Source organism: Chitinophaga cymbidii (genome assembly GCF_007992715.1).
GTDB lineage: Bacteria > Bacteroidota > Bacteroidia > Chitinophagales > Chitinophagaceae > Chitinophaga > Chitinophaga cymbidii.
The window spans coordinates 57,672-173,014 of the sequence record NZ_BKAU01000005.1; the positions used below are offsets into that span (position 1 = coordinate 57,672).

Genomic DNA, 115,343 nt, shown 5'->3' on the forward strand with positions numbered 1-115,343 from the left:
TTCGTTATTCCTTTTTTCTTCCTGTACGAAAATGCTCGAAGAAAAGCCGCAGTCCATTGCGGAAGAACTGTTCTACAACACGCCCGCGGAAGTGGAAGCCGGGTTGAATGCGATCTATGTGCCCGTGCGCGGCTCCGGTGTTTTCGGCGCCTTGTATGAATGCCAGATGGAGATCTACTCCGAGTACCTCTATGGCCGCGGCAGCCATGCGCCTTTGAATGATTACAAGGGGCTGGACAATACCAATATCACGCGCGTAACCGGCATGTGGGGGGCATTCTACGAAGCGATCCGCAACGCTAACATCATTATAAAACGCGCACCCGAAGGCACGGCGCTCACCGAAGACCAGATCAGCAAATACGTGGGAGAAGCACGCTTCCTGCGCGCCCTCTGGTATTTCTATCTCGTGCGTGACTGGGCCGGCGTGCCGATCCGCAACGAAAACAATATGGACTCTCTGAACGTACCGAGAAGTTCCAAAGAAGCAGTGTATAACCTGATTGTGGAAGACCTGCTGTTTGCGGAAGCCAACCTCACGGACGTTCCGCGCCTGGTGGGTACGCCTTCCGTATGGGCTGCCAAAACGGTGCTGACGGACGTATACATGAACCTGCATCAATACGATAAAGCAAGGGACAAAGCGCTCGAAGTGATCAACTCCGGCAAGTTCTCCCTCGTGAATGTAACGGTGGCGGATGATTTTGACAAGCTGTTCGGTCCGGAGATCATCACTTCTTCCGAAGAGATCTTTTACCTGAAATATTCCCGCTCACCTTCCGGTCAGGGCTTTTCTTATCCGCACTACACGCATTACCCCGGCGCCGGTTATTATCCTCCCGGCGGCTATTACACGTTCTACAGCGATGCGGAAGAAAATCCTTTCGTGAAGAACTGGGACAAGAACGACCTGCGTTATGAATTCAACTGGTATGTGCAGACGTTCGGCCTCGGACCCACCACCATCCTCAATAAAAAATTCAGCGACCGCGTCACCACCACCGCCGGCGGCAACGACTTCCCGATGTACCGTTATGCGGACGTGCTGCTGTTCTACGCGGAAAGTGTGGCGCAGGCCGGCACCGCGCCCACGGCGGACGCAATGGAAAAGCTGAACATGGTGCACAGAAGGGCGTACGGCAAGAACCCCATGGTAGCAGACCCCACGGTGGATTTCAGTCTGGCCGATTATGCGTCCAAACAACCTTTCATAGACCTGGTGGTAAAGGAAAGAGGATATGAGAACTGCGCGGAAGCCAAGCGCTGGCATGAGCTGAAGCGCCTGGGCATTGCGAAGCAGGCGATCCTCGCGGCCAAAGGGGTTACGGTGGAAGACAAACATTTGCTCTGGCCTATCCCGACTACAGAGTACAACTATAACAAAGCAATAGACCCGGCAACGGACCAGAACCCTGGTTACTAGGCGGTCACGTATTTTCCAGCAGCCCTGCAGGCCAACCGCTTGCAGGGCTTTTATCTGGCGTTACCCCGCCGCCAGTATCTTCGCGCATCCGCCATATTTCGCCGGATTGATCATGGTACTGCTCATAGGCATGCCGGTTTCAATGCCGATGCTGAGCAGAAGAGTACTGCTTTTCAGCAGAGCAGCATGGCTGAATTCCAGTTCCAGTATTTGCGAAGGGAAAGGTTGCAGCACCGGATGCCATTCCGTTTGCATCCACACCGCATAGCCCGTGGACATATTTCCCTGCCTGCCATGATCGTTCATGATGCCAAGGGAGGCTACAAAGCGGAACACCGGCCATTGCCAGGGAATGCGGAAATTGACGCCCGGCACCAGGTGCGGCAATTGGATGGCCGCGGTGGCTTTATCGATGCTATAGGATAGCGGATGACGAACGACGCTATCGAACGGATTTTGCCGGTTCAGGTTAAACCCTTCCAGGAGATACCGGTGTTGTGAAAACGGCACCTCCCGTTTCCCTCTTGCATTTTTTTTGTCCATTCCCTGCACATGTTTCGCCAGTGCGATCAATGTGGGTGTGAAGTTATAGTCCGCCATGTGTTTCACGGGCCATATCGCCGCGCGGATGCTGCTGGCTACTTTGGCGCATCTGCCGAACTCGCTGTTGTTCTCTCTTGTTCTTGCGAATTTTGGGGATGTCTTGATTTTCTTTTTGGAAGCGCCTCCTTTCGTGCGGAGGATAACCTTGTCAGACCCCTGTATCGTGTAAGCGGACAGGTGGCCGAGGCTGCCTGTGAATTGCAGCGGATTCTTCATGATAGCCATAGGATACGATTGTTTTGGTGATAACGATCTAAACTTAGTAAGCTTTTATTGAGCCTGATGTTAAACATTGGTTAACCATATATAAGCCATATCTTAATAGGATGGCTTATATATGAGTTAGATATGGGTTATATATGGCTTATATATGGGTTATCCTCGAAAGATCGCTATGGGAGAGGGTTTTCAGGTACACTTTCAGGTACACACTTCCGTCGACTATTTTATTAAAGCAAGCAAGATTTCTTTGATGTAAAAAAGCCCGGACTTGCCGGGCTTGATGTTATGGTACTTTCTTCAATGCTTTTAAAGCCTCCTTTCTTATTAAGGCTTTTGGGTGATTAGTCAACATTGCTATTTTCTCCCTTGCCTTGCTTGATTTCATTCTGCCTAATGCTTAACGAGGTGCATGATATGCACAAGTGGAATGACTATAGATCCACCCTCTGCTTTCTAATAATTTTCTTTCGATATTTAAAAAACCAGCGGTTGGAATTTGTTGACCAGAATATTCTCCAAGAACCAATTTTTCGCAATCTCCAATTCTTCCTTCGTGGAAACGGAGCCCAACTGGATGAGCCTGAAAAGTAGTTGAAGATAGCTTGCTGTTGAATGTGTAATAATCTGTAATATCAATGTGGTTCAAAATTCTAAAATCCTACCGGAAATCTGAAAAAACGTAATTCCCCTATCTAGGTCGCCCGCGGAAAAGCTTCTATAAAATATCAGAACTCTTTAATTGTGATATTTTTTTGTCCTGCTTGTTTGTTTCTATCTGCTTTAAAAACTCATCCCTGCTCGATGTGGTTGCCTGCAAACGTTTAAGCCATTCGTTTACATCTACACCACACGCTTTAAAGTGGCTTACATCCCAATTTCTTTCATTGATTTGTTCCAATACACTTTGAGCCTCTGCGACTCCAATAAATAAAGCTATTTTGAGTTTCGCTTCCTGAAGGGCTGCCTGCAAGTAGGAGCTAGAGGCGGCACCCAATGGTGGAGTTTTAGAATACTCATCCAGCACAGATATTAGCATTTTAAAAGAAATATCACTCTCAAAAGGCAATAGTGTTTGTGTCTTTACACTGTCTGTCACATCATCAAAAAGTATACGGTGCTTTTCATAGGGTATATCATATTGAAAACCCTTCTTATTTTTGAAGTCCTTTAAAATAATAGGATAATCAAGGCACGCTTTTACATCCTTTTTCCAAAGCGAGTATATCACAAAATATGGACTATAACTCTCCATGTATGGAGATTTTATTAATTCCAAGCCAATAATCATCGAACCTACTACTTTGTATAATTTGCCCTGTGTATATAACGTCAATTGAGGGAAGGCATTTTGCCAATCCTCAATAACTTTCTTCTTTGTTGCTTTATCTATTGCCATTCCTAACTAAGGTCTGATTATTTGTATTGAATATCCCGGGAAGCTGTTTTGAATATTTCAGGAACTGACTGTTGCTCATTACTGCATTACCAAACTTGAAATCGTAAATCGTCATAGTTTGATGATTGAACACATCTAAAAATCCTCTTTCCGCTGGGCTATAACATACTGATTGAATTGCAATCCTCTATTTCTGTATACACTTTGATAACGGTTAGCAGATTGTTGGCGTAAGTATGTTTGGCAGTACCCGCAAATCTTCCTGTTTCTCCTATTGCCGTTTCCACTTTCTGTGCAGCCCTTGTCAAAAGCTGAAAATCAGTCATTCCCGTCTTAGCGGCAATTACTTCCCTTGCACCCAAAAAAAACACTGTTCGCAGCGTTTGTATTCGCCACAAAAACAGTCTCATTGATTGAGATTCAGCCAACGTTTCACCACGCTAAAACGTATCCAGGATATTGAGAAGCTGTCCCAGGACACTAAAAAGCACCTGTTCTTTCTCACTGACAACGTTATTCAGAACTATAAAACGGAAAAAGCTTTTAATAAATAACAAAGTGGGTGCCTCTGTTTTTGAGACACCTTCTTTTGCTTTATTCAGGTAAATGGAAATGTCGCTTCACTACCAGCGGAATGTTATTTAAGTGCGGTTGCTTTTTTAACTCCACCAATACATCTGCTTCTGTATTAACCGAACTAACTTTGTGAGCTAATTTTTCAATCAAAACCTTTTTAAGGCCGCTTGCTCTCTCTTCATCAGAGATACTATTTTCAAGGTTCAATAACTCTTTAATTCTTGCATTTTCATTACTATCCAAAGAGCCTAAGCCGCCAAAAACGTGCATTGTCAAACCATTTAAAGGGATAGTATTTAGAATGTAACCGTAGTTTATGTAAAAGCAGTTACTAAACTGTGATTTTTGAAGATTAACCATTTTGGTAATTTCAGTACCATTGACAACCCAATAATTTCCTTTTTTCTTAAACCCAATCGGAACAAGTATCTCACTCAAGATACTTGCTAATTCTTTTTTTTCCATTGCAAGTATTTTAATAGTGCTCTAAAACTGTTTTCCAACTGCCACCATAATTCTGCTCAAAAAGAGATTTGTATTTGTTGAGTTGTTGCGTACCCATTTGAATACCTCTTGGATTGAAAGGCTTTAACTCGTAAATCGTCTTTGTTCCAAAATCTACGAAGTCGGGGCGTATGCCTTTGATGCCTGTAAACTCTTTAAACCTGCCAAGCTCTGGGGCGTGTTCAGCTAATTTGTACCCCTTATGCATCTCTCTTCCAAGTGATAAACTTGATTTGGTATATCGTATTCCCTCCTTAGCGGCACTCGCCGCACCATCCGCAGCCTTTACAACTTTACTGCCCGTTTTGACGCCGCTTACAACATTTCCCAGGATCGGAACAGCCGAAAGAATGTTGGTGACTCCTCCCAGGTAATCTCCGCGGTAGAAAGATACGCCTGCATTTATAAGATCTATAACTTCTCCATATCCCGGTATGTTACCGCCAGCATCCAGGGCCAGCTGTATATTGTCCAGCTTTTTTTCCTCTTCAATATGTGCGGTAGCCTTTCTTACATCTATTTTCGGCATCTGCACTAAGCCCCATTTGCCCGCATTTCCGTTTTCATCCAGGATCGGGATTTTCTTTTCTTTATCCTCGTACCCATAATAAAAACCCGCTTTAAAATACCAAAAATTATCATCCTGCCATAATCCTCCCGCTAAAAAAGTGAAATCATCGGCGTACGAAAGAATCCCTTCTGTCCAGTAGACAGCACTATGATTTTTAGAATTATCCCACATGTAGTTTATCAGGTCAGTGACCTTGTTAAATTTTGGGGTAGCTTCCAGACCCATGGGGTCGTTCATATTAATGGGATCATTGACAGCGTAGGTATATGGAGACCAATCCGGATAATCTGTTGAGAGTGGATCCATTTGATGGAACCGGCCGATCTGTGGATCATAAGATCTGAAAGGTGTTTCGTACCAGTTCAGACCGAGACTTTCATTGAATTCCGTTCCACTGTTATAGCGTGCCCTGTTTTCGGGGTAGCTGCCGCTGGTAAATGCCTTGCCACTGATAGCGTACATCGTTTCGCCGAAGGGATAATAGTGATATTCCTCGAGAACCGGGCCTGGATTTAGAATTACCGCCAGGTTATCGAAATAAACGTCTTGTGAGCTTTCATTGCTGGTATATACGTACAGGAACCCGCTTTCTTTTACAACCATTTTGCCGTTGGCAAGCGTTTGTAACTGGTCAGGATTTTCCTGCACCTGTTTTGCCCCGCTGTTTTCCTCTACCAGTTCAAACTGTCTGTTGAACATTGCGTAGTTCAGGTAGGAGCGCAGTTTTTGTGAATGCCCATTGTCGTTTTCTTTTTGACGTAAACGCTGGTAGCTGTTCCCGATAGCATTGCTCATGGAACTGTTGCTGCTGCCGATTGGTATATTGATTTTGTCGTGCCCCAATTGCCGGGTTGGGCCAAATACATTCACCAAAGCACTTGCCATATCCTGTGCAGGAATGGTATTAGCCGGTTTTTTATAGCCGATGGATTTATAGAAAGCATTTACGCCGATTTGAATAGTGTCGCCTGCTGTAACTTTCAGTACGATACCTGGTCCGATCCGGTGTTCAGGTGTGTTGCCATTTAGCCTGGCTACAAACTGGTTGCCTTGTGTATCCGGATATCCTACTGGTTTTGCGGCCCTTGAGTTATCAAGATTGGAGAACAGCGCATTTTCAACAGGTGCAAGCTGTTGCTCCATGGAAGCCAGGTACATGGAAAAATCAGTTTGCTCAGTTAGTACCATGCGGGTGTTCCCCCGTTCGTCACTCAGAAAATAATCGTACGTGTATTGTATGGGAGTGCTGTTTTGGTAAACAGGCCTGATGCGCCCCTCAGCATGTAAGATGAACTTAAGACTATCGTTGATATATACATTACTACCTATATAATCCGTAACTTTTGTAACGGATGGGTTAATACTATTGTCCACAACTGTTTCCCGCAGCTTGACGCCCCCTGCACTGTAGAGGTAGGTTATAGTGCCTTTGCCGGTAACGGTGATCTCTTCAGGTAGATCAAGGTGATTATAACGGATCCCCGATATATTTTTATTATCGTCTTTGGTGAGGTTGCCATTGCTGTCATACAGATAGTCACTAACCCCGGAAAGGTTGGCTGTGTGATTGGCGGAAGGTTCCCTGAAATCCCCGAGGATGCTATTTTCATCGTTCTGATCGTCTCTTACATACCTGAGTTTGTTGCCTTTGTCTGAATAATTATACACCAGCTCATCTATCGTAACAACAGCGGAACTCCGTACGCCCTCCTGATTCATTTTCAGAATGTTACCATTCCGGTCATATGCAGTGGTGGAATTAACACCATCACCCATTGTAACCGTGAAATCCATCACTGATTTTCCCCAGTTTCCATTTTGCTGCGTGAAATCTGCCTTTAGTAGCTGCCCCAGGTTATCATAGCTGTAATCATATTTTCTTTGGATGCCATCTGTGGCGCTCATCCAGATGGTGCCGGCTGCCTGACCCGTATATCGGGGATTGGAATAAGTGGTGCTGTTTACAGAAGAGTTTGTGTTATCATATGCGATCTCCATGCCAAAGAAATGACTTTCCTGGCCGGTCAGGTATTTACGATTGATGCCTGATAGCCATCCGCGGATATTATAATCGTATTCCAGGCTCTCCAGGTTGCTGCCGAGTACTTTCTTCTGTAACAGACCAGCATCGTCGTATGTTAACGTGGCAATGAGTTTGTCGGTTGATTCGTTATTCAGCCGCTTGCGAATGTATTTTAAACGATTATCGCTACCATATTCAAACTTGGTAAGTACCTGCGTTGTTGGTATAATTCCAGCGCGTGGATTAGTAACATATTCATACTGGCTTAGTAGATTGCTGGCAAAGTCGTATTGGCGGGTTAATATGTTGTGACCGCCTGCGATGTTATCCGTAACTATTTGAAGCTCCCGGCCTTTGTCATCGTAATAAACAGTATAATTAAGCCACTGGTCTGTACCTATGACTCTTTCCCGTTTGCCGGTCAAAGCGCCACGGAGTTTGGTGGTATACGTAGTATTGACCTCTGCATTCGTATTGTTACCGGCATCCAGCTTGTTAAGGTCTGCAGCTTTGAATGTCCCGGCGCTCGCATCATAGGCATCATAAAAGAAATATGTCAGCGGGTATATATCTGCCTGATCAATACCGTTGAGTACATTTGATCCTGCGATAGTAACGGTACCGCTTGTTAAACCAGGCACTATCTCCGCCGTAAACTCATCATTAACGGCACTTTCAAAACCTTCCGTAAAAGTAATGCTGGATCTTGCCTGGTATCCAGGAGGCACTAATGTGCGGTCTGCAATTACCAGGTCTACCGGCCCGGGCGTGGAGTATGTAAAAGTACTTCCTTCGGTAGCGGAATTCATTTGCGTTTGCAGATCCGCCCTTGTAGCACCAGAAAGATAAAATCCTTTCAATACAGGCCTGTCTTCATCGTCGTATAAAACAATATTCCATTTGGGTTGGGAAGCATTACGAAGATTGCCATCCCGAGTGAATACAATCCTATCCCGGACATCGTACACCATTTCCTTTAATTCCGCTCCCGGCGAGCTTTGAGAGATAATGCGATTTCTTTCGTCATATTGAAACTGATAGCATAGCTCGTTGATCAGTTCATTATCATTCAGGTTCCAGCTATGTGTACGTAAATATTCAGTAGCCTTGGGTGGAATGATGAATACAGTGTGCCCGAAATCGTCGTATACATAATATGTGCATTTCCAGTTTTCATGATTATTGCCCGGATTTTCCAGGGCCTCCATTTTCAATACCAACTGCCCGCTTTTATCAAGGAAAGTAACCTGCTGATGGTTATTTTCATCTACATTCACCACTTTTATCAGCTCATTTTCGGGGTAAGTAGCGGTAGTGACCGGTATAGATCCGGACATCTCCCAAATCCGGATTGCATCTGCAGTGGAGTTGGACTGATAACTGGATTGCTGTTCCCGGTTGCTGCCGACCCAGCTTTTTCCCGCAGCAGCACTTTTCAATATGCGGTTCAAAGGAGAGTTTTCATAGCCGATCTTGCCGTAATAAAAATCTTCTCCCGGGTAATGCGCCTGCATGTAAGTTTGCTGTTCACTGAACGCATTGAGTTTGAATTCTCCACTGGATGTCCCGGAAATGTATGGCAGGTATTTTATGCTTTCTTTTCCGTTGACGTCATACAGGATGGGTATCACATAGTCCTTCCCCAGGGGAGATGCGGCTTTAGCCACTATTTGCAGCGGCCGTCCAGCTCCATCCAGGTATTTAGTGACCAGTGTTACTTCCCTGGCTGTTCTGGCTGAATGGATGACCTGGGCAGGATCACTAACAGGGTAGTGGGGAATCCATTTTTGGGAAATATTCAAGGGAATATTAGATGGATAGGCGGACGGTATGGGCTCCGGACTTTGTGCAACCGTATATTGAAGAGGGTTGATCAAAAGCAAAGCCATCAATAACTTTAATATTCTATATCGCACGATTTTTATATTGGCGATATGAAGTGTCGCGAGTTTCATATCTACGAATTAGGGATTGACAGATATTGTGACATTATTCATCCCGCTGGTGAGGGTCACTGCGGAACTAACTCCCGGGGTGTATACACTATTATTGAACATGATTTGACTAACCGGGTTGCTGGTTCTCATATACAGCCGGTAAGTACCTGTGGGAATCTCCGTACGATAGATCTGGCCAGGAGTAATAAGTACCTCCATTTCCACGAGGCGGCCAGTGAAACTATCGATCAACTCGATGAGTTCGATATTTACAGGCGACGGGCTTAGTAAATCATAATTGTTTCGGATTTCCACTTGAACAGTGCTACTATAAATAACATTGTTTGCGAGAGAAACCGAATCTACTGATAGCACATTTCCCCGTTGATCTTTTGTATAAGAAGGCTGACCCAGTTGATTATAAAAGATGGATGTGTAATCTCCGGTTTGGTCATAAACGATAAAAGGGTTGCCATCTGGTAAATAGGAATATGCTTTGAATATGCTGTTTGATGGCAATGCAACAAAACTGCCTTCGAAGGACGACAGCTTAAATTCGATTTCTTTCAATTGAGAACCGGAAGGCAAGCCTGATAGATTTATCGTAGCCTTCTTTACTTTGTCGCTTACATTGGTAGGTGTCGCCAGGAAGGAGTCGCCTGATGTAGAGCCATTATTGTAGTATAGTTTCCCATAAAGGGATGTTTCGGGATTGTTAACCAGGTAAACGTCCAGGTGCTTCCCGGATGTAACAAGATTATTAACATTCACCTTGATTCTTGCACTACCGGACTCGTCGGTCGGTATGACGGGATTTTTTTCAGCCAGGATAACGTCCTCGTAATTCTGATAATTAGCCATGCTGCCGTCAGTAAAGAGACTATTTGTAAGTTCCGAAACATATATCCACATTTCGTGGTAGTAAAAATTATATCCACTTATGTCATAGTTTGATAGTGTAGCCATTTCTTGAGGCGTGATTTGTTCCATTGCCTTCCGTAAATTATAAATTGCCTGGCTAAATTCGTTCGTGGAAACCCGATCTTCTACCTTATAGAAAAAACCGGTCAAGGCCCGGAACATTTCAATGTCGTTGTATAGCGACTGCCATATAGAGGGGTATCCATCATGAAAGCTATCCAGTTGAGAGATAACCTCTGAAATGTATCGCATATGGTCCATTTTAAAGAGATCTATCGGAATAAAGTTAAAGAAGGGCTTTTCAAAGAAACTGATATATGGATATTCTGTCAATGCCGGGGATGCTTTCTTAAACAAGTTGTAATTGTTGTAGTACGGGTGAACCTGATATGAAGAGAAGTCAATTGCTGTAGCATTGTCGGGATCAATATAGTTGCTTTCCAATAGCAACGTTCCCCGGAAATTATCATAAATTTTTACATCGGTAATTCTGCCTGCTCTGTCAACTATAGCCGTCGGCCGCATGAAATCCGCATATTGTTTCCATTTTAGCGTGTTTTCAGCTTGATATAGCGTATTATTGTCCCATGCTATACTTGTATATGGAAGGATTGTTGATAGGTTTTCTGAAAATCCATAAATAGAGGGGTTGAAAGATGTTGATTTCTGGAGAATCCGTTGTTTATTTTGCAGGAAACCAGACTTGCCGTTATTAATAGCTTCAGCATAGTCAAATCGTTCGCCATTCAGAAATTCGTAGGTAATACCCTGATCCCTGGAAACCCAACCCTGCTTTTCGATAATTGCGCTCTTAATATGATACATCTGCATCCTGGAAATTATTTCATTCTGGGGTAATTGATAATCTGCGGCATATTTGGTGCGTACCGTTGACAGGTGCCCCTTACTGTTAATTGACTGTATTTTTGTAGGCATAAGATGCGCCGGGTTTTCATAGCTGAACTTCGTCTCCGTTTTATTGACCGGAATATTCGGCGCCGCCAGCAGTCGTTCAAACAAATAAGCTTTCTCATCAGGAAGGCCAGGTACATTGGAAGAGGCATAGGCTATAGCGGTATCGTAATCCCCAAAATAAAATTCTTGCTTTTCTTTTAGTAGCAAAACCTGCTTAAAAGGAATGGTATAATCGAACGTGGAAAAAAAGGTCTTACAGCGTGGTGCATAATTTGGAAGGAATATCCGGGAGTAAGGATTTAACCAGAAGTTGTAATCTCCAAAAGAAAGATGATAGGAGTTAACATCCGGAAATTGCAGAGCGAGTGAATTCGCTTCGTAGAAAACAGGCTCTTTTGATGTCTGTGTTAATTCTGAATAAACAGCGCTTGTGTATGGTTGAAAATAATCGTAAGATACCAGATTCAGATCTTCATCCCTGCTATCTAAATCTTGATTGGTTAGATAACTATAACGCTCTATATACACAATTTTTCCACTAGAGTCGTAGAAAATTTTAGCCAGTAATGCATCATCAAATAAGCTTTTATGGGACGCGGAGGTGTTAACAGGTGGAATTGCAGCATATTTATATCCAATACAGGATTTGTCATTTGAGATTTCTTCAACATAGTGGTATAAGACGCCATTGTTACTATTCGATATGTCAAGATTTCCGAAGTCAATAGGGTCTGTAGATACCATGACATCCGGGGGAGATGTGGGAGAATACGAATATTGATAGATGAAATTTCTTTTTAAGAGGTCTACTAAACGGCCTGAACTGAGGTGTTTGGTGGGATCGCCGGTAGCAGGAAAATCATATTTATATTCCTTTACCATAGGGGTACCAAAGCCTGGATCATGCGTTATCTTCTTAATTCTCAGACCACCTGTATGAACGGGATCCGGGAAGGCGCCGAGATACACCGTATTTCCTTCATACTCGAAATTGGTTTTGCTACCCATTAACGTAGTTACCTGCTTTAAGGATCTGGCCTTTGCCATACTGGAGTCAGGCCTGCGGTCTGCAGCGGCACCATAGGTATTAGTAACTTTATCAAGATAATCACCTGGAACGTTTACATTTCCGAAAACCGGTAATATTCCCCCCGACCCCGATACGATATAACGAGGATCATCCATTAAAAGCGTTGTATTATTACTTTTCCCATTGTAGTATCCCCAATAGTCCTGGGCGTACATATGCAGGTCTTCGTCTTCATCGTAATAATCGAACTTGTATTCCCTTTCAACCGTTTTGTCTGCAGCTACAACCTGGACCTTTTTTAGATAACCTTTTCTGCTATAGTCAAATTGAACGAATTTTATCACCTCACCATTGATCGAACGAAATAATATCCGGTCATAAGTATAAATTTCTTTGGAATTAATGAGCGGGATGTATTTGAATTCGATAATGGAATTACGTAGTGATATCTTTTTAATAAGCTTGTTGAAAAGTATATTGTGCTGACCTGCTTCGGTGATCTCTGACTGTATAGTATGATCATTACTATACATTTGGCCGATAATACTCAGAACATTATTAAGGATGTTCTCAAGTTCCCAGTTAACATGCTGAATTTCATATTGTTGTTGTTGAATTCGCTCGTTATACGACAACAAGTCCATTTGGTTCAGCATGTTTACGCTGGGAAATACATAATCCATTGAGTTAGGTGATAGCGCCCGGAGTGTTTTATCCCGGTTTGCGGTTAGCTTTCGTAGGTTGTCCGTAAGCAATTCCAGATTTTGAATATTGTTTTGACTGCTTGCCTGCAAACTTGCTAAAGCGCTGTTCAGGCCCGGGTCACTGCCTAAAATCGGTAAAACCAGCGGAACACCGTAGAAACTATATGTACTCGAGTAGGAATTAAAAGCTTCGGCGTAATGTTCTTCGTAGTAAGTATAATCAATTTTCCCATCATTCATCAACTCTACTGACTTTAAATGCCAGGAAGTTATAATGTTCTCTGAAAAAGAGTTCGTTGGTGTAAGGTTTTTGATAAACGTGTTTCCAGGGTGGGAGGCAATAAATTCATAAATATTCCCGAGCGGATCCTTAACAATCCACCCGGAAATACTGGGCCCATCAAATTGACAGGTTATAGATACATCAGTTTTTATTAATGGTTCAACTTCAACATTATTGTCTTTTTTTACAAGTATAAATTTGACAGAATAGCCATTCATCTCCAATTGAAATATATCAGATTCTCCATCTATTTTGTTAGCATTTATATTTCTTTTATATTCTTCATATGCGGGATATGAGGTGGGAGCCGGATGGTTTAAATAGCCAATGTTCTGATCTTCGTCAGCAGATGCTCCTTTCATTGTTCTTGTAATGATTCCGCCACCAAAGTTTAACCCCCAACCGAGCCCGGCTAACCCTGGCGTCTGATTCACCTTTACACCACCAGCACTGTAAGTTAATGCTACTGGCAAACTATATTCATCCTGGCTGGCCTGGAATAGCGGAATGCTATAGTGCATTATTCCTGTAGAGAACGATACATTGGCACCTCCTTTTTGATCGGCTAGACCTTTGACAACATCGCCCGGACTAACGGTTTGGGCCTTGGGTATCTCCTGTAGACACAACAGGATTAGAAGCAGGAAAGGGAATAATTTCATACATAAGGGATTCTGGGTTATGGACACTTGATCATTTGCCCAATTTCAAATTGACAAAGCTGATAGCGTTTCCATCTAATAAATTCAGGTATAGCTCGCACTTTAACGTCAATCGGGTTGGGTTCATGGATCAACTTTGATCGTTAAGGGCAATGATTACATCACAATATAATTATATTTATTAATTGGGCATATTTTTTTTCAATAGTGCTCGGCTATCATACTGTCAGTATTTTTGCGCATCCGCCATACTCCACTGGTTGGATAATTGTACTGCTCACAGGCATACCTGGTTCAATACCGATGTAGAGCGGCAGGTCGCTCAATTCCAGTTCCAGTGTTTGCGCATTGAAAGGCTGCGACGCAGATTGCCACTCCGTTTCACAAATACCGTGTATCCTTGCAGCGTAGCGCCGTTATCACTCATAATACTCTTGGCTGCATGGCAGAATAGATAGTCATCATCCATTTCGTGATCTATGATTGCTTCATCTATTCTCATTGCGACATTAAGTCCTTAATTACGACATAAATATAGTTTTATATGTCACAATGTTAATTATTACGTCATAAAAGCAAGTTTATATGTCTTAATACTACCGATTAAGCTTGTGAAATAATGGTTGGGGGAATCATTATTACAATTCCCCAAACAAAACATCATCAATCCTCCACCCCCGGCCTATACACCTCAAACCCCGTCACCCCCACAGCCCCATCCCCATTCGGCACAACCTCCAGCGTATGCACCCCGTTCTCCAGCCCCCAAACCAGCGTGGTCTTGTACAATTTCTTCTTATCCGTCATATCCGGCGCACGAAATGTATCCACAAACATCGGCACCACAGACCAGTGGGTAATAAACCCAACCGGGACCGCAGTTTTGAAAGTATTTTTAATATTCGCAAAGATCACATCTGAAGGCTCAATCACCACGCGCCCCGATTTTGATACAAAAGTTTCCGCGCTGCTGCCGGCGCCGTCGTTGCCGGTTTTAGTGCCATGCACGCTGTAAGTGAACACCGTCGTATCCGCATTGATGCTTTCTATCTTCAGCGTCCAGTCTTCCGGAATGAGAGGTTTGATATGTGATACTTTGCGGATGCCGGGCCACCAGGTGCCGGGGCCGGCGCTGGGGCGCGTCATGGTATATGCGGTGGGCGGTTTGCCGTCGATCAGTATGCGTGCGGTGCCTGTTGACGGCAGTTCGGTGATCACGTCTACCCGGTTGCCGTGAAAGGTCAGTTTCATTTTGCTGTTACGGGAATCGCTCACCGCCGTGCCTTTCTCATTCCGCCAGGGTGTGCCGGAGTAGGAGATAGGGCTGGTGTTTACTTTATCGAAAGCAGGTGCGGTGAAATACGTTTGCACGCTGCGGTACGAGGGATTTGGAAATAGCGGGTTGTAACGGATGTGGCGGCCTACCAGCTGCGCCAGCAGCCAGTTGCCGTTGCGGTTGGGATGCACGTTATCACGTAGCAGATCTTTGGGTGCCAGGTTATTGGTTTCGAGGTAGACGGGCCATTCCGCGGAAATGTCCGCCAGCTCGCAGTCATATTTCTGCGCGATGTAGCGGAGATAGGCGGCGGATGTTTCATTCGGTTTTTTCTGATCACCGTTTACATGATGGTTCATGAGCAGTACGTCTGCCGTAGTGTAGCGGCGGATGCCGGTGAACAGCTCTTCCAGCTCGCCGGTTTTTTCACCACCGTATACATGAAAGATGATGAGGTCGGCATTGGCATTAAAGATATCGTGCGGCGCGGTACGGATGATCTGGCTGGCCCCAAACCCGCCGATGCAGCGGTTTTCGAGGGTGATGTCCGCATGCGGGAAATGCGCTTTCAGGTAGTTGGACATTTCCGCGGTGAACAGGGAGCTGCCGGTAATGGATTGTCCATATATAATGATCTTCACCGGCAGGCGGCGCTGCGCGGTGCTGGTAGCCAGCAGGGTGGCGCTTCTTACAAGATGTGCGCCGAGGAATGCTTCCTGTTCGGCGGGTGCGGGCATAGGCATGGAATCGCGGGGAGGATGCGCGGCTTCGTACTTTTGCAGCGCTTCCTTTTCCGCGGCTTCCTGGGAAAAATCTTTCTCCTGGCCGAACGCATAGAGTGCGCTCAGCGTCAGGAGAACTAACGGGAATTTTAAAATGCTCATTTCTTGATTTTTGCTATTGAAGATGTAGTTATTTCTTTTGATGCTTGCGGCAAAAAGCTATTCATTGCTTACTACCGTATGAAATACACTGCCGGCCAGCTTCAGGCTGTCACCCGTATTGATTGACCGGTTATTTTCAAATATGCTGCCTAGTATGCCGGGCGCCCCTTTGGCAACGATCTCCCCGCTGCCATTGGCGTTGAAATACCCTTCCCCCTTCACGAAACTGCCTTTCACCACGTTCGGCGTATAGGCGCGCACGGTATTCCCGCGCACGGTCATGTTCAGCATGCCGGTACCAAAGATGTTCGCGTTTTTCTCCTGCGCAAGATAAGCGGCAATGAAGGCGGCACGTCTGCCGTCCGTGTTCTCCACGGTGTTGTTGGTGATCAGCGTGTTCCAGGAAAGGTTGTAGCGTTTGTAAGCCAGCCGCTGGTCTGCCCGTATGTAGATGCCTTCCGAGTTGACGAGCTTGTTGCCGGTGATCACAAGGTCCGCATTGCCGCAGTACATCCATATTCCGCGGTTGTTGCCTTTCAGGATGTTATCTCTTACCAGCATCTGGTAACAGGACCATTGGGTGATCACATAATGGCTGCCGGGCGCGGGCACTACGTCCCAGGGCCGGTCGATCGTGAGTACGGTATCATTATTTTTGACGATGGTGCGCCATTGCCCCGCGCCTTTTCCATGCACGATGGCTACGGTATAGTTGGTGGGATGGATGGCGTATTGCCATTCGGTCATCACCCGGTCGGTGAAGTCCTGCCACTCCGTTTTCCAGTCTTCCAGCGTAAGGGCGCCGGCTTTGGTGACTTTGCCCATGCTTTGTTGATGCGGGTTTCCGCCCTGGCTGAGAATGGTTTCGCCCTGGTTCCTGTTCAGGACAGGCGTTCCCGTTACTTCAAACGTGTTCGCCTGTACGATCACATCTGTTACATAATCAAGACTAAGCCCGCCGGTTTCGCCTTTGGCCTGGTGATCGCCGTTTCGGATGAAGCGGTTGTTTTCGAAGATCGCATGATGGCAGCCGTTGGCGCCGAATCTTCCGGCATTGTATTCATAAGTGTTGTTGCGGCAGATGACGTTATACGAATTTTTGATGTCCTGCGGCCAGGTGCGGGTAGGGGCGTTGATGCCGCGAACGTCCACTGAAGTGCTTTTCATGGTGTTGTTGGCCAGCAGCAGCTTGTCCACATTCACAAGCGCCAGTCCCCATCCGGTATTAAAATCCAGTCCGCAGTTGACCACGAACAGCCGCGAGCCGCCTTCCGGCATGTTCTTGATGGTATGCACAAAGGCGCCGCTTTCATTTACATTTTTCATGGAAAGATCGAGGAGGCCGCTGGTGGTGATGCCGCCGGGCCATACCATCGCCATACCTTCGGAGCGGCTGTCCGGCCAGCCGAGCGTCCAGCCGTAGGGAGCTTTCACTCTTTCGGTGGAGAAGGGTTTGCCGTAGCCGTAGGTGATAATGGTCTTGTCTTTGCCATCGCCTTTCAGCACCACGCGGGAGCGCATGATGAGGCCGCTGCCGGTTTCATATATCAATTTATAGTGACCGGCGGGAAGATATACCACGCCGCCGCCGTCCGCATGTGCTTTGTCGATCGCTTCCTGTATCACGAGGCGGTCATCATTTTTGTTGCGTTGGATGAGGCGGGTATCGGTTTTGATGTTATAGACATTTCGGGAGAAGCTGAAATCGGCGCCCCAGGGCACGTTCAGGCCGAAAGGGTCCGCTGCTGCTTTCCGCACCAGCAGGGTTTCATCAAAATAGCTGTCGCCATGATGACCGCCCGTTCCGTTATTCACCTTTATTTTATACCGTACGCCAGCTTCGAGCGTACCGGGCGTTTTCAGCTGAAGGGAAAATGCATCGCCTTTTATAATATCGGCATTTGCCGTGCGGCCATTTGCGGGATGCACGAACTGCACCTTCGCATTTTTATTCATCCACATATTCCGTCCAAACAGGCGGAACACTGTGCCGGGCATCACCTCGTCATATTCATAAGACATCACCCTTGCGCGGTTAATGTATACCGGTTGGCTATTGCCCACTTTCAACACATACATTCCTTCCGGCGCATCCACCGGAATGCGCACGGCCACATAATTGGTATCCTTTTCCAGTAAGGGAAGCTCAACAGAGCTGCCATTGATCACAGCGAAGAACACTTTGGGAACGTTCCCAAATGCATCGCCCTGTATCCCCACTACTTCACCGGGTTTTGCGGATTCTGTATAATTGAATATCGTCTGGCCGAAAGAAGAAAATGCCGGAAGCATCAGCATCAAGATAATCGTGGATCGCCTGCGCATCGTTGTTTTTTTATTTCGTAAAAATAGGCGTATCTTTTTTGCCGTTAGTGTACCATATTTGCAATAAGCTATAGTATATCTGCATACGGGCCGTCAACCACCGTTTTCCCGATATACACATTCCACATTATGCCATGAGGGGGTTTATCTTACTACTGTTCATTATTTGCAGTGCCGGAGTTTCATCCGCGCAGAATCGGGAGGTTGCGGGGAACAAGATAATTTCCGATCTTCTTTTCACCCGCTATACCAGCAAGGAAGGTCTGCCGGATAACCGTATACGTTCGGTATTCCAGGATAGCAAAGGTTTTCTGTGGGTGGGCACGATGAACGGCGTCAGCCGGTATGACGGTTACAGCTTCCGGAAGTATTATAATAATAATGACCCCAACAGTATTTCCGGCAACTGGGCTTTCGCCATTTGTGAAGATGCCGCGCAGCGCATCTGGATCGGCACGCTGGACGGACTGAATGTTTTTGATGCGAAAACCGGACAGTTCAAGGCTTACCAGCATGCAGCGGGCGACAGCACCTCTATTTTTTCCAACAACATCACTTCTTTATTATTCGATACATCGGGCAAGCTCTGGATCGGCACGAGGGAAGGACTTACAAAGCTCGATCCCGCCACCGGGAAATTTGAAAGGTTCAGCGAAGCGCCTTTCCGCACTTACATCAGCAGCATCATCCGGTCAGACGGCGATCATATCTGGATTGCGACGGCAATGGGCGTGGTACGTTTCAACACCCGCAGCGGCGCGCACCGCTTCTACGAGATCAGCGTGAAGCCCGATCCTTACGGCGCTTACTTCTGGTCGCTGCTGGAAGATCAGAAAGACCTCTACATCGCCACCGGCTCGGAAGGCATTATCCGTTTGAGTTATGATCCGGGAACGGGGGATTATGGCAAACAAAGTTATCTCGATCAGCATCTGCATCAAACCGAAGTATTCGACATCTGCAAATCACCCGCCGGTGATTTCTGGCTGGCGACGGACCGCGGGATCGCCAAGATCGAGCATCCCGGTACAACCGCTTCAAAGGTGAGTTTTTACCGGAACAACCCCCTCAACAACCAAAGCCTCAGCAACAACACCGTTTACAAAGTGTTCATAGACCGCACGGACAATCTATGGTGCGGCACGGAACTGGGGCTGAACAAGCTCAACCTCCACATCCTCCCTTTCCAGTACTTCACTTTTAAAGACCCCTCGGCGAAAGACCAGGTGCGCAGCATCTTTACGCCCGACGGCGAAAACATCTGGATCGGCACGGCCAAGAACGCCTGCTACCAGTTCAATATCCGCGACAATGCAACGAAGCCGTTCCGTTTCCAGCCCTCCGCTTTCAATTCACACCGTTCTATATATATGGACGGCCGTGAAACGTGGATGGGCACCCTCGGCGGCGCAATGAAGGTGGACCGGCGGGGCGCCGCCACCATGGTGAAAGAAGCCACCGGCCTTGCCATCTTCACCATACTCCGGGATTCCAGAGAAAATACCTGGCTCGGCACGAACGACGGGTTGATACAGATACGGAAAGACGGCAGCCATCTGAAATACGCGCACGATCCCGCCAACCCGCGCAGCCTCAGCTCTTCGTTTGTGCATTCGCTGCATGAAGACCATAACGGCTTCATCTGGGTGGGCTTTGAAACCTCCGGCCTCAGCTATCTCAACCCGTCCACCGGCGTTTTCACCAGGGTAACGCCGAACAAAGCGGGAGAGAAGGTATTCGGCAACATCATTTATTCCATCCTCGAATATCCCGCCAACGTGATCTGGGCCGGCTCGGAATCCGGCCTGAACAGGATCACGCTGAACAGCCTGAACAACGGGCAGTATGATTATAACGTAAAAAATTATTTTGAGCAGGACGGGCTGGCGGACCAGTCCGTGAACGGCATCCTTGCCGGGAAAGACAACAGCTTATGGATCAGCACCATCAAAGGGCTGCTGCATTTCGATGTGCGCACGGAACAGTTCCGGCACTATCTGCCCACCTTGAATTTCAGCCTTGGATGCGCTTACCGCTTCGATGCACACAACCTGCTGTTCGGCGCGGCGGACGGCTTTCTCGTTTTTGATCCGGAGAAGATCTCCCATAACGATGTGCTGCCGGAAGTCGCCATTTCCGAACTGAAATTGTTCAACAAGGAAGTAGGCATCGGCAAAGCTTTCAATGGAGATGTGATCCTGGAACAGTCCATCACCGAAACAAAAGAGATCTCGCTTGGCTACCGGAACAACGTATTCACGCTTGGTTTTGTGGGGCTGCATTTTTCCGATCCGGAGAACAATGCCTACGCTTATAAAATGGAGGGCTTTGATAACGACTGGATCTATACCAGTGCCGCGGAAAGGGCGGTGACCTACACCAACCTGGACCCCGGCACCTACACCTTCCAGGTAAAGGCCGCGAACAGCTTCGGGAAGTGGAATGAAAAGCCCGCCACGCTGACCATTCACATTTTCCCGCCCTGGTGGAAAACATGGTGGGCGAAGCTCCTGTATTTCATCGCCTTTAATATTATCCTCGTGATACTCATCCGCTACCTGGTCAAACAATCCCGGCAGCGGCATGAATTTGAAACGGAACGGCTGCTGCGCCTGAAAGACGAAGAGCTGCACCAGGAGCAGCTGGGCTTTTTCACCAACATCACCCACGAGCTGCAAACCCCGCTCACCCTGATCAACGGCTCCATCGAACGCTTCCTGTACAAGAAAGAACAATCCACGGACCGCAATTATTTCCTGTCCATGATCCACCAGCAATCATCCCGGCTCACCTACCTCGTGAACCAGCTGCTGGATTTCAGGAAAGCCGAAGCCGGCCACCTGCAGCGGCACGACGGCCACCTGGATGTTTCTGGACTGCTGACGGGCATCGCCAACCTGTTCGTGCCCTTATGCGAACAGAAAAAATTGCAGTACTCCATACTGGTAGAGCCGGGCATCACGGGGTGGATGGACAAGGACAAGCTGGAAAAGATCATCTTCAACCTGCTCTCCAATGCGTTTAAACATTCAGAAAGCGAAGAGGAGATCATTTTCTCCGTATATCCCGCCGGGGCAGACAAAGCGCTGGAGATCACCGTCGCCAATTCCGGCTGCCGCCTGTCGCAGGAGCAGCTGGGTAAGATATTCGATAAATTCTTTGTGGTCAATGCCGCTAATGACGACAAATACAGTCATGGCATCGGCCTGGCCTTCACGCAGCAGCTGGTGAACCTGCTCGGCGGCAGGATCTCCGCCACCAGCGAGAACAACTGGATCTCTTTCAAGGTCTGGCTGCCGCTCGCCGAAGCCGGAGAAACCGAAACGCCGCAATCCCAGTCGCCTTCCTACCTGCTGCGCTCCATCGCCTCTGGTCCGGATGCCGAAGTGCAACGCTCCGCGAGAGAGCATAACAAGCATGCGCTGGTGGCGGCGTTGGAGGGGCAGGACAAAAAATCCATCCTGGTGGTGGAAGACGAGCCTGCCATCCGTTACCTGCTGCGCGACATCCTGGCAGAGAACTACATTGTATATGAAGCGGAAAACGGCCGGCTGGCGTTGGAACTGATGAAAAATACGCTGCCGGACCTCATCATCAGCGACATCATGATGCCGGAAATCGACGGGCTGGAGCTTTGCAACAAGGTCAAGAACTCGCCGGACACCTGCCATATTCCCTTCATCCATCTGTCCGCCCGCGGCACCCTCGAACAGAAAACCGAAGGGTACGACGTGGGCGCGGACGCTTATATCCCCAAACCTTTTGACACCGCGCACCTGCTCGTGAGGGTCCGGAACCTGCTGGAATACCGCCAGCGCCTGCTCAACCTGTTCAAAAAAGACGATCTCACCAACCGGATCGCGGAAGAGGAGCTGGCGGACGGCGACAAGAGCTTCCTGAACCGCATCGTGCAGATCATAGAGGAGAATATGGACAATACCGAGCTGGATGCCGCTTTTCTCGAAGAAAAGCTGGTGGTCAGCAAGATGCAGCTGTACAGGAAGCTGAAAGCCCTGTCGGACATGGCGCCCTCCGAATTTATCCGGCACATCCGGCTCCAGCGGGCAGGCGTTTTGCTGGTGTCTACCCAACTCACCGTCTCCGAAATTTTCTACAAAACAGGCTTCAATAACAAGTCCTACTTCTTCAAGGAATTCAAAAAAAGGTACCAATGCTCCCCCAAGGAGTACCGGGACCAGCACCGAATCCATGCCTGAAATCCGCTGCCATGGCTAAATGAGCTATAGTATACTACATTGTAGCTATAGTGTACCACCATTTGTTGATCCTGCCTTTTCTTTGAAAAAGTTCGAGGATCAACCAACTGATACATATTACCTAACAGACAAGCCACGATATGAAAAGAAAACATCGCTTTTCCAGCCTGTTGCTATTAAGTGTCTTTTACTTTAGCATCCCTGCCTATTCCAACGCACTTTTCCAGGAAATAAGGCTGACTGGTACCGTCAGGGACAAAGGAGGGGAAACCCTGCCCGGCGTCACCGTAAAATTGAAAGGTACCAATACCGGTACCATCACTGATGAAAAGGGGAATTACAGCATCCGGCTGCCGGATGGCAACGGCACCCTTGTATTTACATTTATCGGGTTCGACAAAAGAGAGATACCCGTTAATTCCCGGAGTGTAATAGATATTATACTGGAACGCTCTGCCAACACATCTCTGAACGAGGCCGTAGTGATCGGTTATGGTACGCAGCTGAAGCGCGACCTCACCAGCTCGGTGTCTACCATGAAAGGCTCCGAAATAGAGAAGTACAATGTGAACAGCTTTCAGTCCGCCATGCAGGGCCAGATGGCCGGCGTGGAAATGTACGAATCCAGCGGCGTGCCCGGCGCGGCCGTGAACGTGCGCATCCGCGGGCTCAACACCATCAACGGCAGCGCCGGCCCGCTCTATGTGATCGACGGCGTGCCCATGTTCTCCGGCGGTGGCGGCGACGGCGACGCCCCGATCACCAACGATGCGAACCTCGGCGGTACGCAGACGAATATTATGGCGGACATCAATCCGAACGATATTGAATCGATAGAAGTATTGAAAGACGCCGCGTCCGCCGCCATCTACGGCGCCCGGGGCAGCGGCGGCGTTATTCTCATCACCACCAAGCGCGCGAAGAACGGGAAAACCAATTTCAACTTCAGCGCCACCACCGGCTTTACGGAAATATCCAAAGAAAAAGCCCTGCTGAACGGCCCGCAGCTGCTCATGATCATGGACGAAGCGCACCGGAACAGCTTCTACAGCGATCCGGCCAACGAGGGCCTGCCGCTCACGCCCACGCCCATGCCCGAGATCATGAACTTCGACCGCGGTATGGCGGACACCACGGACGTGAACCAGCTGAAAGCCATCCTGCGCACCGGCCTCTTCCAGGATATCAGCCTTTCCGCCAGCAGCGGCACCAGCCGCACCAAGTTCTATCTCAGCGGCACCTACAAAAGAACGCTGGCGAACATCCGCGGCTCGGAAATGAATCAGTATAACCTCCGCGTGAACATCGATCATACTTTCAACAAACATATCCGCTTCGGCGGCACCATCGCGCCCTCGCTGAACAAGGAATTCCGGCTCGGTTCCGGTACCGTGACCACGGCGGGCGGCTACGGCGCGGCCATCAGCACGAACCTTCCTATTTATCCGCTATACAATCACGACGGCACCTATTTCAATCCCTGGGCCAACCCGCTGGCGTTCCGTGACAGGGACCTGTACAGCAATAACAGCCGCAGAACACGTTTGCAGGGATCGGTTTATTTCGAGGCCGACCTGGCAAAAGGACTGAAGTTCCGTACGAATGCACAGCGGGAAGACTGGAACCAGCTTGGTCTTACGTTCATGGAAGGGCTGCTCCGCTTCCGCACCAGCAACAGCGGCAGCATCAGTCCCTTCCCGGACGATCAGCTTGCCAAAGGGCAGCATCAAAATTCCTTTGGCTGGATGAACTCCGTGGAAAGCTTCCTGACGTACGACAGAACGCTCGGCAAATACCACAAGATCAACGCGGTGGGTGGCATGCGTTTCTCGAAGAACGATGCATTGTACGAAGCGATGTACGGAGAGAACTTTGCCAACAGTAATTTCCTTTATCCCTCGCAGGCGGCGTCCATCAGCACCGGCTTCCAGACCGGCGCCGTAGGGGAGCCCGCCGCCAATCTCGGCTATTTCCTCCGTGTCAACTACAAGTACCATGATAAATACTTCCTCAGCTTTATCGTGAACAGGGACGGAAGCTCCCGCTTCGGCAGGAATCACCGTTTCGGCACCTTCCCCGCTGTATCCGGCGGCTGGGTGATCTCTGACGAAAGGTTCATGAAAGGCAACCGTTTTGTAGACTTCCTGAAGATCCGCGCCAGCGTGGGCCTCACAGGGAACGCGCAAGGCATCAGCAATGTGGTGGCCATCCCTTCCTGGAGCACCAGCCTCAACACCAGCGGTTACATGGGCACTGCCACGAGTAACCCCGCCAGGCCCGCGAACGCGGACCTTCGCTGGGAAAAAGGCGTGAAGCTGGATGGCGGGCTGGACATGGCTTTTGCCAACAGCCGCATCAACGCTACATTTGATGTGTACCACTACACCACGCGCGACATGCTGCTCGCCATTCCCACCGGCACCACCTTCGGTTTTGGGCTGCCCAGCACTTCGCCCACCTATCTTGAGAACCGCGGTTCCCTCATCAACAAAGGCATCGAGTTCTCCATCAATACCATCAACATCCAGGGAGATTTCACCTGGAAGACCAATTTCAACATCACCCGCAATATGACCGAAGTGGTGAGCCTCGGCGGTCTTACGCCGGACCTGATCTCCGGTGGCAAAGGCGATATCTATTTATATGAAGGCAGGGAAGGACCGGTGTATAACCTGATAGAATGGGTAGGAGTAGACCCCGAAACCGGCGGAGAGCTGATCCGCGACCAGAACGGCAAGGTAGTGCTGGCATCCAGCCTCAACGCCATGGAGCTGGCAGCCGCCCGCAAACCGCAGTTCAATACGCTGCCCGCCCCCAAGTTCTACGGTGGTATCGGCAACACCTTTTCCTATAAAGGTTTCGACCTGAGCATATTCTTCTCGTTCAGGGTAGGCAACTACCTGCTGGATGCCGGAGAGCGTGTAGCCAGCTACGTGGGGAACATCTCCTACGATAACTCCGGCTCAAAGATCTACATCGGCAACCTGCCCACCACCATGCTCAACCGCTGGACGCATCCCGGCCAGGTCACCGACGTGCCCAAAGTATATTATAACGATGCCACGAACGATGTGCTGCGGACTTACAATACAACCCGCTTCCTGTCAGACGCTTCTTTCATCCGCCTCAAAAACCTGCAACTGGCATACACGCTTCCGAAGAGCATCATTTCCGCGCTCCGGCTGCGTTCCGCCCGCCTGTCCTTCACCGGCCAGAACCTCTTCCTGCTGACGAAGTTCAAAGGCGTGGACCCTGAAGCGATCACCGTTTCAGGCGATTACCGCGAAAGGAACATCGCATATGGCATTATCGGGAACGTTGTTCCGCAATCAAGGATGATGACGTTCGGATTAAATATTGGCTTCTAAAAAAATCAAGGATGAAAAAAAAGATCTTCACTATACTGGCGCTCTCCTGCTTTCTCTTTCAGAGCTGTGAAAAGATGCTCGAGATCGTGCCCGCATCCACTTCCCCGGAAGAGCTGATCCTGTCTACCGTAGACGGGATGGACGGGGGGCTGAACTATGCCTATGCGCAGCTGCACACGGATGTTGGAAGGCATTATACGCTGTGGTCCGAAGCGCTGGCAGATCACCTCGTGATAAGGGGTTCCGCCATCCGGACGCAGATGAGCTTTTACGACCGCGACATGGACGCGATCGTGACGGAAACAATATCGGCCACCGACCTCCGTTTGCAGAACGACATCCGCATGCGTGAGCTGTACAACTGCATTAACGCGGCAGCGCTGATATTGCGCGCCGCGGAGAACGACCTCGCCAAAGACGATCTTGGCTGGTCCACCAACAAGGCCCGCATCATGGGCGAATGCCACTTCCTGCGCGCTGCCGCGCATTTCGAGCTGGTGCGTTTCTGGGCAAAGCCCTGGGATGCCACGCCGGACAACACCCATCCAGGCATTGTGCTGATGGACCATCCGGTAGACGACCGCGTCAGCAATATCAAACCGCGTGCAACGCTGAAAGAGATATACGACTTTGTGATCGCGGAGTTCAAAAAAGCGGAGGAACAATTGCCGGAAGCATTCGATCCCGCGCAGCATGCCGCCGTTTTCAACGGCCGCGCAACGAAAGACGCGGCGCGCGGCTACCTGGCGAAAGTATATTTCCAGCAGCTGAACAGCACGATGGCAAAGCAAACGATCGACGGACTGATCGGCGCAACGCCCGGCATCCCTTCCAGCCATCCGCTGCAAGCCAGCCTGTCCGCCCTGTTCTCCGCCCGCGGCGCCGATGATACCGATCCGGAATGCATCTATCAGTCCACCAGCTCCATCACCACCAACTCGCTCGCGCCCTACTGGAACAGCACCAATACCGAAAGCATCTATACCATCAACAACGCCGCGCCAAAAGGTATTGTGAGCGAAAAATTCCTGGCGGACGCGAACTACAGCGCCAGCGATCTGCGGTGGACGACCTTCTTCAAAACACTGGCGGACGGAAAGGTGACGCCCATCAAGTACAGCCTGGTACAGCATTACAACATTCCCCTGATCAGAACGGCGGAACTGCTGCTGGACCGCGCCGAGATCAATGCCGCCGCCAACAACCTGCCGGATGCGATCGCGGATTGCAATGCCATCCGTGAAAGGGCGCAGATACCGTTGCTGGATGACGGGATATCGCAGGCCGCATTGCTCGATACGATCAAGCTTGAACGTATCCGCGAACTGGCTTTTGAAGGCGACCGCCTGCATAACCTGCGAAGAATGAAAGTGCCCATCCCCGCGGGTGACCGTGCAGACCAGACGCCGCTTCCCTGGAACGGCCTCGAGCTGGTACTCAAATATTCTGTAGAAGACATGGCCCGCAATCCTTTGCTGGACAACAATTATTAAAAAAACTAACAGATGAGATTTTCAATATATTTACTGATACTCGCCTGCATGCTGGGCTGCAACCGGGATGACGATGCGCCGGCGCCCGCCGAAGGCATCATCTTCAGCCCGCTTTCCCAATACCAGGAAGCCTATCCCGGCCAGATCGTCACCTTCAAATTCAGGGCCGGCGCGCCGGAACCGGTTACCGGCTTTAAGCTCCGCTTCAAGCTGCCCGGATCGGAAGAATATGTTGCCTTGCCGCAGTATCCTGATCTGACACAGGACGCCCATACATTTGCCGGCTTCCAGACCTTTGAATATTCCATGCCTCCTTCCGCCACAGACACAGATGCCGAAGTGCGGATCAGGTTTACCGCCACTACCGCATCTAAAGATTATGAAGGGGAATATGTGATCAGGATGCTGAGCAACGGCATGCAGAACATGAAGCTGTACAGCGATGCCGCGAAAACCTATTTCAATTTCAGCGCGCTGGACCTCGTGAGCGGCAGCGGCGCCGCCGCCAACCCCGATCTCGTGGGCGTTGTACACGATTCTCATTTTCCGCTGCAGGACGTTACTTTTTCCGTACTGAACGGATGGACGAGCGGAAATGGCACCACCTTCAAGCTCACCACCGCCGCGAATTACAGCAAGGAACCCTCCACCTATGAAGCCACGTACCAGGCCATCGCGCCGGAACAGGAGCTGACCAGCGTAACCATGACAGGCGGCGAACCCGGCTCCGGCACAGGCTACCTGTCCCCCAACCAGTGCTACATCGCCAGAACGGAACGCGAAGGCGTGGCGCATTACATCGGCATGCAGGTAAAACGGGTGCCTTCACCGGTCATCAACATGATCAACAACACGGCCGTACTGGATCTTGCTAATGAATACATTCAGCTGGAAATCAAAAAATGAACAAGCTCATGGTAAAAAAGATATTATACAGCATCATCACCATATTGGCGGTTGCGGCGGACAGTTCCGCCCAGAGCGCGAAGAAACCCGTGGTACTGTTGCCGCTGCCGAAAGACAGCGCCGGCCCGGTGGTAGAGACAGGCTACGCCACTTTGCCGGCCACCAGTTATTCAGGCGCGGCGGCAGCGGTGTCCGGCAACACGATCGAACATTCACTGACGCCGAATTTCAAATCCGCTTTACAGGGCCGGCTGGCCGGTGTGCACATTGCGCAGGCCAACGGCATGCCCGCCAGTGAAGTGACCGTGCGGGTACGCGGCACCTCGTCCATTTACGCGGAAACAGCGCCGCTGTATGTGATCGACGGTGTACCTGTATACAGCGGTCCGCGTGAAGTAAAGGAAGCGGGTATCGCCGGTAACTGGGGGGCTACCTTCAACCCGCTGGTAGACATCAACCCGGATGATATCGAATCGATAGAAGTGCTGAAGGATGCCGCCGCCACGGCCATCTACGGCTCCCGCGGCGGTAACGGCGTGATCGTAGTCACCACCCGTTCCGGCAAAGGCGCGAATGTTGGCCGCGATGACGTGCGCCTGCATTACTACTACGGCGTGACCAGCGAAACCAACCGTGTGAACAGCCTCAACGGCCCGCAATACCTGAACGCGCTGGATAAAGCCTGGGTAAACAGCGGCGGCGCCGGCGAAGCCCCGTTCCCCACTGCTTCGGGGCTCACCCGCGGCGAAGCGGAAAATACCAGCACGGATCATGTGGACAGATCGCTGGAGCCCGGCAATGTGCAGCATGTATCTCTTTCTTCCGGGTACCACAGCGGAAAAACGAGCTTTTATTTCTCGGGTTCTTATCACAAGGAAAAAGGTATCCTCACCGGTAATGACCTCGTCCGCTATACCGGGAAAATAAAAGTCACCAACCAGGTGACCCGGCGGCTCTCCATCGGGCTGAATGCGGGAATGAATTATGTGGATTACTTCAATATGCCCACAGGGTACAGCACCGGCGGCGGTTTCAATGCCGCGCAGCGCAATCTGCCCGTATATCCTTTCATGAAAAGCGGCAAGTATTTCTTTCCGTCCGACCCCGCGATATACAACCTCCCCGGTTCCAACGTCACCGCCTTCCAGGATAAAGCCAATTACGATAATGAAGAGCATACGCGCCGTGTGTTCATTGCCGCCAACATCACGTACGACATCATGCCGGGGCTGGACCTCCGCCTCGATGCTGCGATGGACCAGTATTACCATACCCGCAGGGATTATCTCTCCCGCTTTGTGCGCTTCGGCTCCGTGGGGTCTGGCAATGGCAGGGAAGGCGTGCCTACCGCTTATGCCGGGTATGAAAAGTATTCCGAGAATGTTTACAACATCCGCGGCACGCTCAATTACAAAAAGAAATTCAAAGGCCATCAGCTCACAGGTGTAGCGGGATTTGAATTTTATTATAACGACAACCCGTACTTCTTCGCGGAAGGCGAAGGCTTTGTGAGCGACTACCTGCGGCAGCCTGCCATGGCTTCCTTCAGGAATGCCGTTACGCCCGCGGCGCTTGTTACCAACGTTAATTCCTTCGCAGGCTATTTCGGCAGCGCCCAATACGCCTGGAAGGAAAAATTCCTGGCAGGTGCCACGCTGCGTGTCGACGGTTCGTCCCGCTTCGGCGCCAATCAGAAATACCATGTGTTCCCCGCGGCCTCGGTGGGATATGTGCTGTCGGAAGAACATTTCCTGAAATCCGTTTCCGCGGTGAATTACCTCAGGATCAGGGCCAGCTATGGCCGTACAGGTAATGCGGGCATCGGCAACTATTCCTCGCTGGAACGTTGGGCGCTCACCAATAGCTCCCGCTATCTTTTGCAGGCAGGCGTGCATGCAGCCGGTTTCGGCAGCCCCGCGCTGGAGCCGGAGAAACAGGACCAGTTCAACATCGGCATAGATCTCGGTTTGTTCAACGACCGCATCAGCGCCGCCATCGATTTCTATAACAATACTACCCGCGACCTGATCCTCAGCTACAACGCGCCGCCTTCCGCGGGCGTGGTAGATCCGGGGCTGTGGCTGAACACCGGTTCCCTCCGCAACCGCGGCGTGGAGCTGAGCCTCGTCACCCGCAACCTCGTCGGCGCCTTCAAATGGACCACTGAACTGAACATCGCACGTAACAAAAATACCGTGCTGGACCTCGGCGGCGCCAGCGTTGCTTCCCATCCGAACATCGCGGTGTACGAAGGCAAACCGCTCGGCGTTTTTTACCTCGCGGAATATGCAGGCACAGACCCGGTAACAGGAGCGGAGCTGATCTATGACCTGGACAGGAATAAAGTACCGGCCACCAGCGCCGCGCAGATAGATGCGGCGCGCATCCCGCATTACGACAAACCTTCCGCCCCCAAATTCTTCGGCGGGCTGAACAATACTTTTACATTCAGGGATTTTGACCTCGGCGCTTTCCTGACTTTTTCCTACGGCAATTATATACTGGATGAAGGAGAAAGAGAGCTGAGCTATTTGAAAGGCAACAACAACCTGCGTGAAAGCGCGGTGGCCGCCGGTGCTCCGCGCCTGCTGTACAATGATCCGGTAGCAGGCAGCAATACCACCCGCTTCCTGCACGATGCTTCTTATCTGCGCATGCGGAACCTTACACTGGGGTATTCCTTCAACCGGCTGTTGAAAAACGTGAAGTTCGTCAGGAATGCAAGGCTGTACGTATCCGCGCAAAACCTGTTCACCATCACCGGCTTCTCAGGATGGGACCCGGAAGTGGCAGGCATGTACGGCACCAGCCTGGAAAGGAACCTGAACCAGGGCATCACTTATATGGACCTTCCGCAGGTACGCACATTTGCCACCGGCTTTAACCTGAATTTTTAAAACATCAAGACAAGCGTTATGAAGTTATCCATCACCATATTACTCTTCGCTTCGATGCTGCTTGGCAGTTGCAGCAAGTATATCAATGAGCCGGACCACTCCGTGCTGCCTACTGACATACTGGTAAGGTCCATGCGCGACCTGGATAACCTGCTGTACGGCGCTTACGGCGCTTTGGCGAACGACAACACACTGGCCGGTAACTGGAAGATATTTCCGGAGATCATGGCGGACCAGGTGGTGCTGAACGTAGACGGGCAGACGGCGGACGATCCTTATGTGGAGCTGTACAACCGCAACATGGCGGCGGCGCAGTACCCGGGCAACTGGCAGCAGGCGTATACCGCGATACAGAACGTGAACACCGTGCTGTATGCGATCGATAATAACATGATCACAAAGGAAAAAGATCCCGAGTTCAGCGACGGCGCGCGTAACAGGATCAAAGGAGAGGCGCTGTTCATCCGCGGCCTCGTGAACTTTGAACTGCTGCGCCTGTACGGGCATCAGTACGGACATAATTCCAGCGCCGCGCAAAGCGGCATCGTGCTGCGCACAAAGCCTGTTATCAACGTTACGAAACCGGAGGAGATACTCGGCCAGCGCCGCGCCACCGTGGAAGAATGTTATACGCAGGTGATCAACGATCTGAAGGAAGCGGAATCGTTGCTGCCTGTGGAACCGCTTCGCCGCGGGCGCGCTACTGTGCATGCCGCCGCCTCATACCTGGCCCGTGTATATTTCCAGATGAATGATTATCCGAATGCGCTGATACAGATCAACAAAGTAATAGGCCCCACGGCCGGAACGATTGAAACCGGCTTCAAGCTGGTGCGTTCCCCCGCTTACGGCAAGCTCACCACCGCGCAGGCGCAGGCCAACGTGCTGGCCGCTTTCAACGCCACCGGCACTGGTACTAAAGTATCCGAGATCATTTTCGATATGATCAGCGTAACCGGCGCTGCTTCCAACGGTGCTGTCAGCCGCAAGTATCTCCGTTCTTCTTCCATCGAGCCGCAATTCGCCATCAGCAGTACTTTCCTCGCAGAAGCGGCCTTTGCCAGCAGCGACGCCCGCCTCAGCAGGCTTATTACGAAAGCTAACGGCAAAAGCTACACGAGAAAGTTCGACCGCTCGCTGCTGAACGTTCCCATCATCCGTTCCGCGGAACTGGTGCTGGACCGCGCGGAAATACTCGCATTACAGGGCAATACGGAAGATGCCGCGAAAGATATCAACTACATCCGTTACCGCGCCATTCCGAACTATGATTCCGCGACCGTTATCGCTCCTGCGGACATACTTGAAGAAGTAAGAAGGGAACGCATCCGGGAGCTTTGCTTTGAAGGCGACCGCCTGCATGACCTGCGCCGCAGACAGGCGGATATCGGCGCCGGCGACCGCACCGGCGGCGTGTTACCGCTGCCCTGGAACAGCAACGGCCTCCTGTTTAAAATTCCTGATGCCGAGATCAAAGCCAGCAATGGCATGCAACAAAATGAAGATTGATGATGAATAGTAAAAAGATATGGACGGGCCTGCTGGCGCTGGTGTTATGCCTGACCGCTTACGCGCAGGAGCAGGACCCGTTCGCGCCCTACCTGACCGGCCAGCCGCCGGCGATAGAAGAAGACCTGGGCATGGAAACCACGCCGGAAGGCATACGCATACACCGTTTTGTGTTCCGCTCGCGGGAAGTGGACGGAAAGCCTTCGCTGGTTTTTGCGGCGATCGCATACCCCGCGGGCAAAGGGCCTTTCCCCGGCATGGTGCGCCTGCACGGTGGCGGCGGGTCTGCCGACATCCCTTCGGCGGTCAGCTCCGCGAAACAGGGATATGCTTCACTCGTACTGGATGTTCCCGGTGTGGCGGGCGCCAAATCCAGAAGCCCGAAGACCACCGGCCCCTGGCTCGGCAAGCCGATGATCGGCGCCAACCCGGATGCCACTGCCAGCAGCCTCTTTGATGCGGTGCTGGCCTCCGCGCAATGCGTGTATTTGTTGCGCGCGCAGCCGGATGTGGATAAAAACAACATCTGCGTAGCCGGCGCTTCCTGGGGCGGTTACACCGCTACGATGGTTGCCGCACTGGTGGATAAGGATATCGTGGCCACCTGGTCTGTTTTCGGTTCGGGGAACTTTCTGCTCGGCGCGTATACTACCGGGCAGTTGCAGAAACTGCCGGAAGCGGAAAGGAAGAACTGGGAAAAGTGGCTGGACCCCGGCTCCCGCGCGAAGCATATCACGAAGCCGTATTTCATCTCCACCGCTTCCAACGACCGCCACTGGTCATGGATGGCGGTACAGGCCACACTGGCGGATATCAAAGGCCCGGTGAACCAGTTCTATTCCCCGAACGACAACCATGCCATGACCTATCCCGGCAACAAGAACATGCTCCATTTTTTCGATCATTATATCAAACATAACAAACCGCCCTTACCCCGGGTCATCGCCGGTAAAACCCGCCGCCTGAAAGACGGCAGGGCGGAAGTGACCTTCTCCGTAAAAGACACCACGCAGCTCACGGAAGCAAAAATATATTACTGCGATGCGGCGCCGGTATGGACGGAAAGGAAGTGGATACCGGCAACGGCTACACGGAACAGGAAGCAGTTCAAAGCTTATGTTCCGGCTGATATTGCGGGTAAACATTTTTCCTGGTATGCGATCGTGACCGATAAGAATGAAGCGGCCTGGGGCGATAAAAATGCGGTTTGCTCCAGCCTAATACAAGACATTTCGCCGTTGCTCGCGCTGGCCGGGGAGCCGGTGGTGCTTAACAGCAACGAAACCGCAGGGCCGGGCGATGTGTTCGGCTTGCAGGGCGCCGGTTTCGGCAGTAATCCTGAAGTGTGGTACGCCGCCGTTACCGGAAAGGAAAAGAAGCTGCAACCGCTGGCCCGCCTGGAAGTAGTCAGTGCATCAGACAGGAACGTTTCCGCATTGATGGCGGATGATATAAAGAAAGGAACCCTCGTGGCCGTATGGATCAAAAACGGCAACACGTTCAGCGAACCGGTATTCCTCAACAAGGCTAGGGCCGTAACCCTCGAATACGACGAGATCATGCCCGGCCAGCCGTTCCGCATTTTCGGCCGGAACCTTTCCGTGCCGGGGCATGCGGCGGCGGTACGCTTTGCAAAAGAAAAAGGCAAAGGATCATGGCCGGCGAAAGTAGTAAAAGCGGACGCCTATACGCTGGAAGTCATCGCGCCCGCGAACATCACCCATAACACCCGTTACAAAGTATACCTCACCAACGGCGCGGGCGGCAGCTGGGGCGAATCCGCCGCGGAAGAAATACTCGCCGGCCGCAAGGCCGCCGCCGATCCGTTCGGCCTGAAAGCCGCCTGGGGAACGGAATTCACGTTCGCGCAAAATGTTTACAATGTTAAAACAGACAGCCGACTGCCGCTCAAGGCAAAAGGCGATGGTGTTACAGACGACCGCAAGGCATTGCAGCAGGCCATCGATATCGCGCACCGGCAGGGCGGCGGTGTGATCTATTTCCCGGCAGGAAAGTACCGCCTGGAAATACCCACCGGCAGCGGGCTGGTGATGCGCTCCAACATCGTGCTGAAAGGAGATGGTCCCGGTAAAAGTATTATTCAATACGGCTTTGGTACGCCGCCGCCGTATCCTGACCCGATCGGTAAAGGCGGCTGGTCTGATACCACCACGGACGGCGTTGCCATCCTCTGGCCGCTGGGTACTACATTGACCGGCTTGTGCGATTTGCAGCTGGACAATGTGAACACCAGCGGCAAATGGCGCCATAGCATCAAGACCATGGCGCCGCCCGTGAAGAAGCCCGGTGCGGGCGGCTCGAAGTTTTTCGCCGCCAACTGCCGCTTCAACTTCTCCGTTGCCTGGGGCTTGTCGTGGGGCTATGTGGACCGCATGGTGATCCGCGATTGTTATTTCGACAGCAAGGCGACCATCACCTGGCCCTGGCTGTGGCATTGCAACGGCTCCACCAATTTTTCCGTGCGCAACAACACCGTGCGTTACGCGGCGGGCCGCTTCGGCTTCAATGAAAGCTACAACGGCATCATCGAAAATAATGATATCACCCGCCTCGGCGATCTGCAAAATCCGAAAGGCGAAACAGGCGGGTTCAACATTGACTTCGCGACCGACATTGTGATGATGGGCAACCGCATGGACGTGGAAGGCCGCGAGATAGAATACCATAACCAGGGCGAAACCATCCTCAGCCAGGGCGGCAACCCCGAGAATATGAGCATGGGCGTAGCCACCGCCGCTACCGCCACTACATTGACAGACGCCACAAAACAATGGGAACGCATCAGAACGGAAACGCTCAGTTCCTCCAGCGCGCTCTGCATTGTAGACGGCAAAGGCGCCGGACAATGGCGCCGCATCGTAAAGAATAATGCCACCACTATCACGGTAGACAAACCCTGGACCATCATCCCCGATAAAAGCAGTCACTATGTAGTCATCTGCTGGTCTGCCGAAGACTGGCTGGTGAAAGACAACGTGCTGGAAGGCAACAACCGCGGCATCTGGTTCTACTGCGGTAATACGGACGTGGCGATTGTCGGTAACCGGCTGACCAACTCCGAAGGCATTTACCTCCGCGCGGACCAGCGCCGCAACATGGGCCTCGGCCGCTATAACCTTAGCTGGAACACACTGGTAGCGGACAACAAAGTGATCAACACCAATGGTCTTCGCCCCGCTTTTGTTTGCAATACGCTGGCGCTCGTAACGCCGGATTCACTGCACGGCATCGGAAGCCTCGGCATAGAGATCCGCCGCAACTTCGTGCAGGCGCATGTTCCCAACTCCGCATCTTTCGTGAAAGGAGAAGGCTACTTCAATGAAGTAAGCTACAAGAACGAGATCAAAGGCAAGGCCACCGGCATTATCGGCACCATCTTCGACGGCAACGTGGTGGAGAACGCGGATATCGGCTACCGTCTTGTGAAGTCCATCGATCAGACGGTGATCAAAGACCCGGTGTATAAAAATGTGAAAACGCCTTACCTGGAAGCAAAGGGGACGGTGTTGCTGAACGACCGCAGCAAGCAGGCGATCCCGGTGAAATTTACATTGAAGGAAGCCGGTTTCGTTACGCTGGTCATCGAACAACCGGACGGCAAAAGGATACGGAACCTCGTTTCCGAAACATGGTTCCCCGCGGGTGAGAACACCGCGTGGTGGGATGGCATGGATGATCTCGGCCGGGACGTGGATGCGGCGAAGCATGGTGTATATCACATTCCCGCGAAGTTCGTGGCGCCGGGGCAATACCGGGTACGCGGACTGGTGAGAGGAGAGATCAAACCGTACTATGAGTTTTCGCCTTATTACACCGGCACCCCGCCCTGGAGAACGCAGGACCATACCGGCGCATGGCTGGCGAATCACACGCCGCCGAAAGCCGCACTGTTCGTGCCCGGCGACCGTTCACCCACGGGTCAGCCTTCCATCATCCTCGGCGCTTACGTGACCGAAGGTCCGGACGGCTTTGCCTGGATTGACCTGGATGGCCGCAAACGCGGCGGCAAAGCCTGGATCGGCGGGCACTGGACCGCCGCGCCTTTCCTGGCGGGAGATAACGGCGAACAGGCAGTGCCCGGCGCGCATGTGTACGTGGCCTCTGTCTGGGAGACCAGTAAACAGTCCGGCCTCGCCGAACTTAGGCTGAATGCCATGAAGGCCAACCATGCAAAAAATGATTACACAGTAAAAGAAGTGCTGCTGCATCCTTTAGGCCCCATGCCCAAAAACGAAGTGACGGGCGTTATCGGCGGAATGGCGGCGCACAACGGCACCGTGGTGATCAGCATGATAAAAAAAGACCGGCTGCTTTTTATTGATGCAGCCAAAGGAAAACTGGCGGACAGCTTGCAGGTATCCGCGCCGCGCGGATTGGCGTTTGACGCCAAAGGCCGTCTGCTGGTACTTTCCGGGAAAAAGCTGCTGCGCTTTCCCGCGCCGCATGCAAAGCCGGAGCAACTCGTTACAAAAGGTCTGGAAGATCCTATCGCCATCACGCTTGACAGGAAAGGCAATATCTATGTAAGCGACCGTGGCAACAGCCATGTAGTGAAGATCTATTCTCCTGGTGGTAAGTTCCTGCGGAGCATCGGTTCGCCCGGTGCTCCACGTGCAGGAGCGTATGATCCCATGCATATGAACAATCCCGCCGGTATCGCCATCGATGCAAAGCAGCAGCTGTGGGTCACGGAAGAAGATTATCTGCCCAAGCGCGTCAGCGTATGGACGCTGGACGGAAAGCTGGTAAACGCCTTTTACGGTCCCCCTAAATACGGCGGCGGCGGTACGCTGGACGCTCATGATAAAAAACGTTTTTATTACGCGGAAGAAGAAAATGGCGCGATGGAATTTATCCTGGACTGGAAAAAAGGCACGTCGAAACTGAATCGCATACATTACCGGCCTGTTGCCGGAGATATGCAGCTGGCGTTCAGGAGCGCCGGGCCGGAGATCGCGTTGTACCGCAACGGACAACGTTATTTTACGAACAGCTACAACAGCAGTCCCACGAACGGGCATTCCTCCGCCTTCCTGTTCATTGAGCGGGACAGCATTGCCTATCCGGTGGCGGCGATGGGAAGGGCCGCATTGTGGGACCGGTTGAAGGAAGATGATATGCGGTCCCGCTGGCCCGCGGGTGTTGACCTGAACGGCAAGCCGCCGAAGAACGAGGCGTTCTTCATCTGGCAGGACCTCAACGGGGATGCACATGCACAGCCGGCTGAAGTCACCATGCAAAAAGCATCCGTTGGCGGTGTGTCCGTTATGCCGGATCTTTCCTTTTGCATTTCAAGACTAAACGAATCGGCTATACGTTTTCCGCCGGTGGCGTTTGCAGACCGCGGCCTTCCGCGGTATGATATGGCAAAGAAACAGGTACTGGCGGCCGGCGTGCAGCGCCCCGCTTCTTCGGGCGGCGACCAGGTGCTGGTGGGGCCGGATGGCTGGTCCGTACTCACGCTTGGCATAGCGCCGTACTCGCGGTATTCTTTCAGCGGCGTAAAGAACGGCGTGCCCATGTGGAGCTATCCCAATATGTGGCCCGGCCTGCACGCTTCGCATTCCGCACCCAGTGCGGACCGCAGGGGGCAGCTGATCGGGCCTACCCGTTTGCTGGGTGGTTTGATGCCGAACAAAGGATCGGACGCGGGGCCGCTCTGGGCGGTCAACGGCAATCACGGCAGCGTATATGTGTTCACGGCGGACGGCCTGTTTGTAGCCACGCTTTTTGTGAACATGCGCGACGGCCAGCTGTGGCGGATGCCTAAAGGGTACCGGAACATGCCGCTGGACGGTATTTCGCTCGGCGAAGAGAATTTCTGGCCCAGCATCACGCAAACGGAAGATGGCAATGTTTATATCGTGGATGGCGCGCGCAGCGCGATCGTACGGCTGGATGGTATGCACAGCGTGCACCGCCTGCCGGATAGGATGATCAACGTCCGCAACACCGATCTTGAACGCAGCCGCGCTTTGTTCGCGGAAGCGGAAGCCGCGCGTCAGCAGGACCAGGGCGTTAAAGAGATGACCGTTGCCCTGCGGCAGGCACAGCCCGTGGTGGACGGCCGGTTGAATGACTGGTCGGATGCTTCCTGGGTGGATATCGACAAGAGAGGCGTAAAAGCTTACTTCAACGCGAATACCCGTCCGTATGACCTCACCGGCGCCGCCGCTATTTCCGGCGACCGCCTGTATGTGGCCTACCGTACCGGCGATTCCGCCCTGCTGAAAAACTCCGGTGAAATGCCAGTAGCGCCTTTCAAAACAGGCGGCGCGCTGGACCTGATGATCGGCGCGGACGGAGAAGTGGACCCGGAACGCAGGAAGCCCGTGGCCGGCGATGCCCGTTTACTCGTGACCGTAGTGAACGGAAAACCTCTGGCGCTTTTGTACCGCGCCGTGGTGCCCGGCACCCGCGAAGAAGATAAGATACCTTTTTCTTCCCCCGCCAATACCATTACATTCGACAAAGTGGAAGACATCAGCAGCCAGCTGGAATTTGCGGGCAGCGAAGGAAATTATGAGATATCCGTTCCCGTTAGTGTGCTCGGCCTGAAGCCTGCGAACGGACTGGAAATAAAAGGAGATATCGGCGTACTGCGCGGAGATCAGGGACAGACCACTTCCCGCAGCTACTGGAGCAACAAGGCTACCGGCATTACGGCGGACGTTCCGTCTGAAGCCATGCTCACACCGAACCTTTGGGGAAAATTCAAATTCAGCAGCAGATGAGGACAATCAGCATGATATTTTTCCTGTTGCTTTCCGCGGGCAGTATGCTCGCGCAGGCGCAGCAGAAAGTACGGACGATCCGGTTGAAGGATGCGCTGCAACATCCCGGCATGTCGTGGCCGGTGAGCCTGCTGCAATACCAGCTGGAAGATATGCGCAATACTCCGTTGACGGTAACGGATGAAGCCGGTAAGCCGGTGCCGTTCCAGGTTATGGAAGACCGGCTGTATGTGTTGTCTGATCTGCCGTCCGGCGGGGAGCGGGTTTTTTATGTGAAAGCGGGTAGCGGTAAACGTCAACGTACAAACGTCGCTGACAAACAGCAGCCGGGCGGGCAGTCATCCGGAGGTATTCACGGTAAGCAACAGCCGGGCGGCGCTGACGGGCAACAGCCCACAGGCGTCCACATCCGGCAAAATAAAAACAGCGTACTGCTGTCGAACGGCGCATTGCAGGTAGAGCTTCCCGCGCCCGGGGTTACAAAGCCGGCACCGCCGGTGCTGCGGTACGGCAAAGACGAACAATGGCTAGGCCGTGGTGAATGGTTTTCCGGTGAGGTAACGGCCATGCATGTACGCCAATTGGCTGCCGGGCCGGTGTTCGCGGAATACAGCATTGATTATGATTTTAAGAACGGACAACATTACAAGGCGGTAATCCGCCTCACAGCGGGCATGGAGTTCATGGAACTGGAAGAAACGATGAGGGGGGTCACCGCAAAAGACGCCATTGCATGGCGGATGGTGTGGGACGGCATACATCCCCGCTACCGTTACACCGCCACCCGCGGCAGCAATGCCAAAACCTACGACGCCATCCAGTGGGAACCGATGGAAGGATTGAAAGATCTTCCCGAAACGCCCCGGCATCCGCTCATACCTTCCGACCAGGAGAACGGCGCAGACGGCGAATTGCCTTTTCACCTCGCCGCTTACGATAACTGGATGAGCTGGTGGCGCCTGCCCACCGCCGCATTCTGGAATGAGAACGAGCCGGTCACCATCGGTATTTTTATTAAGGATACGGAACGCTGGAACGACGGGGCATACCCGCTCTGGGGCTCGAAGAACAACCTGAGCATCCGCTACTACTGGCAAAACAATATTCTCGATTACCGTTTCCCGCTGGTCAGCGGCACGCGCTCTACCGCGCTGGCCGCATACGATCACCGGAAAGATGTGGAAGCGGTGAACAGTGCCCGGAAACCCGTCGCATACATCGAAACCCTGCGCCGCTGGCATGGCTGGGTGCCGCTGAACAAGGTGAAGGACTGGGTGCTGGATTATCCTTCCGGCAAGGAAAATAAACATCACTACTTCACGCCGGAGCTGGCGGGACATTTAACCATTGGTAACATCGAGCAGAGCTTGCGGAGCATGCTCACTTCCATCAGCACCGGATCAGAACGCAATGGCGGCCCGACGCCCGTGGGCAGCCGCGTGTTCTACAATTCCATTGCACCGTCTTTTGATGTGAACAGGAGTAAAATGAGCCCGGAACAATACCGGAAGCTGCGCGCCTGGTTCCTGTTCATGAGCTACGTAATGATGGATGAAAGCCTGATGCCCATGCGGACGATGCTCAGCGGCCACCCGAATTTCCTGGCGGACGTGAAAGGTATTCCCGGGCTGAGCGCTTACCTCTTCCCGGACCATCCGCAGGCGAAGCAAATGGCGGAACACTTTGAAAAGGCCATGCGCCTGAATTATCATTATCATATCCGTCCCGATGTACCGGCCTGGAACGCAAAAGGCGGCCGGTGGACGGAGAACCTCGCCACCTACACCTGGGCGGCATTGCGCCCTACGCTGCATACGAACTTTCTTTTACACCATTCCTATGACGGCCGGAACCGCCTGTTGCAACCCGGTGTGTCGAAGCTCGGGGGCTGGTTGCTGAACACGCTTACTTCGCCGCTGGATGCGGAGAACGGCCGCCGTACCTATCCGCCGCAGGGGGCGCATGCGCAGACCGTGCTGCATGGCCTGCCGGATTTGCTGCGTCTTTTTGCGCAGGAAATGTACTATTACGATCCCCTGCTGGCGGAACATATTTTTTACCTGACATCTTCCGGTGACAAGGGTTTTGAAGCGAAAGAAAAGAAGCCCGTCTGGCGCGATGTGCTGCGGGGAGAATGGGCGGACAACAAAGGCACGCCGCCGGACCTGCGTTCAGAAAAGTATACCGGCTACGGTTTTGTGCTGCGCAGCAACTTTGGAAAAAAGGATGAAATGTATGTGCATCTGCAACAGATCGATGACGGGCCGAACTACCGCTGGGGCAGAGCCGCCGGAGGCGGCAACGGCGTGATCTATTACACCGCCGCGGGCAAACGTTACAGCTTCAATGGCCCCGAAGATGTGGGGGACGGCCCTTTCGGCGATGTGGAACGATGCACCAACTTCGGTGTGAAGAAAGCCGCCGGCTACCGTGGCATCGGCCCGTACCGCGCCGTAGGAAGAAATGAGCTGACCGCGCCGCTGTATGATTTCGGCTTCGCGCAATCGGCGAAAGTATATGCGAACAAGGAGGCCATACCAGATTACCGCTCCCGGAGCGTGCTGCAATCCGGCGCAAATTATATCGTTGTGCTGGATGATGTGGAGCATGAGCAGACGGAAGGACGGTTTTCCTGGTTCGTTGAAAAGGATGCGGAATTTCCTTTCATCCACCAGGTGAGCCCCGGCGTGGCTCCTGTAGACGCCAACATCACTCCTTCGCAAAGCGGCTATCACAAAGATCCCGCGGTATTGCCGGTTAAAGGACGGTATTATGACGGAAAAGGAGATTTTCTCACCGTTGTTACCCATCTCCCCGGTATCAAAGTCAGGAAGACCGCCGAAGGTTGCGAAGTAACGCTGCCGGATGGAAGTGTGGAAAGGATCGTGGTATCCAATGGTAGCTTGCGTATACTGAAACCTTCCGCAGGGGCCTTGTTTGGCGGAAAAAAGATCAGCGGTGCAGGAATTGATATCCAACTCGAAAAAGAAGCGGGTATCAGCTTTGAACAAACGCCTGCCGGTTACCGTGGTACATTCCAGTCAGACAAACCGCAATGCGTAACCTTTTCGCAGAAAGAAATTAAAGGGCTGGTATTTTATATCGATGGGATGCCCCACCGGGGCACCGCTATCTGCTTTCCCGCCGGAAAGCATGACTGGCAATGGACGAATGCCGGCGTAATCCCGCAGCGGCCTGAAATAACAGGAACGATTACACGCAGCCGTGGATGTGACGTTAGCTGGAATAATATCCCCGGCGCTACATCTTACCAGCTTCAGCTCAGCCATGACAACGGCGGCAGCTGGACTACGGTGAAAGATAACATCCGCACGGCAACAACCACGCTTACTAACCTGAACGATAATACGAAGATTCACTTGCGCGTGATCGCCAAAGGCGCCGGAGGAAGTAGCGAGCCGTCCGCGGCATATCCGGTATACGTAAATGCCCGGACGCCGCATGCCCCGGAGGGTTTGGTACTTCAGCAGACAACTGCTCCGGGCGGGCTAACGCCGGTTGTTCCGAAAGCTCCAGCGGCAGTTACGCTCACCTGGGGAAAAGTCCTCGGCGCCAAAACCTACAAACTATACCGCCGCAAAAAAGGTACAACAACATGGCAGCTTATCTACACCGGCGCAAACCGTTCTTTCACAGATGCGGCCATCAAACCCGCCATCATCCGGGAATACGCTGTAACCGCTGTCAACGGTAACGGCGAGAGCAGCAAAAGCACCACCGTGGACACCGACCCGCAAAGTTTCCTCAACCAGGAACCCCATACGGGTGAAGGCTTCCGCCGCGATACCGAAAATCACGAAAACGGATTCCCCGAATTCAATCCCATCATAGAAGACAAGATGCCCATCCTCCGTTACCCGGGGCATCCTGGAAAAAAAGAAAACAAGCAATGAAGAAGCAATGTAAACTGATCCTGGCGCTCGTCATGCTGGCGGGCTATGGAAAGGCACAGGACCCGCTTGCCGTTATCAAAACAGTGGCAGACAAGATCGTTCGTGAAACACCCTTCAAATTCCAGCTGGTTGTACCTTCCAACGCCCGCGAGTTTGATTTTGTGAAGCATGTGGACCTGGGCAGGACCTTTGGCCTGGGAAGACCGGCCGTAGCATATGCCCTGAGCCAGCTGGAATGTAACGCCGATACTTCCTTCACCATGCAGGTCAGCCATAACGACGGACTGAAAATATGGATCAACGGCAAAGTAGTGTATGAAAAGAACGGCGACCGCAAAGTGAATGTGGTCCCGCGGGAACGCGACATCGTACTCGAAGATGCATTCCCCGTCCACCTGAAAAAAGGCGCCAACCGCATACTGGTAAAGTCTGAAACAAAAGGAGAGGAGTGGATCTTTTACATCCAGCCGAAAGACGCTTTGATAGAAGAACGCAAGCCCGGCAGCCCGCGGCTGTCCATCGCAAAGCTGCCGCAGATCACGCCGGAGATCGCGAAGCTGAGCAACTGGCTCGTGATCGGCTCCTTCGGAAATCCTTTGCAGAACGGGGAACGCACCGGCCTGCAAACCGTTTACGGTCCCGAGAAAGAATTTAAGATCGGCAAGTTGTATGACGATGGTAAAAAAGGCACGTCGTGGACGATCCCGAAGGTGGAAGTATTTGCGGATGTGCAGGACCCACGGCCATACTGGGGCACGTATTACAACTGGAATTACCATGCCGGCGGCGTGGCCTGGGCCATGTCGCACCTCGGTGAAGTGACGGGCGTAAAAAAGTATGATGACTACGGGAAGAAATGGACGGATTTTATGCTGGAAGAAAAGCCTTTCATCGGCTACCAGGTAAATGTGCTCAATGGGTTTGAATCCACCCATCATCAACTCTTCAACACACCGCTGCTGGATTTTACCGCGGCGCCCGCGCTGCCTTTCATCGACCGGCTGGTGCGGAAAAAGCAGTTCCCCAACCGCCCGGCATACGAAGCCTTTGTACAAGAAGTGAAAGCCTACGTGCTGCATGACCAGATACGGCTGCCAGAAGGAAATTTCACCCGCGAAACCCCCGTGAAATACACCACCTGGGTAGATGACATGTTCATGGGCATACCGTTCCTGTTACAGGCTTCTTTGCTGTCCACCGATCCGGCCGAAAAGAAAAAATTGCTGGACGATGCGGCGAACCAGGTGCTGGCATTCAACAAACAGGTATTTGATCCTTCCGTCGACCTTTATCAGCATGTGCAATATTCCGGCAACAAGGTGAAAATGCCCTATTGGTCCCGCGCCAACGGCTGGGGCATCTGGGCCACAACGGAAGTGCTGAAATATCTGCCGGCCAATCATCCAAAACGTAACACCATTCTCGACAGCTATAAAAAGCATGTGAACGCGCTGGTGAAGCTGCAAAACCCCAGGAGCGGCTACTGGCATAATGTGCTGGACCGCCCCGATTCTTACGAGGAGCTGTCCGGCACCGCCATCTTTACGATGGTCATCGCCCGGGGCATCAACGAAGGCTGGCTGTCCCGCAAGCAATACGAACCCTACGCGCTGCTGGGCTGGAAGGCGGTGGAATCTTCCATTGAACCGGACGGCACGGTGCATAACATTTGCGTAGGCACCATGAGCAGTGAAGATGTGAATACTTACCTGGAGCGTCCGAAAGTGGATGATGATTCGCATGGCATCATCGGGCTGGTGTTTGCCGGCATCGAAATGGACCGGCTGCTGGGCGGGGCGCGGAAGCTTCCGGGCGTGGCGCAGCAGGCGAATGGCGGGAAGTAACCAAGAGTTGGTATAGTAATTGGGGCGTTATGTACAAATCATACTGTTATGAAAAAGTATGTAACGCCCCTTATTGTTGTTACAGCATACCTGCTGTTAACAGCCTGCGGTTCCTCCACCCGGATCACCGGCTCCTGGAAAGCCCCTGAAGCCGCATCACAGGTGAAAGATTATAAAAGCGTATTCATCGCCTCTTTCAGCCGTAATATGGAAGTGCGCACGAAGCTGGAAAACGCTTTGGCGGCCGAAGCGGAAAAGCGTAATATCAAAGCGATCAAAAGCACCACCTGGTTCAGCCCCGACTTTTACGAAAAACTCCCGGAGAAAGACGCCCTGATGGCCCGGATCGCCGAAGCCGGCGCTGACGCCATCCTCACCGTATCATTGATCAACAAGGAAAGTGAGACCCGGTATGTGCCCGGCAGCGCAAGATACGCCCCGATGCCGGCCTTCCGGTGGTATGGCGGTTTCTATTCCTATTACAGTTACTGGCGCCCCATGTTCTACGATCCGGGGTATTATGTGACAGACAAAACCTATTTCCTGGAAACCAACCTTTATGATGCGGCCTCGGAAAACCTGATATGGTCCGCCCAGTCGGAGACCGTGAACCCCGGCGGTATCGACAATTTCGTGCGGGATTATCCGCAAAAGCTGGTGGAACAGATGGAGATGGACGGGATATTAAAGCCGTAGCGTTTTGCCGGGTGTCATACTTTTTTTATTTTCACCTGTTATGGGGATCAAACGTTTTATGCTCGCTTTACTGGCATTGACATGCGCACACGGATCGATGGCGCAGCGAAAGAGATTTCAGGATTCCCTTCTTTTCTCCGTGCAGCCCGCGCCGGAATGGTCCGCGCTCTTTACCCGCTCTTCCGGCTGGTTCGGGGCGGACGGCATCTTTTCCGTTACGCGCGACGGAGTGGAAACGCCCGGCGCAGCGGAGCACAGCGAAACCATCCTCTGGTTCAGCGATACTATGCTCGGGGAGATCAGCGGCGATTCCCTGCTGCCGGGATCAAGGATGATCAATAATTCCATCGCCGTGCTGGATACCGGGAGGAACATCAGTTTCCACTGGAAAGAAAGCAATGGTAAAAGCGCCGCCATATTTGTTCCCGGAACACGCTCCACGCAACCGGGAGATTATTACTGGCTGGGCGACGGTTTTGTCAACCCCCAGCGGCAGCTGTACATATTCGGTTTCAGGATGCGTAACACGCCCGGCGGCGGAACGTTCGGGTTTAAAGAGATGGGCAACTCCCTGATCATTGTGCCGGCGGGAAGCCAGCCGCCTTTTGATATTTACCGCGAGATCGAAATACCGTTTTTCCGCCAGGCGGGTATTTCATTCGGCGCCGGCATATTTGTGAATACCGTGGAAGCCGGCGCGCGGAACCCCGACGGCTACGTGTACATCTACGGCGTGAGAGGCGCCGGCAAACAATTGATCATCGCCAGGGTCAAACCGTCCGACATCGAATCGTTTTCCAAATGGACGTTCTGGAACGGCAGGCGCTGGGACCGCAACGTAGCCCGCATCGCCAATGTAACGGATCATGTTTCCAACGAGCTGGGCATGATGCAGCTGGAAGACGGCAGATATGCGCTCGTGTTCCAGGAAGACGGCATGGGCAAACACGTCGCCCTCCGCCTGGCCCCCACGCCGGCCGGTCCCTTTGGCAAACTGATACGGCTATACGATTGCAGCGAAGTGCTGGCGGGAGATAAAGACCTGTTTGTTTACAACGCCAAGGTGCACCCGGTGCTCTCCGCGCCGGACGAGCTGCTGATCAGCTTCAACGTAAATTCATTCGACTTTTTAAATGATCTCCGCGAAAAGCCCCGGTTGTACCGGCCGAGGTTTATCCGGGTAAGGATATTGCGGGACAGCAGCAAGGTAGGGGAGTAGTGCTGAACAAATGCAGATAATATGCGTTATATTCATGTATGCAGCCCTCTATTTTCCCCCGCCCCCGGAGTGTCATAGAAACGATACTCGTTCTCCTGTTATTGCTCGCCCTGCTTTTTGCGTTGTATGACGTGCTGAAGGTATTCTTCGGTGTTTTTACGTTCGCCCTGATATTCTACGTGTCTTTCGAGCGGACGTACGCCTGGCTCGTCCGTACGCTGAACAACCGGCGGAAGCTCGCGGCCGTTATCTATTCACTGATCCTGTTACTGATCATCGCGCTGCCCGTTGTGTACCTGGTCACCGCGCTGGGCCGGCATGCGCAGGAACTCGTGCATTTTGTGCGGGACGTGCAGGCGAACGGACTGCCGCCCTTGCCGGAGAACATCGCTTCCCTGCCTTTCGTAGGCGATTTCTGGAAAGAGCTGCGGGAGAACCCGCGAGAAACCATTACCGGCCACGAGCATGAAGTAAAAGCAGTCGTGCATCATATTGTAACCGGCGGCGCGGGCATCCTGGCCGTTGCGCTGCAGGTCATTCTCGGCATTATTATCTCCGCTTTCCTGCTGGCGGCGGGGCAAAAGGTGCTGGACCCGCTGAAGGCCACATTACAGCATCTGCTCGGGAAGCGGGACGGCCTGACTTTGCTGGATGCCACCGCGCATGCCATCAGGGGCGTGTCTATCGGGGTGATCGGAACGGCGTTTATCGCCACGGTCATTTCGTGGATAGGGTTTATGATCGCCGGTGTGCATTTCCGGTTGCTGTTGTGCGCGCTCGTGTTCTTTTTTGTGTTGATACAGATAGGACCGCTGGCCGTGTGGCTGCCGCTGGTGATATGGATGGCTACACAGGGGCATGCCGGGATGACTGTCTTCCTGGCCGTTTACGCGGTGTTCGTGCTGGTGATCGATGCGGTGCTGAAGCCTGTGCTCATTGCGAAAAGCGGCGGGAAACTGCCCTTCCTGGTGTTGTTTCTCGGTGTGATCGGAGGGGTGGCGGCCTGGGGGTTTACAGGGATGTTCAAAGGCGCGATCATCCTCGCCGTGTTTTATACCGTCTTCACCTCCTGGCTGGAAAGCAAAAAGAGCAGGATTTCGGTGGATGATATTACCTGATGCAAATATGTTTTGTGTATGCCGCATGCTGACTGATCAGCTCGCCAGCAGTCTCAGCTCCGCTACCCGCTGGTAATTCCTGCGATACGTTTTAGGCTGGCAGCCCTTGAATTTCCTGAACTGCCGGTAAAAGAAAGATACGCTTTCAAAGCCCGAAGAGTAACAAACCTCGCTGATCTGCATATCCGTTTCTATCAGCAGCTTGCAGGCCCTGTTGATCCGGTATTCATTCAGAAACTCAAAGAACGGTTTCTTCATCACCTTGCTGAAGAACCGCGAAAAATATTTCTCGCTCATATTTACCCGGTTCGATATCTCGGACAGCGATACCTGTTGCAGGTAGTGCGACTGAATATAATCATACACCGCGTTGATCCTCGCATTGTCCGTCCGGTTCAGCGCGCCGGTAAATTCCTGTGAGCAAAGAAAGCGGAACTGCGTGTTCCGCGCCAGGTCCTGCAGTATCTCCAAAAGAATGATCATCCTTTCAAAAGCAGGCGCGTTGAGCAGGCGCAGAAACTTCGGCTTCAGCTGCAGCGCTTTTTCCCGGTCTACCACAATACCCTTGTTCATTTCCGTCAGTAAACCCGCAATCGCCTTGAACTCTATGCTTTGCATCCAGGTCTCGTTCAGAAAGCCTTCTTTCAGATAGATCACAATGGCAGTGGCCGGTTCGTCTTCATCACCGCTGATGTGCCAGGTGTGCGGAAGGTTCGCGCCCAGCAGTACCAGATCGTCGCAATAAAAGTTCTCGGTGCTGTTGCCCACATAGCGAACGCCGTGGCTGCTGAGTATGTAAGTGATCTCCAGCTCGGGATGATAATGCCACGGATAATCGAATTCCTTGCTGTTTTCCTGCAGCTCGATCTTGAAGAGATTGGACTCGGACGGGATAGGCTTGAAATGTGGCTTCATGCTCTGAATATACATGAATTTGCACTGTTTATCACCTGTTTTTTATGATTTGGTGCGAAATAGAGGAATAAAATAGCGATTTAGGATAATTTGTATATCCTTTCAGGATACAATGCCGGATAAGAACAAAATAGGATACAGAATGAGCGAAATGGTGTAGAAATCGGGCAAAAGAGGAAATTATTTTTGGGAACATCAACAGCAACCAAAATTTACGCAATTCTATTCAGCTAACTACGCAAATCAACTATTATGAACTTCCGCTCATTTAATTTGCAGGCAATAAAGAGAATGCTTCCACTCCAGACCTTGTTATTCTTTCTTTTTGCGCATGCGATGGCGCAGGACAAGGTGACCATTTCCGGTACGGTAACGGATGGTAAGACTGCCCTGCCTAATGTATCCATTCTTATTAAAGGAACGAGCCAGGGAACCACCACCACGGAGACCGGCAAATTCACCATACAGGCATCCCGGGGGCAGGAGCTTGTTTTTTCATTTATCGGATATGAGAAACAGACGATCGTTGTAGGCGATCAGAAAACGCTGAACATCGTGCTGGTGCAGTCCGCCAACCAAACGCTGAACGACGTAGTGGTGGTAGGTTACGGCACAAAGAAAAAAGCCTCTGTAACGGCCGCCATCTCTACCCTGAAAGGAGCGGAGGTAGCTTCGGTGCCCGTGGCGAACCTGAGCAACAGCCTGGGTGGCCGCGTTTCCGGCGTCATCGTGAAGCAGGGATCAGGCGAGCCGGGTAAAGACGGCTCGAACATTTATGTACGCGGTATTTCATCCACCGGCGCGAATCAGCCGCTGATGATCGTAGATGGTATTCCCCGTGCTTTTCAACAGCTCGATCCCAATTCCATTGAAACGTTCACCGTACTGAAAGACGCCGCCGCCGTGGCGCCCTATGGTGTTGCCGGAGCGAACGGCGTAATACTCGTTACCACCAAACGCGGGAAAACGGGAACGCCTACACTGAGCTACAACGGCTACGTCGGTTTTCAGAACCCGGTAGTGTTACCGGATTTCGTGAACTCCTATCAGTACGCCACGTTGCGGAATGCCGCCGCCGTGAATGAAGGGCTCCCCGAACCTTACTCCGCATCCGACCTGCAGAAATTCCAGGACGGATCAGATCCGGACGCCTACCCCACGTTCAAAGACATCTGGGGCTCCATCACCAACAAAAATGCTATTCTTACCAATCATAACATAGAAATATCCGGCGGAACAGAGCGCGTAAAGTATTACGCGGGTCTCGGCTACCAGTTCCAGGAAGGCATGTGGGCAGCCACCAATTCCAGGCGGTTCAACCTCACCCTGAACCTGGACGCGCAGGTGACCAATACCACCAACGTTTCGTTTAACGTCAACGGCCGGCAGCAGAAGAACATGTATCCGCAGATCACCACCGGCCGTTTGTTCGAGCTGATCGGCTACCTGCATCCGCTGTACGGGCCTTTGAGATTCAGCAACGGCATGAACGGAACATTCCTCACCGGCAGCCTCTTCAACAGCGGCTACCAGCAGATCAACTCCACCGCGCTTTTTTCGCAGCTGTCCGTGGAACAGAAAATTCCTTTCATCCCCGGCCTGAAAGCAAAAGGTACGATCGCCTACGACCCGGCCCATACGATGGACAAGCTCTGGACATTGCCGGTACACAAAGCCAGTCTTGACAGATCACAGACGCCGTACGTGATCACGGACGGCATATGGGGGCAAACGAAACCTTCGCTCAGCCAGAATTATTCCAACGAATACCAGCTCACTTACCAGGCGGGACTGACCTATGATAATACATTTGGTGCGCATCATATTGGTGTGCTCGGTCTTTTCGAGGCCAAAAGCAACAATTACCAGACGCTCGGCGCGGACAGAAGAAATTATAACCTCGGCATCGACGAGATCAATCTCGGCAGCTCCAGCCAGGCGGACATGAGCACCCGCGGCAGTTCCAGCCAGGCAAGGCAGGTAGGCTTCGTATACCGCGTAGCTTATGATTATGCGCAGAAATACCTGCTGGAAGCAAGCGGCAGGTATGACGGCAGTTATTTCTTCCCGCCGGACCAGCGTTACGGCTTCTTCCCGGCCTTCTCCATCGGCTGGCGTTTATCGGAAGAAAACTTTCTCAAGAACAAGCTGAGCTGGCTGGACAACCTGAAGATCAGGGCGTCTTACGGTGAGGTGGGCGCGCTGGCGGGCACTCCCTTCCAGTACATGAGCACTTATGATGTGCTTGGTACCAACTATATCCTGGGCGGCAACGCCGTGCAGGGTATCCGGGAAAGAGCGGAACCTAATCCCTACATCACCTGGGAGCGCGCGAAGAAAACAGACGTGGGGCTGGAAGCCAATCTCTGGAACGGCCTGCTCAATTTCGAGATCGATTATTTCTACGAAAAACGCTCCAACATGCTCGTGAACCCGGATGTGGTGGTGCCGTCGGAATACGGTGTGGGACTGAGCCAGGTGAATGCGGGGATTATGGATAACAGGGGCGTGGACTTTACGATCAGCTCCTTTTACCGCATCTCCGACGACCTGCAGGTATCGCTCGGGGCCAATATGACTTACGCGAAGAACAAAGTGCTGCAGATATTTGAAACCTCTACTACTTACAACAATCCCAACCGCCGGGTGACCGGCAGACCGCTGGGTACGCAGTTTGGCTTCCAGTCGCTCGGGTATTTCCAGGAAAGCGATTTCGATGCGAACGGTAACCTGAAGCCGGGGATCGCCGTACAACCCTGGGGCGCTGTACAGCCGGGCGATATCCGGTACCAGGATATGAACGGTGATGGAAAGATCAATGATGACGACATCACTGTGATCGGCGATCCTACCGCCGCGCCAAGGATCATTTACGGTTTCTCGCCGTCCGTAAAGTACAAGGCGTTTTCGCTGGACCTCCTGTTCCAGGGCGCCGCAAAAGTGGACTGGTATTATCATGGCTCGTCCATCATGCCCTTCTGGGAAACCATGCTCCCTTACGTTCACAACTTCGATTACTGGACGCCGGAAAATACGAACGCCGCTTATCCGCGGCTCACATCCGCGCCTACCGTCAATAACTCGCAAACATCCTCCTTCTGGATGGGCGATGCCAGCTATCTGCGCCTGAAAAGCGCTACGCTCGCCTACACCATTCCGCCCGCGGTCATGCGCAAGCTGAAGATGCAAAACATCAGGGTGTTTGTGTCAGGACAAAACATATTTACATGGACGAAGCTGATCAACTACGATCCGGAAATAGGGCCGAACAACTCGTGGATACCGAACGGGAGCTGGGGATATCCCAACCAGAAAGCCATTTCCATTGGTGCTAACGTAACATTCTAATCAGCAAAAATCATTTGGTATGAACAATCAAATTCTGAAAATGACCCTCCGGGCGCTCCTCATATGCATGCTTTCGTTTTCATTCCAGGCATGCAACAAGTTCCTGGACGTAAAGCCGAAAGACCAGGTGACGGATGAAACGCTCTGGTCCACCACCGCCAATGCGGACCTGTTCCTGAACGATGTGTATGCGTCCGTTCCCACGCTGATCACCAGCGACCCTTGGGAGAACTTTTCGGATAATTCCCTGAACGGGCAGGCCGGCCGTGTGAGCACGAACCTTTACGGCCCTTCCATCTATACCCCCAGCAATGCGCCGAACAAATGGGGCCTGTACACCAGCATCCGGAAAGCCAACCTGTTCATTGAGAAAGTGACCGCATCGGCGCTGGAGGAAAGCTGGAAAAAAGTGAGGCTGGCGGAAGCACGTTTTCTGCGCGCGTATTTTTATTCGATCCTGTGGACCTATCATGGCGGCGTGCCCATTATCACGGATGTGCTCAACCAGAACGAGCAGGGCGATGAAGTATTCCGCCCGCGGAACACCGCTGCCGAAACGTTTGATTTTATTGTAGCGGAATGTGTAGCCGCTGCCGCGGAACTGCCGCTGACGGCGGAAACCGGCCGCGCTACCTGGGGCGCCGCGATCACCCTGAAAGGCTCCTGCGAGCTGTTCAACGCCGGCGCGCTGTACAACCCGTCCAATGACCTTTCCCGGTGGGAGCAGGCCGCCAGAACTTTCAAACGCATTATCGATACCGCGCGGTATACATTATTCCCCGATTATAACACGCTGTTCTTTGAAGAGAACAATAACAATGTGGAAGTGATCTTCGCCCGCCAGCACCTGGGCGGCACTTCACTCGCCAATTACCGGGACGGGGAGATCGGCCCGCGGTTCGTGAACGGTGCGCTGACCGGCTGGGGGCATGTGAACCCCACGCAGGACCTGGTGGATGAATATGCTATGGCCAACGGCCTTCCGATAACAGATCCTGCTTCCGGTTATGACGACCAGAACCCTTACGTTGGTCGTGAAAAAAGATTTTATGAATCCATTGTATACGACGGCTCCGAATGGCTCGGCAGTGAGATGATCATGAAGCAGGGCGTGGGGAGCCTGAATGCCACGGACCTCAATAACAGCAGCATTTCCACGAGAACGGGGTATTACATCCGCAAGGGCATCAATCCGAAATACGCCAGCGCGCAAAATAACCAGAACAGCGCGAACTGGATCATTTTCAGATACGCGGAAGTGTTGCTGAGCTATGCCGAAGCAAGGAATGAAGCCACCGGCCCCGATCAGTCGGTGTACGACGCCATCAACGAAATACGCGAGCGCGCGGACATTCCCGATCTGCCCGAAGGGCTTGATCAGAACGCCATGCGCATTGCTATACACCGGGAAAGAAGGGTAGAGCTGGCGTTTGAAGAAAAACGTCTGCCGGACCTCCTGCGGCTGCGGCTCGCGGAAGTGGTGCTGAACGGTACAGTGCACGCCATGAAGATCGAGAAAGTCGGCAATAACTGGGTGTATACGGTGGTGCCCGCAGGCGGCGGCGCAAAAGCCTTCGATCCCGCGAAAAATTACCTCCTTCCGATCCCGCAATCCGCCAGGGATAAAAACACACAATTGGACCAGAACCCGGAATATGAAGATTAGAGCACATTACCTTATATGGAGCCTGTTGCTCCCGCAATTAGCGGCTGCCCAGGCGGAAGAAAGACTGTCAGTCAGGATAGCGCTGGGCCACACGGCCCCGGAACGGCAAACGAGAACGGTAACGCTCAAAGCCGGTACCCCCGGCCTGGAGATCACCACCGTCACCGGCGCAGGCATTGAGCAGGACGATCAGGCAGGCACCGAATCGCTGCTGCATGTGGGGAAGGGAGATGTAGACGTGCTCGCTGCGGATATCAAATGGCCCAGGCCCTCCGCGCCGCTGCGGGAGCTGGCATCTCACCGTGACCGCTACTCCGTAAAGAACGACGCCATGTGGGGCTACCTCATGGAACACGGCACAGCAGGGCAGGCGGAAAGATTGCGCAACGATCCCTGGAACAAACCGGACGGCCCTTTGCTCGTCATTCAACTCGATCATGAAGGCACACAAGGCTTTGCCGTTTCGCTGGAACAGCTCATCCGCCACCGCGCCATGTGGCTGCCGGAACACGATATTTTCATCACGCTGGCAAACCGGCTGGTCAGCTTTAAAAAACATCTGGCATCACTGAAAGGAAAGCGGGTGCTGGATGAGGTGGCCCAACAACCGGATGCCTCGCTGGAAAAATTCAGGGATGCGTGGGAGGATTTCGGCAACCCGCTGGAATGGAAGGCTTCCTGGCAAACAGAATGGATAGACACGAAAGGACATCTCACGGTGATGGCCCCGGCGCACGGCGCTATCTACAAATTCGCGGTAGACCGCTACGGAAACGTACGCCCCGATTTTGCATCGCCGCATAAATTCCGCCTGGACCTCCAATGGCAGGAAAGCAAATGGAAAAAGCAGGCGATATGGAACGGCTTGCCGGTCATCCTCACACAACTGGAAAAAAACGGGCAGCAGGCAGAAATAACACAGTTCGTATCTCCGCTGGCGGAACCTTCCACGGTAGTACGCGGATATCTCCCCGGCGTGATGCTCACCAAAGTAAAATTGTCCGGCAAAAGCGGGCCCGTGCAATTCGGGCTGTCGATGGCCACTCCGGCTGACAGCCAGCTGCATGTTGTGCGCGTGAAAAACGATTGGGTAGTAACAGGCAAGCGGGGCAATATTCTCCTGCTGCTGCAAACCGGGCCGGGCCTCACCGTATCCGCGGAAAGCGGCGCCACGGCGAAGCTCATCATCTCCGGCGATCTGCCCGAAGGGCAATCCCTTGAATTTATCGCGAAGCTGCCTTCCCCCGATGTGAAGGAAGCCGGTCCGTTAAGCGGGCTGGATTTCGCAGCGGCAAAACAACAGACGGTCAATTACTGGGAGCAATGGCTGAGCCGTGGCGCGCAGTTCAAAGTACCGGAAGAAAGCATCAACAACCTGTACCGCGCCAGCCTCTGGCATTCGCTGGTACTGCCGCGGCATACCATCGGAACGGATAATGCGCCGCATATGGATCTGCCGTATGCCAACACCGCTTACGGGCAGAAAGATGCGGACTGGCCCATCAATCAGGCTGTTTATGTCGATTATATGATCTATGGCTTACGTGGATATGATTCGGTGGCGCAGGATGAAATGAAAGCCATGTTCAAAAGCCAGCAGCAAAAAGATGGCCGCATCGGCGGCTTCGCGAACTGGGGCGTTTATTCTCCCGGCCAGCTGTATGCCATTGCACAAAATTATCTCCTGTCCGCCAACAACGAATATTTTGAAGAGCTGCTGCCGGATGCGCTCAGGACGCTGGACTGGTGCCTGGCGCAGGTGGCCGCGGCCAAAGCAGCGGATAGCTCTACCGGCCTGATCCGCGCGCCGCTGAACGATCTCACCAATGCGGAACGCGAATGGGCATTCACACAAGCGTACTATGTGGCTGGCCTTGAATTGTTCGCGGAAGCGCTGGCTGCGTATAACCATCCCCGTGCGGCATCCGTCGCCGCCACCGCCGCTGGCATGAAAGCAGATGTGGTAAAGGAGTTTGCACGCGCCAGCGTTCAGTCACCCGCCGTACAGGTAGCAGACGGCACCTGGGTGAACTATGTGCCCACAGACGCCATGACGCCCCGCCGGTTAATGGACCAGTGGTACCCGACAGACGTAGATTGCGGCCCGCTTCATTTGTCCCGGCTCGGTGTGATTGAGCCGGACAGCTGGCTGACCACGGCCATGCTGCATGATCATGAGGATAACCTCTTCTTCCGTAACCTGGGCGCGGCCAATGAACCCATATATGTGCAGCAGTCATCCGTCTATTTACTGCGCGACGAACCAAAAGCCGCCATCCGCTCGTTTTACAGCTTAACGGCCTGCGGCTTCTCGCATGAGCAGCTGACTTCGCTGGAACACCGCTGGGCATGGGGACAATACTACGGTCCGCCCAGCACGGACGGTGCATGGTTCGAGCTGTACAGGAAGATGCTGATACGGGAAACAGGTATGGATACGTTGCTGATCGGGCAGGCCATTCCAAGGGCGTGGCTGGAAGACGGGAAGAAGATCGAAGTGAAAAATGCGCCGACTTATTTTGGCCCGCTGAACATGGAGATAGCAAGCCATGCCGCCCGCAAGGAGATCGTTGCCACAGTGGATATTTCAGCACGGAACCCTCCACGGATGCTGATCGTACGGCTGCGGCACCCGCAGGGCAGCAAGATCCGGTCGGTAACCGTCAACGGGCAGGACTGGAAAGATTTTGACACGCAAAAGGAGTTTGTTCTGATACCGGCTTCTGAAGGAAAGCGGTATACCATTGTTACGAAATACTGATTCATCACCATAAACCTGAAAATCTTGAAGAGCGTATTCACTGCATTTACCCTGCTGCTTTGTTTGTATGCATCCGCGCAAACGGCGAACGTCAGCGTGAAGTTCAACGAAGATGCCGGCCCGATGAACATGGAAAAGATGTCGTTAGGCCAGGGCGGTTTGTCGGAAGAGCCCATGCTATCCGGCAGGATCACCGAGATCAGGGCGTTACATCCCGCTATTATCCGGCTGTTCGTCAGCGAATATTATGATGTGATCCCCGAAAAGGGAAAGTATCATTTTAATACGCTGGACAGCATGGTGACCAACATCCTGCAAACCGGCGCGAAGCCTTTCATGAGCTTTTGCCTGAAGCCTTCCGTATTTTTTCCGGTAGTTGATCAGGATATTGTAGAGCCGAATGATTACAAGGCCTGGGAGCAATTTGTATACGATGTTGTAAAACATTTCCTGGACCGCAAAGCCGGTATCACCTACTGGGAAATTGGTAACGAGGTAGACATAGGAGAGGATGGCGGCACGCCGTACCGTTTCAAGCCTGAAAGTTATGTGCGGTATTACAAACATACTGTCGCAGCGATCCTTCGGGCTGACCCGAATGCGAAGGTCGGCGGTCCGGCGCTTGCCTGGTACAAATCACCCATCCTTCCGGCGCTGCTGCGCGCCTGCGCGGATGAAAAACTGCCGCTGCACTTCGTTTCCTGGCATCATTATAACAACAGTCCGTATATCATCCGCGAGCAAATAGATTACGTGAAAAAGCTGATCGCGCAGCATCCCGGCCTGCATCCTGAAACGATCATGAACGAATGGAACATGGATCTTTTCAATCCGCCGCTGGACCCGCGTTTTCAGCCCTGTTACGTGGCGGAAACCGTATGGCAGATGAAGGATGCGGGACTGGACTGGTCGTGTTACTACCAGATCAAGGATTGGTACGTATCTTATGAAACGTTTGCCCGGTTCTTTTCTCCGCATGGCACCGCATTTATGACGCGGTGGTGGAACCGGCAGGCGCAGTTCAGCGGGCTGATCGATTACCAGAACCAGATAAGGCCGGCATATTTTACGTTCAAGCTGCTTTCAAGAATGGCGGGCACGCGGTTGCCTGTACACTCTTCTCATGATAAGGTGCACGGCTTTGCTTCGCATGACAGCAAGCTGGAAATGCATAACCTGATGCTCTGGAATTTTTCCGATCAGCCGGTTACCGTAAAGCTGAATTTGGAAGACATGCCGAAGAATATGAGAGCGCGGCATATTGTGCTGGACGCTACCGGCGCGGGCCTGGAAGAAAATCAGCGCCTGCGGCCGGAGCCGTTCAGCAAGCTGGAAAAAGGCACCAGAACCTTGACCGTAAAGCTGGAACCCTGGGCGGTCCATTACTGGTCACTGGAATAGGTTGATTATATTGTCAGTACTATGATCGTAGACATTCACACACATATTTTCAAAGCCGGAGAAGATTTCGGGCCGGCATTGCAGGCGGATCTCAAAAGATGCCGCGTAGACCCCGCTTCCTGGGGAGATGTGGAAGAAAGGCATCTCGAAACCACCAAAGCGGCGGACGTAGCCGTGGTATTCGGATTGCAGGCTTCCGCAACGGGCTGGAACATTCCCAACGAACGGGTGGCCGCGCATGTTGCCCGCGCGCCGGAACGGTTGCTGTTCTTTGCATCGATCGATCCTTTGCAGGGAAATTATATGGAGGAACTGGAAAAATGCCACCAGGATCTCGGCGCAACCGGCGTAAAGCTGGCGCCGTTATACCAGAATGCGCATCCGCTGGGCCCCCGTTATTACGATATCTACCGTTATTGCGAAAAGCATGGCCTGCCCATACTTTTTCATGCGGGTACTTCTTTCGTCAGCGGCACCCGGCTGGATTATTCGCGGCCCGCTCACTTCGATGCGGTGGCCGTTGATTTTCCCGGCCTGAAAATGGTGCTGGCGCACCTGGGGCATCCCTGGGAAGGTGAAACCATTGCAGTGATCCGCCGTCATGAAAATGTATATGCGGATTTGTCGGCATTGTATTACAGGCCATGGCAGTTCTACAATTCCATGCGCCTGCTGGTGGAATATAATGCATCGGAGAAAGTGTTGTTCGGATCTGATTTTCCTTTTACTACTACCGGAGATTCGCTGAACGGCGTGCGCCGTATCAACGACGTTCTCGCCAGCAGCGGGCTGCCGGGCATACCTTCCGGGGTTACAGAGGGCATTATTAACAGGGATGCGTTGCAGCTGCTGGGTTTGCCGCATCCTGCAAAGCGGAGGGTATGAAGATGCGGGTGGCAGAATTGATAAAACGAACATTATGAAGATGCGGGCATTGCAACTGAAAGGGCTAAACGAATTGGTAATGACGGAGCTGCCGGTGCCGGAACCAAAGCATGATGAAGTGCTGGTCCGCACAGCGGCAGCTACCATCTGCACATCGGATTTGCATGATATCCGCTACAATCCCTTTGGCATCAAATATCCGCGCACCCTCGGGCATGAAGGCGCCGGTGTGGTCGCCAAAGCAGGCGCGGACGTTAAACATTTGGCTCCCGGCATGCGGGTGGCTGCCCACCCCGTAGTGCCCTGCGGGAAGTGTGAAGAATGCAGGCGGGGATATGAGCATCTGTGTTCCACTATGGGGCACCTCGGGCTGGACAGGGACGGCTGCTTCGCGGAATATTTTGTGCAGCGCGCGGACCGTGTGGTGGCCTTGCCGGATCATCTTTCATTACCGCTGGGCGCGCTGTTGGAACCCGTGGCCGTGTGTTTGCAGGCCGTTGCCAGGGCAGGGGATATCAAAGGCCGCAGGGTGCTCATCGCGGGCGATGGTCCCTTCGGCAACATGATCGCCCGGCTGGCGGTAAAGGCGGGCGCAGGCTCCGTGGTGGTTTCCGGCCGTTCTCCTTTCCGGCTGGGCAGGATACCCAACGTGGAGATCATGCAGGACGTTCCCGCGAAGTCCGTTGACATTGCGATACTGGCCGTCAGCGCCCCCGAAGCCGTGCAAGCCTGCATAAAAGCATTACGCCCGCGTGGCAGGCTGGTGATCTTCAGCAATGTACCAGCACCGCTTCCGCTCGATTTCTTCACGCTGCACGTCAGCGAATTGGAGATCGTGGGCGCCTGCAACGACGAAAACAGGATAGAGGCATCACTGGAATGCCTGAACGATACAACACTGGCACTGGAAGAGCTGATCACGCACCGCCTGCCGTTCGAAAACTGGGAGGAAGCGTTCTCCCTCGCGCGGGACGGCCACGACAAAGCGCTGAAAGTAGCCATGACATTTTAATTGATAGACGTATGAAGATTACCAATGTAGAAGCATTTATTCTCCAGTCCCCTTTCGAGATCACGTTGCCTGAAAACAGCGATGAAGCAAGAGGCGTAAAACATTGCCTGCTGATAAAGGTCAGCACCGATGAAGGGATCACCGGCTGGTCTGATGTGGAAACCTCTCCGCATGCGGGCGAAGCTGCCGTGAATGCGCCGGAAAGCGGGGCCGGGATGTTCGAGGGGCTGCGCGCGCTGGCGGTGGGAGAAGATCCTTTTGATGTGGAACGCTTGTGGGACAAGATATACCGCGGAACGATCTATTTCGGCAGAAGAGGCGTGGCCATGCAGGTGCTCTCCGGTTTTGATATCGCCTGTCATGATATCATCGGGAAAGCGGTCGGGCGGCCTCTATACAAGCTGCTCGGCGGCGCGCGGCGGGACAAGGTGCGGGCCTATGCCTCCACGCTTTTCCGTTCCTCGCCGGACGCCATGAAGCAGGCCTGCGAGTTTTACCTGAAGCGTGGCTTTACCGCGGTGAAGTTCGGCTGGGGCGTATTCGGACAGGATTTTAAACGCGATGTAAAACTGGTGGCCGCGGCGAGGGAAGCGCTCGGGCCGGATGTTGAACTGATGATCGATCCGGGGTGGATGGTAGACCGCAGCGCTTATGACGCGATTGAACTATGCAAGGCGCTGGAGCCTTACAATATATTCTGGCTGGAAGATTTCCTGCATCCGGAAAATTACGACGGCTATGCGCGGGTAAAAGCAGCAGGCGTGCGAACGAGGCTCGCGGCGGGAGAACAGGAGGCTACGGGCTGGGGGTTCCGTGAGTTGATACAGCGCGGCCGCATTGATGTGGCGCAGCCCGACCTTTCCCGCTGCGGAGGCTTCACGCAGGCGAGGAAAATAATGTGGGAAGCGGAATGCGCCGGCATTGATGTTTGTCCCCATGCATGGCTGACGGACCTGCTGACCGCAGCAAGCCTCCACGTGAACGCCGTACTGCCGCGCTCGCTTTTCCTGGAATACAACGTCAGCGATAATCCCATGCTGCGCGAGATCATTGAAAATCCCGTGCAGATGGACAAAAACGGATACATCCCCGTTCCGCAAGGCCCCGGCCTCGGCATCGGGATCAACGAAGACGCCGTTAAAAGATTTTGTGTTAACCTTTAATAAACCGACATGAAAACGATCCTTGCGCAAGACCTGCTGCCGGATGAAGCGGCCCTCTGGTGGCTCGGGCAGGCCGGTTATGTCATCCGGTCCGCCGGGCTGACCGTCGTCATCGACGCCTATCTTTCCGATGCGGTCGGCAGAGGCTCCCCGGAGTTTTCCCGGCAGTATCCCCCGCCAATGGCGGCGGACGATCTGGAAGCGGACATTTACATCATCACCCACGATCATCTCGATCACCTCGATCCTGAAACGATCTCATCTTTCCGCAAAAAGGAAGATACCCGCTTCATCGCTCCCCGGCTGGCCGCGCAAAAGCTGCCCGCGCTGGGCGTTCCCGCAGAACAGACCATCGTGCTGAATGCCGGGGAAACATGGCGCGCCGAAGGCATTGAAGTAACGGGTGTATTCGCGCTGCCCACAGGGGCCGATGTGCTGGATACCACCGGCTACCGCATCACGTTCACAAACGGAAGAAGCGTGTACCACACCAGCGACACCCAGTTCCATCCCATTGTGCTGGCCGCCGCGCCAAAGTCGCCGGAAGTAATGCTGGTGCCGATCAATGGTAAATGGAACAACCCCGGTCCCGAACAGGCCGCGGAATTCGCCCGGTCGGTGCAGCCAAAATTTGTACTGCCCAATCATTACGACATGATGGCGCTGAACGCGGAAAACCCCGCCGTGTTCAAATGGTTCTGCGAACAGCAGGGAATGGGAAGCTGTTGCGTGATCGCGGAGCCCATGCAATCCTTCATATGGTCATCCTGATTTAACATCGATATAAAAACGTAAAAAACATTCGTAACCGAACAAAAATATACTGACATGGAATTCAAGCAAAAGCTGCTCACCGACGATGAAAAATTCAAATGGATAAAAGAAAACCTGTACGTGCCGATCGTATGTGATGTGCTGGACGCGCTCGGCTACCGGAACCAGGCCATGCACCAGCGGCTGCGGCCGCTCGATCCCGAGAACAGCATCATGGTCGGTCGTGCCAGAACGCTTCGCTGGATGGAAACGGATTATATTGAAGATGATCCCTACAACATGGAGATCGAAGCAGTGGATTCACTGAAGAAAGGCGATGTAGTAGTGCACTCCACGGATTTCGCCGGCACCAATGCGCCCTGGGGCGAGCTGATGAGCACTATCGCCAAACGAAATGGCGCAGTAGGTTGTATTTGCGACAGCATGATAAGGGATTGCAGGAAGATCGTGGAAATGAAGTTCCCCGTATTTTACGGCGGCATACGGCCGCTGGACAGCCTTGGCAGAGGAAGGGTGATGGCTTATGATGTGCCTGTCCGTTGCGGTGATGTGGTGGTGAAGCCCGGAGAGCTGATCTTTACGGACTTCGATGGCATCGTAGTGGTGCCGCGGGAAGTGGAAGACAAAGTGCTGGACATCGCACTGGAAAAAGTCATGAAGGAAGACCAGTCGAGGAACGACCTGCTGAAGGGCGATTCGCTGAGAGCCGTGTATGACCGTTATGGAGTACTTTAACCGATCTGAATAATGAATATACTTTGTGTTGCAGCCCACCCGGATGATATAGAGATCCTCTGCGCGGGTACGCTGATCCGCTACGTCAACGAAGGCCACCAGGTAACGATGGCCGTTTTCACCAGCGGGAACATGGGTGATGCCGTGATCGACCCGGAAAAGCTGGGCAGGATCAGGGAAGAAGAAAGCCGCGCCGCCGCCGCGCTGATCGGGGCAAAGCTGATCTGGGGCAATGTGATGGACGAACACGTTTTCCCTGACAGGGAACAACGGCGCCTGATGATCGACATCCTGCGCGAAGCAGATCCCGATATCATCTTTACCCATTCTCCCAGCGATTATCACCCGGACCACCGGTATGTAGGCCAGCTGGTCTTCGATGCCTATTTCCAGAAAGGCTTGCCGCATATTCCCGACCAGCGGCTGCCCGCCTGCCGCTTCGGGCATGCGCAGGTGTATTTCATGGATAATCTCGGCGGCATTGGTTTTCAGCCGACGGAGTATGTGGACATATCCGCTGTTTTTGAAACGAAGAAGAAAATGCTCGCCTGTCATAAAAGCCAGTTCGAAGCCATGCAGCAACTCGCGTCCACCGATCTGTTCGAGATGATAGAAGTGCAGGCACGTTTCAGGGGAATGGCCGCCGGCTGCCGGTATGCCGAAGGATTTACCCGGCTCGACGCTTTTCAGCGCGGGCTCACGAAGCGCGTGCTGCCATGAATATCAGCGCTGTGAGATGGAACGGATGGGATGCCGTTCGGTGCAGTACGGATACCTGTGAGCTGATCGCCGGTATCTCCGCCGGGCCGAGGATTTTGTCGCTCCGTTACCGCGGTGGTGATAACCTGCTGTATGTGGATGATAAAGATTTCAGAGTAGGGGACTGGCGTATTTACGGTGGCCACCGCTTCACTACGGCGCCGGAAAATGATGCCAGTTATTTTCCCGATAACGCGCCCTGCAAAGTGACTATCAGCGATGCGGCGTTGAAGATCACCGCCCCGCAGCGGCCTGACGGCATCCGGCTGTCATTGATCATCACAGCAGGTGAGGAAGGATTTGATATCGAACATGTGCTGGCGTATCATGGTGCGGAAGTCTGGGAGGGTGCGTTGTGGGCTATCACCTGTGTGCCGCGTTCCGCACTTTTGGAGGCCGGCCGTTTGGCGCATAGTTCATTGTTGGCGCAGGACGCCTGCATAGCAGAAGCTGTTCATTTCTGGCCAGGCACCGATCCCGGGAACTGGGAATTTACTGGTGGCCGGGTGAACATAAAGGCCGGGGATTTCCGCGCCAAAGCCGGTTGGTACATGGAACATCCGGAACTCTCAGCGATACAGCCGGCGGGTGCATTATCCATTAAAAGCCCCGCTGCACCGCCCGCAGATGTGCATGTGGACAATGGCTGCAATGTAGAAGTTTTTGTTTGTGCGGATTTTACAGAACTGGAAACATTAAGCTGCAAGCTGTCCGTTCAGCCCGGCGCATCGGCCCGGCATTACCAGCAATGGCGGTTGTCCTCTTCACCCGCCGCCAATCATTAAATCAAGGAACATCTATGGAGAAATTTCATCTTTCACTGGCCGATATATTGATCGTTGTTGTAGAAACTTTGCTGGTAGTCGTTATCGGCCTGATAGCCGCCAAAAAGATAAAACGGACGACGGAAGGATATTTCCTGGCGGCGGGCAATATGCCCTGGTACCTTATCGGTGCCGCCTTTGTAGCCACAAGTGTTTCCAGCGAACAGATCGTAGGTACGATGGGCGCCACTTACAAAGGCGGGCTGGCTATTGCGAACTGGGAATGGTGGGCTTTGCCGACCTATCTACTCATGATGATATTTTTCATTCCGATGTATTTGCGCAACAGGATCGTCACTGTCCCGGAGCTGCTGAACCGCCGCTTTGGCCCCCTTTGCGGCGCCATCTACAGCATCGTGATCCTTATCGGGTATATTTTTGTGTTCCTGCCACCGGTGATATATGGCGGCAGCGTTACGATCAGTGAATTGACGGGATGGGATATCCGGTATGTGATGGCCGGCATTGTGCTGCTTACCGCCAGCTACACATTGCTCGGAGGGTTGAGTTCCGTGATGTGGACCGATGCGATTCAATGCCTGATGCTGATCGTGGGCGGTGTGCTGTTCTTTTTTGTGGCGCTTGACAAGATACCTGGTGGCTGGGGCGCGATGGTGGCCGCTTCTCCGGAACGTTTCCATCTGTACATGCCGCCTTCCAGCCAGGAAGCGCCGTTCGCCGGTTTGATCCTGGCGTCTTTCGGCGTATTCCTGTTTTACCAGTCATCCAACCAGGTAATGATACAACGGGTGCTTTCCGCGCGCAGCACATGGGATGGCATGATGGGGATCATCTTTTCCGGATTTATTAACCTGATCAGGCCGCTGGTGACCTGCCTGCTTGGCCTCATCGTTTATCACTGGCTGGACGTGATGAAGCAGGGCCCTTCCCTGTTGCCGGACCAGCAGGATAAGACCTTCCCGCTCGCGCTGGAACTGTTTGCGCCCTCCGGATTGAAGGGCGTTATCCTGGCCGGATTTTTCGCTGCGGTGATGTCTTCGATCAGCGCACTGGCCAATTCTATCGCCACGATCTTTTCGCTGGATGTATACAAACGTTTCTGGAGAAAGCGCGCGGGCGACCGTGAGCTGATCATCACCGGCCAGATGTCCGGCGGCATGGCGCTGTTCATCGGAACATTGATAGCGCCGCTGGTGGCGGACGTAGGGTTGTTCAAATATTTTCAGACCGGTGTTACCTACATGGCCACCCCATTTATTGCCGTGTTGCTGATGGGTCTGCTGTGGAAAAGAACGACCTACGCCGGCGCTATTGCAGGGCTCATTGGCGGCGTATTGATCCAGCTCGGGCTTGCACTGTTGTTCTACATGCTGCACATCGAATTGAACTGGCTGTACGTGGGCGCCATTGCGGAAGCGCTTACCATACTGCTCATTGCGGTAGTATCACTCATGACGCCTGCCCCGCCGGCCGCACAGGCTGAACCGTTCCTGTGGAAGCTGGCCTGGATCAGATCACTGAATGATGATGACAAGGACCGGCCATGGTTCCGGAAGATCAAGTTCTGGTTGCTGATCTATGCGCTGGCCTGGTGTTATATATACTGGCGGTTCTGGTAGACTATTTTTTTACCTTTATTGCAGCAGGTAGTGTGGTAGCTAAAGTGCGTATTAATAATGGTGACGATGCTCCTGTATGAAAATAAACAATTCTTCCGTAAGTGTTTGTTTCATCAAAATATAGCTGAAGTATGTTCATAGATAACGTGAATTAGCTATGGGTTATCAAACAATCTAAAGATTAATCAATCCTGTTTTTAAATGCGCCGATTATTTTATCCAGGAAAGAGGCGTTTTTCTTATACGCTTTTCTCGTTGTAAAAAGCGGCAGGCCATCTTTTTCTCTATAACTGGATTGAACAAAATCACCTGATGATAAAACAATCCGGATAACATTTTCCTGCTTGATGGCAGTTTCTGATGCAATTTCTATAAGCGTTTTCCAATAGTTATCAGAAGACTTGTCAAAGGCCCTGACGATAATATCTTTTTCTTGTTCCATTACAGCGTTCATAACAGTTAAATTTATAGTAACGAAAGTACCGAAAATTTCTGAATCTGTTTTTTGGTTTGAGTGCTGATGATTTGCAAAATAACATTTCATGAAAGACAATTTATCAATGCGCGACGAAAGCAGGAGGAACGGCAAAAATTGTTTAGTCAATATTCTTTAATAAGAGAAACCTCCGCTCTCCAAAAAAATATTTGGTTGCTAGCACTAAATATTATACTTTCATTTTCTGAAGCGGAAGCTTCCTTTTTTAATCTCTTTTTGCTTAAACGATTAAGCGTTATGTAAAGCACTTCCGCCGAAAACGGCGGGGAAGGAGGGCTTTTGCCCATACAACTACTTATAAATTCCATACACTCATGAAGGCAACTAACAACCGGCGTAATTTTTTAAAGAACTTCACTCTCGGCTGCATTGGCGCATCAACGCTGCCCGGGGTAACTCTGGCAAAGGACGGAACAACAGCAGCAGAAAATACAGCAGCGCCTGACAAAGCAAAAACACCCGGCGGGCGCGATTATAACACCGCTTATACGGGAAAGAATATTGAACGGGTGGCATTCCCCATCGGGGGGATCGGCGCGGGCATGTTCTGCCTGGAAGGTACCGGCGCTATTTCGCACATGTCTGTCCGCCACAATCCCGAGATGTTCTTTGAGCCCGCCATGTTCGCCGCCATCAGTATTAAAGGTGTGCCGGAAGGAGCAAAAGTGCTGGAACAGATCATCCCGGACTGGAAGAAATTCGGCATGCGCGATTCGGGGCTTGGCGGCACGGGCGGCGCTACCTGGGGACTTCCGCGTTTCCGGTCCGCCGAATTTAAAGCGCGCTTCCCGTTCGCGGAGATCACGCTGAAAGATCCCGCGATGCCCATGACCGTGCAAATCAAAGGATGGAGCCCGTTTACGCCCGGCGATGAAGACAACTCCAGCCTCCCCGCCGGCGCACTGGAATATCATTTTTCCAACACCGGCAGAAAAACAGAAGAATGCGTATTCTCCTACAATGCCCGCAACTTCATGCGGCAGGGAGATACCGGCCATACTATCAAACCCATTAAAAACGGGTTTATCTTATCACAGGAAGCCATCACCAACGCCCCGGAAAAGCAGGGCCATTTTGCGATCTATACAATGGACAACGACACGGTAGTAGACCATTGCTGGTTCCGGGGCGCCTGGTTCGATCCGCTGACGATGGTATGGAATACCATCAAAGCCGGCGAAACCAAAAGCAATGCGCCGGTGGAAAAAGATGCGCCCGGCGGCTCACTGTACGTACCTTTCCGGTTGAAGCCGGGAGAGAAAAAAGTGATCCGTTTGATGATGTCGTGGTACGTGCCGGATTCAAAATTGCGGATAGGAGAGGACGCTTCCGGCGATCATCCTGATCAGCATAAATTTCACCGCCCATGGTACAGCAGTCGTTTTAAAAATGTGAATGAGGTGGCGGATTACTGGAAAGAAAATTACGATGCGCTGCAGAAGAAGACTTCCCTGTTCACCGATACGTTTTACAAAAGTACCCTTCCGCCGGAAGTGCTCGAAGCCGTTGCGGCAAACCTTACCATCCTGAAATCTGCTACCGTCATGCGGCAGTACGACGGGCGCTTCTGGACCTGGGAAGGCTGCGGCGACAGCTGGGGCAGCTGCCACGGTTCCTGCACGCACGTGTGGAACTACGCGCAGGCCGTACCGCATTTGTTCCCGAACCTGGAAAGAAGCCTCCGCAACACAGAGTTCTCCGAAAACCAGAACGCGGATGGCCACCAGGGCTTCCGCGCCAATATTCCCATCTCCCCGCTGGTACATAACTTCCATGCGGCGGCGGACGGCCAGCTCGGCGGCATCATGAAGGTTTACCGCGAATGGCGCATCAGCGGCGATAACGACTGGTTGAAAAAGATCTATCCTTCGGTAAAGAAAAGCATGGATTATTGCATCCGCACCTGGGACCCCCACAAAAAAGGCATCGTGGAAGAGCCGCATCACAACACGTACGACATTGAGTTCTGGGGCCCTACCGGCATGTGCACCAGCTTCTATCTAGGCGCGCTGAAAGCGATTTCGCTTATGGGCGCCTTCATGCATGAAGACGTAGCGGAATACGCCAGCCTCTATGAAAAGGGCAAACAATATCTTGAAACAGATCTTTACAACGGCGAATACTTCATTCAGAAAATACAATGGACAGGACTCAACGCCCCCGACCCCGTGAAAGCGCAATCCTTCCATACGCAATACTCCGAAGAAGCACGGCAACTGCTGCAAAAGGAAGGCCCCAAGTATCAGTACGGCGAGGGCTGCCTCTCCGATGGCATTCTCGGCTCATGGATCGCGCGCGTCTGCGGCATGGATGAACCGGTAGACCCCGCCAAAACAAAAAGCCACCTGCTGGCCGTGCACAAATACAACCTGAAAAAAGACCTCAGCGCACACGCCAATCCGCAACGCCCCACCTTTGCGCTCGGCACGGACGCCGGGCTGCTGCTTTGCTCATGGCCCCGCGGCGGCATGCTGTCGCTTCCCTTTGTGTACAGCAATGAAGTGTGGACCGGCATCGAATACCAGGTAGCCTCGCACCTGATGTTCATGGGAGAAGTGGAAAAGGGGCTGGACATTGTAAGGGCCTGCCGCGACCGCTACGATGGCACCGTGCGCAATCCTTTCAATGAATATGAATGCGGCCACTGGTACGCCAGGGCAATGTCCAGCTACGGCATGCTGCAGGGCCTCACCGGTGTGCGTTATGATGCGGTGGACAACACGCTTTTTATTGATTCGAAAGTTGGGGACTTTACCAGCTTTATCTCAACAGCAAAGGGTTTCGGCACCGTCAGCCTCCGGCAGGGAAAACCTTCATTGAAAGTAGCGCATGGCGAGATACCGGTGAAAAAGGTTGTCATATCAGGCAAGACGGCGCAGTTAGGATGATTAACAGGTTATCGTATCAGAATAAAACGCCATCAGGATGAATAAACGATCGCCGTATCGAATAAAACACCATCAGGATAGATAAACAGTCATCGTATCAGTACAACAGCATAAATCGTATCAGTATAACAGCATAATAAAACAACAGCACAACCAGATCTAATCGATCACATCCGTAAGACAGTTCAGTTGGAATAATACGGGCAGCCGGAAACAAATCCGGTTGTCCGAATGGGAAAGACAATGCAACCAAATTCAAGTCCGCGTTCTCAGACATTATTTGCTTAAACGTTTAAGTAAATAACCTATCCACCTATAATTAAATATCACGTTTATGAAAAGTTGCCGGCACATCATGCCTATTCAGCTGAAATCACTAAAGAAGAGACTGATAAGCTTCTTTTTCTTTTTCTTCGCTTTCACGGCCACCGCTCTGGCACAGAAGGTCATCACAGGCAAGGTGACCTCCGCGGTGGACGGCAAGCCCCTGTCCGAAGTCACCATCGTGGTGCAGGGCACCCCCGTGGGCACCACCACCTATCCTGACGGCACCTACGCCATTAAGGTAGCGGGGAACGATGCGATGCTGGTGTACACTTACGTAGGCTTTGAGCCACTGGCGATCACGGTGGGGAACAACAGCGTGCTGAACGTATCGCTGAAGCAGCAGTCCAGCACCCTCGGCGATGTAGTGGTGGTGGGCTTCGGCAAGCAAAAGAAAGCAACTGTCACCGGCGCTATTTCCAGCGTGCCGGTACAAAACCTGCAACGGATCGCCACGCCTTCGTTGTCCAATGCGCTGGCCGGCAGCATGCCGGGCATCATCACCCGGCAAAGCTCCGGTGAGCCGGGATACGACGGCGCGGCCGTATTCATCCGCGGCTTCGGCACCTGGGCCAACAGAAGCCCGCTGATCCTGGTGGACGGTGTGGAAAGGGACATCAACAACATCAACACCCAGGAAATAGAAAGCTTCTCCATCCTGAAAGACGCTTCCGCCACCGCGGTGTACGGCGTAAGAGGCGCCAACGGCGTGATCCTCATCCAGACGAAGAGAGGCACTACCGGCAAGCCGAAAGTGATTTTCCGCACAGAGAACGCCACGCTGAAAGCGTTGCGCCTGCCGGATTACATCAACGGCCCGGAATATGCGGGACTTATCAATGAAGCGCTCGCCAACAACGAGCTGCCGCTGTTATATACGGAAGACGACCTGCGTAAATTCGCGGACGGCTCCGATCCCTATCTGTATCCGAACGTGAACTGGACGGATGCGGTGCTGAAGGAAAACACCTTTCAGACCATCAACAACCTCAGCGTGACCGGCGGTAACGAGATCATAAAATACTATACCAACGTCGGCTACACGGTGCTGAACGGTATTTACAAACAGGACCCGGCAAGTCCTTACAAAACGAACGCGCAGATGAAGCGGTATAATTTCCGCTCCAATGTTGATATCAGCGTTTCCAAAACCATCAGCCTGGAACTGGGTATCGGCGGGATCATACAGCAGGGCAACTATCCCGGTACGCCGGCGCCCGCCATCTTCGATGCGTTGAAGATCACTTCCCCGATCAACTATCCTATCCTGAACCCGGACGGCTCCATCGCGGGAGCAGCCACCTCCTACCTGCAAAACAACCCCTGGGGCTTTGTTACACAGTCCGGGTACACGCGGCAGGACCGAAACTCATTACAGGGCACTTTCGGCGGCAAATGGGATCTTTCATCGCTGGTAACAAAAGGTCTTTCCGTGCGCGGCCTCTTTTCTTACGATCACTACTATTCCGCTTCCACGGACCGCATCAAGCCGTACGCCATTAAACAGTACCGCGGCAAAGACCCGGACGGCAACGATCAGTATACGCTGATCCGCGAAGAGCAGCCCATGCGGTACGAGGAGCACAGCGGCGCCAACCGCGCTTACTACACGGAACTGGCGCTGAATTACAACCGCGTTTTTGGTGATCATTCCGTTACCGGCATGTTGCTCGGCAACCGCCGTGAGTACATCGATCTTACCGCGGGAAATACCCTGAACAGCCTTCCTTACCGCCGGCAGGGCCTCGCGGGAAGGATCACCTATAATTTCAGGAACCGTTACCTCGCGGAAGTGAACGCCGGTTATAACGGCTCGGAGAATTTCCCCGAAGGCAAGCAATTCGGGTTCTTCCCGTCTGTATCGGCAGGCTGGATCGTCAGCAACGAAAAATTCTGGAACATCAACGCCATTTCCAATCTCAAGATCAGGGGATCGTACGGTCAGGTGGGAAACGACCAGATCGGCGGGCGGCGCTTCCTGTTCCTGACCACCATCAACCGCGCGGGACAATCCTATTTCTTCGGCGATAACCAGCGCTTTTACCAGGGATTTGATGAAGCGCAGATCGGTAATGATGATGTAACCTGGGAAGTGGCCACCAAATCCAACATCGGGCTCGATCTGGAAATGTTCAAAGGCGCGCTGGTGCTCCAGATAGATGCGTTCCGGGAAAACCGCGACGGGATACTGATCCAGCGCGGCGTGATCCCCCGCGTCACCGGTTATTACCCCTGGACGCTGCCCTACGCGAACCTCGGCAAGGCAAAGAACTCCGGGCTGGACATGCTGCTAGAAGTAAAGCACACCACCCGCAAAGGCTTCTATTATAATTTCCGCGGCACGTTCACCTACGCCAAAAGTATCATGACGCAGAACGATGATCCCATTCCAAAATACGCTTACCAGTCATTCATCGGCCTGCCCATAGACCAGCCGATGGGCCTTGTTGCCTTGGGCTTCTTTGAAGATCAGGCCGATGTGGAGCGCAGCCCGAAACAGAATTTCATGGACCAGGTAAGGCCCGGCGATATCAAATACAAAGATGTGAATGAAGATGGGGTGGTGGATGATTACGACAAGGTGCCGATCGGCTATCCCAGAACACCGCAGATCGTCTACGGCGCCGGCGCGAGCTTCGGCTACAAAGGCTTTGAGCTGAGCCTGTTCTTCACCGGCGTGGCGCGCACCAGTCTGTTTGTAGACGGCCCGTCCATGTACGCTTTTCAAATGGGATTGAGCACGTACAATATTCTCCGTGAGTACTACGACAACCGCTGGACGCCGGAGAATCACAACGCCAAATATCCCCGCGTATCGCCCATGCAAAACCCGAATAACAACCGCACTTCCACGCTGTTCCTGCAGGATGCCTCCTACATCCGCCTCAAGAGCGCCGAAGTGGCCTATAATTTTGAAGTGGCGGGGCTGAAGAAGCACGGGCTGGACAAGATCCGCCTGTTCATCAACGGCTCGAATCTCGCTACCTGGGACAAGATCAGGGTGATAGATCCGGAATCCAATTACGGCACCGGTGGTTATCCGCTGCAACGCGCCATCAACTTCGGCGCACAGCTTTCGTTTTAATTCATTCATCAAAATTTATACGATGAACAAACTGCTTGTTTTTATCACTATATGTCTGCTGACTGCATCCTGCACCAAAGACTATCTGAAGAAAGCGCCGGATGAGGACCTGGATATCAAAAAGGTTTTCTCCGAAAGGAAATATGCCGAATCCTTCCTCTCCTCCGCCTACCACAACGTTCCCGTGATGCTGGGCGCGGCCGACTGGGACCAGCGCAATCCCTTCACCGGCGCCTGCGACGAAATGGAGATCACTTACCTGGGCGCCTATTCCCATTTGCTCAACTCCGGCGCCTGGAGCGCCAATGACTACTATCCGGACGTATGGGGCTTTATGTATGAAGGCATCCGCAAAACGAATATTTTTCTGGAGAATGTTGGACAGGTGCCGATGGATGAAGGAGAGCGGAGCCGGTGGATCGGTGAAGCCACTTTCCTGCGGGCTTTTTTCCACTTCATGCTCGCGAGGATCTACGGTGCTATTCCCATCGCGGATCATGCCTACACCCTCAGTGAGGACTATACGAAGATCCGCAGGGCGCCGGTGGACCAGGTGATCAATTTCATCGCCGCGGAATGTGACAAGGCCGTGCCTTTACTAACCTGGAAAGTGGGCGGCGCCGATCAGCTGGGCAGGATCACCAAGCCCGCCGCGCTGGCATTGAAAGCGCAGGCCCTGCTGTACATGGCCAGTCCGCTGTGGAACGGCAACCCGGAATATGTCAATATTAAAGACAATGAAGGAACACAGCTTTTCCCCGCTTACGATAAAGAAAGATGGAGAAGGGCGGCCGTTGCCGCGAAAGATGTCATCGATGGGGCGGAAGCGAACGGTTACAAGCTGTATCGCTCCGCAAGCAACGACCCGGTGAGGAATTACCAGGAAATATTCATCGAACGGAACAATTCAGAAGTGTTATTTGCCCGCAATGCGGGTGAACATTCGCATTTCGAACGTTGCAGCAACCCCATCGGGTTCGGTGGTTTCTCCATTTTCTGTCCCACGCAGGAACTGGTAGACGCCTATGAAATGGAGAACGGCATGCAGCCGATCACCGGATATAATGCGGACGGGTCACCGGTCATCAATGCCGCCTCCGGCTACGTGGAAACGGGGTATGTGGCGGACAAACATCCGCTGGACTATTATCCCGCCGGCGTGCGGAACATGTACGTGGGCCGCGAGCCACGTTTCTATGCCAGCATTAACTTTAACGGCGCCATGTGGAAAGGCCGCAACATACAGTTCTGGTTCGAAGGGCTGGATGGCCGCAAGCGTGCGGGATCGGACTATTGCATCTCCGGTTACCTGATGAAGAAAATGGTCAATCCTACTTCAGACATCTTCCAGAACAGGTTTTCTTTGAATACCTTTATCTACTACCGCCTCGGCGAAGCCTACCTGAACTACGCGGAGGCATTGAACGAAATGGACGGCCCCGTAGCGGACGTTTACAAGTATGTGAACGCGATCCGCGACCGCTCCGGCCTCCCGGCTTTGACCGCCGGTCTTACACAGGACGCCATGCGCGAAAAGATACGGCATGAAAGAAGGATAGAGCTGGCATTTGAAACACACCGCTACTTCGATACCCGCCGCTGGAAGATCGCCGCCGGCATCGACAGTAAAGAGATACACGGCATGAACATCGGCGCGGGCAATAGCTTGCAGGACGATAATTTTTACAAACGCACCGTGATCGAAAAACGGGTGTTCATCGCGCCGAAGCATTATATGTGGCCGATACAGCAAGCTGAGATCAATAAAAACAATAACCTGGTGCAAAATCCGGGGTGGTACTAAAACAAAAGTATGCAGTCAAAAATCCTTTTATGCGCACTGTTACTGCTGTCGCTCGCTGCAAAAAGCAACGACGGCATGACGGTGTGGCTCGAAACATCACTGAAGCGGATCTTCCCGCAATCGCCCGCGGGCACGGCGCGGGAACTGGAACTAACAGTAGCAAGGGGAAGCCGTGTATCTTTCCAGGTAGGTTTCCACAGCGACCTGAAAGACCAGGTGCATATTGAATGCAGCATGGCCAACGCAGGCGAGCTGAAGCCCCGCATCCGCTATGTGGGGCTGGTGCCCATGCATCATTTTACAACGGACGTAAGGAAAGAAGAAATGGACGGCATCGGCTACCTTCCGGGGCTGGTGCCGGAACCATTATATCCGCTCACCAAAGTGGAAGCCAATCCCTACGCCAGCCGCTCCTTCTGGGTAACATTGCAGATCCCCGAAGGCATGACGCCCGGCATGCATACGTACGACGTAAAACTGAAATGGAACAAAGGCGAACAAACCCTCCGGCTGAAGCTCGACGTAAGCAAGCTGGTGCTGCAGCCCCGGCGTGATTTCCCCGTCACCCACTGGTGGCGCGGCGAAGCCACGAGCATCTATTACAAGGTAAAAATGTTCGATGAGCAATGGTGGAAACATACGGAAGCGCAGATGAAGAACCTCTGGGAACATGGAACGGACGTAGCTTTCATTCAGCACCTCTTCGAGTTCAAGGTGCTGTTCAAAGAGCCCTGCCAGATGCTGATCGTCAACGAGCCGAGTCCGGGTAAATATACGTTCGACTGGTCCGTGATCAAGCGCTTTACGGACATGTGCCGGAAGATCGGTTTCAAACGGTTCGAATGGGCGCACCTCTGGATGTACTGGGGCGTGGAAACCGCTATGCGCGTGTATACGGTGAAGGACGGGAAGTATGTATTGCTGTGGGACCCTAACCTCGGCGCCTTCTCGGAAAAATATATCAGTTTCCTGAAGCAGTTCCTGCCCGCCTGGCATGACTTCCTGCAAAAAGAAAATCTGCTCGATCATTCCTATTTTCACTTGTCAGACGAGCCCTGGTCCGAGCACGTAGCGAATTACAAAAAAGCGCGGCAGGTGCTGCACGACCTGGCGCCCTGGATGAAAGTAATGGACGCATTAAGCGATATCCGCTATGGAAAAGAACATCTGACGGACATTCCCGTGCCGATCATCAGCTCCGCCGGCGAATATCTCAAAGAAAAAATCCCGCACTGGGTATACTTTTGCACCGGCCCGCGGGACAAGTACCTGAACCGCTTCTTTGACACCCCGCTGCCGAAGATCCGCATGGCGGGGTGGTTGTTTTATCACCTGAAAGCGCAGGGATTTTTGCACTGGGGGTATAACTACTGGCACAAGCTGGATTCGGAAGAAGCTTCAGACCCCTACACCAACGGTTCCGCGCATGCCTACCCCGGCATCCCGGACGGCGATCCTTTCGTGGTATACCCCGGTCCGGACGGCCCCTACGATTCCATCCGCTGGGAAGTGTTCGCGGAATCGCTGCAGGATTATGCCATCCTTCAGTCCGCCGGCATCGATCCGGATGATCCGCTACTCGCATCATTGCGTTCGTATGAAGATTTTCCCAAAACGGCCACGTGGATCGATCAGGCATTGAAACAGGTTTTAAAAAGATAAGATGAGGAGATATTTTTTAGCATTCGGTTTGTTGCTCGTTTTTATGAACAGCCGCGCCCAAAGCGGTTCCTGGCTGCGGCGCGATAGTACGGTGTGGGGCATCCGCAACGGCATCGTGGTGGGGTTCTGGCCCGGCGCCATCGAACCCGTGAAGCAAAATTCCAACGGCGGCCCGCGGGGATTGCTGCGGATAGGATATGAGTACATGGGGATGATCTATCACATCAACTACATCGCCGTAGAACCGGTGGTGAACGGAAAGATGGAATTCAGCGAAATATCGCCATCGTCCGTAGACGGAAAATGGGGAAAGTTCATGTGGCTGGGCGATTCATCCATCACCGATGAAAAGCTTAGCGTCAACGTCTACATGGAAAAATTCGCCAACGGCGCGCATCCTTACCTCCGGCTAAGCATCTGTAAAGACCGCCCGGAAGAGCTTTGCATAGAAGTGTTCCATCATGCGGACAGCCAGCCGATGGAACGTTGCGGCATTACCGCTACCATGGGCAACTATTCGCGGTTAAGAAAATTGTACCTGAAAGATACTGTCATCCATTCCCGCCGCCTGTACGATGGCTATAAAGGAATTGATTTCGTTGAGAAAGAAGCATATGCGGGAGAGCGGATGTTGCGGGATAAAAACGGTGATCTGATCGTATTGGCCACGCCGGATGAATCTTTCTCCGAACTGGCCGCATGGCCGCAGGAAGAGGCTTACATGCGCCGCTGGAACTGGCGTTACCGTCCATTTTACATGCTCACGCAATACTGGAGAAAGGAAAAGCAGCGGGCCGGGCCTTCGCTGCAAGTGCGGGTGAATGGAAGAGCCACCTACTGGAGCGGCGGCAGCAGGGACCCCAGGCATTATATCGCCATCCCCGGCGGGCCTTCTTTTGAGAATTTCGAGTTGCGGGAAAAGTATGTACCCGGACAAAAAATATACTTCGGCATGACCCGCAAACCCATAGCAGAGCTGCTTTCCCCGTTATGAGGAAAGCAGCTTTTTTTCAGTCACTGGCAATGCATGCCGCCAGGCGTAATACAACACCACGGCAAAACATATCATCGGCACGGCATATGCCAGCTGCACATTGTAATAATACGCTACAGCCCCCAGCCCCAGCGGAACCAGCGCTCCCCCCACAATAGACATCACCAGGAAAGCAGAGGCCGTCTTCGTTTCATCACCAAGGTCTTTGATCGCCAGCGAGAAGATCGTCGGGAACATGATCGACATAAAGAACTCCACCATCAGCAGGCAATACACGCCCGTCCTTCCGCCCTGCAATACGCAATAAGCCAGCAGCAGCACGCAGGCCGCGCTGTAATAGATCAGCAGCGTCCGCGGCGCGGTCTTCTGCATGAGGAAGGTGCCCACATACCGCCCGATCATGAAGCAAAGCAGCAGCATGCCCAGGAAGGTAGTGGCGTCCATCTCCGGCATGTCCGCGCTGAAGCCGGCATAACGGATGAAGAAGCTGGAAATGCATACCTGCGCGCCTACATAAGCGAACTGTGCAATAACGCCCCAGCGGAAATGCATGTGCCGGAAAACACGAAGGTTCATGCTGAAGCCGCCGCCATGTTCTTCGTGCACTTTCGGAAAATGCACCAGCCGGAAGGTCAGCGCCACCAGCAGCAGTACGCCCGCGATCACCAGGTAAGGCACCTGCACGGAACGCGCTTCGGACAGCAGGTAGTTGTTGAGCGCTTCCGGGCTCATCGCATTCAGTTGCGCTTCGGAAAACTCTTTGCCGGAAAGGATCACTTTACTTAAAAAGAAGGCGGCCACAAAAGCGCCGAGGCCGTTAAAAGCCTGCGCGAAATTCAGGCGCTGCACAGACGTTTCTTTCGGCCCTATCACCGTGATGTAAGGATTGGCGGCCGTTTCCAGGAAAGTCATGCCCGCCGCCACCAGGAACAACGCGAACAGGAACAGGCCGAAGGAGCGAAGTTCCGCCGCCGGAAAGAACAGGATCGCGCCGCCGGCGGCTATCAGCAGACCGGTGATGATGCCGGTTTTGTAGCTCCATCTGCGCATCACCCAGGCTGCGGGCAGCGCAAAGAAGAAATAACTCACCCAATACGCGGAGTCGATGAAGGCGGACTGGAAATCGTTCAGCTGGCAGGCTTTCCGGAGATGCGGAATGAGCACCGGTATCAGGTTACCGGTCAGCGCCCATAAAAAGAACAGGCTGATGACCAGCACGAAGGTGAGCTTCAGAGTGTTTTTTGTTTCAGTCGTGGAATGCATGGGAGGCGGTTTAGAAAAGTGTCTGAACATTATTGATCAGCGTACCGATGTGATCGATACTGATCTCTACACGGTCGTCATCCTGCAAGGTAAAGCTGTTGTCCGGCACCAGGCAGGTGCCCGTCATCAGGTAGCAGCCGTCCGGGAAGGCGCATCCGCGGAAAAGGAAATCCACCAGCTCCTGGTGGCTGCGCTTCATCTGGCTGATGGGAATGCTGTCCTCATACTGCGCTTCCTCTTTCCGGTAGATCACCATTTTGATCAGCGTGTCCGGCGGTATAGGCGTATCCGTTACCGCCAGGCAGGGGCCGAGGCCGGCGCATTTTTCATAGACTTTCGCCTGCGGCAGGTACAGGGGATTTTCCCCTTCAATGCTGCGCGAGCTCATGTCGTTGCCCACGGTGTATCCTTCAATGGTGCCGTGGCTGCTGATGAAGAGCGTCAGCTCCGGTTCGGGCACGTCCCAGGCGGAATCCTCCCGGATGAACACGATTTGTTGATGCCCCGAAACGCGCTGTGGCGTGGCCTTGAAGAATAGCTCCGGCCTCTCCGCTACGTACACTTTGTCGTAAAACGTAGCGCCGCCGGATACTTCGGATTCTTCCATGCGCGCGGTGCGGCTGCGGAAATAGGTCACGCCCGCCGCCCATACTTCCTGCGTGGAAATAGGCGCCAGCAGGCCGTTTTCAATGGTCTTTTCCGCGGTGTTTTTATCCATTGGCGTTTTTCCGGCCAGGTCGGCGGTGATGCATTTGAACAGGTCTTTCCGGTTCACGAAGCTGTTCCAGTCGGACTGCACGGCGTAGTATTGTTCCTGGTATGCGGCCAGTATGGCGTCTTTTGTTTTATATAGACGGATGATCTGCATGCGGGATTATTTTTTGGTAAGGAATTGTTCGGCTTCTTCCAGCGGCAGCTGCCACAGCTGGCGGGAGAGGGCCTGCAGTGCTTCGCGGTTGCCTTCAAAGTGCATGGTCACCTGCTTGTAGGTGAGCGCTTCGCCGGGCTGAAGCGGGCGGGCGTCTGAAGAGGATTCCACTTCATAGAAAGGGCCCATCTGTGAACCATCGGCGAGCGGACCGTCGTTGTAGCAGTTCACGGCATCGCCTTTGAACGGTTCTTTTTGCTGTTCCCATTTGGAGTTGACGTAGCGGCCCTGCGGCACTACTTCATACAGTAACAGGGTGATGGTGTTGTTTTCCAGGTCTATGCTCCCGGCGCCGGGCTTCGCCACGAGCGGGGAGAGGCCCAGTTTGCCGCGAGCCTTGCCGTCCGCGCGGAAGAGCAGCAGGCTGTCTTTTACCACCAGGTTCTGCGCGGGTATTTTGCCGAAGTAATCGTCCGTGATCAATGAACGCGCATTTTCAATTCCCCTGAACGGCGCTACCACCACTGTTTTATCCGAAGGCTTGAACATGCCGAGCAGCCAGATGCTGATCAGTCCATTTTGTTCCTGCCAGGCGCTGTCGCCCGCATTGGTCACCACGTTTTCCGTTTCATAGGCTACGCTCTGGATGCCTGCCGGTAAAGCGAAATGCAGTTTTTCGGTGATGGCGTTCCGGTCCAGCAGCCGGACCGTTCTGTTGATATCCAGTTTGAAATTGTAGCCGGAATAGTTCTGGATGCTGCCCGCGTAATGATAGGTGACGGCAGTAGGAGATTGCGACTGCACCTGGTAATGCGCGGTATCGATCATGCCCGGCGTTTGCCAGTTATCGAAATCAAAAGGTTTGCCGGGAGGGAAGTACAAAGCGTATTGCCCGCCTTCCGGGCCCAGCCAGAAGCGTTCTTCACCGCCGAATGCATTGATGTGAGGAACCAGCTTGCCGGAAGATACGAGGTCATAATTGATCCAGCCGAAGCTTTTGCCTTCATGGCCGCCGGCCGTGCTGGTCATCACCCGCGCCTGGTAATCGCCCGTCACTACCACGCGGCTGCTGTCGCTTTCGCTTTGCAGCACCACGACGTTTTGCAGGTGTTTTTGCAGGAATGCCACATCTTCCCCGAAGCTGTCCGGCGTTCCCGCTGTTTCTGTTTCCTTGCAGGGCGCCATTACGATGAGCATGCAGCCGGCCATCATTTTTAATCTCATAACTATGGAATTGATGTTGATAAATGGTTATAGCGACACACCTCTTTTCCAGGGGATGAAATCATCCTGTTCCAGCGTTTGTGCTTTTGCGTTATACAGGCCGCTGGCCGTATCAATGACCAGTTCCATAATGTGGTCCGCCGCATCGTGGATGGACTCCTCACCGTTGATGATGGTGCCGGTATCCAGGTCTATGATGTCCTGCATTTTTTGCGCAAGCTTGCTGTTGGTGGCGAGTTTCAGTACCGGCGTAACGGGATTGCCCGTAGGCGTGCCGAGGCCGGTGGTGAACAGTACGATGTTGGCGCCCGCGCCTACTTCCGCCGTGGTGGATTCCACATCACTGCCCGGTGTGCAAAGCAGGGCCAGGCCGGGGCGTTCCACGCGGCCGGGATAATCGATCACGTCCGTAACGGGAGAGGAGCCGCCTTTCTTTGCAGCGCCGGCGGACTTGATCGCATCCGTGATCAGGCCGTCGCGGATATTACCGGCGGAAGGATTGGAATCGAAGCCCGAGCCCACTGCCTCCGCGCGGCTTGCATAGTCCCGCATCAGCTGCGTATAGCGCGCCGCGAGGTCGGTGGTCACGCAACGATCGCTCAGTTCCTGTTCCACACCGCACAGCTCGGGAAATTCAGATAATATCACTGATCCGCCTAAAGCAACGATGATGTCAGACACCCTGCCCACAGCGGGATTCGCGGATATGCCGGAAAACCCGTCCGATCCGCCGCATTCCATGCCGATCGTCAGTTTGCTTAACGGTGCTGGTTGCCGCTCCTGTTGGTTGGCTTTTACCAGTCCTTCAAAAGTCAGCTGCAGCGCCTGTTCCATCAACATTTTTTCAGAACCCACCTTTTGCTGTTCGAGGCAGATCACCGTTCTGTCGAAGCCCGGCACTCTTTTTTCGATCTCTTCTTTCAGCATGTCTACCTGCGCGTTCTGGCATCCGAGGCTGAGCACGGTAGCGCCGGCCACGTTTGGATGCGTGATATATCCCGCCAGCAGGCCGCAAAGCGTGCGCGCGTCATCTTTCGTGCCGCCGCAGCCTAATGTATGGGACAGCAGCTTGATGCCGTCGATATTGGCGAAAGTTCTGCCTTTCAGCGGAGCGGCAACGCCCGGCTGGCTGCCGAGCAGCTGTTGCAGCATTTCTTCATAAGGATTGTGCTTGCGGTATCCCAGCTCGTTCACAAGCACTTTATGCAGGGTCTGCACGTTGCGGTTTTCGCAAAAGACCAGCGGAATGATCACCCAGTAATTACCGGTGCCAACGCGCCCGTCGCTGCGGTGATAACCCATGAAAGTGCGGTCTTTCCAGCGCGTTACGTCTGGCACGTCCCAGCCGGTATGCCTTTCTTCCTTTACAGAAAAGCTGCCCGAAGCATGACGGATGTTTTGGGTGGTGATCAGTTCGCCGGCCGCGAGGTCTTCATTCGCGATGCCCACCAGCACGCCGTACATGATAATGGGACTGCCTTTGGCGATGAACGTTTCCGTCAGCTTGTGCTTGGCCGCCACGTCACGGAGGGCGGTGATGCCTTCCACCGTGGTTCCCGCGGGAATGTCCTGCAGGGCCACCCACACATTGTCTTTAGGATGGATCTTTAATATTTGTTGACGCATGATGTAATTGAGTTGATGTTATTTCAGTGCCCTGTCAAGATGCACATATCCGCCGTCCACATGGATCAGCTGCCCCGTGGTGTGGCTGGATTTGCCCGAGAGCAGGAAGGCCGCCATCTGCGCGATCTCTTCCGGCGTGGTCATCCGTTTTTCCAGCGGAATGCCCGCCACAATGCCCGCCAGTTTGGCTTCCTTGTCCTCGAAGGTGTTGATCCAGCTTTCATACAAAGGCGTCCACGATTCCGCCACGATGATGGCGTTCACACGGATGCTGTAGGGCAGCAGCTCCACCGCCCATTCGCGCGTCAGCGCATTTCTGCCGCCGTTCGCCGCTGCATAGGCGGAGGTATTGCCCTGGCCGGTTTCCGCGGTTTTGGAGCTGATATTGACGATCGCGCCTTTGCTCTTTTTCAACCAGGGCAGCGCGTGATGCGCAACGAGGTAATAGTGAACGAGGTTGCGGTGCAGGGACAGCATGAAGTTTTCATAAGAGCCGGCTTCCAGTCCTATGCCGTCGTTGATACCGGCGTTGTTCACCAGCCCGTCTATCTGTCCGAACTTTTCCGCGACCGCTTTCACCGCCTGCGCGCATTCTTCGGGATGCGTCAGCTCGGCGGGCACCTGCCAGCCTTTGCCGCCGGCTCTTTCAATATGGGCCAGGTGTTGCCGGTTATCTTCTTCATTTCTGCCGATGATGACGGGGAAAGCGCCCTCCTGTGCAAGCACTTCCGAAATGGCTGCTCCAATCCCCTTGGCGCCTCCTGTTACAATGATGATCTTGTCTTTTAAACCCAGGTCCATAAACTGTTTTGTGTTTTAGAAAAGTAGATTAACAGGCGTCCTTCGAAAAGTTTCCGTTCAGCAGCCGCCATATGCCCATGGGATTTTCGTCCTGCAGCTCCGGTGGTAAAAGGTATGCGGGGAAGTCCTGGAAGCAGACCGGGCGGCAGAAGCGGTAGATGGCCGCGGTGCCCACGGAAGTGCCCGCGGCCGGTGTGGTAGCGGGCCAGGGGCCGCCATGCACCATGGCATGATTAACGGCAACGCCTGTAGGAAAACCGTTGATGATGATCCTTCCCGCTTTTTCCCGCAGGATGTTGATCAGCTCCGCGTGTTCGCGCAGGTCTTCTTCCGTGCCGTGAACGGTGGCGGTCAGCTGGCCTTCCAGCCCGTTCGCCAGCTTGTACAGTTCTTCTTTGCTGTCCGCGCGGATATGCAGGGACGAGGGGCCGAACACTTCATGGCAGAGGGAAGGATCTTCCAGCGCCTGCGCGGCGCTCACCTGTAAAAGATAAGGCGTAGCCTGCTGCCCCTTGTCCGCCGCCTTTCCGAGCAGCTGCGCGCCCGCCTGCTGCAGTCCGCTGATGCCGCTGTTATAGGCAGTCAGTATGCTTGGCGTGAGCATGAAACCGCCCGTCATGTTACCGATGCCGTTTTGCAGCGCGGTGATGAACGTATTGTCCTCCGCGGGGGCAACGAACACGCCGGGGTTGGTGCAGAATTGTCCTACGCCCATGGTGAGCGATTGCAGGAACTGTGTGGCCAGGGCTTCCCCTTTTTCTTTCAGGATGCCGGGCAGGAAGAACACCGGGTTCACGCTGCCCATTTCCGCGTACACAGGTATCGGCACTGCTCTTCGTGTAGCCGTTTCATATAGCGCCTTTCCGCCGCGGAACGAGCCCGTAAATGCGATGGCGGACAAGCGGGGATGAACGGCCAGCTGCTGTCCTGTTTCCACCGTGGCGCCATGCAGGAGGGAGAATACGCCTTCCGGCATGCCGGTGTTGTTGGCGGCCGTGCGGATCACGCCGGCCACGAGGTGAGAGGTATGCGGATGCGCGGGGTGCGCTTTGAACACCACGGTGCAACCGGCCGCCAGCGCGGCCGCGGTATCACCGCCGGCAACAGAGAACGCCAGCGGAAAATTGCTTGCACCGAAAATACCGATGACACCCACCGGTATCTGCATTTGCCTGACATCCGGCGTAGCTTTATCGATGCGCGCATTCACCCAGGAACCTTCTGTGATCAGGTTGGCGAACAGGCGCAATTGTCCCGTTGTGCGGTCCCGCTCACCATGCAGCCGCGCCAGCGGTAGCCCGCTTTCCGCGGATGCCGTTTGCGGCAGCTCATCGCCGAGGGCGGCAATGCCGTCCGCAATGGCCAGCAGGAAAGCGGCGCGTTGTTTCGCCGGTACTTTTTTATATTGCTCAAATGCCTGCGCGGCGAGGTTCACCGCCTGATCGATCTCTCCGGGCGTAGCTTCGCGAAATGTCTGCGGCAGCCATTCCTGCCGCTGCGGATCAAATGCCTGAAAGGTATGATCGCCCTCGGCGCTGAAGCTGTTGCCAATGATCTGTGATCCTGTATGATTCATCCGTTAATGTTTATTTTATTTAGTTCACTTCCAGTTCGTCTTTCGGCTGCAGTTTGGGGAAAGGCGCATGCGGTTCCCGCTGGTACCAGAACACCACGCTGCTGATGTCCGACTGCTGCGGCAAATAACGCCCGCCGCTGCGCCAGCCGAGGTCCTGTATCGTGATCTTCAGTTCTTTTTCAAAACGTACCGGGTCCATCACATGCCACCTGTACAGGCCAAAGCGTTGTTGTGATTTATAAAGGCCATCGGGACGGATCACCTGGTGCAAACCGGCGTATGGTGTGGAGAATTCCTGGTATTTGCCCTTGTTGTCAAAATTGTAGGAGCCGCAGAAATAGTCTTCCGTGCCCGTGCCGCAGATAGTGGGGAATTTGGTATCGCCGTCCATGAAGAACTTGATCTCGCCTTCGCCCCACCAGCCGTTATTGTTCACGCCCCATGCCATATAAGTGCCTACGTACTGGCCTTTACCTTTCACGCCGTCTATCATGGTGAATTCACCGCCTTTCACGGGATTGTTGCGGCGGAATTGCGCATGGAAATAGCCCGCGTCTTCTGGTACCTGGGTGAGCGTGTAGTCCACCTGGTAGTACAGCGTCATGCGTTCGGTGTTGATGTTTTCCATGGTGATCTTGCATTTCTTGCGGAAAGGCATGGTCCAGTAGCAGTTGAAGGCGCTGCCGGGGTTTACGGTCACCGCGAGGGAATTCATTTGCGCATATTCGCCCCATCCCATGCCGAAGAAATCGCCTACCGGCACTTCCACGGAAGGAGTGGTTTCATCGTCCCAGTAAAAACGGATAATGGAATAACGCCAGTTGCCGGTGGGTGTCATCCAGATGTGCTGGATCGCGCCGGGGCCGGTGATCTCGGCGAGCACCGTGGTCTGGCCCGGTTCAATGTGGATGTAAGGATTTACTTTCCAGCCCTGGCCGAGGTCCCTGGCGGCATTGCGGGCAGTGCCCTGTTCGAGTGTGGCCATGCCGCCTTTGCCGGGTTCGCCGGTGCGGTTCTCCGGACTGATAGAGCGGGTCTTGGCGTCGGAAAGACGATGGAGGTTGCCCATGTTCATTTCCAGCCCGTTAAAAGGTTGTTGCGCGGATGCGGCCAGGCCGAGGCAGGCCGCCAGTGAGATCAGGAACAGTTTTTTCATACGGTGTTATAATTTGTGGTGGTTATATTGCTTTATCGATTAAGCGTTTATGCATAACGGTTACGGATTGCCGCAGGACTTTCTGATCACCAGTTCTGTATCGATGCAAACCAGCTCAGCAGGTTTATCAGCGTCTTTTATTTGGTCCAGCAGTACGCGCACGGCGGCTTTTCCCATGTCCAGGATGGGCTGCCGCACGTAAGTGACCGGTGAATAGAAAAGGTCGAATGCTTCGCTTTCGTCGAAGCTCACCACGGCAAGGTCTTCCGGCACACGCAATCCCAGCTCGTTGATATATTTCAGTCCCTCTATGGCAAGGCTGTTCGTGGCGAAGAACACGGCATCCGCGGGTTTGCGGCCCTGCAGCAGCTGGTCTACCGCCAGCCGGATATCTTCCTTCAGGTGGGAGTACCGCGCGAGCTTCATCCCGCTGGTCTTTGAGAGCTTGTCATGATCGCTCAGCGCTTCTGTGTATCCGCGCTTCCGTTCGTTGATATGATGCAGTGCCGTTTTGTAAGCCACCATGCCGATCTGTTTGTGCCCTGTTTTGATCAGGTGGGAAACGGCGTTGTAAGCGGATTCATAATTGTTGATGCAGATGTGGCTGGCGGAAATGCCGGGAAAATAACGGTCTATCAGCACAAAGGGCACGTTCTGCTTTTTGAGCTGTTTGATCTGCTGCTCCGAGCCCTCCGTGGGAATCAATATCAGCCCGTCCACCTGCCTGTTGAGCAATACATTAATAAGGTCACCCGCCTTATCCGCATTCTCGTCGGAACTGCCAAAGATCACCGTGTAATTGTTGCGCTTGGCTTCGTCTTCAATGGTGCGGGCAATATTGGCAAAGAAAGGGTTGGAAATGTCCGCCACAATGAGGCCGATGGTATCCGAGCGGCCGCTTTTCAGGCTGCGCGCAATGTGATTGGGCTGATAATTGAGCTTGCGGGCTATTTTCCGGATCTTTTTGGCCATTTCCTGCCCGACCCTTGCTTTCTCTTCCTTGTTGGTAAGCACGTAGGATACGAGCGCAACGGACACGCCGGCTTCCTGGGCAATATCTTTCAGCGAGACCTTTTTCTTCATAGGTTAAAAATATGCTTAAACGTTTAAGTAAACAAATTTCGGGGAAAAATAATTACGATCGAAGGAAACAAGCCGCTTGCCATCCGGTATTATGAAAAATCCCTGGTGTTGAATCCCGCGAACCACCATGCGGTGAATCAGCTGAAAAAACTGAGGCAGCCATAGATTAACTTTCTGACCGCATGTAACTTTCCTCCGGGCGGTGCGTTTTACCCTTGATTCCCCAACTAAAACGCCCGACTATGAAGATAACTGTACACTGTCTGATCCTGGGATGCCTGTTACTCACCGGATGCTGGTGGGACCCCGTTGACCGCCCCTTGAGCTACAATGTTGGCATTGTAGACGCATACGTTCCGGTATACGCGCAGGAAGGCGACGCCGAACTGGAAATCGCCGTGCTGGCTTCCCGGCAAACGGATTCCGCCGGCAAAATATTCGCCATCGGCGAAAAGCTCTTCCAGGTGGAACAAGGCAAAGGCATCCACATCATTGATTATTCCGACAAAAGAAATCCAAAGAAGCTGTCATTTCTGCAAATCCCCGGATGCCAGGAAGTAGCGGTGAAAGGACAGCACCTGTACACCAACAGTTTTGAAGACCTGGTGGTGCTGGACCTTGCCACCTACCCGGACGTTCAGGTCACAGCACGGGAGCCGGGCGTGTTCCCGGAACTGTCCACCAGCTTTCCTCCCCAATGGGGTTATTATGAATGCCCGGACCCCGCCAAAGGCAGGGTGATCGGATGGGAAATAAAAAGGATCGAAAACCCTAAATGCTACTACTGATGAGAACTGTATTATATTTTATACTGTCCGCCTTCCTGCTACTGCCGGCCGCCTGCAGCAAAGAGTCCAAAAGCACACAGCAACCCACGGGAAAAGGCGGCTCCATGGCGCGTTTCGCACTGGCGGGCAACTACCTGTACGTAGTGAATACAACATGGCTGCACGTGTATGATGTCAGCGAAAACGGCCAGCCCGTCATAAAGAACAAAGTGAATGCAGGATGGAATATCGAAACAATATTCGCATACGATAACAAGCTCTTTCTCGGATCATCCAGTGCGCTGTATATCTTCAGTCTGAACGATCCGGTGACGCCCGTATGGGAAAGCGGCGTTACGCATTTACGCAGCTGCGACCCGGTTGTGACGCAAGGCAATACCGCATTCGTTACGCTGCGCGGCGGCAGTACCTGCGGCGGCACTACCAATGCGCTGATGGTGTATGACGTAACGGATATCAAAGCACCGGCGCTGAAGGCCAGTATTCCCATGAAAGGCCCTTACGGACTGGGCGTGCAGGACAGTGCGCTGTACGTATGCGATGGCGCGGACGGTCTGACCGTTTTCGATATAAAATCACCGCATGCTCCCCGGAAACTGCAAACCATTGAAGGTGGCGATATGTACATTGACGTGATCCCCTACAACGGTGTGCTGATCGCATATGTCAGGAACGGCGTCCGTTTTTTTGACATCAGCAAACCGCAGGAACCGGTGCTGCTGTCCGCGTTGATGGATTGATGCTGCATCCGCGGCCGGCAAACTTTACCTGATATTTGGTAACTTGTATCCCATACAGGTACTAACATGAAATCAGATCTGGCGAGCAACAGCAGTGAAAAAGCAATACAACAGCAGGAAGAGATCAGCCGGCAGCTATTGAGCAGTTTGCCGGCTGCGGTATATACAACAGATGCGGAGGGATATATCACGTCATTCAATAAAGCAGCCGCAACCCTCTGGGGCCGGGAGCCGGAAACAGGCAAAGACCGCTGGTGCGGCTTCCTGAAAACTTACCGGATGGACGGTTCCCCGCTTCCCCCCGAAGCCAGCCCCATGGCCATCGCCCTCAAAGAAAAACGCCCGGTCCACGGAGAGCAGATCATCATCGAACGGCCCGATGGCGTCAGGCGGCATGTGCGGCCATTCCCTACACCCGTCTTTGACGGCGAAGGCAGGATGATCGGCGCGGTGAACATGCTCATTGATTTTACGCAAACGGCGGAAGTGCACCACCGGAATGAAGCGCTCATACGAAGCGAAGAACAGTATCACAAGATGATCGAAGAGGTGGAAGACTATGCCATCCTGCTGATGGACAGGGAAGGGATCATCCTGAACTGGAACAGGGGGGCGGAAAAGATAAAAGGATACCGGGAAGAGGAGATCGTGGGAAAGCACTTCAGGACCTTTTACCGGCCGGACGACCGGGAAAAGGGCTTGCCGGAGCTGCTCATTGCCCGCGCTATCAGCGAAGGCAAAGCCACGCATGAGGGCTGGAGGATCAGGAAAGATGGAACGGCTTTTTGGGGAAGCATTGTGATAACGGCCCTGCATGACAGGGAAAACAATATCATCGGGTTCTCCAAGGTAACGCGCGATCTTACCGAAAAGAAGAACGCGGAAGACCGGATCACGCAATATGCGAACGAGCTGGAAGCGCAGAACCGGGAGCTGCAGCAATTCGCTTATGCGGCGGCGCATGACATGAAAGAGCCGCTGAGAAAAGTACTTTTCTATACTTCCGCCATACTGGAAAAATTGCAGGGCCAGCTGCCGGACAGGGAGATGAACTACCTGAAGCTGGCGGCAGAGGCGTCCCGGCGCATGCAGGGGCTGATCGATGATCTGCTCGTCTATACGAAAAGCGCATCCTCCGCTGCCGTATTCGAAGAAGTAGACCTCGCCGCGGTGACGGAAGAGCTCAAAGCTTTTTACCAGGATACGATCGACAGGACCGGCGCTGTCATACAGGGGGGCCCGCTTCCTGTTATATGGGCCATTCCTTTCCAGGTCAGGCAGCTGCTGGAGAACCTCTTCGGCAACGCGCTTAAATATTGCCGTCACGACCGAACACCCGTCATCCAGATCAGCTACGGCCAGGTTGCCCGCGATGCCGTCAGGGAGCTGGCGGCTTCTGAATACGATCTCTTTCACAGGATCACGGTAAAAGATAACGGGATCGGGTTTGAGCCGGGTTATGCGGAGAAGATATTCGAAATGTTCGAGCGGCTGCACGGGAGGGACAACTATCCGGGCACGGGCATCGGGCTGGCGTTATGCAGGAAAATTGTTCAGAACCATAAAGGCTGGATAAAGGCCGAAGGCCATCCGGGCGAAGGCGCGGAATTTTTTATTTATCTGCCGGTGATCAATGCCGGGTAGCACCGCCGCGGATCTCGAACAACTGCCGCACCAGCTGGTCCAGCTCGGCCTGTGAAACAGGTTTGGAAAAATACCGGTCAGCCCCGTTGTCCATACACAGCCTGATATGCTCCGGCTGCCGGGAAGTGCTCCAGACTACTTTGGGGATCGACTTGTAAAGGGGATGATCGCCGATCTGGCTTAATACATCTACTGCATTCAGTACGGGCATTTTATAATCGAGGACGATCAGCGACGGAAGGTCGCCGGATGGGCAGCCGGCCAGGTAATTCAATGCTTCTTGTCCGTTCCATACGCATTGTATGGTCATTTCGGGGTGGACAGATAAGATCGCTTCCTTCAGGATTTCCTGATCTTCCATATCATCGTCAGCCAACAAAATATATTTATCCTTCTCAACAGTCATTTCACATCCGGGTTTTGACAGCATTAGCCAGAACATGCAAATTAGGCTTATTCTGCTGAATTTCCGGTAAAGGGCTACGGATAGTAAGGCCGCCCGCGCTGGACGGCCTTATTAATTTTTACAGCGATGCATATTCCTTTAACAGCAGTTGCAATTCCTTCACTTTATCCGGATACCGCTTTGCCACGTTATGCTTTTCCGAGGGGTCGTTGGAGAGGTTGAACAACTCTGTTTCCGACGGCGCCGCTTTCGCGATCCGCAGCTTCCAGTCCCCATGGCGCACTGCTTCCAGCAAGCCGCCGGCATTCAGGTAATACAACACCCTTTCCGGCATGGACGGCTGTTTGCCGGTGATGTGGTTCCACATGCTGATGCCATTGATATTGCCGGGCAGCGGCGGCGTATAGCCGGTGGCGGTAGCAAGGGTGGGCAGCATGTCGTTCATGATGCAGGGAACATTTGAAAAGCTGCCTGCCGGGATGTGACCGGGCCACCATGCGAGGAAGGGCACGCGGTGCCCGCCTTCGTAAGTATTGGCCTTGCCTCCCCGGAAGGGACCGGTGGAGCCGTGGTCCCAGGGCTTTACAATATCGCGCCCGAACATCCGGTCCGGCATATTGTTCCAGGGGCCGTTGTCGCTGGAGAAAAGTACGATCGTGTTTTTATCCAGCTGCTGCAATATCCTGCCCACGCAATCATCTATTTCTTCTATCACATCTCCGTACACCCCCGCGGCGGAATGCCCTTTCCATGCCGCGCCCGCGGCTACCGGCGCATGCGGCATCGGGAAGGGAAGGTACAGGAAGAAAGGCGCATCCTGGCGGCCGGCGCGCCGGATATACGCAATGGCGCTGTCTGTGTAGAGCTGCATCAGCTTGCTGTGGTCGGGCTTTTCAATCACACGTTCATGGTCCCGGAATACTGCCAGTACGGTATCTGTTTGTACGAACGGGTCCTGGAAATCGTGGCTGTACAGCATGCCGAAGAAATGATCGAAGCCGTGGGAGAGCGGCCTGGTACCCGGCTGGTCGCCCAGATGCCATTTGCCGATGATCATGGTCTGGTAGCCGTTGGCGCGGAACATTTTGCCAAGGCTGAAAATGCTGTCCGCCAGCCCGTTTTTCGAGCCGGGACCAACCACGCGCCCCAGCTTCACCTTATCCGCATAGCGGCCGGTGAGCAGCGAGGCCCTGGTGGGCGTGCAGGCGGGCGAAGGGTCCATGAAAGCCCCGCTCCTGAATCCATCCCGCGCCATTTTGTCCAGGTGCGGTGTTTTGATCAGCGGGTGGCCGTAGCAACCGAGGTCGCCATAACCCATGTCATCCGTGAGGATGAAGATCACGTTCGGCTTTTTACGTTTTTGGGCATGGGCGTCTGCGATGCTGAAGAAGCATGCGCAGAGCAGGAAATACAATGTTCGTCTGTTCATTCATATGCTGTTTGCATAAACATAGAAAAAAATAGCCCGGAACGCAAGCATGGGCCTAATGTGGTGGCGGCAGAATGCAGCTAAATTCCAATAGTGATAAACCTCTTCTCTGATAATGACCTATTCCTGATCAGCCTTTATCAAACAATATGTAAATCAATGATAAGCTTTAGATAACTCATCTCTTATTGGAATGACTTGTATATAAGTCAGATATAGCTTACATATGGCTCACATACGGGTTATCCTCGAAAGATCGCTATGGGAGAAGGTTTTCAGGGATAAATAAAATACAATTTAAAAATTGTTAATGTGTAAAGCGTTTTCTTTCATTAAGGTCTTAAAAAAGGAGCGCATAGGATTTCGGATTATTTTGCATTAACTTGTTTATTCAGTTATTACACTATGGAACGCCGTTCTTTTATCAAAAATGCAGGATTACTGGCCGCGGGCTGCGGGCTCGGCGCCACCGCCGCAGCATCGTCAACCGTTTTCAGGGCCAATAAGCTCCCCGCCTGGAAAGGATTTAACCTGCTCGATTTCTTTTCGCCCGACCCTTCTAAATCCCGCCGGCCTACGCCGGAAGATCATTTCCGCTGGATGCGCGACTGGGGCTTCAACTTTGTGCGCGTACCGATCGCCTATCCCAATTACCTGGCGATCGACCGCAATAAAAAGATCACGCCCGAAGAAGTGTACAGGATAGATGAAGCCCGCGTGGCGGAGATCGAAAAGCTGGTAACGATGGCCCACCGCTACGGCATGCACGTCAGCCTGAACCTCCACCGCGCGCCGGGATATTGCATCAATGCGGGATTTTACGAACCTTACAACTTGTGGAAAGACCAGGAGGCGCAGGATGCTTTCTGCTTTCACTGGAATTTCTGGGCCAGACGTTTCCGTTCCGTAGCGGCTGCAAAGCTCAGCTTCGACCTGGTGAACGAGCCGGCAATGCGGGAAGACATGAACGATCAGCATTCCCCGTCCTCCGCCGTGCCCGGCGCGGTATACCGCAAAGTAGCCGCGGCGGCGGCAGCCGCCATCCGCAAGGAAAACCCCGCCCGTATCGTTATCGCCGATGGCAACAACGTAGGCAACACCGTTATCCCCGAAATAATCGATCTGGATATCGCGCAAAGCTGCCGCGGATATTACCCCGGCAGGATCTCTCACTACAAGGCCCCCTGGGCGAACAAGGACGTTAACAACCTCCCCGAACCGAAGTGGCCCGGAAAAGTAGGCAATGAACACTACAGCCGGGAAATGTTGGAAAAATATTACCAGCCCTGGATCGATCTGGTGAATAAAGGCGTGGGCGTGCATTGCGGCGAATGCGGCTGCTGGAATAAAACGCCGCATGCTGTTTTCCTCGCCTGGTTCGGTGATGTGCTGGACATACTGGGCAGCCACGGCATCGGCTTCGGGCTGTGGGAATTCAGCGGCGATTTTGGCGTGCTCAATTCCCGCCGCGCGGATGTGCAGTATGAGAACTGGTATGGGCAGCAGCTGGACAAAAAGCTGCTGGAGCTGTTGCGGCGCTCCTAGACCGTATCCGGCCCGCTGCAATGCCGCGGCACGAAAGCCGCACCGCCGCAGCAGGAAAGCTGCATTGCCGCAGCAGGAAAGCCGCCCCGCCCCCGAAATGATCACCGGTCCCGCCAGCCGCTCACCCGATCCTGCAAAGGAATCATCCCCACCGGAGGATTACCCGGATTTTGGTAGTTTTATCCGTCTAACTGGTTTTATTCATGCCGAGATCTGCCTGGTTATTGCTTATTTGTTGTGCTTGCTGCCTGTCGTTGCCCGCCCGCTCCCAAACGGTGGAGCAATGCCGGCGCGCTATCGGGGAAGGGAATAACTTCCTGTGGAAGTTCCTGCCGCTGGATGCCTGGGCGTCTTACCATGAAGCAATGGACATGGCGCTGGCGCTGGATGATGAATATCTTTTTGCGCAGGCCCTGCTGGGCATCGGGCAGGCGGTGTGGTACAATGGCAAGTTCTATGCCGCGGTAGATACCGTGAAGCTCAGCGTAAAGCACTTCCGGCGCGTGGGCGCGCGGGGCGATGAGGGCAGCGCTTTAAGGATACTCAGCAATATCTATGACGATCAGGGCGATTATGAAAATGCATTCAAAACGGTTTCCGAAGCGCTGAAACTTTTCGAAGACGGCAAGAACAATATGAACCATATATTGTCGCTCGTGCAGATGGGCTCGCTTTACCGGAACATGGGCGATTTTGAGACCGCCATGGCATATTACCGGCGCGCGGAATCGTTGAAGCCCTACAAAGGCGAATATCCCTACCGGGAGCTGTATCACCGCATAGGCGAACTGTACGCCGCCATGGGAAAGATCGATGAAGCCCGCGCCGCATATGGCAGATCGCGCATCGGCAACAAGGGCAGCAAGGTGGTCCGCATGCGGTTGGGCGATACCTATCTGCAGGAAAAAAAGTATGACATCGCTTTCCGCTATTACGATTCGGTGTACAGGGAATCCACCCTGCTCACCGATATCAATATCATCATTGGCAGCACACTGGGACTGGGAAAGATCTACCTCGCGCGGAAAGATCTGCCGCATGCGCTGGAAATGGCGCAGACCTCGCTGGACCATTCCTCCCCGCGCGGCGCCCGGCAAAGCAAAAGGGCCGCCCTGAAGCTGCTCTCGGAGATTTACGAGGCCGGGGGAAACGACCGGCAGGCGCTGGAATATTACAAGCAGTATGAAGCACTGACAGACTCCGTGGTATCCGAAACCTTCAAGCGGAAACTGTTCAGCTTCCGGCAGGAAGCGGAAGCCGGCCGGCTGAAAGCGCAGCGCAACATCCTGGTCGCCTGTATCGCCGGCGTGCTGATCGCCTGTATCTTCGTTTTTTCCATCATCCATCTACGGCACAAAAACGAAAAGCTGCACCTGAAGCAAAGGGCCGCGGAGCTGGAAATGAAAGCCCTGCGGGCGCAGATGAACCCTCACTTTATCTTTAACTGCCTCAGCTCCATCAACCACTTCATCCTCAATGAAGAAAACAACAGGGCCTCGCAATACCTCACCCGTTTTTCCAAGCTCATCCGCACCGTGCTGGTGAATGCCGGTAAAACAACCATCACCCTCGAAGAAGAGCTGGCCATGCTGCGCCTTTACCTGAATATGGAGCAGCTGCGGTTCAGGGAAGCATTCGACTATACCATCGAGTTCGACCCGGGCCTGCATCCTTCCATGATCTTCGTACCGTCCTTCATCCTGCAGCCCTTTTGTGAAAACGCCATCTGGCACGGGCTGCTGCATAAAGATGGAAAAGGAAAGCTCGGCATTCATTTCAGTATGAAAAATGATATACTGATATGCAAGATCAGCGACAACGGCATCGGCCGGGAGCGGGCGGCAGCGTTCCGCTCGGGCGCGGTGGAGAAAGGCGCCTCCTTCGGGAACAGGCTCAGCGCCGAAAGGCTGTCGCTTTTCAACGGCGATCTGACCGATACCTCTTTTGTGACGGAAGATATTAAAAACGAAAAAGGCGAAATAACGGGAACAATGGTAATTTTAAAGATACACAACAAACCGGCCGATGATTAACGCGATGATCATAGACGATGAGCATTATGCTTCCCAGGCACTGGTAACACTGCTGAAAAAACATTGTCCCGATGTGACGGTGACCGCCGTCTGCAACAACGCCAAGGAAGCGGTGATGCTCATCCGGGAATTACAACCGCAGCTCGTGTTCCTGGACATTGAAATGCCTTACCTGAACGGATTTGAATTGCTTGAAATGTTAGGCCCCGTTTCGTTCGACTGCATCTTTACCACCAGCTACGATCAGTACGCGATCAAGGCCATCCGCTTCAGTGCGCTGGACTACCTGCTGAAGCCGGTGGACCCGGAAGAGCTGAAAACGGCTGTGGGCCGGGTAACGGGGAAAAGATCGCCTTCCCTGCAGCAGCAGATGGAGCTGTTATTGTCCAGGTTCCAGCAGCCGCAGCCCGCCGTGAACCGCATTGCCTTGCCTACCCTGGAAGGCTTGCAGATCATTCCCGTGAATTCCATCCTGTACTGCTCATCCAGTAGCAACTATACCATCTTCAATTTAACGGATCACCAGAAGCTGATCATTTCCCGCACCCTGAAAGAGATCGAAGAGATGCTGGAAGAGCACCGTTTTCTCCGTGTGCACCATTCTTATCTTGTTAACCTCGATGAAGTGCGCAAATACAACCGGGGAGAGGGCGGCAGCCTGCTGATGAGCGATGGCGCCACGATCGACGTGTCCCGCTCCCGGAAAGAAATGCTGCTGAAAAGGCTGCAACCGGGCAAATGATCCTTCAACGGCTCATTCATCACCGTCAACTGCTCAATCCCGCTTTGCCTGCCTGTTATCCGGCTGTAGTTTCACATTATGAGAACAGCCGCCATCATTCTTCCTGTATGCCTTTGCGTTGTCAGTGCGCGGGAGGCCGCGGCGCAAAAAAAAGACACGGTAAGAACGCTGAAGGAAGTGAATGTATCCGCCCGGCGGCCCATGATCACCCGAAAGGCGGACCGCTATATCATCAACGTGGAGAACAGCATGCTGTCCACCGGCTACTCCGGGCTGGACGTATTGCAGAAGTCCCCCGGCATCTGGGTCAGCCCGGACGGCAGCATCCGCATCACCGGCAACCTCTCCGTGACCGTGATGATCAACGACATCGTGCAGCGCATGTCCGGCCCCGAGCTGGCGGAATACCTGAAATCCTTACGCTCCGAAGACATCAGCAAAATAGAGGTGATCGCCAATCCACCTTCCGAGTACGAAGCCACCTCTTCCGGCGGCATCGTGCATATCATCCTGAAGAAAGCGCGGCAGCAGGGCGTTTCCGGCTCCGTATACGCGCAATACAAGCAGCAGGGCAAAAAGCCCTATGCGGGCGCGGGCTTCTCGGTGGATTACAAGCTGAAAAAATGGTACGCCTTCGGCGGATATAGCTACGTGCGAGATAACAGCGCCTACATCGGTAAAACATCCACCGATTACCCGGATAAAAGCCACATCTACAATTTCAACGACCGCATCAATAACAATACGCGCCGGCAATACCGCGGCGGTGTGGTGTACGATTTTTCTTCCGACCATACGCTGAGCCTGCAGCACAACGGCAATGCCAGCAGGTTATTACAGGGTTTCTATTCCACCCTTACGTATGACCGGCCTGGCGGACAGGTAACGGGCGATGCCAATACGGACTGGCACAGAACACCGAAGTTCAGCAGCACCACGCTCAGCTATGCCTGGAGCATAGACAGTCTGGGCTCTTCGCTGAAAGTGATCGGCGACTACAGTCATGCCGGCAGGCACGAAACCAACACGCTGCTTTCCATATACAGCGATCCGGCGATGGACCGCGGCTTCCGCACCACCACGCCGAGCGCCACGGACATGTACAGCGCGCAGGTGGATTACACCCATGCCATGCAAAAGAAATCCGCTGTCAGAACCGGGTTCAAATACGTGCAGATCAACCGGCACAATACTATCCTGGCGGAAGATGACGCGAATGGCGACTGGATCAAGAACCCCGCGCGCAGTGACGACTTCCGCTATAGCGAGCAGCTCCTGATGTTTTACGGCTCCTTCGAAAAACGCATTCTCCGCACCAGCATCAAGGCAGGGTTGCGGGGAGAACAAACCTATTCCAAAGGCATTTCCATCATATCCGGCGAAGCCATCCGCCGGAATTATTTCGGCTGGTTCCCGTCCCTGTTCGTTGACCACAGCCTGCAGGAAGAAAAAGGAAATTCCATTCACCTGAACTATGCAAGGCGGGTAGGGAGGCCCGCTTATAATGATCTGAATCCCTACCGCCTGCAGGTAAACGATTTTGCAATTTTAACAGGTAACCCCAATTTGCAACCCCAATATACACATAGCATCCAGGCAGGTTATACCTGGCGTCACGAGTACTCGGCAGACCTATATTTTAAATCTACCACTAATTATATAGCGCAAACTGCCCGTACTGTTGAGGAACGCATCATAGAGCACATGTCAAAGAACTTTCCGCGTAATACGGAATTTGGTTTGTCTTTGAGTGCGCCTGTTGCCATTCTCAAAAACTGGCGCGCCGATAACGGCCTGCTGCTATATTATTCTACCGCGGAACTAGATGAGGTACGGATCTCCCGTACCTCGATTTCGCTTAAAACCGCGCATACCTACACCTGGGAAAAGGTAGCGGACATCGACCTGTATGTGGAATACAGTTCTCCATCCACCCGTGCCAACTCAAGACTGTCCGCCATATTTTATACGGATATCGGCATCACCCGCCGGATGTGGAATAACAAAGGCCGGCTGCGCCTGAGCTTTACGGACATCTTCAACACTTTCCGCGAAAGGGAGCTGACGGAATATGAAGGCACGCGCATCGACTTTTACCAGAAACGGCCCACGCGCACGGCCTCGCTTTCATTCGTGTGGAATTTTAAAGCGGGAAAGGAATTTGCAAAGAAGAAGATCGATGCGAACAATTCGGATGAAAAACGAAGGATGGGAAATTGAGTTGTGGGAAAGTGCGAACATTTCTTATCTTGTCGGAAGTCATCAAATTATTCCACATGTCTCGTATCCGACACCTTATTTCACTGTCGCTATTAATGTTCACCCTTCAGGTAAATGCCCAGGTACCTGTTGACCTTTCTTCATTTAACCCGAAGAGCGGCGCGAAAGCAACCGTCAGCCGGCATTTGCTGCATGTCAGCTGGCCCGCCGGCGAAGGCCGCACGGGAAAGCTTGTTTTTGATCTCAATAGTAAAGGCGCTTTGTTCCAAAGCATGCAAATAAATACCGCCGGAGCGGTGAACGAAGTGGCCCGGCAGCTGGACCCTGCTTTCCTGCTGACCACCGGCAAGCGGGACCTTATTTCGCAGAACGGCTGGAACATATTTTTCGATAAAACAAACAAACTGCCGCGCGAACTTTTTCACGTGCGGGTAACCCGGAAGAAAGCCAGTGTGCATAGCGACGGCACCCGCACCGTGGTGAAGATAGGAGCCGCGCAGGCCGGCCCGTTCAGCGGTGATATAGAAGTTACGTTGTACCACGGAAGCCCGTTGTTCAATGTGGCGGCCGTGATGGCGACGCAGATAGATTCTACCGCTATCCTGTATGATGCGGGACTGGTGAGTAAAAACAATCCCTGGGACAGGATCGCCTGGTCGGATACGGACAACAAGCTGCAATCCACTCCCGCTGTGGCGGACAGCTTCGTGAACGTAGCGGTGAAGTACAGAACGATCATCGGGGAGAATGAAAAAGGCAGCCTGGCCGTTTTCCCCGCGCCGCATCAATATTTTTATCCGCTGGATGAAGCATTCAATTTAAAATTCACCTGGTACGGCAATAATTACCGGAAATGGGCGAAAGGCTTCGGCCTCGGCATCCGGCAGGACCCGATGGGTGATAACCGCTGGGTGCCCTGGTTCAACGCGCCGCCCAATACGCAGCAACGCCTGAATTTCTTTTGCCTGCTGGACGCGGGAAAAGCGGGCGCAGCACTGGAAGCCGTGAAGCAATTCACCCGCGGCGATGCTTACCTGCCCCTGCCCGGATATAAAACCATGAGCAGCCATTTTCACAACGAAAATGTGATGCACCGCATACTCGCAGGCAAACCGCTGCCGGACAATCCTGACTTCATGCAGGTATTCCGCAGCACGGGCATCGATATTGTTCACCTCGCGGAGTTTCATTATACCGCACACCCGAAAGGTCCCGATGATAAGCGCCTGCTGGAACTGAAAACACTGCACGATATGTGCAAACGTTTTTCCAGTGATAAATTCCTGCTGCTGCCCGGCGAAGAACCGAACGAATTTTACGGCGGCCACTGGCTGAGCTTCTTCCCCAAGCCTGTGTACTGGATCATGTCCCGCAAGCCCGACGCGCCTTTCGTGGAAACTGATCCGAAATACGGGAAGGTATACCGCATCGGTAATAAAGAAGAGATGCTGAAGCTGCTGGAACTGGAAAACGGGCTGGCGTGGACAGCGCATCCCAGAACAAAAGGTTCCACCGGTTACCCCGATAAATACCGGCAGGAAGATTTCTTCACCTCCGATCATTTCTTCGGCGCCGCCTGGAAAGCCATGCCGGCAGACCTTTCCATAGACCGGCTCGGCCTCCGCGTGCTCGACCTGCTGGACGATATGGCCAACTGGGGACACAAAAAACATGTACTCGCCGAAGCGGATTTATTCACCATCAACCCGCAAAACGAAATGTACGCGCACCTCAACGTAAACTATCTGCAGCTGGATACCTTGCCGCAGTATGAAAACGGCTGGCAGTCCGTGCTCGATGCCATGAAGCAGGGAAAGTTCTTTGTTTCCACCGGCGAAGTGCTGCTGCCTTCATTTACCGTGAATGGTAAAAAGACGGGAGAAACGCTTTCACTGGGCGCGGACGGCAAAGCCACCATCGCCATTGATGTGAAATGGACGTTCCCGCTGAACCATGCGACGATCATTTCCGGCGATGGCAAGGAAGTGTACAAAGAGCGCATCAGCCTGCATGAAACGAAGGCTTTTGGCGGGCAGCAGTTTACCTTCAATGTTGACCTGCGCAACAGGAAATGGGTGCGGGTGGAAGTATGGGATGCGGCGGTGAACGGCGCGTTCACCCAGCCGGTGTGGATAGAGTAGACACAAACCGGTACAGTTCCGCCCCCGCCAGCAGCAACGCTCCCGTGCCATAAGCCGCGGTGCTTTCCGCATTCACCTTGCCCGGCGCCGCGCCTATAGGCTGCACGAATCCGGGTTTCCCATCCGGTGAAACGGACAGTGCCAGCGCCGCCCATGCGTCCCTGGCTACCGGCCAGTACGTTGCTTTATCCAGCAAACCGTGATTCATGCCCCATAACAGCGCATAACAAAAGAATCCCGTTCCGCTGATCTCTTTGATAGGATAGCTGTCCGGGTCCAGCAACGAGGCATGCCAGCTGCCGTCTTCCTGCTGCAGTTCCGCCAGCCTTTCAGACATCTCGCGGAAGAGCTGCACGAACCGCGCTCTGTCCGGGTGGTTCTCCGGCATGTTCTCCAGCACCCGCACCAGTCCGGCGATCACCCATCCGTTGCCTCTCGACCAGAAAACTTCCTGCCCGTTTTGCTCGCGCCGCTCAAAATACCGGCTGTCGCGGAAGAAGAGCCGTTCTTCCGGATCGTACAGGTAGTCCGTTGTTTTCCACCAGAGCTTGCTGGCGAGGTCGAGGTACTTTGGCTGTCCGGTGGCCGTGGCGAGGTAACTCAGGGCGGTGGGCCCCATGTAGAGGGCGTCGCACCAGGACCATTCCCGGTGGCGGATAGCGCCGTCTTTCCATTCCAGCGACTCGTTGTTGGGTTTGGCAAGGATACTGTCCGCCAGTGCCTGCCAGGGCGCGATCATTTCATTGTTCCTGTATTTCATGTAGAGCTGGGAATACACCTGCCCGATACAATAATCATCCGCGAAGAACCGCTTCGGCCCCGGTTGCCATTGCAGTGCTTCGCCCGTTTTTTTAACATAGTTGATATATCCGCGGTTGCGGCTGATATCCGCGAGGGCCATCAGTCCCGTCAGCCCGGTAGCATTCACCCAGTGGTTCATCCGTTCTTTCTTTTCACCATGCTCCCATTCGGTGATCTGCCAGTCCGCCACTTTTTCCATCAGCTTCCGGATGTCTTTTTTCCGGAAAGAAACAGCATCCGCCACCGGCGGCCGGTTGGCAAGCCGCATCGTCATTTCGCCGCCTTTCATCAGTGTGGCGTAATCCAGCTGGTAGATGTTGTGCGCTTTACCATTGAGCGTCATCGAAGAAATATATGCCGCGCTGTCTGTTGCTTTTTGTGTGATGATCCTGAATATGCGGTCGTCTTTCAACCGTATCGCCACGGTGTCGAAAAGCGGGGAGCAGATGGCATATTGCCCGGATACGGGATTGACAGGATATAAGCCGATGGCCGCCATCACGTACCAGGCGGACATCTGTCCCGCATCATCATTACCGCTCAAACCGCCCGGCCCGGAAGTATATTCACTTGCCAGGATGTTCCTGACCTCGCGCTGCGTTTTCCAGGGCGCATCGGTGTAATTGTAAAGGAACGGGATCTGGTGCCCCGGCTCGTTGCCGTGCCAGTATTCCTTCATCCGGAAAACATCGTCCAGCGCCGCTTCAAATTTCATTTTACCGCCTTTCAGCCGGATGAGGTCTTCCTCCCCATGCGGCACGTACCAGGTATATTGCCGCGGTGTGCCTTCGGTGATGTAGTGCGCTCTTTTATCCGCTTCAAACGGCGTGTGCCAGTTACCGTTAGCATAGCGTCCTCTCACGAAGCCCACGCTGGTATCAAAAATGTGCCGGTAGTTGAGCGCATTGGCGGCCAGCCGGCGGTAATCCTCTTTTTTGCCCAGCGCTTTTGCCACGAGCGATAAGGCATGATCGTCATAAGCGTATTCCAGCGTACGGGAAACCTGTTCTCTTTTGTGAAAAGCATCCATCACGCTGTCTTCCAGCGGGATGTACCCGTATTGCAGGTAGCTTTGCAACGCCCGCCGTCCTTTGCCGTCCGAATATTCCGCGGTATCGGGTGTTTCAAATGCATTGCGGCGCATTAATTTGTAGGCGGCCTGCACGTCATAATCACGGATGCCTTTGAGGTATGCGGAAGAAATGAACGCGGTCACATGATCGCCGATCATCGCGGAGGTGTAGCTGTTCCAGCAGGGGAATATCGGCAGCCATCCGCCCTGTTGCCCTTTGATGATCATGGAACGGACGAAGTCGTTGATCAGCGCCGGGTCAATGATCTCGTAGAGGGGAAGCATGGTGCGGTAGATATCCCACATCGAAAAATCATCGTAATAATTTCCCTCCGTCAGTTTCGCTGTTTCATATTGTCTGGAGAAAGCGGGGTAGGTGCCGCTGACATCGCTGAACAGGCGCGGCTGCTGCATGGTGTGGTAGAATGCCGTGTAGAAAATGTTCAGCGAGCGTTGGTCGCTGGAGCTGACGGTGATTTTGCGCAGGGCTTTTTCCCATTCACCCGCGGCTTTTGCCCGTACGGCATCGAAATCCTGTCCGGGTATTTCGGCTTGCAGGTTCTTTTCCGCTTCCGCGATGCTGGTGAAGGAAGTGCCGGTGCGGATGATCAGCTTCGTTCCTTTTTGGAGCTTCCAGCTGGCGTATGCGCCGATGCCGGGCATGCGCAGAAGGCTGTCTGCCGCGGTGGGCCGTCCGCTGGAAAAAGTGCCGGCATCATCCGGTACAATTTCCGCCTTCACCACAAAGTACCCGGCAAAGCCTGCGGGCTTGCCCCATCCCTGGTAAATGCGGTGCGCGGGATTATATCCTTCTATCTGGTTCTTCTGCCGGTTTATTTTTATAAAGCCTTCTCCCTGGTCGCTGTTGGGCGTTACCAGCAGGTGCAGGTTGTCGTCCTTGTGCATCGTAATGCGCATGATGCTGCTGCGGGCCAATGCCGTTACTTCCGCCAGCAACTGATATTCATTCAGCTGTACCGCGTAGTAATGCGGAGCGGACTGTTCTTCGTCGTGAGAAAAGCGGGTAGCATATTCGTTCAGCGTTACCTTCAGGGAACCTGTCATAGGCATGATGGTAAAGCTGCCGTAATCCTGCGTGCAGGAACCGCTGAGCCAGTGCGTGCCCCTGAAGCCGCTGAAAAGGCTGTCCTTATACATATACGGCGGCCTGCATTTCTGTTCGGAGGTGCGTGTTTGCGGCGTCCATTGGGTCATGCCGAAAGGCACGCCCACGGCAGGAATGGTGTTGGCGTACTGTTCCGTGCCTTTGCCGTGGATGCCACTGGCGATGATGGTGCTGGCGGCGGTGCCTATCAGTGGCTGCACGTATTTTATCAGGCTGTCCGGCAGCGGCGCGGCGTCTGCTTTCGGAGCAACAGATAAGGCCAGTAAGATGATCGTCGTTATAAAATATCCTGTGCGCATGTTTTTCTTTTTTATCGTGCGGAAAGTTGATGCAGATGCTGTTGAATGGCGGTGATCATGCCGGTTGTGGGGAAGCCGTTGTTGGGCCGCCGTTTGGCGGGATCGTACCATGTTTTCCATTGCGGGTTCCTGTCGCCTTCCATGCAGGTTTTATCGATGGCTTTCATTTGCTGCATGGCTTTGACCGCCAGCTGTTCCGCTTTCGCGATGTTTTGCTTTTCGCCATTTGTAAGGAAAGCCTGTTTAAGATGAGCGGCTGTTAGCAGCGTTTTTTCCAGCTCCAGCAGTTGCCAGTACATCAGTGCGGGAAGGTATACATAATCGTGGTAAAAATCGTTGCCCGCGGAAAGCCCTTTTGCTGCCGCCTTGTAGGCCGCTTCCACCAATGCATGCCGCTGCTCCGTGCCGGGGGCTTCCAGGTCGTTGTACCGCGCGGTGAAAGATCCGTGCGGCGTCGGCACTTTCGTGTCACTGAGGAAGCCGATCAGTTTTTTGATGTCGGAGAGTTTTTTTACGTAGCCTGTCCGGGAAAAGTGCGATTCGTGCAGCTTTTTCATCGATGCGATGGCGTGCGGCGATGCCTGCTGTCCGAAGTAACGGGTGGTCCATTGCCGGTAGAATGCTTCGCCGTCGAAGTTTTCCGGATCAAAGGCCCATTCGCCGAAGGCTTCCAGGTTCAGGAGGAAGGGGCGGAACGTTTGCCCGTTTACTTTGAGATATTTATCCGCATCATAATGTTGATGCATGAAGGTCATGATGGAATCTATCAGCGGGGGGCAGGGATCGTGCACGGTATGATTGGTCCAGAATCCCGCATGCATGTAAGTGCCGAAAGGGTATCCTTTTGTGCTGGCGGGCATCCTGTCGAAGCTGCAATAGCCGTCGTCCGCCCATACCACGATAAAATCTTTCGGCGGCTGAAAGCCTTCGTTGAAAAGGTCCATACCATCGTCGTAGCAGGTACAAACCTTGAGTGCGCCCGGTTTGTAGATCGCCAGCAGGCTGTCCAGCGTGGCGAATACCTGGTTGAATATCTCCACGCGGTTTTCGCCGCAGCTGCTCACGTAAGCCCTGTCCCATATCTGGTTGCGGGGGCGCAGCGAGTAAATGTCTGCCTTGCCCAGCGGGGTTTTCGTCAGGTAGTAGATCCATGTTTCGATCCATTTGTCCTTGTACTGCGTCCAGCAAAGCGCTTCGGTGTCGCTGATGGAGCGCATGTGATAGCCGAGGCTGAGGTCTACCTGTACTTTCATGCCTTTGAGGTGCGCGTAGTCTATCATGCTGTCTACCAGCGGCAGGTTCACTTTATAATCGGGCCGCAGCTGGCGGTAAGGCTCGCGGGTGTAGAATTCCGGGCGGCCCAGCATATCGAACGGATGGATGGCGTTGTAGCGTATCCGGCGGAGGGAGTTGATCATTCCCTTCCAGGTGTCCATATCGTATTCGAGGTAGGGCTTACGCATGTTCGCCAGCTCGTCCACATCGTTCTCGAAGTAGCAAACGATGGGTACCTTTTGCGCGGGCACTATCCTGTTCTGCGTTTTACGGAGATCCGCCAGCTTTTTTTTGCTGGGCGCTATACCTGTCCAGTAATACATCGGATCGATGCCGAGCGTTGTGCGGGAATACTCGTATACGGTGTTCTGCATGCCTTCCACGGTGGTTCCCGCCAGTATGGTCAGTGCGCCGGTGGTGCGGATGATGCCGTCGCCTCCGGGCTTTTCATTTTTCAGCATTTTTGATAGCAGCTGGCTGCTGGCGGGCGTTCCCACGAGGTAGCAGATATCCGTTCCCGTTATACCCGCGGGTTCGGTTGTGATGCGCGCGGTAGCGCCGGTCACTTTTTCAATATCTTCCCGGAGGTCGGCGCAGACGGCCAGTTCCGTTGGCGTGCTGTTGGCGCCGTGATAGATCGTTACCTGGCCGTATGTGCATAACGGGGCGGCCAGCGTTAGCGCGATGCCCGTCAGAATTCTTGTAGCGGTCATAGTTTACCTTAATTTAAAAGTTCATAGCTACCGGATGCCCACATGTTGCGCCCAGTTTTCCCAGTGCTGCTGCATGTCTTTTGCCTGCAGGGGAGAGCTGGCGGCGCGGTCGTTGCTTTCGGTGCGGTCTTTTTCCAGGTCGTACAGTTCCCAGGGGGCGTTTTTCCCGGCGGATATCAGTTTATGCTTTCCCGTTATAACGGCCCTTTCATCGTTCAGCGACCAGCATACCGGCTGATGCGGCTGTACCGTTCCTTTTGCAATGGCCGGCAACAGGTTCTCGCCTTCCACGGGCAGCACCTCGCGCCCCTTGTATTGCGTCGGGTAGCGCGCGCCTGCCGCGGCGCAAAGCGTGGGCATAATGTCTGTTACATGCCCCATCTGTTCCATCACCTGTCCGTACCGCTCCGGCCGTATACCCCTGGGCCAGCGCACGATCAGCGGTGTGGAGATGCCGCCTTCCAGCAGGTCTTTTTTAAATTGACGGAAGGGCGTGTTGCTGGCGTTTGCCCAGGATTGGCCGTAGCTCATGTAGGAATCCTCACCGCCGGGAGGGATGCCGTTCTTCCGGTGGTCTAAACCCTGTGGCCCGCCTTCGGCGCATCCGCCATTGTCCGCGAGAAAAATAACGATGGTGTTCTCCGCTTTGCCGGAAGCGTCGAGCTGATCAAGTATCTGCCCGATGCCCTGGTCCATGCGGTCTACCTGCGCCGCATATACGGCCATTTTGTGCGCCATTTCTTTCCGGGTCTTTGCCGGTAAGTCCGACCAGGCCGTTACGCCGGAATCCCTCGGTGAAAGCGGGGTGGCGTCGCTGATGATGCCCAGCTCCCGGAGCCTCCGGTAACGCTGGATGCGCAGGGAATCCCAGCCGCTTTCGTATTTGCCTTCATACCGCGCGATATCTTCCGGCAGCGCATGCAGCGGCCAGTGCGGCGCGGTGTAGGCTACGTACAGGAAGAACGGTGTTGCCGCATTTTTTTGCGCCGAGAGTATTTTGCCGGCGTAAGTGGTAATGGCGTCGGTCATGTAAAATCCTTCTTTGGGAGGATAATAGCGTTGATCGTTCAGCGCCATGGTGCGGACGGTGGCGGGCGTTTTGTCTTTTGTGATGTCGAAGTAATTCACGGCGCCGCTGATCAGCCCGAAGTAGTTATCAAATCCGCGGTCTGTAGGCCAGTACGGCCGGTGTTCGCCGAGATGCCATTTGCCGGACATGGCGGTGTAGTACCCCGCTTCCTTCAATACTTCCGCCAGCGTTACGCAGCGGTCGTTGAGGTAACCCTGTTCCGGGCCAGCTGGACCAGTTTTCGGCCAGGCAAGGCCGGCCATGCCCACCTGCTGCGGGTACAGTCCCGTCAGCAGAGAGGCGCGGGTAGGGGAGCACCAGGCGTTGTTGTAGAACCGGGTAAAGCGGATGCCTTCGCGGGACAGCCGGTCGATGTTCGGCGTACGGATTTCACCGCCATAACATCCGATGTCGGAAAAGCCCATGTCGTCCGCCATGATCAGCAGGATGTTGGGCTGCTCCGCTGGTTTTTTTTCCGCGGAAACGCCGCAGGAAAGCGATACAATGGCTAGTAATGCGATCCATCTCATGTTATCTGTCAATGTTGAATGGTTAATTGTTTGATGCTGTCGAGCGAATGCCTTAACGCTTTTGCGCGCCCCGGCATTTGCAGGCAGTGGTTCTGCATTTCGGAGGGATCTGTGCGCATGTTGTACAATTGTCCCTGCGGCCCGCCCGGCTGCGGCTTTTCGGTAACAGGTGTGCTGAATCCGCCGGAGCCGAGACCTTCCACCCATTTCCAGTCCCCGTTGCGGATGCCGAACATTCCCTGGGAAGAAGCATGTACAATGATCTGCGGGATCGTGGCGGAATCCGGCCTGCCCAGCATGGCGGGCAGTATGCTGTAGCTGTCCACCGCGGCGGGCACCCGCGCGGGGCCGCCGGTCAGCTCGGAGCAGGTAGCCACGAGGTTGGTCAGCGAAGTGGTGATATGGCTGGTGCTGCCGGCCTGTATCTGTTCCGGCCACCGCATGATAAGGGGTACGCGGTGCCCGCCGTCCCAGATATCGGCTTTCATGCCACGGTAGATGCCCGCGGAACGATGCCCGTACAGTTCCGTCATGGACGGCCGCCAGTAAGGGCCGTTGTCGCTGCTGAAAATAACGATGGTATTGTCGCCCAGCCCGCTTTGTTCAATGGCTGCGAGCACTTTGCCCACCATCGCGTCCGTCATGGCTACATAATCGCCGTAGCCGCCCGCGCGGGAAGCTCCCTGGTATTCGGGCGCGGCCAGCCAGGGGGTATGGGGGGCAGGCATGGCGAAGTAAAGGAAGAAGGGTTTTCCGGTATTTTTTTGTTGTTCGATGTAAGTAACGGCCTGCTGCGTCAGGTGCGGCAGCACCTGTGAAAAATCAAATCCCGGCGCCATTCTTCCCGCGCGCCAGAACGCGCCTGTCGCGTAATCCGGCGCATCTTTGCCGCGTACTGCATTGCCTTCCGTGTGAAGGTCGGGTATCGCCGTCAGGGAATCATTGCGCAGATAGCAATACGGCGGCATGTCCAGCGACGCGGGCAGGATGTACGAGTAGTCGAAACCGTGTGTATTGGGACCGTCATCCACGGGCCGGGAAAAATCGATGTCTTCCGGATCGGGTTCCGGCAACAGCAGGGTTTGTTCGTGGCCTTTTTTGATGGCCCAGTTCAGGCCGAGGTGCCACTTCCCGATGGCGGCAGTGGTGTACCCGCGCTGTTGCAGCAGGCTGGCCGCGGTGAGCTGCCCCCTTTCGATGAGCGAGCCGCCGTAACCGCGCAGCACGCCCTGTTTCAGGCGGGAGCGCCAGCAGTATACGCCCGTGAGTATGCCGTAACGCGAAGGAGTGCATACGGAAGACGACGAATGCGCATCCATGAACCGTATGCCTTCCGCCGCCAGCTTGTCGATGTGCGGCGTGCGGATAGCGGATGCAGGATTATAGGAAGATACATCGCCATAGCCGAGGTCGTCCGCCAGTATGTACACAATGTTGGGATGCGCGGGCGCCGGCTTCGGTTGATGGCAGGCCGTCAGCAAGCCCATGCATAAGGCGGAGGCCGTCAGTATTTCAGGAATCGGATTTTTCATCGAGCGTTGCATAATTGTTCATGAATTGCTGGTAGGCATCTTCGGGAAAGCGGAGGAGGTCGCCGGTTTCGCGCATGTGCTTTCTTATTTCACTGATGAGCTGTTCCGTTAGTGCGCGGTACGCGGGTTGCTTCACAAGATTTTCTTTTTCCTGCGGATCTTTTTCCACGTTATACAGCTCGAGGTAGATCTCATCGCGGAACGTGTCCATGATGAGCTTGTGCGGGCCGCTTACCACGCAGCGCTGATTGCTGCCGTAGGCGGCATTGCCGTCGTATTGTATGAACACCTTGTTCCGGCTGAACTTACCGCCTTTTGCCAGCGGTAATAGCGACAGGCCGTCTGTTTCGCCGGCGTTATGGATGCCGAGGTAATCTATGAGGGTAGGCCATACGTCTATCAGGCTCACCGGCTGCGAGGTTTCCCGGATGGCGGGGCGGAAGCTGCGCGGGAATTTGATGATCAGTGGAACACGCGCAGATTCTTCGTACATGCACATCTTCATCCAGAGCGAATGACTGCCTAACATTTCACCATGGTCCGCTGTAAAAATGATCAGCGCATCGTCATACATGCCTTTATCTTTCAGCGCCTGTATGATCTTGCCGGTTTCATCGTCCAGCAGGCTCACAAGGCCCATGTAGCGCGGCCACACATCTTCCCATTGCTCCCTTGAATAGCGGGAGCCGATAAAGCCGGCAAGGCCGTACAGCTGCAGGGGTGACTGCCCCTCGTACCATTGCCCCACGTTGGCGGGAATGCGGATGTCCTGCCTGCGCACCTTGTCGTAATAAGGCGCGGGAATGTGAAAGGGAGGGTGCGGGGACATGAACATCGTGGCGAGCATCAAAGGCTGTTTCCCTTTATGCCCGCGGATGATGGCGGCGGACCGCTCCCCGAAATAATCATCCGGGAAATAGCGCAGCCCTTCCTTGTATAACTTGTGCACCGGCACGGTGTAACGTTTGGTATGGGTGAACGCCCCGGATACCAGTTCCGGTGCGAAGTCCGTGAACTCCCTGCCCCCGGGCTTCTTAACACCCTGCGGCACGAGCCATTGCTGGTAAGTTTTCTGCGTGATCCACCGCACGTGCACCGATGTGTCCTTTTCAATATCCGGCTGCGTGAAGAAGTGCTGCTTGCCCACATGCCAGGCATCCCAGTGTGCGGCCATGGTTTCATACAGGTTGCGGGTACCCTGTTTTACATTCCGGTACGCTTCATCCTGCTTTACCCATCCGTTGATGAGGCTGCCGTTATTACTGGGATATTTTCCAGTGAAGAAAGCGCCGCGGGCAGGCACGCATATCGGGCTGGCGGTGTAGGTGCGGTTGAATGCAACACCGTCTTTTTTCAGCGCGTTGATATGCGGCGTGTATGGCCCTATCGCATCATAACGAAGCTGGTCCGCCATGATGATGATAACCGGAATTTCCTTTTGCTGCGCGTGTAAACACTGAAAGGCGGACAATTGCAGCAGGGAAATGATGATGATTCGTTTCATGTAATGTCTGTTCAAAAGCGTGATCAATGATCCGCGTGCTGATAGGCGGGATTGTATTCCCCCTTCTTTTTGAAGCCCGGAAAATTGCGCATGGTGCCGAACCGCGGATAACTTTCAAAAATGTCGCCGTTGTCGGTCATCCGCGGATCGCCTTGCTGCGTCAGCATTTCCTGCAGCTGGCTGCGCAATGCATGGCGCACGGAATCGAAAGCCGGGTCGGCCGCGAGATTTTTCGTGCAGCCGGGATCGTTACGAACATCGTACAGCAGCTCCGCCGGTCTTTTTTCAAATCCCTGGTGGAACAGCTGCGGCCATTCGTTTTTATGCGTGATGAGAAATGATTTGGACGGTGAAGGATCATCGATATCGTGATAACCCCGCCCGACCGGCTTGATGTCAGGAGAAGGGGAAGGCGCTTCCGATGCGGGCGGCGGATCGCCGGCCGGCCAGCGGTCCGGCTTGCAGTTCAGCACAAAAAGATAATCCGCTGTTCTGATGGCTCTCGACGGATAGCCCACATTGTCCGGCCGCGAAGCGGAATGCCTTTCCATGCCGGTGAGCACGTAGGCGTTGCGCGCCGTATCGGTTTGCTGCGTCAGCAGCGGGAGCAGGCTTTTGCCGGATATCTGCGGCATGCCCGCTACGCCGGCAGCCTGCAGGAATGTCGGCGCGAGGTCTATCAATCCCACCAGCTCATCCGTTCTTCTCCCGCCTTCTATCACGCCTTTCCAGCTGACCGCCAGCGGCACATGCGTGCCATATTCCATCAGCGTGGCTTTGGCGGAAGGGAAGGGCATGCCGTTGTCGGATGTCAGCACGATGAGGGTGTTTTCCAGTTCTCCTTTTTCGCGGAGGAAGTCGATTATTTTTCCGATTTGCGCATCGGCCCAGGCGATCTCTTCCGCATAATCGCGGAGATCGTTTTTTATCACCGCATCGTCCGGCAGAAAGGCCGGCAGGTGTACCGCGCCGGTATCGCCGCCGGAGCCTTTGGTATAGGCGCGGTGCGGCTCGTGCGTGCCCACCCAGAAAAAGAACGGCTGGTCCGCCTGCTTCTGCTGGTAGAAGGCTTTGAAGTTCGCGCTGTAATCAATGTTGCTGATCGTTTTATAAGGCGGCACGATGGTATGCTGATTGTAGGCAACGCCCACGGGGTTATTTTTCCATCCCGCATCTTTCCAGTTCCCGGGCCCCCAGGCTTTGCCGGTGTAACCGGTTTTATACCCGGCGCTGTCCAGCAAAGCGGTAAACACCGGGAATTTTTTCGGGAAATAGCTGCTGTGCGTGCCGGCTTCTTCCAGCTGCCATATGTTGCGGCCGGTGAGAAGAGCCGCCCTTGAGGGACTGCACTGCGGCGCCGCCGCGAACGCATTGTTGAACAGTACGCCGCTTGCCGCCACCGCATCAAAAACGGGTGTGCGCACGCCGGGCGTTCCGTAGGCGGAAGCGTAGGGAAACGACTGATCGTCTGTGATCACGAACAGGATGTTCGGTTTTTTCTTCGCGGGAGGCTGCTGCCCGCAGGCCATCAGCGCTGTCAGGCATGTTACGGCTATCAGCCATGTGGTGTGTCGCATGATCATCTATTTACGGGAATTTGTTGCACGGTTTCCGGTAGTTTATCTGCTGTTGTAGTTTCCACCCATTGGCCGTTCACACGCTCACGCAGGCGGGTAACGTCGTCGCCTGAACGGAAAAAAAACTGGCCGTCGTTTGCGGAAGCCTGGAGCACGGCGGGCCTGCCGGTGTTCAGTGCTGCTTTTACCGTCCAGTTGCCGATGACGATCTCGTTTCTTTCGTTGATGCGTACGGGTAAGGCCGGTTGTCCGCCGTGTATTTTCATAACGGTCAGGAAGCGGACTTTGCCAGCCTTTCGTGTGGTCGCTGCTTTCAGGTGCCATTGATCGTTTTCATAGGCGATCAGCCGGCCTGTGGAATCCCTTCGCTGCATCCAGTTCTCCGCGGGAACGGCGAAGGTATCCGCCAGCGCCCATTGCACTGGTTGCGAGCTGAAGAAGGATGCCGCGGCGGAAACATCATCCAGCGTGCAATAAAAATAGTCTTTTGAAGTATCAATTGCAATGGATTGCATACTGTGAATGTACCAATCCCAGGAAGCAGGATGGTCCGCTTCCAGATCGTCATACACGATCACCACATCCGGATGAAGGAACAGCAGATGCCGGCGGAACTTTTTCAATCCTGATTTGCTGCCGTACGCCATCGACGCATCCCCCACTGCATAGGACACCTGCCGCCCGTTGACAAAACGGGGTATCCATCCGTAACTCTCCGAATCAAATCCCTGGCCCTTGCCATCTATCAATACGCCGTTATGCCCAACAGTGGCTTTGTACCATTCCAGCCGGTGCCGGTCGCTCATGGCTACTTTGTGGCCGGACATGTAAAAGAGCCGCTTCCCCGCATGTAATATGTTGAAGGTGTTCTGGTCCGCCAGCATGTGGCCGTACGCGCCATATGGACTGGCCCGCATGGTCACCATCAGCTTACTTTCCGGGTTGTGCATGTCCACTACGCCGATGTCGCTGAATACGCGCGCAGGCCCAAAAGCGCTGTCCGGCAGTACCGGCGGGCGCTGCGTTTGCCCCAGGTACCGCAGCCGCAGCCAGCGGAACATATCGGCATCCGTCACCTGCAGTTTTTCTGTTTGTTCTATTTTCTGCGCGTAGGTGGCGGCAACGCGGTCGCCGGTGAGCCTGGCCAGTGCGTCCGCATAGGCGAGGTAATCGGCGCCCGGCGAAGGAACGGTTTCTACATTATCGCCGAAGCCGTCGCTGAAAGATCCGGCCGGAAAGGAATACATCATCCAGTAGGGATTGTTGGCGTACCAGGGATGATTGCGGAGGAGGTCAAAGCCTGTATAATTTTTGATGATGAGCGGAATTTCCAGCAGCGCTTCCATGTTGATCCTGAAATAGGACGCGCCTTCCAGCCATCCGCCTTCTGTGCCGCCCAGTATGGGGGAGCGGGAAGTCCACAGCTCGTAAGCATAGGTGAGCCAGTCGCGCGCTTCCTTGAGATCGCCGTAAGTGGCGAGGGCGGTTTGCATGAAGAAGTGCAGGTTGTATTGCCATACGTGGGCGGACAATACCTTGGCATCTACGTCGTTGATCCAGTGATGGTAAAACCGGGCGGCGCGCACACGGATGTTTTCCAGCAGGGCTTTTTTGTCCTGTGCAGAAAGCTGATCGTTAAAGGTGTCATAAGCGAGCGACATGGCCAGCATACAACCAGCATCCCCGAAATCGCTGAGGCTGGTGACACCTTCGGGGTCCCAGCGGGATATGGCCCTGGCCCATTGAATGGCTTTGGTTGCATATTTCTGTTGTTTGGTGAGCAGGTATGCCTGGCAGTAGGCGGTGATATGCCGCATGGCGCCGAAGCCCAGCGACTTGCTTTGGGAGTCTTTTATTTTGGAATCTTCATACGTGCCGGTTTTCTTCCCGGTGTGGCGCAGTTCGGGCGCCTCGTTCGGTACCGCGTTCATCAGTTTGTCCGCCGCGCGGATGATTGCTGTTGCGTCAGCAGAGCTGGTAGCCAGCTGCTTTTTATCGGTCAGCACGCGGGGATGATGCCGGGGAATAGCGGACAGCAATTTTTCTACGGGAGGTGAGGCGGCGTAAGGCATCTTTTCCGGCATGCGGAAAGTGGCTGTGGATGACCATTTGCCCTTGTGTTCGCGGTACTGCCAGAACCAGCGGCCGGGCGCCAGTGTGCGGTGCGGGTTGAACAGCGTCCAGGGAATATTCTCCGCGTGTATGGTCTGCGTGGCGGCAAAGTTTTCGTCTTGCGACAGCCGCACGTCGTAATGTGCGTTCTTGCCGGCGGCGGGCCAGCTAAGCGCGGGCGGAACGTCAGTTATCAGCACGTCCGCGGCCGGGGAGGGCCATTGGCGGTAACGCGGATGCAATACCGGGTAATCTTCCGGGAAGCGTTTGCGGATGCCGAGCACTTCCGCTTGTTGTTGCTCGAGATGCCGCATCAGCTTGCGTTCCAGTTCCGCTGCTTTGGCGGGTTGTGCGGGCGCGAGGTCGTGAGCTTCTTCCAGGTCTTTTTCAAGATCGTACATTTCCACTTTATTCGTACGCCATAATTTGACCAGCTTCATATTGCCGTCGATGATCGCGGTATGCTCGTAGCTTTTTTCATAGCGGTGAAAGAACAGTTCTTCGTCCTTTCTTTGCACGGTTCCCTGTGCGGGGTTCATCAGCAGCGCTTTGATGCTGCTGCCATCGAGATAGTCCGGCAGGGCGTTGGCGTTGCCTGCAAGGTCGCCGAGCGTGGGAAGAATATCATATCCCAGCACGGGTGTATGGCAATAGCTGCCGGGACGAATGCCCGGCCCGCTGATGATGAACGGCACGCGGATGCCGCCTTCGTACAGCACCCATTTTCCTCCGCGCAACGGGTAGTTGTTTGTTTTTCCTGCGGGGGCGAGTTTATTTTTTCCGGAAGGAGGCGGGAAGGAAGGGACGCCGCCGTTGTCTGACATGAAAATGATATAGGTGTTATCTGCTATGCCAAGCTGTTCCACCATATCGAGTATGCGGCCCAGCCCCTTGTCCATATCTTCGAGCATGGCGCCCCAGCCGGGGATGCCGTGTATGCCGCCTTTGGATTTGCGTTGATATTTTTCAAAGGTTTCCTTTGTGGCCTGCATATCTACATGCGGCGCGTAATAAGATACCTGCAGGTAGAACGGGTGCCCCGCGCCGGTTTGCCGCTGCATGAAGCTCAGCGCGCGGTCGGTGACGGTGCCTGTTCTCTTGGGGTCTTTGGTGATGTATACCTGATCCCACTTGGTTTTGGTGTCCGTCATCACATCGCCGTTCGCATTGCCGGTGTTGCC

64 protein-coding genes (2 of these 64 cut by a window edge) are annotated in these 115,343 nt (G+C 53.6%); 38 read left to right on the forward strand and 26 right to left on the reverse strand.

The genetic code is table 11. The features are described 5' to 3' along the window. Nucleotides 1–1,423: the 3' portion of a RagB/SusD family nutrient uptake outer membrane protein gene (locus CCY01nite_RS19130; RefSeq protein WP_146865190.1), read on the forward strand. Its footprint begins 26 nt before the window's first position; only the last 1,423 of its 1,449 coding nucleotides appear in the window; its start codon lies beyond the left edge, outside the window; it ends in the stop codon at nt 1,421–1,423. A gap of 60 nt (nt 1,424–1,483) precedes the next feature. Here the strand turns inward: CCY01nite_RS19130 and CCY01nite_RS19135 are convergent, their stop codons facing one another. The 7 genes from CCY01nite_RS19135 to CCY01nite_RS19165 form a co-directional block, all read right to left on the reverse strand. Then, on the reverse strand, nt 1,484–2,251 hold the full coding sequence (locus CCY01nite_RS19135) for a hypothetical protein (RefSeq protein WP_146865192.1): 768 nt from the start codon (nt 2,249–2,251) through the stop codon (nt 1,484–1,486). A gap of 712 nt (nt 2,252–2,963) precedes the next feature. Continuing rightward, a complete protein-coding gene (locus CCY01nite_RS19140; RefSeq protein ID WP_146865194.1) occupies nt 2,964–3,644 on the reverse strand; it encodes a hypothetical protein in 681 nt (226 codons plus the stop codon). 594 nt (nt 3,645–4,238) lie between these two features. Further along, a complete protein-coding gene (locus CCY01nite_RS19145) occupies nt 4,239–4,685 on the reverse strand; it encodes a DUF4304 domain-containing protein (protein ID WP_146865196.1) in 447 nt (148 codons plus the stop codon). 10 nt (nt 4,686–4,695) lie between these two features. Continuing rightward, nucleotides 4,696–9,273, reverse strand: a complete 4,578-nt coding sequence (locus CCY01nite_RS19150; protein WP_146865197.1) for a DUF6443 domain-containing protein — start codon at nt 9,271–9,273, stop codon at nt 4,696–4,698. Nucleotides 9,274–9,282: 9 nt separating this feature from the next. Continuing rightward, nucleotides 9,283–13,770: a hypothetical protein gene (locus CCY01nite_RS19155; RefSeq protein WP_146865199.1), complete on the reverse strand. Its 4,488-nt coding sequence runs from the start codon at nt 13,768–13,770 to the stop codon at nt 9,283–9,285. 663 nt (nt 13,771–14,433) lie between these two features. Beyond that, nucleotides 14,434–15,930: a hypothetical protein gene (locus CCY01nite_RS19160; RefSeq protein WP_146865201.1), complete on the reverse strand. Its 1,497-nt coding sequence runs from the start codon at nt 15,928–15,930 to the stop codon at nt 14,434–14,436. Nucleotides 15,931–15,987: 57 nt separating this feature from the next. Next, entirely contained in the window at nt 15,988–18,255 is a 2,268-nt protein-coding gene (locus CCY01nite_RS19165; RefSeq protein ID WP_146865203.1) for a right-handed parallel beta-helix repeat-containing protein, read from the reverse strand. A gap of 134 nt (nt 18,256–18,389) precedes the next feature. Between CCY01nite_RS19165 and CCY01nite_RS19170 the strand changes: the two genes are divergently transcribed. The 12 genes from CCY01nite_RS19170 (at nt 18,390) to CCY01nite_RS19225 (ending at nt 48,191) form a co-directional block, all read left to right on the forward strand. Further along, nucleotides 18,390–22,472 carry a hybrid sensor histidine kinase/response regulator transcription factor gene (locus CCY01nite_RS19170; protein ID WP_146865205.1) on the forward strand — a complete coding sequence of 1,361 codons (4,083 nt, stop codon included), beginning with the start codon at nt 18,390–18,392 and terminating at the stop codon, nt 22,470–22,472. Between the two features lie 140 nt (nt 22,473–22,612). Then, the gene (locus CCY01nite_RS19175) at nt 22,613–25,840 is read left to right on the forward strand and encodes a SusC/RagA family TonB-linked outer membrane protein (RefSeq protein ID WP_146865207.1); all 3,228 of its coding nucleotides are present in this window, start codon (nt 22,613–22,615) and stop codon (nt 25,838–25,840) included. 11 nt (nt 25,841–25,851) lie between these two features. Then, nucleotides 25,852–27,333: a RagB/SusD family nutrient uptake outer membrane protein gene (locus tag CCY01nite_RS19180; RefSeq protein ID WP_146865209.1), complete on the forward strand. Its 1,482-nt coding sequence runs from the start codon at nt 25,852–25,854 to the stop codon at nt 27,331–27,333. Between the two features lie 12 nt (nt 27,334–27,345). Further along, complete coding sequence (locus CCY01nite_RS19185; protein WP_146865211.1) at nt 27,346–28,239, forward strand: hypothetical protein; 894 nt, start codon at nt 27,346–27,348, stop codon at nt 28,237–28,239. Continuing rightward, the gene (locus tag CCY01nite_RS19190) at nt 28,236–31,136 is read left to right on the forward strand and encodes a SusC/RagA family TonB-linked outer membrane protein (RefSeq protein ID WP_146865213.1); all 2,901 of its coding nucleotides are present in this window, start codon (nt 28,236–28,238) and stop codon (nt 31,134–31,136) included. The genes CCY01nite_RS19185 and CCY01nite_RS19190 overlap by 4 nt, the downstream gene beginning before the upstream one ends. Nucleotides 31,137–31,154: 18 nt before the next feature. Further along, nucleotides 31,155–32,645: a RagB/SusD family nutrient uptake outer membrane protein gene (locus CCY01nite_RS19195; protein ID WP_146865215.1), complete on the forward strand. Its 1,491-nt coding sequence runs from the start codon at nt 31,155–31,157 to the stop codon at nt 32,643–32,645. Beyond that, nucleotides 32,645–39,400 (forward strand): glycosyl hydrolase family 28-related protein, encoded by a 6,756-nt coding sequence (locus CCY01nite_RS19200; protein WP_146865217.1) that lies wholly within the window; start codon nt 32,645–32,647, stop codon nt 39,398–39,400. The genes CCY01nite_RS19195 and CCY01nite_RS19200 overlap by 1 nt, the downstream gene beginning before the upstream one ends. Beyond that, on the forward strand, nt 39,397–43,314 hold the full coding sequence (locus tag CCY01nite_RS19205; protein ID WP_146865219.1) for a fibronectin type III domain-containing protein: 3,918 nt from the start codon (nt 39,397–39,399) through the stop codon (nt 43,312–43,314). The genes CCY01nite_RS19200 and CCY01nite_RS19205 overlap by 4 nt, the downstream gene beginning before the upstream one ends. After that, the gene (locus tag CCY01nite_RS19210) at nt 43,311–45,158 is read left to right on the forward strand and encodes a glycoside hydrolase family 88/105 protein (RefSeq protein WP_146865221.1); all 1,848 of its coding nucleotides are present in this window, start codon (nt 43,311–43,313) and stop codon (nt 45,156–45,158) included. The genes CCY01nite_RS19205 and CCY01nite_RS19210 overlap by 4 nt, the downstream gene beginning before the upstream one ends. Before the next feature lie 48 nt (nt 45,159–45,206). Beyond that, nucleotides 45,207–45,854 (forward strand): hypothetical protein, encoded by a 648-nt coding sequence (locus CCY01nite_RS19215; protein WP_146865223.1) that lies wholly within the window; start codon nt 45,207–45,209, stop codon nt 45,852–45,854. A gap of 40 nt (nt 45,855–45,894) precedes the next feature. Continuing rightward, complete coding sequence (locus CCY01nite_RS19220) at nt 45,895–47,073, forward strand: DUF5005 domain-containing protein (RefSeq protein WP_146865225.1); 1,179 nt, start codon at nt 45,895–45,897, stop codon at nt 47,071–47,073. Between the two features lie 38 nt (nt 47,074–47,111). Further along, complete coding sequence (locus CCY01nite_RS19225) at nt 47,112–48,191, forward strand: AI-2E family transporter (RefSeq protein WP_146865227.1); 1,080 nt, start codon at nt 47,112–47,114, stop codon at nt 48,189–48,191. 36 nt (nt 48,192–48,227) lie between these two features. On the opposite strand, the gene CCY01nite_RS19230 is transcribed toward CCY01nite_RS19225, so the two are convergent. Beyond that, the gene (locus tag CCY01nite_RS19230) at nt 48,228–49,106 is read right to left on the reverse strand and encodes an AraC family transcriptional regulator (protein ID WP_186831147.1); all 879 of its coding nucleotides are present in this window, start codon (nt 49,104–49,106) and stop codon (nt 48,228–48,230) included. Between the two features lie 252 nt (nt 49,107–49,358). On the opposite strand from CCY01nite_RS19230, the gene CCY01nite_RS19235 reads away from it, so the two are divergent. From CCY01nite_RS19235 to CCY01nite_RS19290, 12 genes are read left to right on the forward strand one after another with little or no spacing between them, the layout of a single operon-like run. After that, nucleotides 49,359–52,454: a SusC/RagA family TonB-linked outer membrane protein gene (locus CCY01nite_RS19235; protein ID WP_146865231.1), complete on the forward strand. Its 3,096-nt coding sequence runs from the start codon at nt 49,359–49,361 to the stop codon at nt 52,452–52,454. A gap of 19 nt (nt 52,455–52,473) precedes the next feature. Beyond that, nucleotides 52,474–54,120: a RagB/SusD family nutrient uptake outer membrane protein gene (locus tag CCY01nite_RS19240; protein WP_146865233.1), complete on the forward strand. Its 1,647-nt coding sequence runs from the start codon at nt 52,474–52,476 to the stop codon at nt 54,118–54,120. Further along, on the forward strand, nt 54,110–56,881 hold the full coding sequence (locus CCY01nite_RS19245; protein ID WP_146865235.1) for a glycoside hydrolase family 15 protein: 2,772 nt from the start codon (nt 54,110–54,112) through the stop codon (nt 56,879–56,881). Before CCY01nite_RS19240 ends, CCY01nite_RS19245 begins: the two co-directional genes overlap by 11 nt. 24 nt (nt 56,882–56,905) lie before the next feature. Then, nucleotides 56,906–58,282 (forward strand): GH39 family glycosyl hydrolase, encoded by a 1,377-nt coding sequence (locus tag CCY01nite_RS19250; protein ID WP_246129982.1) that lies wholly within the window; start codon nt 56,906–56,908, stop codon nt 58,280–58,282. Nucleotides 58,283–58,303: 21 nt separating this feature from the next. After that, on the forward strand, nt 58,304–59,167 hold the full coding sequence (locus tag CCY01nite_RS19255) for an amidohydrolase family protein (RefSeq protein ID WP_146865239.1): 864 nt from the start codon (nt 58,304–58,306) through the stop codon (nt 59,165–59,167). After that, complete coding sequence (locus CCY01nite_RS19260) at nt 59,118–60,179, forward strand: zinc-dependent alcohol dehydrogenase (RefSeq protein ID WP_146865241.1); 1,062 nt, start codon at nt 59,118–59,120, stop codon at nt 60,177–60,179. The genes CCY01nite_RS19255 and CCY01nite_RS19260 overlap by 50 nt, the downstream gene beginning before the upstream one ends. Nucleotides 60,180–60,190: 11 nt before the next feature. Beyond that, on the forward strand, nt 60,191–61,342 hold the full coding sequence (locus CCY01nite_RS19265; RefSeq protein WP_186831148.1) for a mandelate racemase/muconate lactonizing enzyme family protein: 1,152 nt from the start codon (nt 60,191–60,193) through the stop codon (nt 61,340–61,342). 9 nt (nt 61,343–61,351) lie between these two features. After that, nucleotides 61,352–62,113 carry an MBL fold metallo-hydrolase gene (locus CCY01nite_RS19270; RefSeq protein WP_146865245.1) on the forward strand — a complete coding sequence of 254 codons (762 nt, stop codon included), beginning with the start codon at nt 61,352–61,354 and terminating at the stop codon, nt 62,111–62,113. 57 nt (nt 62,114–62,170) lie between these two features. Beyond that, the gene (locus tag CCY01nite_RS19275) at nt 62,171–62,851 is read left to right on the forward strand and encodes an RraA family protein (RefSeq protein ID WP_146865247.1); all 681 of its coding nucleotides are present in this window, start codon (nt 62,171–62,173) and stop codon (nt 62,849–62,851) included. Nucleotides 62,852–62,863: 12 nt separating this feature from the next. Next, nucleotides 62,864–63,571: a PIG-L deacetylase family protein gene (locus CCY01nite_RS19280; protein WP_146865249.1), complete on the forward strand. Its 708-nt coding sequence runs from the start codon at nt 62,864–62,866 to the stop codon at nt 63,569–63,571. Then, nucleotides 63,568–64,395, forward strand: coding sequence for a hypothetical protein (locus tag CCY01nite_RS19285; protein WP_146865251.1), 828 nt, complete (start codon nt 63,568–63,570; stop codon nt 64,393–64,395). Before CCY01nite_RS19280 ends, CCY01nite_RS19285 begins: the two co-directional genes overlap by 4 nt. A 14-nt stretch (nt 64,396–64,409) precedes the next feature. Further along, the gene (locus tag CCY01nite_RS19290; protein WP_186831149.1) at nt 64,410–66,014 is read left to right on the forward strand and encodes an SLC5 family protein; all 1,605 of its coding nucleotides are present in this window, start codon (nt 64,410–64,412) and stop codon (nt 66,012–66,014) included. A gap of 181 nt (nt 66,015–66,195) precedes the next feature. On the opposite strand, the gene CCY01nite_RS19295 is transcribed toward CCY01nite_RS19290, so the two are convergent. Next, entirely contained in the window at nt 66,196–66,558 is a 363-nt protein-coding gene (locus CCY01nite_RS19295) for a hypothetical protein (RefSeq protein WP_146865255.1), read from the reverse strand. Nucleotides 66,559–66,824: 266 nt separating this feature from the next. Between CCY01nite_RS19295 and CCY01nite_RS19300 the strand changes: the two genes are divergently transcribed. The 5 genes from CCY01nite_RS19300 (at nt 66,825) to CCY01nite_RS19320 (ending at nt 77,267) form a co-directional block, all read left to right on the forward strand. Beyond that, nucleotides 66,825–69,398, forward strand: coding sequence for a GH116 family glycosyl hydrolase (locus CCY01nite_RS19300; RefSeq protein ID WP_146865257.1), 2,574 nt, complete (start codon nt 66,825–66,827; stop codon nt 69,396–69,398). A gap of 334 nt (nt 69,399–69,732) precedes the next feature. Then, entirely contained in the window at nt 69,733–72,807 is a 3,075-nt protein-coding gene (locus tag CCY01nite_RS19305) for a SusC/RagA family TonB-linked outer membrane protein (RefSeq protein ID WP_222614451.1), read from the forward strand. Nucleotides 72,808–72,829: 22 nt separating this feature from the next. Then, on the forward strand, nt 72,830–74,611 hold the full coding sequence (locus CCY01nite_RS19310; RefSeq protein ID WP_146865259.1) for a RagB/SusD family nutrient uptake outer membrane protein: 1,782 nt from the start codon (nt 72,830–72,832) through the stop codon (nt 74,609–74,611). 9 nt (nt 74,612–74,620) lie between these two features. Further along, a complete protein-coding gene (locus CCY01nite_RS19315) occupies nt 74,621–76,273 on the forward strand; it encodes a DUF4091 domain-containing protein (protein WP_146865261.1) in 1,653 nt (550 codons plus the stop codon). A gap of 1 nt (nt 76,274) precedes the next feature. Then, complete coding sequence (locus tag CCY01nite_RS19320) at nt 76,275–77,267, forward strand: hypothetical protein (protein ID WP_146865263.1); 993 nt, start codon at nt 76,275–76,277, stop codon at nt 77,265–77,267. On the opposite strand, the gene fucP is transcribed toward CCY01nite_RS19320, so the two are convergent. Genes fucP through CCY01nite_RS19360 form a run of 8 tightly spaced genes read right to left on the reverse strand, consistent with a single transcriptional unit; the run spans nt 77,262 to nt 86,864 of the window. Beyond that, on the reverse strand, nt 77,262–78,530 hold the full coding sequence (fucP, locus tag CCY01nite_RS19325) for an L-fucose:H+ symporter permease (RefSeq protein ID WP_146865265.1): 1,269 nt from the start codon (nt 78,528–78,530) through the stop codon (nt 77,262–77,264). The genes CCY01nite_RS19320 and fucP overlap by 6 nt on opposite strands. A 10-nt stretch (nt 78,531–78,540) precedes the next feature. Further along, nucleotides 78,541–79,398, reverse strand: a complete 858-nt coding sequence (locus CCY01nite_RS19330) for a fumarylacetoacetate hydrolase family protein (protein ID WP_246129983.1) — start codon at nt 79,396–79,398, stop codon at nt 78,541–78,543. A gap of 6 nt (nt 79,399–79,404) precedes the next feature. Beyond that, on the reverse strand, nt 79,405–80,622 hold the full coding sequence (locus CCY01nite_RS19335) for a DUF6786 family protein (RefSeq protein ID WP_146865267.1): 1,218 nt from the start codon (nt 80,620–80,622) through the stop codon (nt 79,405–79,407). 27 nt (nt 80,623–80,649) lie between these two features. Continuing rightward, nucleotides 80,650–82,248, reverse strand: a complete 1,599-nt coding sequence (locus CCY01nite_RS19340) for a UxaA family hydrolase (RefSeq protein WP_146865268.1) — start codon at nt 82,246–82,248, stop codon at nt 80,650–80,652. Nucleotides 82,249–82,266: 18 nt separating this feature from the next. Further along, the gene (locus CCY01nite_RS19345) at nt 82,267–83,049 is read right to left on the reverse strand and encodes an L-fucose dehydrogenase (RefSeq protein WP_146865270.1); all 783 of its coding nucleotides are present in this window, start codon (nt 83,047–83,049) and stop codon (nt 82,267–82,269) included. Nucleotides 83,050–83,077: 28 nt separating this feature from the next. Then, nucleotides 83,078–84,625, reverse strand: coding sequence for an aldehyde dehydrogenase (NADP(+)) (locus tag CCY01nite_RS19350; RefSeq protein WP_146865272.1), 1,548 nt, complete (start codon nt 84,623–84,625; stop codon nt 83,078–83,080). Between the two features lie 19 nt (nt 84,626–84,644). Continuing rightward, nucleotides 84,645–85,781, reverse strand: coding sequence for a glycoside hydrolase family 172 protein (locus CCY01nite_RS19355; RefSeq protein ID WP_146865274.1), 1,137 nt, complete (start codon nt 85,779–85,781; stop codon nt 84,645–84,647). A gap of 60 nt (nt 85,782–85,841) precedes the next feature. Continuing rightward, the gene (locus tag CCY01nite_RS19360) at nt 85,842–86,864 is read right to left on the reverse strand and encodes a LacI family DNA-binding transcriptional regulator (protein WP_146865276.1); all 1,023 of its coding nucleotides are present in this window, start codon (nt 86,862–86,864) and stop codon (nt 85,842–85,844) included. A gap of 242 nt (nt 86,865–87,106) precedes the next feature. Between CCY01nite_RS19360 and CCY01nite_RS19365 the strand changes: the two genes are divergently transcribed. The 3 genes from CCY01nite_RS19365 to CCY01nite_RS19375 all read left to right on the forward strand — a co-directional run bounded on the left by CCY01nite_RS19365 (nt 87,107) and on the right by CCY01nite_RS19375 (nt 90,036). Continuing rightward, complete coding sequence (locus CCY01nite_RS19365) at nt 87,107–87,652, forward strand: LVIVD repeat-containing protein (protein ID WP_146865278.1); 546 nt, start codon at nt 87,107–87,109, stop codon at nt 87,650–87,652. Further along, nucleotides 87,652–88,392: an LVIVD repeat-containing protein gene (locus tag CCY01nite_RS19370; RefSeq protein ID WP_186831150.1), complete on the forward strand. Its 741-nt coding sequence runs from the start codon at nt 87,652–87,654 to the stop codon at nt 88,390–88,392. The genes CCY01nite_RS19365 and CCY01nite_RS19370 overlap by 1 nt, the downstream gene beginning before the upstream one ends. A gap of 66 nt (nt 88,393–88,458) precedes the next feature. After that, nucleotides 88,459–90,036: a sensor histidine kinase gene (locus CCY01nite_RS19375; protein ID WP_146865282.1), complete on the forward strand. Its 1,578-nt coding sequence runs from the start codon at nt 88,459–88,461 to the stop codon at nt 90,034–90,036. Here CCY01nite_RS19375 and CCY01nite_RS19380 read toward each other — a convergent pair. Together CCY01nite_RS19380 and CCY01nite_RS19385 are read right to left on the reverse strand one after the other, a co-directional pair. Next, on the reverse strand, nt 90,023–90,442 hold the full coding sequence (locus CCY01nite_RS19380; RefSeq protein WP_186831151.1) for a response regulator: 420 nt from the start codon (nt 90,440–90,442) through the stop codon (nt 90,023–90,025). The genes CCY01nite_RS19375 and CCY01nite_RS19380 overlap by 14 nt on opposite strands. A 118-nt stretch (nt 90,443–90,560) precedes the next feature. Beyond that, on the reverse strand, nt 90,561–91,871 hold the full coding sequence (locus tag CCY01nite_RS19385; protein ID WP_146865285.1) for a sulfatase-like hydrolase/transferase: 1,311 nt from the start codon (nt 91,869–91,871) through the stop codon (nt 90,561–90,563). A 405-nt stretch (nt 91,872–92,276) separates the two neighbouring features. Here CCY01nite_RS19385 and CCY01nite_RS19390 point away from each other — a divergent pair, with 405 nt between their 5' ends. From CCY01nite_RS19390 to CCY01nite_RS19410, 5 genes are all read left to right on the forward strand, one after another. After that, complete coding sequence (locus tag CCY01nite_RS19390) at nt 92,277–93,416, forward strand: glycoside hydrolase family 5 protein (protein ID WP_146865287.1); 1,140 nt, start codon at nt 92,277–92,279, stop codon at nt 93,414–93,416. Between the two features lie 203 nt (nt 93,417–93,619). Then, nucleotides 93,620–95,449 carry a tetratricopeptide repeat-containing sensor histidine kinase gene (locus CCY01nite_RS19395; protein WP_146865289.1) on the forward strand — a complete coding sequence of 610 codons (1,830 nt, stop codon included), beginning with the start codon at nt 93,620–93,622 and terminating at the stop codon, nt 95,447–95,449. After that, entirely contained in the window at nt 95,442–96,191 is a 750-nt protein-coding gene (locus CCY01nite_RS19400) for a LytR/AlgR family response regulator transcription factor (RefSeq protein ID WP_146865291.1), read from the forward strand. Before CCY01nite_RS19395 ends, CCY01nite_RS19400 begins: the two co-directional genes overlap by 8 nt. A 78-nt stretch (nt 96,192–96,269) precedes the next feature. After that, the gene (locus CCY01nite_RS19405; RefSeq protein ID WP_146865293.1) at nt 96,270–98,411 is read left to right on the forward strand and encodes an outer membrane beta-barrel protein; all 2,142 of its coding nucleotides are present in this window, start codon (nt 96,270–96,272) and stop codon (nt 98,409–98,411) included. Between the two features lie 56 nt (nt 98,412–98,467). Next, entirely contained in the window at nt 98,468–100,552 is a 2,085-nt protein-coding gene (locus tag CCY01nite_RS19410; protein WP_146865295.1) for a CehA/McbA family metallohydrolase domain-containing protein, read from the forward strand. Here CCY01nite_RS19410 and CCY01nite_RS19415 read toward each other — a convergent pair. The 7 genes in view from CCY01nite_RS19415 to CCY01nite_RS19445 are tightly spaced (at most 27 nt apart) and all read right to left on the reverse strand, a layout consistent with a single transcriptional unit that may run on beyond the window. After that, nucleotides 100,527–103,850 carry a GH92 family glycosyl hydrolase gene (locus CCY01nite_RS19415; protein WP_146865297.1) on the reverse strand — a complete coding sequence of 1,108 codons (3,324 nt, stop codon included), beginning with the start codon at nt 103,848–103,850 and terminating at the stop codon, nt 100,527–100,529. The genes CCY01nite_RS19410 and CCY01nite_RS19415 overlap by 26 nt on opposite strands. 11 nt (nt 103,851–103,861) lie before the next feature. After that, the gene (locus CCY01nite_RS19420; protein WP_146865299.1) at nt 103,862–105,838 is read right to left on the reverse strand and encodes a glycosyl hydrolase 115 family protein; all 1,977 of its coding nucleotides are present in this window, start codon (nt 105,836–105,838) and stop codon (nt 103,862–103,864) included. Nucleotides 105,839–105,865: 27 nt separating this feature from the next. Continuing rightward, the gene (locus CCY01nite_RS19425) at nt 105,866–107,437 is read right to left on the reverse strand and encodes an arylsulfatase (RefSeq protein WP_186831152.1); all 1,572 of its coding nucleotides are present in this window, start codon (nt 107,435–107,437) and stop codon (nt 105,866–105,868) included. A gap of 8 nt (nt 107,438–107,445) precedes the next feature. Continuing rightward, on the reverse strand, nt 107,446–108,969 hold the full coding sequence (locus CCY01nite_RS19430; protein WP_186831153.1) for a sulfatase family protein: 1,524 nt from the start codon (nt 108,967–108,969) through the stop codon (nt 107,446–107,448). Continuing rightward, nucleotides 108,950–110,473, reverse strand: a complete 1,524-nt coding sequence (locus CCY01nite_RS19435) for a sulfatase family protein (RefSeq protein WP_146865305.1) — start codon at nt 110,471–110,473, stop codon at nt 108,950–108,952. The genes CCY01nite_RS19430 and CCY01nite_RS19435 overlap by 20 nt, the downstream gene beginning before the upstream one ends. A 23-nt stretch (nt 110,474–110,496) precedes the next feature. After that, nucleotides 110,497–112,050, reverse strand: a complete 1,554-nt coding sequence (locus tag CCY01nite_RS19440; protein ID WP_186831154.1) for a sulfatase family protein — start codon at nt 112,048–112,050, stop codon at nt 110,497–110,499. 2 nt (nt 112,051–112,052) lie between these two features. After that, a protein-coding gene (locus tag CCY01nite_RS19445) for a DUF4962 domain-containing protein (protein ID WP_146865309.1) crosses the window boundary here: on the reverse strand, nt 112,053–115,343 show its 3' portion. It continues 468 nt past the right edge of the window; 3,291 of the gene's 3,759 nt are visible here — the last part of the coding sequence; its start codon lies beyond the right edge, outside the window; the stop codon is at nt 112,053–112,055.

Excerpts from the sequence above, each read along its gene's own strand:
- CCY01nite_RS19135 (WP_146865192.1), bottom strand. The coding sequence starts at position 2,251 with ATGGCTATCATGAAGAATCCGCTGCAATTCACAGGCAGCCTCGGCCAC.
- CCY01nite_RS19140 (WP_146865194.1), bottom strand. The coding sequence starts at position 3,644 with ATGGCAATAGATAAAGCAACAAAGAAGAAAGTTATTGAGGATTGGCAA.
- CCY01nite_RS19145 (WP_146865196.1), bottom strand. The coding sequence starts at position 4,685 with ATGGAAAAAAAAGAATTAGCAAGTATCTTGAGTGAGATACTTGTTCCG.
- CCY01nite_RS19150 (WP_146865197.1), bottom strand. The coding sequence starts at position 9,273 with ATGAAACTCGCGACACTTCATATCGCCAATATAAAAATCGTGCGATAT.
- CCY01nite_RS19155 (WP_146865199.1), bottom strand. The coding sequence starts at position 13,770 with ATGAAATTATTCCCTTTCCTGCTTCTAATCCTGTTGTGTCTACAGGAG.
- CCY01nite_RS19160 (WP_146865201.1), bottom strand. The coding sequence starts at position 15,930 with ATGAGCATTTTAAAATTCCCGTTAGTTCTCCTGACGCTGAGCGCACTC.
- CCY01nite_RS19165 (WP_146865203.1), bottom strand. The coding sequence starts at position 18,255 with ATGCGCAGGCGATCCACGATTATCTTGATGCTGATGCTTCCGGCATTT.
- CCY01nite_RS19170 (WP_146865205.1), top strand. The coding sequence starts at position 18,390 with ATGAGGGGGTTTATCTTACTACTGTTCATTATTTGCAGTGCCGGAGTT.
- CCY01nite_RS19175 (WP_146865207.1), top strand. The coding sequence starts at position 22,613 with ATGAAAAGAAAACATCGCTTTTCCAGCCTGTTGCTATTAAGTGTCTTT.
- CCY01nite_RS19180 (WP_146865209.1), top strand. The coding sequence starts at position 25,852 with ATGAAAAAAAAGATCTTCACTATACTGGCGCTCTCCTGCTTTCTCTTT.
- CCY01nite_RS19185 (WP_146865211.1), top strand. The coding sequence starts at position 27,346 with ATGAGATTTTCAATATATTTACTGATACTCGCCTGCATGCTGGGCTGC.
- CCY01nite_RS19190 (WP_146865213.1), top strand. The coding sequence starts at position 28,236 with ATGAACAAGCTCATGGTAAAAAAGATATTATACAGCATCATCACCATA.
- CCY01nite_RS19195 (WP_146865215.1), top strand. The coding sequence starts at position 31,155 with ATGAAGTTATCCATCACCATATTACTCTTCGCTTCGATGCTGCTTGGC.
- CCY01nite_RS19200 (WP_146865217.1), top strand. The coding sequence starts at position 32,645 with ATGATGAATAGTAAAAAGATATGGACGGGCCTGCTGGCGCTGGTGTTA.
- CCY01nite_RS19205 (WP_146865219.1), top strand. The coding sequence starts at position 39,397 with ATGAGGACAATCAGCATGATATTTTTCCTGTTGCTTTCCGCGGGCAGT.
- CCY01nite_RS19210 (WP_146865221.1), top strand. The coding sequence starts at position 43,311 with ATGAAGAAGCAATGTAAACTGATCCTGGCGCTCGTCATGCTGGCGGGC.
- CCY01nite_RS19215 (WP_146865223.1), top strand. The coding sequence starts at position 45,207 with ATGAAAAAGTATGTAACGCCCCTTATTGTTGTTACAGCATACCTGCTG.
- CCY01nite_RS19220 (WP_146865225.1), top strand. The coding sequence starts at position 45,895 with ATGGGGATCAAACGTTTTATGCTCGCTTTACTGGCATTGACATGCGCA.
- CCY01nite_RS19225 (WP_146865227.1), top strand. The coding sequence starts at position 47,112 with ATGCAGCCCTCTATTTTCCCCCGCCCCCGGAGTGTCATAGAAACGATA.
- CCY01nite_RS19230 (WP_186831147.1), bottom strand. The coding sequence starts at position 49,106 with ATGAAGCCACATTTCAAGCCTATCCCGTCCGAGTCCAATCTCTTCAAG.
- CCY01nite_RS19235 (WP_146865231.1), top strand. The coding sequence starts at position 49,359 with ATGAACTTCCGCTCATTTAATTTGCAGGCAATAAAGAGAATGCTTCCA.
- CCY01nite_RS19240 (WP_146865233.1), top strand. The coding sequence starts at position 52,474 with ATGAACAATCAAATTCTGAAAATGACCCTCCGGGCGCTCCTCATATGC.
- CCY01nite_RS19245 (WP_146865235.1), top strand. The coding sequence starts at position 54,110 with ATGAAGATTAGAGCACATTACCTTATATGGAGCCTGTTGCTCCCGCAA.
- CCY01nite_RS19255 (WP_146865239.1), top strand. The coding sequence starts at position 58,304 with ATGATCGTAGACATTCACACACATATTTTCAAAGCCGGAGAAGATTTC.
- CCY01nite_RS19260 (WP_146865241.1), top strand. The coding sequence starts at position 59,118 with ATGCGTTGCAGCTGCTGGGTTTGCCGCATCCTGCAAAGCGGAGGGTAT.
- CCY01nite_RS19265 (WP_186831148.1), top strand. The coding sequence starts at position 60,191 with ATGAAGATTACCAATGTAGAAGCATTTATTCTCCAGTCCCCTTTCGAG.
- CCY01nite_RS19270 (WP_146865245.1), top strand. The coding sequence starts at position 61,352 with ATGAAAACGATCCTTGCGCAAGACCTGCTGCCGGATGAAGCGGCCCTC.
- CCY01nite_RS19275 (WP_146865247.1), top strand. The coding sequence starts at position 62,171 with ATGGAATTCAAGCAAAAGCTGCTCACCGACGATGAAAAATTCAAATGG.
- CCY01nite_RS19280 (WP_146865249.1), top strand. The coding sequence starts at position 62,864 with ATGAATATACTTTGTGTTGCAGCCCACCCGGATGATATAGAGATCCTC.
- CCY01nite_RS19285 (WP_146865251.1), top strand. The coding sequence starts at position 63,568 with ATGAATATCAGCGCTGTGAGATGGAACGGATGGGATGCCGTTCGGTGC.
- CCY01nite_RS19290 (WP_186831149.1), top strand. The coding sequence starts at position 64,410 with ATGGAGAAATTTCATCTTTCACTGGCCGATATATTGATCGTTGTTGTA.
- CCY01nite_RS19295 (WP_146865255.1), bottom strand. The coding sequence starts at position 66,558 with ATGAAATGTTATTTTGCAAATCATCAGCACTCAAACCAAAAAACAGAT.
- CCY01nite_RS19300 (WP_146865257.1), top strand. The coding sequence starts at position 66,825 with ATGAAGGCAACTAACAACCGGCGTAATTTTTTAAAGAACTTCACTCTC.
- CCY01nite_RS19305 (WP_222614451.1), top strand. The coding sequence starts at position 69,733 with ATGAAAAGTTGCCGGCACATCATGCCTATTCAGCTGAAATCACTAAAG.
- CCY01nite_RS19310 (WP_146865259.1), top strand. The coding sequence starts at position 72,830 with ATGAACAAACTGCTTGTTTTTATCACTATATGTCTGCTGACTGCATCC.
- CCY01nite_RS19315 (WP_146865261.1), top strand. The coding sequence starts at position 74,621 with ATGCAGTCAAAAATCCTTTTATGCGCACTGTTACTGCTGTCGCTCGCT.
- CCY01nite_RS19320 (WP_146865263.1), top strand. The coding sequence starts at position 76,275 with ATGAGGAGATATTTTTTAGCATTCGGTTTGTTGCTCGTTTTTATGAAC.
- fucP (WP_146865265.1), bottom strand. The coding sequence starts at position 78,530 with ATGCATTCCACGACTGAAACAAAAAACACTCTGAAGCTCACCTTCGTG.
- CCY01nite_RS19330 (WP_246129983.1), bottom strand. The coding sequence starts at position 79,398 with ATGCAGATCATCCGTCTATATAAAACAAAAGACGCCATACTGGCCGCA.
- CCY01nite_RS19335 (WP_146865267.1), bottom strand. The coding sequence starts at position 80,622 with ATGAGATTAAAAATGATGGCCGGCTGCATGCTCATCGTAATGGCGCCC.
- CCY01nite_RS19340 (WP_146865268.1), bottom strand. The coding sequence starts at position 82,248 with ATGCGTCAACAAATATTAAAGATCCATCCTAAAGACAATGTGTGGGTG.
- CCY01nite_RS19345 (WP_146865270.1), bottom strand. The coding sequence starts at position 83,049 with ATGGACCTGGGTTTAAAAGACAAGATCATCATTGTAACAGGAGGCGCC.
- CCY01nite_RS19350 (WP_146865272.1), bottom strand. The coding sequence starts at position 84,625 with ATGAATCATACAGGATCACAGATCATTGGCAACAGCTTCAGCGCCGAG.
- CCY01nite_RS19355 (WP_146865274.1), bottom strand. The coding sequence starts at position 85,781 with ATGAAAAAACTGTTCCTGATCTCACTGGCGGCCTGCCTCGGCCTGGCC.
- CCY01nite_RS19360 (WP_146865276.1), bottom strand. The coding sequence starts at position 86,864 with ATGAAGAAAAAGGTCTCGCTGAAAGATATTGCCCAGGAAGCCGGCGTG.
- CCY01nite_RS19365 (WP_146865278.1), top strand. The coding sequence starts at position 87,107 with ATGAAGATAACTGTACACTGTCTGATCCTGGGATGCCTGTTACTCACC.
- CCY01nite_RS19370 (WP_186831150.1), top strand. The coding sequence starts at position 87,652 with ATGAGAACTGTATTATATTTTATACTGTCCGCCTTCCTGCTACTGCCG.
- CCY01nite_RS19375 (WP_146865282.1), top strand. The coding sequence starts at position 88,459 with ATGAAATCAGATCTGGCGAGCAACAGCAGTGAAAAAGCAATACAACAG.
- CCY01nite_RS19380 (WP_186831151.1), bottom strand. The coding sequence starts at position 90,442 with ATGACTGTTGAGAAGGATAAATATATTTTGTTGGCTGACGATGATATG.
- CCY01nite_RS19385 (WP_146865285.1), bottom strand. The coding sequence starts at position 91,871 with ATGAACAGACGAACATTGTATTTCCTGCTCTGCGCATGCTTCTTCAGC.
- CCY01nite_RS19390 (WP_146865287.1), top strand. The coding sequence starts at position 92,277 with ATGGAACGCCGTTCTTTTATCAAAAATGCAGGATTACTGGCCGCGGGC.
- CCY01nite_RS19395 (WP_146865289.1), top strand. The coding sequence starts at position 93,620 with ATGCCGAGATCTGCCTGGTTATTGCTTATTTGTTGTGCTTGCTGCCTG.
- CCY01nite_RS19400 (WP_146865291.1), top strand. The coding sequence starts at position 95,442 with ATGATTAACGCGATGATCATAGACGATGAGCATTATGCTTCCCAGGCA.
- CCY01nite_RS19405 (WP_146865293.1), top strand. The coding sequence starts at position 96,270 with ATGAGAACAGCCGCCATCATTCTTCCTGTATGCCTTTGCGTTGTCAGT.
- CCY01nite_RS19410 (WP_146865295.1), top strand. The coding sequence starts at position 98,468 with ATGTCTCGTATCCGACACCTTATTTCACTGTCGCTATTAATGTTCACC.
- CCY01nite_RS19415 (WP_146865297.1), bottom strand. The coding sequence starts at position 103,850 with ATGCGCACAGGATATTTTATAACGACGATCATCTTACTGGCCTTATCT.
- CCY01nite_RS19420 (WP_146865299.1), bottom strand. The coding sequence starts at position 105,838 with ATGACCGCTACAAGAATTCTGACGGGCATCGCGCTAACGCTGGCCGCC.
- CCY01nite_RS19425 (WP_186831152.1), bottom strand. The coding sequence starts at position 107,437 with ATGAGATGGATCGCATTACTAGCCATTGTATCGCTTTCCTGCGGCGTT.
- CCY01nite_RS19430 (WP_186831153.1), bottom strand. The coding sequence starts at position 108,969 with ATGAAAAATCCGATTCCTGAAATACTGACGGCCTCCGCCTTATGCATG.
- CCY01nite_RS19435 (WP_146865305.1), bottom strand. The coding sequence starts at position 110,473 with ATGAAACGAATCATCATCATTTCCCTGCTGCAATTGTCCGCCTTTCAG.
- CCY01nite_RS19440 (WP_186831154.1), bottom strand. The coding sequence starts at position 112,050 with ATGCGACACACCACATGGCTGATAGCCGTAACATGCCTGACAGCGCTG.